This is a genomic window from Vibrio galatheae (genome assembly GCF_000967545.1).
Lineage (GTDB): Bacteria > Pseudomonadota > Gammaproteobacteria > Enterobacterales > Vibrionaceae > Vibrio > Vibrio galatheae.
In genome coordinates this window covers 57,672-173,014 of sequence record NZ_JXXV01000012.1, presented here as the reverse complement: position 1 = coordinate 173,014, position 115,343 = coordinate 57,672, and the positions used below count along the sequence as shown (strand labels likewise).

The following is a 115,343-nucleotide window of genomic DNA, read 5'->3' as shown; positions in this document are numbered from 1 at the left end:
TGTGAAGGCCTTCCATCGCAAGGCCGCCATCTGTAACGTAGTCGAAGCCAAGCGTGATTTGTTGTCCGGCCCAAGCTGAAAGATCAAATTCTGCATCGATCCAACCATTGGAATCACCGTTAATGGCAGGCACTAGGCCTGTGTTATATGGGTCATCATCCGTAGTGATAGTACCGGCGATAGGCTGACCATTAATGAGAACACGAGCAAAGTCGTAATCCTTCTCGATTTGGTACCACGCTTTGAACGTCAACCTAGCGTCTGAACCGCTGGGAATCGTCACGCTACGTTCCATGCTGTTGTTGAGGTCATCGCCCTTGCCACTGTGGAAATTATAATTACCCGCAAATGGCGCTAGCCCTTCTGTACGTTTGAGCGGAAGGTCAACACGCACCATATTTGGGTTATCATTATCAATGGTTTGGTGGAGTTTGATTTCAAGTGGCTCGTTGTCGAGATCGGCTAAAGTCACCACATCGTTATCGACCCAACGACCGCCAATAGACGCCTGCAAAAATTGTTTAGCCCACGAGCTGAATGCGGTAGGCTGCGTACCCCCAATTTTTCCCGCCCAGCTGCCAGAGGACATGATTGACCAATACGAAACAGGCTCACCTATCCCTGTGTATTGAGTATCGTACTCGTCAGGTAGGCCGAGATCGTGGCCATATTCATGCGCACATACGCCAGCGGCAGCGTCAATCGGTTGAATGGTGTAGTCGAACGCAGCGTATTGGCCGCCAAAACGATCAACCACCGAACTGTTGGTGCCTGTCAGCACATGGTATTGGCCAAGATTGTAACGGTGAGACCAGATAGCATCAGCACCCAGTACGCCGCCACCTGCTTCTTCACCCACAGATGCATGGAACACCATCAAGTGGTCGATGACTCCGTCTGGCTCACGGAAGTTGCCGTCGCCATCGTAGTCGTAACGATCTTCGACATCGTAATCTGCAAGGTTAATTGATGGATCGTTAGCTAATTGATTGAGTGCTTCACGTACTAGCTCTTGTGCGTTGATGTCGTTGTCAGTGGTCGGAGAGTTACCACCGTAGTACGCTGCGTTGTTTGCCGCGCGATACCAGCCAGCAGCTTGACCAGCGACACTATAACTATTGCCAGACTCTTTCTCATAGTACTGGCGCATAGAAATCAAGTTTTCACCGTTAGGGCCTAGGTAGCCATTGTCTGAAAACAGTAAGTCTTGGTAGTGGTGAGTATCATAACGATCATAGAGCATCTCGGTGTGCTCTTTAGTCAATCTATTGTCATCCCACGTAAGATCGGGAAAATCAACGAGTACCGCGAGTACTTTATCAGTGCGTTTGTCATCAGCGTCGAATGAGAAGATGTGTGCCTTGTGTAACCCTTTGTCGGATTGTATCGATTTAAGGATTTTAGCGCGCTGCTGCAACGCTTTTTTGCCAAACTGGGCATCGCCTTCAAAGCCACGCTTGAGTTTTGCTGCAAGATATTTGTCCAACGCTTGTTTACGTTGTTCAATCGTTGGATTTGAAGCAAGCTTTCCTTGAGCGATTAGCATCTCGATGACCTTGTCTTCGTTGATTACGCCCAAATCAGCCGGTGTTTGTGCTATCGTATTTGCACTAAACAGAGTGAACACTACTGATGCTAGCAGTGATTTCCTCGCTATTTTCATTATATTTCCTTATTTATTTTTATTGCCAACAAACCCGCATATCGCGGTACAACGACGTTGTTAGACTAAATAGATACTCACTCTCGCTAGGTGACTTTCAATTTAGATTAACGTTTTGCGTTCGTTATTCTTTTGCTGAAATACAGTCCGGTTGTTCCAATTCAGGAGATTCGTTTGTGCTCTTTTTCTCTGAAGGTTCAGAAAACTTCTTAGAAAGGTATATTTGCAATGACTTCTGTTTTTCAACGTCACTTTGATTTTGACAAATTACACCTTGCTTGATGAGGGACGCGATGAGTCGCTCGTCGCTCACTCCGCCTGCGATAGCTTGCGAGCAAGTTAGAATCATTAAACCACTGACTATTTTCATGTTTATATTTATGGATTGTCTATTTTTGTTACAAAATATATTTATTTTAACTTATTTGTAATCGGAGTTTTTTATTTGAGTGGGACGTAATCAAGAAAACAACATAAAAAGTAAATATAAAATAACGCTGCGAAGTGGGTAAAATAAAATTACTTATTCATATTTAACGACTAGATACTTGTTATAATTGTAAGTTACATTTTTACAGTATGGGTTGGCTTTAACGATTCCATTGTTTTAAATTAGAAAACGTTAAATTAGTTATTTTGTACTTAACTAATTATTTGTATTTATTGAGTGGCTGTATTTTTGTTATGAAATTTAACGTATAAACGATGAAATAAAATTTTAAAGCTACAGAGTAAGTGTTAGAGCACAAAAAAATGCCACCCAGAGTCAGGTGGCATTTAAGAATGATGATAAGAGAAAAACTAGGTCTAAAAATCTAATCGATATACCGATGTGCTACCGCTGACTTCATTGCCAACGGCAATAAGATGTTGACCGTTGCGAGTGAAATAGTGGATAGACTCAGGGCCTAAGTCTCCTGCTGCTGGATTGTATTGTCCATTTACGCAGTCACCATCTTCGACCTCTGTACAAACGGGTTGAGAGAAATCACGGTTATTCATAAAGTAAATAAACATCGGAGCCTTAGGGTCAGTGACGTCATAAATCATGATGCCGCCTTGGCGCTCAAGACCAATGAAGGCAAGTTGACGTCCGTTGATTTGAGCCACTTCAATGGCTTCCGGTTCTACGCCTTTGTCATCGCTTCGCCCATCTGCACTAGCGTTACTGTCATTACTGCTGTTTAAGTGCTTAGGTTGATGAGCAAACACAAGATCGGCGAACTGATCACCACTATCAAAAACCAACTGGCCGTTTTCATCCCATATAGAAAATGAGCGAGCACCAAATGACTGAATATGTGACTCTTTGGTCAATTCATTGATGGGCTTGACCATTTTAAGTCTTGCCAATTTCTTTTTATCTTTTAGCGCTGTAGCGAGCGGGTGCTCTGACGGCACTGTTAGCTTGGCACCACGAACTTCATCAGAGTAGGCGATACAAAAGTCTTGTTTGGTCGCATAGTCATCGCTTGCGGTGTAATCATCGCCATCCCAGTCAAAGCCGCGCATATCGCAGATTTCTTGTGTTGTTTTAAAGCCATATTCACGGCCATCGCCTTCATTTGCACTGATAATGTAGGTTTTTCCATCTACTTGGTAGCTGTCGATGGAGTCTGGCATATACAAACCTGTCAGCATCGGGTAAGAGTGAAAGTTGCCGATAACTTTGTCTTTGTTGGATGCATCGAGTTTGGCGTCGGTCCAAGATTTCTCGCCGAGTCCAGTAATGGTTTTAACCGATTTTTCCGCGAGAGATATTTTGGCTATCGCGTTGTTTTCTTGCAGTGCGACATACAAATAACCGTCTTCGCCAAAAGTGAGGTATTCAGGTTCTAGATCCTCGGCGACAGAAGCGTTAGGCGCGGAGATCCGCACTTTACTATCGAGTTCGTTTTCGCGGCTTTGACCCGCATTAAATGACTCAAACGAAATTTGGAACACCTTCGCAGAGGCAATCCCTTGGCTTAAATCGATTAAGGTAACGCTGCCTTCGGGGTCAATACTGTAGTCAGAACTCGGTTCTCCCTCGTTCGCGGAGGCAATGTATCGTCCATCTTTAGAAAAACTGACCATGTCGGGCAGCGCACCTGTCTCAAATGTTTCGACCAGTTCTAAATTGTCGGCACGATACAGAGCAATCAGTCCATTTTGCTGCTTGTTGGCATTTTCAATCGCCACAGCGAGCAGCCCTTGATGTGCGGAGACGCTGTTGGCTGCGCCAATCTCAATGCTTGCATGCTCAGCCGCAATATTGAGATCCAGCGATTCTTTTAGCGTGGGTTTATTACCGCTATCTAGCACTAATACGTCGACACGTTTGGATTGAGCATTGACTACAAACAGTTGATCGCTACAGCTATCAAAGCTAACGATTTCTGCAGCAGAGGTATCAAACGGGCTGTCTGAAACGTAACGACCAAGCAAGGTTAAACCAGAAAATGAGCCTTCAGCCTGCTCAACTTGTGCTTGAGAATGACATTGTTGTGTAAGGTCTGTCGGGATATGTGTTGCACAGCCAGTTAAAACTGCCGCGCCGATAGCGAGTGAGATCGCAGAAAGTGAACGAGTAAACAAAATATATCCTCCATGAATTGGTCACGAAATTCTATGAAGGATATATTTAGTTAACATGTTGTTTTTATGACGGTAAGGTAACAATCACCTTGTGAAGAGCAATCGCAATTCAGCGCACGGTCAGTATTCGAATTGCTCAGAGATAAGCTCAATCAATTCGGTTTCAGTCTCTGGCATTTTTTGCAATTCAACTTCACATGATGCGCCACCTTTAAGCATGTACGCACTCTTGGTACAATGGTCATGGTGAAACCATTTGCCATCAATACAAACGTCAGTATAGCAGCGTGGGTCCTGTTTCAGTTCCATAGGTTACCTCCATGTTAATTTCGTGTTAACCTAAAGATAACTTATCGATAAATTGCTCATTAATAATTGATCTAGATCAATGGAATACGATATCTAGACTAAGGTAGCAATACGGTAGGCAAACCTACCTGAAGCTGGATAGTGATTAACTTGCCAACTGCGTGCTCTCAGTCTCTTCACCTGCGGCGATACCTGCCTCTGGTTCAAGTTCGACTTGTTTAAGATGGAAGATCAGCAACGGCAGATCATTACGATAAAAGTTCGCCGTGTAACCACCAGCCGCTTTGGGCAATGCACTAGCGAAGCGTTCCAAACGTTGCTGGATCACTTCAGTACTTTCTTGATTAGCTGAGATTTTTTTATCAATGGTACTAATAAAGTCTTTAGTTAACTGAGCATACTGCTCAACCGTTTGCGCGTTCACTGGCTGGAAGACAAAGTAAAAATTAGCTAAGCGGAAAATGGCCGTTTCACTCTTTGGGCAAAGTGCACCTGAGACAGCAATTCTCTCTAAGTTTTGTTTAAAACTGTTTTTTATCTGATTAGAGCGTTTGAGTAATGCTTGTTTTGCTTGTTGGTTTGCTTTCTTTTCCAACGTTACTTTTCGGTAGTAGTACGCAAGCACTGCGGTTAAGAGAGCGAAGATCAATAGAAGAGCGATTATCGTTAGCATTTTGAGGTGTATATGTGTGGTTCAGTCCGTGATTTATGGGCGAAATTGTAGCTATGAATACTAGGGAAAAGCAACGTATTTTATACTGATTAAATTAAAAATTAGCTCAATTTGGCATTTGGTTGTTCGACTGTCGTTATGCGAAAAAAGGAGCACATAGAAGTGCTCCAAATTAAAAGTGCAGTGTTCCAAAATCTGATTACATTTTGGCAAACTTATAAGTACGGTAACCGCCAATTAAGTTACGTGCTTTATAGCCGTTATTGACTAATTGACGGTAAGCGACATTACCGCGTAAGCCCACTTGACAGTAGATGATGATCTCTTTGTCTTTTGGTAGTTCGCTCATGCGATGACGTAATTGGTCGACAGGGATGTTTATCGCATCCTTGATGAAACCAACGCTTTCAAGCTCGCCCGGGTTACGCACATCAAGCAGTATTTGATCGTCAGTCAGTGAGTCCATTTCCTCGAAGTGAATGGCTGCTGCATCACCCTTGATGATGTTGTTAGCAACAAATGCGGCTTGGTTAATTACATCTTTCGCACTTCCGTACGGTGGAGCGTAAGTAAGCTCTAGGTGTTGCAACTGTTCAACCGTCATACCGGCACGTTGTGCAACCGCCATCACATCGATACGTTTGTCTACGCCATCTTTCCCGACCGCTTGTGCACCTAAAATCTTGCCATTGTTTGGATCAAACAACATCTTAAATGACACAATCTCAGCACCAGGGTAGTAGCTCGCGTGACTTGCTGTGTGTACGTAGACTTTTTCGTAGTCAATACCTTCACGCTTAAGTTGCTTCTCGTTTTTACCCGTAGAGGCAACAGCGAGGTCAAATATCTTACAGATTGCCGTTCCTTGAGTCCCTTGATACGACTCTGTACGACCCAACATATTGTCTGCGGCCATACGACCCTGACGGTTAGCTGGCCCTGCAAGAGGCACTAAAGTTTGGCTACCTGTGACAAAGTCTTTTTCTTCAATGGCGTCACCGACCGCGTAAATACTTGGATCACTGGTCTGCATCATTTCGTTGGTGTAGATACCACCTAACTCGCCGATTTTAAGTCCTGCTTCTTGAGCTAACTTAGTTTCTGGACGAACGCCAATCGCCATGATTAAGATATCAGTAGTTAGCGTTTCACCGTTATTTAGCGTTAGGTTCAATTCACCTTCGATGTGTTGGTGTTCTTCGTCTTCACCCGAACCAAAGCTCGCAATATGCTCATTGGGTACATATTCGACAGCTTGCAACGCTACGCCCAATTTGAGGTCAATACCTTGTTGACGAATCTCTGCGTGGGCAAATCCTGCCATTTCATGATCGACTGGCGTCATCACCTGATCGGCCATTTCGATTAAGGTGGTCTTAATTCCTAGCTGGTGGAAAGCTTCCATCATCTCTAGGCCAATAAATCCGCCCCCAACAACCGTCGCATGTTCCGGTTTGTTCATCTGGATCGTCTGAATTATACGGTCCATGTCTGGAATGTTACGTAGCGAATGAGTCAGTGGGTTGTTAATGCCTGGGATTGGTGGCACAACAGGCCCTGCACCTGGACTAAGCAGTAGAAAGTCATAGCTTTCAGTATACTCACTGTCATCGACGAGGTTTTTCACTGTCACCGTTTTGTTGTCGCGATCGATAGATACCACTTCATTCATTACGCGAACATCAACATTGAATCTCGCTAAGAAGCTTTCTGGTGTTTGCAGAAGCAGTTTACTGCGCTCTTGAATGTCGCCACCTATATGGTAAGGAAGACCACAGTTAGCAAAAGAAACGAAAGGGCCACGCTCAAACATGATGATTTGTGCATCTTCGCTTAGCCTTCTAGCACGCGCAGCAGCAGAAGCGCCACCAGCAACACCACCAACGATAAGAATCTTAGTCATTTGAAACTCCGTTATTGAAAACCTAACTTTTTAAGGAAATAGACTGCGGGACAAATCCCGGTAAACGCGCTCTGGATCAAGTTCACGCCAACAAAAACAGTCAACCAAACAAAGCCACTATGCACGGTTAGTGTCAAAATGACTGAGATAAGAACCATACTTCCAGCAAGTACTCGAATTGCATTTTCAAGAGTCATAACGTTCTCCTTACGTGTCTATTTCCCCTGTTGCTAACCACTATAGTTATCTAAATTAGAAAAGTCTAATGTTATTTTATCTAAATTTAATTTAACTAAATTAGTGTTGACTAATTTAGTTTGTTTAGTATCATCTAATGTAACTAATCAATATGAGGTGAGTCATGAACGATCAAACAGTTAACATAGCGGAAATGCAGAAAAATGCAGTCGCAGCTGCTGATCTTTTAAAAGTGATGGCTCATCCAGAGCGACTAATGGTTTTATGTCAATTAACTGAAGGCGAGGTAGGGGTGAGCGCACTACAAAGTAGTTCCGTGCTCAGTCAGTCAGCATTCTCTCAACATCTCACTGTGCTTCGCAAACATGGCCTAATTAAATCTCGTAAAGAGTCGCAACAAGTATTCTATTCGTTGGACGACGCACGTGTTGTCCAACTGATTCACAATTTACAGTCCACATTTTGTGGTTAAAAAATTTTTAATTTATCTAAGAGGTAGTTATGGCTTTTACGATCCCATGGGAATCACTTGCAGGAGGCATTTTATTAGGGATATCGGCGACGATTATGTTGCTATTAAATGGAAAAATCGCCGGAATTAGCGGCATTATGACAGGGTTACTGACACCGAAATCGTCGGATTTTGCGTGGCGTTTGCTCTTCGCTGTCGGCATGGTATCTGGCGGTGTTATGGGTGTGTTGGTATTTAATGGCGATGCTCCAACCATCTACAACAGTAGTGTTGGTATGCTTGCTGCCGCTGGCTTGCTTGTCGGTATAGGCACGCGTTTGGGCAATGGATGTACAAGTGGACACGGAATATGTGGTATCGGGCGTTTATCTAAGCGTTCTATCGTCGCCACTATGGTCTTCATGCTGGTTGCAGCCGTGACCGTATTTGTTCGTCTACATCTTGTTTAAGTGCAGTGGGTATCAACAATGAATAAAGTAATTTTCCGTTTAACGTCTCTATTTGCAGGTTTTTTATTTGGTTTAGGCATGATCATCTCAGGCATGGCAGATCCTGAAAAAGTGATTGGATTTCTCGATGTCGCTGGCGCGTGGGATCCGAGTTTAGCCTTTGTTATGGGGGGAGCGCTAATGGTGTTTATGCCTGCTTACTTCTTACTTATTAAACCGAAATCCAAACCAGTCGTTGCTGAGGAATTTTGTTTGGCGAAATCAAACAAAGTGGACTCGCGATTGGTGAGCGGCGCGGTCATTTTTGGTTTGGGTTGGGGGCTAGCAGGTATCTGCCCAGGGCCTGCGATGTCAAGTTTGGCTCTCGGTAACATCGGCGTATGGGTCTTCTTTGCCAGCATGATGGTCGGATTAGGTGTTACGAACTTACTGATTTGTATGAAAAATAGTCGTGAGTCACAAACGCAAACTGCGTAATGTCTACTATTGATGGAATAATCTGTGAAAGGGAGTGGTAATGATGAAATTGTTAAATTGGAGCGTCGCTTTAGCTTGTGCAGCGGCAATGAATGCAAATGCACAGCAAGACGAACAACAGTACACAGTGAGTCTTGAACCACTCTCTCAGGTTATCCATCTCGATGGTGTTGTACAGCCTGTCAATCAGGGGACGGTGGCGGCTCAAACTTCTGGGCGAGTCGTCGGCTTGTATGTTGATGTCAATGACTACGTTAAACAAGGCTCAGTCTTACTCGAAATCAGTGCGGTACAACAATCCGCTTCGCTCGATGCAGCGCAAGCTCAATTGCTAAGTGCTGTAGCGCAAAACCGCGAGGCGCAAGCGCAACTGAAACGTTATAAACAACTGTTTCCCAAAGGCGCTATTTCACAAGATCAAATGGACAGCGCCGAAGCGAGAGCGCGAAGTGCAGCGGCTTCCGTGAAATCGGCGCAAGCCAGCGTCGCACAAGCGAAAGAGTCATTAGGTTATACCAGCGTGACGGCGCCATATGACGGTATTGTCACCCAGCGAATGGTCGAATTAGGTGAAACCGTCGCTCCCGGCACGCCATTATTAAGCGGTTTTGCCCTGAACCTACTCCGTGTTGAAACGGAGATCCCCCAACGTTATCAAGACAAAGTGGCCAACTTAGACCAATTCGACGTTATATCTCCGAAGGGCGATAAGATAGCGCCAACCAATTTCAGCTTATTTAGTTACGCTGATCCACAGTCTCACTCTTTCAAAATTCGCTTAGATCTACCGGAAAACAATCAAGCACTTGTTCCCGGGATGTGGGTCAAAACCGAGTTTCGCTACGGCGAGAAAGAGACATTAATTATTCCAGAATCGTCAGTTGTGCGCCGCGGTGAACTCAGTTCAGTGTTTCGTATTCACAACCAACAGCGCGTTTTGAATCCGGTTCGTCTCGGTCAGGAATATGGTGATTACGTTGAAGTCCTCTCTGGTCTTGAAGAAGGGGATGTGATTTCGACAGTGGCCCTAGCCGTAGAAGGAGAGTGATTATGGACAATCGACTCGGTATATCGGGTCGCATTGCAGCGGCCTTCCAAAATTCGGCAATGACACCACTACTGGCTCTTGTTGGCCTGCTAATGGGGTTATTTGCGGTTATCGTGACGCCAAAAGAAGAAGAGCCGCAAATCGATGTGACCTTTGCGGATGTTTATATTCCTTTCCCTGGTGCGTCGCCACAAGAAGTAGAAAGCCTTGTTACGACGCCAGCAGAACAGATCATTTCCGAAATTCAAGGTATCGATAAGCTCTATTCATTTTCTCAGCCAGATGGGGCGATGATCGTTGCTATCTTTGAGGTTGGTGTTAGTCGCAATGATGCGGTGGTGAGAATCTACAATAAGCTCTACTCAAACAAAGATTGGATGCCACAAGGTGTGGGCGTCGGTGAGCCGATTATCAAGCCAAAAGGGATAGAGGACGTACCTATCGTTAGCTTGACACTGAGCGATCAAACCGGGCGATTGGATCAACAGCAGTTAACGCAAGTTGCCCATGGGTTGGAAGCAGAGCTTAAACGAATTCCAGGAACTCGCGATATTTATACTGTGGGGGGTCATAGCACGATTGTTGATGTACGTCTTGACCCAGCGAAGATGAACAGCTTTGGTATCACGCTTGATCAGCTTAATCAGCATTTACCGTCCGCAAATAACAGCTCACCTATGTTGCGTTTAACCCATGATAATCAAGAGTTTCCTGTCCAAGTGGGGCAATTTCTTACTCGTATAGAGGAAGTGAAACAACTGGTTATTGGCTTGCACAACAACGCGCCTGTCTACCTAGAAGACATCGCAGAGGTGAAGTTAGGAGCAGACACACCGACGCAAAATGTTTGGACCAGTGACAAACAACAAGTTTACCCAGCGGTGACGATTGCAATTGCTAAAAAAGCGGGAGAGAACGCGGTTAATGTCGCCAAAACCATTGAAGCGCGAGTGCTTGAACTGAAAAATCAACTGATTCCAGATGGCATCCACGTTGATATCACGCGCGACTATGGAAAAACCGCCGCTGATAAAAGTAATACCCTAATCGGTAAGCTCGCGTTCGCCACCACCGCAGTCGTGATCTTGGTTTTACTTACCATGGGTTGGCGTGAAGCTTTAGTGGTTGGTTTTGCTATCGTTGTCACTTTGATGATCACACTGTTTGCTTCGTGGGCTTGGGGCTTTACCTTAAACCGCGTGTCACTGTTCGCGTTGATCTTTTCAATCGGTATTTTGGTTGATGATGCGATTGTTGTGGTCGAAAACATCCACCGTCATATGTCCAAAGGCAAAGCCAAACTGCAAGATTTGATCCCTGGCGCCGTTGATGAGGTCGGCGGACCAACGATTCTCGCGACACTGACTGTTATTGCCGCGTTGTTGCCTATGGCGTTCGTTAGTGGGCTGATGGGGCCATATATGAGTCCAATCCCAATTAACGCCTCAATGGGTATGTTGATCTCGTTAGTCGTCGCCTTCGTGGTATCGCCTTGGTTAGCAAGTCACTTCTTGAAACCTGCTCATCATGGGGAAGAGACCGCCGCAAACTCGATATTTCATAAAATCATGGCGCCATTTGTGACGGCCAAGACGCAGGGTCGAAATCGCTTCATGCTGTTGTTGACTATTTTGGCGTTGATTGCAGGTTCGGTGATGCTACCTGTGTTCCAAGCCGTTGTGCTTAAAATGCTGCCATTTGATAACAAGTCAGAATTCCAAGTTGTGCTTGATATGCCGGAAGGGGCGTCGTTGGAACGCACTCAGCGCGTATTGTTCGAAATGGGTGAAGAGCTTAACAAAGTGCCAGAGGTGACTAATTACCAAATCTATGCAGGTACGGCAGCGCCCATCAACTTCAACGGCTTAGTTCGTCACTACTTTATGCGCAGTCAGGCAAATCAAGGTGATATCCAAGTTAACCTTGTCGGTCGTAAAGAGCGTGACCGTGACAGCCACGAAATCGCTTCTTCGATTCGTCCAATCTTGAATCAAGTTGCGGAAAAATTCGGTGGTAAAGTCAAAGTGGTTGAAGTGCCGCCAGGGCCACCAGTCTGGTCACCTATTTTAGCGGAAGTTTATGGGCCAACCCCAGAGCTGCGTAATCAAGCGGCGAGGGATATTCGAGAAGTGTTCAGAGCAACGGACGATATTGTTGATGTTGATATGTACTTACCTGAACTTCATCAGAAATGGCAGGTGGTCATCGACCGTAGCAAAGCCGCACATTTCCAAGTGCCGTATGCTTCGATTGTTGACGCGCTAGCAACATCCGTTGGTGGTAAACCGGTCAGCTATCTGCATAGCGAGCACAGTAAATACCCAGTGCCGATTCAGATTCAAGCCAGTGAGAGTGCTAAAGTTCGTCTAGAACAAGTGCTGAACATTAAAGTGGGCAGCCAAAATGGCCATGCGTATCCTTTGTCGGACTTGGTTACGGTGCGCCAAACTCGCATGGATGACTATATCGTACATAAGAACCTCGTGCCTATGGTGATGGTCGTCGGTGATATGTCTGGCTCGGTGGATAGTCCGCTTTATGGCATGTTTACTATTGGCAGCAATATCGATGACAAAATGCCGGTTGAGCAGTACTACATCAATCAACCTGATGGTTTAGAAGGCATTTCAATCTTGTGGGACGGGGAGTGGACGATTACCTACGAAACGTTCCGAGATATGGGAATTGCGTACGCGGTGGGTATGATTCTCATCTACCTACTAGTGGTGGCGCAGTTTAAGTCTTACCTCGTACCGCTGATCATTATGGCGCCGATCCCATTAACGATTATTGGTGTGATGCCCGGCCATGCGATGTTAGGCGCGCAGTTTACTGCAACATCGATGATCGGCATGATTGCGCTTGCGGGTATCATAGTTCGCAACTCGATTTTGTTGGTCGATTTTATTAATCAGCAAGTTGCAGAGGGGGTTGAGTTTGCAGAGGCAGTTATTCAATCTGCGGCGGTGCGGGCAAAACCTATTATGTTGACGGCACTTGCGGCGATGATTGGTGCGGTGTTCATCCTTGATGACCCGATATTCAACGGTCTCGCTATCAGTTTGATATTCGGTATTTTTGTCTCTACCGTATTAACTCTGCTAGTGATCCCTGTGCTCTACTATGTCGCGATGCGTAAGCGTTTTGCTTAATCAACTCTCCATTTTAACCCCGCTTACCTAGCGGGGTTTTGCTGTTAGCTTCAAGCCTAAGCCAACGACTTCAACAGACCCTAGTATAATGTAAACTGCATTGGGCAGTGATCGCTGAGTTGATATTTGAATAGATCGTCGACTTGATAGACTTGCTGTTTTACCTCAGATACTTCTAACTGCTTACTTGTGACGACATGATCAATCAGAGAACGGAACTGGTGGGTTTTATCCGGCTGATTGCGTGACCGAACTTTACATAGTGCAGGAGTTGTTGATGTTGCCAACTGCGCTGTGGTTCCTTCACTGAGATCTTGCCACATCCAGTCCCCGCCATAGGCGAGATTGTGATTGAAGTCGCCAGCAATAACATACACTTCCCCAGAATCTTCCCGTTGCTTTATCCAGTGGTTGATCGCTTGAGACTGTCGCTTGAGAGTGCGGCAAGCGCGTCCATCTTTATAGGCCCCAGAGCAGCGCGCTTTCAAATGCACCGAAAGGAGGTGTAATGGTTGTGCATCTGCGTTAATCACCACATAAGTTGCGAATCTAAGCTTGCTATTGGCATCGTTATCAAGCTTAAGATCAGGCATGTTGGCTGCCTTGATACCATGTTTTATTGCTACGCCAGTATATTGGTTAATATCAGTAAATTGATAGCGCTGATTGCTCTCTAAAGAGCGTTGAGATAAATAGATGGTGTAACTATCGCCAATCACCTTGCGCAGTGCGTCAAGGTCTGCCACTTCTTGAAACGCCAAGACGTCACTGTTAAGAGTCACAAAGTAGCGATTCAATGCATCAAAATCTTTTTTGCTGCGCTGCGAAGCTGGAAACTTGTCGGATGGCTGACTGGTTAACCATTCTAAATTCCAAGTTGCGTAACTGAGCTTATCGTTAGCCAGTGTATTTAGCGAAAAGAGCGCCAAAGTGAGAATCAGCAAGCGAGTTTTAGCGGTTAGCATAAGGATAAATCCGAGTTGAGTGTGAAAGCCTTTATCTAATAAGAGGTCTAGAAAAATCAAGTAGGCGCAGTAACATTTTTAGAATTTTCATTGTTTTCTTCGCAAGTGGGAGCCGAGCCACCAAGATCGATTTGATCTTAATCTAGGCACTGTTTTTATTGATCGATATCAATACTTTCCCCTGTGGCATTTCGTTAAATACGCCACAATATATAGTGTTAGTCGGATAATAATATGCCCTATATAGTGTGTTTGTGGATAACTCTGTGAGTATGCTGGGGTAAGGAGAAAAAGTGAAACCAATCGTAATCAAGCGTGATGGCTCTCGGGCTCCGTTTAGAAGGGATCGCATACAAGCGGCTGTAGAATCAGCCGCCGAGCAGGTAGATAAAGAGGTCGCAATTTATGCATTGAATGTAGCGCTTGCGGTCGAACTTCAGCTAAATGATCACGATGAAGTACACATCAACGAAATCCAAACCTTAGTCGAAAACGAACTGATGCAAGGGCCGTATAAATCTTTGGCCCGTGCTTATATTGAGTATCGTCATGACCGAGATATCGCGCGCGAAAAGCAAAGTACCCTTACGCGCGAAATCGAAGGGCTGATTGAAGAGAGCAATGTCGACTTAATCAACGAAAACGCTAACAAAGATGGCAAAGTTATCCCAACGCAACGTGATTTATTGGCCGGTATTGTTGCGAAGCACTACGCGAAGACACACATTTTACCTCGTGATATCGTCCATGCACACGAAGTGGGTGATATTCACTACCACGATTTAGACTACGCGCCGTTCTTCCCTATGTTTAACTGCATGTTGATTGACCTAAAAGGCATGCTGACTCATGGCTTTAAAATGGGCAACGCGGAAATTGATACACCAAAATCAATTTCTACTGCGACCGCAGTCACCGCACAGATAATTGCTCAGGTAGCCAGTCACATCTATGGCGGCACGACTATCAACCGTATCGATGAAGTGCTTGAACCTTATGTGATGACCAGTTATGACAAGCACCTAGAAATCGCCAAACAGTGGGATATTCCAAACCCTGAAGCCTTCGCAACCGCACGCACCGAGAAAGAGTGCTACGACGCATTCCAGTCACTTGAGTACGAGGTCAACACGCTTCACACGGCCAATGGCCAAACCCCATTTGTCACTTTCGGTTTTGGATTGGGTACCAGTTGGGCATCACGTTTAATCCAGCAGTCGATTCTTAAAAACCGTATTGCAGGCTTAGGTAAGAACAGTAAAACGGCTGTCTTCCCTAAATTGGTATTTGGCATCAAAGATGGCCTCAACCATAAGTCAGAGGATCCGAACTACGACATTAAGCAGCTTGCGCTTGAGTGTGCGTCTAAGCGTATGTACCCAGATATTCTTAACTACGACAAAGTGGTTGAGATTACTGGCTCGTTTAAAACGCCAATGGGCTGTCGTAGCTTCTTGGGCACCTATGAAGAAAATGGTGAGCTTGTTCATGAAGGGCGTAATAACCTGGGTGTCGTTAGCTTGAACCTCCCTAGGATCGCGCTGGCCGCGCAGCGTGATGAAAAGCAATTCTATCAGTTGCTCGATCGACGTTTAGATCTGGCTCGCCGTGCTCTTGAAACCCGCATCTCTCGCTTAGAGAATGTTAAAGCACGTGTTGCTCCCATTTTATACATGGAGGGGGCATGTGGTATTCGCCTTAAAGCTGATGAGCCAATTGCGAATATCTTTAAAAATGGCCGAGCGTCTATCTCGTTAGGTTACATTGGTATTCATGAGACGATTAATGCCTTGTTCGGTGATGAAGCCCATGTTTACGATGATGCAACTTTGCGTCAAAAAGCGGTAGATATTGTTAAATACCTTAAGAAAAAGGTCGATCAATGGGCGCAAGAGTCAGGTTATGGCTACAGCTTATATGGCACGCCAAGCGAGAACTTATGCAGTCGTTTCTGCCGCATCGATACTAAAGAGTTCGGTGTGATTAAGGGAGTTACCGACAAGGGCTATTACACCAATAGTTTCCATTTGGATGTAGAGAAAAAGGTCAACCCATACGACAAAATCGACTTTGAAATGCCTTATCCAAGCATCTCAAGCGGTGGGTTCATCTGCTATGGTGAGTTTCCCAACATGCAGCGCAACATAGAAGCCTTGGAGAACGTCTGGGACTACAGCTATAGCCGCGTACCTTATTATGGGACGAATACACCGATAGATGAATGTTACGAATGCGGTTACAACGGTGAATTCGATTGTACCAGCAAAGGCTTCACCTGCCCAAGCTGCGGTAACCATGATTCGACCAAAGTATCTGTCACGCGCAGGGTATGTGGTTACCTTGGCAGCCCAGACGCTAGACCGTTTAACTTCGGCAAGCAAGAAGAAGTGAAACGACGCGTTAAGCACCTTTAATAGAAAAAATTCAGTTCCATTTAACCGAGCCCTAAGTGTTAGGGCTCATTTTCTTTGCAGACTAAACCATGAACTATCACCAATATTATCCAATCGACGTCGTTAACGGGCCAGGTACACGTTGTACTCTGTTCGTATCTGGATGCGTACATCAGTGCAGAGGGTGTTACAATCAATCAACGCAACGTTTGGATTCTGGTGTGTTATTTACTCAACAAGCTGAAGACCAAATCATTGCGGATCTCAACGATACTCGAATCAAACGCCGTGGTTTGTCATTGTCGGGTGGCGATCCGCTACACCCCGCCAACGTTGTCCACATCTTGAAACTGGTGAAACGGGTGAGAACAGAGTGCCCGAATAAAGATATCTGGCTCTGGACTGGTTACACCCTTAATGAACTAAGTGATGCACAGCGCGAAGTCGTCCAATACATAGATACCTTGGTTGATGGTAAATATGAGCAAGACAAACGAGATCTCAATTTAGAGTGGCGCGGCAGCTCAAATCAGATCATTCATCACTTTATCCTCTAGAGCTATCGGGTTGTTAGGTTAACTGTATGTTAATTTTTACAGCGGTTTATCATGTTTTTCACTAAGGCGATAAGATTTTATTTCTAGAACGACAATTTGATGATAAGTTGGCAGCCATTACTGTTACTTGAATTTCAAAGGGTTGTGACTTTCATGTTTTCTCACTTACCGACTCCAACACTGGATCCTATTCTTTCTCTATCTGTTGCTTATCGCAATGACCCACGCGCCGAAAAAGTTGATTTAGGCATTGGGGTATACAAAAACAGTGCAGGTGAAACGCCTGTGATGGCAGCAATTTCTCAAGCGCAAGATATTGTTGTTGCTGAGCAAAAAACCAAATCTTACGTAGGCCTTGCCGGTTGTGAAGAGTTTAACCAGTCGATGGTTAATCTACTGCTTGATGGTACATCAGCAATGGACCGTGTGGCGGCTATTCAGACTCCCGGTGCAAGTGGTGCACTACGCATGTTGGGTGATTTGATGAAGGTGGCTCAACCAAACACAACGGTTTGGATCTCTAACCCAAGCTATGTTAACCACCGACCTGTTATGGAAGCTGCTGGTCTAAAAGTAAAGCACTACAGCTATTTTAGCTCAGAGACCAAGCAAGTAGACGTTGATAAAATGATGTCTGACTTATCGCAGGCAGGACCAGAAGATGTCGTGCTTTTGCATGGTTGCTGCCATAACCCAACGGGTGCCGATATCGATTTTGCTGCGTGGCAAGCGATTACAGAGCTGGCTCAAAAGAATGGATTTATTCCATTTGTCGACATTGCGTATCAAGGTTTTGGCGATGGTCTTGAGGAAGATGCTTTAGGTCTACGTCATATGGCAAACAATGTTGAAGAGATGATGATCACCACGTCATGTTCGAAAAACTTTGGTTTGTACCGTGAGCGTACTGGAGCCGCTATTGTGGTTGGTAAATCTCAAAACGAGGTAAACAACGCCAAAGGTAAATTACTCACACTCGCACGTGCAACGTATACCATGCCGCCTGATCACGGCGCTGCGTTGGTGAAAACTATCTTGCAAAATGATCAATTGACTAAAGTATGGAAGCAAGAGTTGAGCTCGATGCAGCAACGCTTAGTAAGTCTGCGTCAGACTTTGTGTAATGAATTGAGAAATACCCACAATACTTCACAATTCGACTTTATCGAGAGTCACAAAGGCATGTTTACTGTGCTAGGCTTTAGTCAAGACCAGATGACGCAACTTCGTGAAGAATATGGAATTTATGGAGTAGGTGACGGTCGAATCAATATTGCAGGCTTGACCGAGAAGGACATTCCTTACGTTGCTGATGCAATAATCAAAGTTTCTTAGGTGTAGTGGGGCTATTAGCCCCATTTTAAGCACTTCTGTTTTGTCGAAGTTAGGTGGAAAAATGAAAAAAACGTGGAAAGCACTGATTCCATTTCTATTGAGTGGCGGATTGATGGCGTGTTCAACCACTGGAGAGCAGCCAGCAGAGCCAGAGAAGAAACCTCAAGTTGAACAACCTAAAGAAGAACTGCCGAATTCTGAGGTTGAAACGCCAAAAGAAGAGGTAGAACAACCTGCAAAACCAGAGCCGGAAGTCGCACCAGAACCAAAGTCAGAACCTAAACCTGAGCCACCAGTTGTTAAAGAAAAATTAAAGAAAACACCTGATGGAAAGCTGTTGTTAGGATCTGAAGAATGGGTGTATGTACCAGGGCTTGAGCAGAGCTTTAAAACTCGCATTGATACAGGCGCAACCACCTCTTCAGTCAGTGCTGTCGATGTCGTATCATTTGAGCGAGATGGCAAAGACTGGGTTAAGTTCAAGGTTGAGCACGAAGGGATAAAAAGTAAAGAGATCGCGTTGCCTGTAAAACGTTGGGTTAAGGTTCGTCAGTCGACCAGTGAAGACTCTCAGCAACGAGCCGTGGTTGAAGCGTGGATCCAATTAGGCGACCTTAAAGAGAAAACAGACTTCACTCTGACAGATAGAACTCACCTTACGTTCCCGCTTTTGTTAGGGCGTAGCTTTTTCAAAGATGTTGCTATTGTCGATGTAGGCCAGAAATATATCCAAGACAAACATAAATAAGCCTGTTGTTTCTCTATCTATTAAGCCAGCACACAAATAATGTGCTGGCTTTTTTATTTGTCAGATCATGTTTTTATCGTTTGTGTGTGTGAAATTCATACCGTTACGTTACTATTTACGCGCTTAAAGTCGGTCATACGCATTACATCAATTTCCCCCCTACAAATACTCGGTTGGTGAGAATGCGTAATAATAAAAACAAGGAGTCAGATATGAAACACCTGTCAATGGCTGTGGTACGTAAAAACGGCAAAGTCTTGGTTAAACAACGTTATAATCAGGCTAAAGATAGGGTATTCGAGTTTCCCGGTGGTGCCGTTAAAGAATACGAATCAGCGACTGACGCTGCGGCCAGAGAGCTATTTGACGAAACAAAGATTGAACGTGTGAAACATTCGGCTACTTTCAGTGCGGTGAATGACTTGGGTGGGCGTACCTATTACGCAATTTTTAACGCCGATGATCAACATGAAGCACATATTGAGGATGTAGAGCAACAACATATATTCCAGTGGCTGACACCTAATGAGATCCCATTGGAGGCTTTTTATCAAGCCGACGTCGATTTTATTAAACGTCATCTGCTACAGGAATAGATGGCGTAAAGTAAAATAGTCATTTGAATGTGAAAAAGCCAATCAACAACAGCGTTGATTGGCTTTTTTGGTTATGTGCAGTTATTGAATTTCTAGCAACTCTACGTCAAAGATCAGCGTTGCCGCTGGAGGGATAGGACCCGTCCCATTTTTGCCATAGCCAAGCTGACTTGGAATATACAAACGGAACTTATCGCCAACAGACATGTAAGTTAAACCTTCTTGCCAGCCTTGAATGACTTGGTTTAGCTTGAAGCTAATGGGTTCACCGCGTTCAACAGAGCTATCAAACACAGTGCCATCAATAAGTGTACCGTGATAGTGGACTTTGACTGTGCTTGTTGCTGTTGGGTGTTCTGAGCTGTCACCTTTGTGCAGGATTTCGTATTGCAGCCCACTTTCAGTCACGACTACACCCTCTTTTTTAGCATTCTCTTGTAAGAAGGCTTGGCCAATTGAGAAATTAGACTCGCTGGCTTTATGGTTAGTGTAAGTACGGTAGATAAAAAATCCGGCTAAGATGAAAATGATAATCGGGAATACAAATTTAGACATAATTCCTTTCCGTTGAATCAGGGTTGAGTAAGTAAAAAGTTCATGGTGTTTGCGATACTTGCGATATCACTGTGCCCACCGGTAAGGATTTGATATTTTCCGTTGACAATAAATGTGGGGACAGCGTTTATTTGCCCTAGTGTAGTCACGTTATGGGCTTTTTCCATAGCATCGAAAAGCTGTTGTTGCTGATTTTCGTTGAAATCATATGGGCTCACTAGCTCGCGGCTGTGGAAGACTATATCGATGGCATTCTTTTTATCCGTCAGGGTAGCGCCGTCGCCCATTTGCGTCGCAGCGAAGAATTCAGTCATCATGTCATGATCCGGTGTCTTTCCCAGCTGAGTTTCTGCGGCGTAATAGATCATCGCACCAACTTTGGCGCTTTCGTTAAAGGTGACATGTACTTTGCCGATGCTTTGCCCAGTCAGTTGTTCAAGCTTCGGGATGTTGTTTTCCATCTGTTTGCAGTGACCACAGTTTAGCGAGAACACTTCGGTTACAGGAGCTAGCTGATAGTCGACAAGACTCACTGGCAACAGATCATACTGTTTTCCTTTTACGGGGCCTGAGTTCTCTGTGCAGCCGAACAGTAGTGCTGTTAGAGCAATAACGAAAACCGTGATGATGTTACGCATTTATTTATCCCAATGTGAAAAGAGTGAATACCAAAAAATCTAGTCCACTCATTTGTTTTAACGTCGATTCTACTTGTTATAAAGCCTAAGAGAAACACCAGTGCTGCAAGATTGCGTAGCAAATGTATTGCTAAAAATGTAATTTGTTTAAACTTTGCACGACTCAGGTGGCGTATAGCGAGGACAGAAAAAACTTTATCCCTTGGCTAAAGTAATAGTGAATTTGCCGATATAGATTATGTATCGGTTTGGAAACTACGGTGATTCAATGAAGTACTTAATTCTACCCTTAATCCTGGCGCTTTCAGGGTGTAGCAGTTTGACAGACGAAATGTCTATGTTGGGTGGTGATCTGTTAGATACTGCGCCGAGCTCTGATTTTGATGTCCGTTACCCAGAGTGGGGCGCACAACCTACTATAGCCAGTTCGGGTGTTAAAGGCCCAATGGGGCAGCAGCGCACGCAAAGCTACAGTGATTTACAGAACTTTTTGCTCAGCAATGGGGTCGATTACGAAGTGCTTCCAGGTAACCACGTAATGGTTAAGCTTAAAGATACGATCAAGTTTAACAGCGGTTCTTCTCGTGTTTCTTCAGACTCCCAATATTGGCTTGATATGATGGGCAGCTATCTTGCCACACAACCCGGTATTGATATTGTAATTGATGGCCATGCCGACAGCACAGGTGCGCCTACGTTTAATGACACATTGTCTATGAAACGTGCGACGGCAGTTAAACAGCAGCTAGTGCGTAACAATGTTGCCATGCAATCCATTTTCACTCGTGGCTACGGCGAATATGTTCCAGCGTGTACCAACAAGACCAAAACAGGTAAAGCGTGTAATCGACGTGTCGAAGTACTGTTTATTGTCGCTAACAATTAGCAGTTAAATAACCTGACCGATTATTTGTGTGTGGCATTTGAACTCGCACACAACAAAAAGCCCCAAATTAGCATTCTAATTTGGGGCTTTTCAGATTCAGTTTACGCAATGCTTTAAGCTGCGCTTTCTACTTGTTCACTCTTTTTCTCACTTTGCATTTTTGCAAGGAAGTAAACATTTACGCATGCAATGAAACCGTTGGTCACAACAACAGGCCATGCATCAATCATTAAGCCGTAAGCTGTGAATAGCCCACATCCGATGAAGTTAAGAACACGAAGACGAACGATGTCTTTCATTGTCAATGAAATTGCAACCATGATAGATGCTGCGTAGCCTAAAATTTCAACCATATCCATAATTTGACCCTCTGTAATTTTGCCGACATTTCGTCGGTACCAATTCTTCTCTTCTTGAGATATGTGAGGAAGCTCCGTGCCTCGAATGGTCTGAATGATTAACTGACGTGAAATATAGCAGGACTGAATATGTGATGGAAGCCCCAAAAATACGAACGGAGAAGGTTAGCGATTACGCAAACGTTTTACGTTGTTTGTGCGATTGTAATAACCAATTCAATTGATTCGAACGATGCCTGTTTTAAAAAAATAAAGCCTACACATGGGTGTAGGCTTTATTGGCAGTAATGCAAAAGTATTACTTCTTTTTGCCTTGAATGACTTTATCTTCTTCAGTTAGCTCGCGAATACGACGGCTAATATCACGACGCTCTTTAGAAATTTCCGCACTCTTGATGATGTGATCGTCAACACGATCTTCATAGTCAGCTTTCATGTTTTTAATAATGCCGACGATTTCTTCGTTACTCATGTCCGGTTTGATGTAATCGAGCAAGTTTTCTAGTAGGTCTACACGTTTACGGTTATCACGTACTTTCTTCTCGTTATCAAGAAGTTCACGTTTTAGTTTGTTCTTACGACGTGCTTGAGACACGATTTCAAATACACCACTCATAGGTCCCTTTCCTAATTTTTGATTAACTAACAATGATTAAATCATAACAAGCCATGTGAGAACAGTCTTATGATCAATCATTACAGGGCGTTGACGATTTTATCACCGATCCGTTGCCATCCAATTGAGACAAACGAAACTTCGAGCTATGATTCAACCTTTCAAAGTTTACGTGAAAAGCAAATGAGAACGTCTCAGATCGTTATCCCTCTGGTTGAACAAGAGCCTACTGCCCTACGCTCAACAAAACTTGTTAACGCATATAGAAAAGAACGTACCCAACAAGAAGTGACCGAAGTAGAACTCAATCGAAGTAATATAGTAATGATCGATGAGAACGGAAATATTAAAAAAGTTCCTATCCTTGCTGAGCATTAACTCCGCAAGCGAAAAATACATAAGGACGTAATATGAATATCGAGCTAACCCCTATTGAGGCGCGCATCATTGGTTGTCTGATTGAAAAAGAAGTGACAACGCCAGACTACTATCCGCTGACTTTAAATAGTTTAACTACGGCTTGTAACCAAAAAAGCAACCGCGAGCCAGTGATGTCGCTCAGTGATATTGATGTGCAAGAAGCGGTGGACGCGTTGATAAGTCGCAGACTCGTGAGTGATGAAAGTGGCTTTAATAGCCGGGCTAACAAATTCCAACACCGATTCTGTAACACTGAGTTTGGCGACCTTAAGCTCACTAAACAAGAGAAGGGTATTGTTTGTTGTTTGTTGTTGCGTGGTGCTCAGACTCCGGGGGAGCTTCGTACCCGCACTAACAGATTGGCTGAGTTTACTGATGTCAAAGAACTCGAAGCGGTGTTAGACAAAATGGCCTCGCGCGAAGAAGGTGCTTTGGTGGTCAAGCTGCCGCGTGAAGCGGGTAAGCGAGAATCACGCTATATGCACCTATTTAGCGGTGAAGTTGATGTAGAAAGCTCAATGGCCGCTGCACCAACGACGACAGGAAGCAGCAGCGCGAGAATTGACCAGCTCGAAATGGAAGTGACTCAACTAAAGGAAGAACTGGCCGAACTACGTCGTTTAGTTGAACAGTTTGCTCAATAATGTTGGTAGAACAACAAGCTGAGGCGCATTCAACTTGGTACGTGTATCTTATTCGAATGCGCAACAATGCGTTGTACTGCGGCATTACTACGGATGTACAACGCCGTTTTAAGCAGCATCAACAAGGAACGGGCGCTAAAGCACTCAAAGGCAAAGGCCCGTTGACGCTTGAGTGGTATCAAGTGGTTGGCGTAGATAGGAGCCATGCTTCCAAAATCGAATATCAAATTAAACGCCTGCCTAAATACAAGAAAGAGCGACTCATTACTAGTCAGCTTAGCGCCATCTTAGATTGATATGATACTAATTGATTAATTCTCCCGGCAATGTTTTCAAATTGTATTAACCTTGACTATGAAGTAATAAAAAAGGTTGATATGGATATGAATCAATTAACAAAAATATCAGTGGTGGTTTGTCCCTTTGTTGCCCTTAATGTAGCGTACGCTGCGACCGTTGTTCCTGACGGGAGAGGGAACGGGATGGGTAATACTGGGGTGACGAGTGCTGACTATGTGCTAGCGCCATTCTACAATCCGGCGTTGACCGCGGTACATCGTGATGAAGATGATTTCGGCTTGCTGATCCCAGGTATAGGTGCAAGAGTTCGAGATAAAGATGAGACCCTCGATACCCTTGATAGTCTTCAAGATACCATTAAATCATTTGAAAATAGCGGTAGCAGTGATCCCGCTCAGGCAGCGCAGCTCAATAGCTATTTAACCCAACTTTCAGATGACAGGCCATTGGCGGTAACTGCGGGTGCCGCCATCGCGGTAGCGTTTCCGATCGATGTCGTGTCTGCAAACGTATTCTCACGTGGCTACGCGGAAATTGTCGCTTCTCCAGAAATTGCAGCAGATGGTGGTGATGCACCCGCTGCTGTGCAAACGCGCTATGAGTCTTCTGCAGTCGACATGATCGCTTTTGGCTATTCTGAGTTTGGTATTGCGTTTGCTAAGCGGATGTTGATCGGTGGTCAGGATGTTTCGATTGGCGTCAGCCCAAAATATCAACAACTTAAAACGTACAAGCAAAACCTCTCCGTCGAAGACTTTGATTTGAGTGACTATGATCAAAGTGAAACTAAGAAAAACACCTTCAATATTGATTTAGGTGCGGTTTGGTTCGTCGATAACTATCGCATTGGTTTGGCCGTAAAAGACCTCTTTTCAAAAGAGATCGATACTTTGAACATTAGTGGAGTTAGCACCTACAAGTTAAATACTCAGGTGACAGCATCTGGTGCGTATACGATGGAATATTTTACTGCCACTATCGATTGGGATCTTACTAAGCAGAAACGTTTTATCGGTCTTAATGATAATACTCAGTTTCTGCGTGTAGGGGTCGAAGGTAACTTGTATGGTTGGGTTCAATTAAGAGGTGGCTACGAAACCGATATCGAAGATACACTTGATGACTCATTTACGCTCGGATTAGGCATCAGCCCAGGGGATCTTGTGAGCATCGACCTTGCGGGTAGCTATGCGGGAGACAACCAGTTCGGCGTATCGGGGAATTTAGCTTTTACGTTCTAACAAGGAATAGGCATAATAATAAAGCCGAGCAAAATTAATAGGTTGCATAGAGTAATTACATGCTCGGCTGAACAATTAATACAAATCATCTATGTGGCATAAATGATTTAAAAATATAACGTTTGGCTAGAAATAAGAGAAAATTAAATGTCAAAAAAAGCGATATTGCCTTTGCTAGTGCTGTGTCCGTTTTTAGTGTCTGCGCACACAACTCAAGTTCTTACTGGATATTGGCAGTATGACGACTACCTCAATGCGTATCCAAAGCAGAAGCAGTTGACGGAAGTGTTGAGTCAAACTGTACGAGCGACTCCCACACCTCTGTCTGTGACACAATCTAAGCCAATCTCGATTTCCGTGGTCTATCCTGGACAACAGGTTTCAGATTATTGGATCCGTAACATCAAAGCATTTGAAATGCGCCTAGAAAAGTTAGGAATCAATTACGAGATAAACCAAGTATTTACTCGCCCTAATGTCGATGTACGTCAGCAAAGTTTATCCTTGTTGGAAGCGGTACAAAATAATGCTGACTACTTGGTATTCACGCTGGATACTACTCGGCATCGCAAGTTTATTGAACATGTATTGAGCTCAACGAATACCAAGCTGATTTTGCAAAATATCACCACGCCGGTAAGAGCATGGAGTGAGCAACAGCCGTTCATGTATGTTGGTTTCGACCATATTAAAGGTACTCGGGCTATTCGCGAGTATTACCAAAACACGGTTGCGAAAAACAGTCGTTATTCAGTGCTCTATTTTTCTGAAGGTTATGTAAGCGATGCACGCGGTGATACTTTCATTGAAGAGATGAGCCACCAAGATAGCTATAAACTTTCGTCTTCCTTCTACACCAAAGCTACCCGCGAGTCTGGTTATGAAACTGCCAAAATTGCGGTGAGTAAAGATCCGAATCTTCAGTTTATTTATGCTTGCTCGACCGATGTCGCGCTAGGTGCCGCCGATGCATTGGCTGAGCTTGGCCGTCGAGATGTGCTTGTGAACGGGTGGGGCGGCGGCACCGCTGAGTTAGACGCTATCAATGAAGGTGCCCTCGACGTAACGGTAATGAGAATGAACGATGATACTGGAATCGCGATGGCTGAGGCCATTAAATGGGACTTAGAAGGGAAGCGTGTCCCTCATGTCTACTCGGGGGATTTTGAACTGGTCACTAGCAAAGATGACGTAAGCAGGATACAGAAGCTCAAACAACGAGCGTTTAGGTACTCAGATCAATAATGCGATTGATTAACAGACACGGACGCAAGCGCCGACTCGCAACGATTCTCACCACATCAATCTTTCTGAGTATTGGTGTGTTGATTTTCGTTGTTATTCTGCAAAATTATCAAGTCAACCGAGATGTGGTTGAGCAGGAAGTGGCGCGCACAAAACAGCAAACGAGCAGTCTGGTTCAAGAGATCTTTAATCTTCGGGTGAAATCGCTAGAAATAACACAAGATAGCTACAGCCGAAATCCAACCCTAATTGCTGGAACTCGGAGCAAAAATAGCCAAATACTCGACAGCTTTTTCAATAGTATTGATCAACTGTCACCTGACATCGCCCCTGATTTTCGGTACATAAGCAGTGACAATGAAATTATTTGGGATGACGCAAACCTACAGTTCTATGGTATTTCTTCAGAGCAAATCAATAGCCTCAGTAAAGGCATGGTGACAGGGTTGGGTTGGCACATTTCTCAATCGCCGTCAGCATTGGGAATGAGATACTTGAGTATGCGACGTACTGCTATCGTCGACAGTAACTCAGGTGAAGTGGTTGGCTATCTCTATATTGGTTTTGTTTTAAACAACAATTTTGCCTTGGTGAATGCGTTTTCAAAAAGTGGTAATGCAGACGAAATACTCCTTGCGGTGGGTTCTGAAATAATTGCATCGAGTAGCAAAAGGCAGCAAGAAAAATACAGCGAATGGCTGGAGCAATCTTCCAAATCACTCAGTGATGGCCGATACATGGTTTCGAGAACCGATTTAACCATCAACAATGTTCCAACCTTTGTTTCGGTTTACACTGTGCAAAGCAATGAACACGTTCAAGCTTTCGTTCGGAGCCATTATGTTTGGATTCTGGTCACTACGCTCTTTGTTGTTTGCATTACAATATACACTCGCGTTTGGTTGGGCAAGCGAGTATCTAACGAACTGAAAAGTTTGATGCGCTATACCGAGACCACCATTCAAGAGCAAAAGGCGAGTAAGTTTGTCGGCTCTAGTATTAAAGAGTTTGACCAAATTGCTGGATCATTCGAACGATCATTTAAGCGTTTACATGAGCAAGAGAAGCAGTTTACTGAGCTGTTTAATTTTTCACTATCACCGATCACCTTGTGGAACATCGACGGAAAACTGGACAGGGTTAATCCCGCCGCTGAGCGTTCGTTCCGTCGTGGAGCCGTGCAGGACCAGCTAATTAGGAATTTACGGCCACATATAAAAATGTGCGCTCAGGGCGCAACCTTAACGGGGATCAATACCACGATCGATCACAAAACATTCAGGTGGAACCTGTCGCCTATTTCGAGTGACAACCGTATTACTCATATCATGGCTCAAGGGCAAGATATAACTACCTTTATCGAAGCAGAACGACAGAGTGAAGCCGCGCGTGAACAAGCAGAAGAATCGGCACGAGCTAGGGCTGATTTCCTTGCCCGTATGAGTCATGAGTTGCGAACTCCTCTGAATGGGATTCTTGGGGTTTCTCAATTGCTGAAAGGCAAAATGAAAGACAAACAAGATCTCGAACATATGGAGATTTTGTGCAACAGCGGTGAGCATCTGTTAGCGGTGCTGAATGATATCCTCGACTTTTCAAAAATCGAGCAAGGGAAATTTCATATTGAAAAAAATGCTTTCCGACTTATCGAACTAACCAGTACGGTCGACAAAATTTTCAAACCACTGTGTGACAGCAAAGGCGTAGAATTTATTGTTGAAAGTGATATTGACAATCAGCTTTGGGTATACAGCGATCAAGTGCGACTTAACCAGATCATTTTTAATCTTGTCAGCAATGCGGTTAAGTTTACTCATCAAGGTAGCGTCAAAATTCGCCTAAACGTTGAGTGCCAAAATAACGATTGCTTGTTTTCAATCGACGTTCAAGATTCAGGGATCGGTATAGAGAAAGCAAGATTAACAGATATATTCGAACCGTTCGTTCAAGCTGAGGCGACGACAACGCGCGAGTATGGTGGTAGTGGCTTGGGGTTGGCGATTGTTCACAGTCTTGTCACTATAATGGATGGGAAAATAACTCTCGACAGTCAATTAGGTCAAGGGACGCAATTTTCCGTTGAGATACCTTTGCAAATCGGTCAGGAACAACTCTCTCGTCATGCTGGTCTCGAAGCTGACCCTGCAACGTTATTTAGCGAGGTTATTCACGTATTGCTTGTGGAAGACAATCACACCAATGCTTTTATCGCGAAAGCGTTTTGCGAAAAATACGGCATGAGGGTCTCATGGGTTGTCGATGGGCTTAAAGCGATCGAAGTACTTAAAGCAGATAATTCAATTTCTTTGGTTTTAATGGATAACCAACTGCCCAATTTAGGTGGCATTGAGGCGACAGATATCATTCGACATGATTTAGGGCTTTCTGTTCCTATCTATGCATGTACCGCAGATGGTATGCAAGAGACTGAAAACGAGTTTTTGCGCGCTGGTGCCAACTATGTGATTGTGAAACCGATTAAAGAAGTGGCACTCAACAAAGCGTTTATCCATTTCAAGCGCCATCACTACTCATTGGTTGAATAAACGCTGAGTGTATACCATCGCCACTTTATCTTGACTTCTATCGTGCGAGTTTTTGATGCGCGCGGGAAAAGTGGTCGGCACAAAATGCGCCAACGATGGAAAGCTCTCCTGCCAGACAAAGCGCTGCTGCAACTTCAGCAAGCGCTTTAGCTTTTCCGCTGCCAGACAGTTTCATTATCTCAAGACACGCTTTTTGGGTCGGGAGTCCAGTACCGCCACCAACAGTGCCAACCATCAAGTTAGGTAGAGTAACAGAAGCATAAAGACTGCCATCTTCGCTCACTTCCATTCTTGTTATTCCAACAGCAGATTCCGCGACACAAGCCGCATCCTGTCCACAAGCAATATAGAGCGCTGCGAGGGCATTGGCATAATGCGCGTTGACGCCAATACCACCACTAAGCGCTGCTCCTGTAGTGGTAACTTGCCCGAAACGCATCATTTTTTCTGGTGTAGTATGGAGGTATTTCTCAACCAACTGCTTGCTTAGCTTGACCTCAGCGGCCACTTTTTTGCCACGTACATGGCGTAAGGTATGGGCGTTTGGTTTCTTGTCACCCGACAGGTTACCGTCGAGAAACGCTTCTTTCGGCTCAATCGGAGACTGCGACAAGATGAAATGATAAACCTCATTGGTTGCGATGGTAACCATGTTTTGTCCTGACGCATCACCAGTGTGGTACTCAAAGACCAAATAGACATGGTTGCCTTCCAGATTGACGTTAATGTCGTGAAGTTTCCCGTGCGCTGTCGTCGATTCAGCAATGTGTTTAAAATGATCATATTGCGTCACAACCCAGGCCACAAATTGGCCAGCTTCGAGCAGTGAGTTGAAAATAAACACTGGTGTGCGGCTGACTCCTTCGTTTAACAACATCGCACTCGCTCCACCTGCTTCGGTGATAAGCTGAGCGCCGCGATTATACGAAGCAACTAAAGCCGCCTCTGTGGTAGCGAGTGGCACCAAATAATCATCATTGGCGTGTAACCCGTTAACCCGTAGCGGACCTGCAATTCCAACCGGGAGTTTCACTGTTCCGATAAAGTGTTCAATATTTTTATTATAGAGTTCGGCATGTTCGAGCGTCATCTCATCGAGCAGCAGCGCTTGATCAGTCAGCGTTGCGAGTTTCGACCAGCGTTTAGTCAGTGACTTATCACTGATGTAAGGGCTTGGTGTCAATCTAAGCGGTGATCGACCAAAACTTGGGTTGAGTTTTTGTTCTAATGTCGAACCATTTGACGGCTGTGGTGAAAAGAGTGATGTAACGTGACGAGAAAAATTTAATTTCGGCATTGCGTTTTGAAACGGAAAGTTTGGGTGCATTCTAGCGAATAGACAAAGGAACACAACGCCTGAGTATTCGATTCCGACAATTAGTGTGTGATCAAACGTGAATGTCGAGCAAGCTGCCAATCATCTCTTGATCTCTTTGGATGACATTGGTGCCAATCTTACTGTACTGCTCTGCGCTGGTTAACTTGGTCAGGGAGTCAATATCTGAAGGGGTAGGTGAGGCTTTAAACTCAACTTGATTGAAATCATAAGTATTATCTTTAGGCATAGCTTGCAACTGCTGGTTACGCTGAATCTCGTGCGCAGCCTCTTCGGCCATCTTAGATGACATATCAATAATCTGATATCCAGATTGGACAGAAGACACAGCCATAGACACCTCCCTTTGCTAAAGCTTAAGACGTGTTTGTATTTTGAGCAAGTTGTGCTACGCAAATAGGCTAGAGATCATGTCTAGCTCTTCATCACTGACAATCGCTTTGTTAACAGAACCAAGTTTGCAATTGATTTCTCCTCTCAACGAACGTAGCTGTTGTGGAGTGAGTGATTGTAGTTGTTCACGGATCGCCTCGAACTCTTTCGGAGCCATATTATTGCACGAGTTCATGATCGTAACTTCTGACGGATACAGATAAGAGATGTCTCCTTTCATTGCCTTACCCTCGTACAAATAACGTACAAGCAATTTTAGTTTCCACCTCCGCTAGCCTTGTCCGGATAATGTCAAGATTTAGTTAGTTAGCTTCAAATGAATATAACGATGGCATTGATGTTGAGGGTATCTATTCACTTGGCTTATGAGCGACGCGTACGGCAAATTTACTCGCTAACGAATGCAGTTCCGGCAGCATTCTATACACGAGGTGCAATTGTTGCAGCACCATGCGAACCGAGCTGTCGTCTTCTTCACGCCATTCAGTTAGCCGCTGCTCTAGTACAGGATCATCGATATCGCTGGTATTGTAATCGTCGCAATGTTCATTCAACTGTTTATATAGCACAGTTAAATGTTGATGGATGACGCGATGTGCGTCGAGGATCAGTTTATGAGTTTCTTCTTCTGCAATCTGAGTTCTGTGCGCACCCAACGCGGAAATGTAACTTAATAACGCGTGGTTTAAGGTTAAAAAGCGATAGCTCTCTTCGATGGCTGAAATGTAACGCCCGGGTTCCGCTAGCATATTGGTGATTGATGCAGCCAAATTGGCGTCTTGGTTATGTGCATTGCGCCTAGAGACTCGATAACTAAGGCTATCTTTTTTCCCAATGCGATACTGGCCGATGATTTGACCGAGGTAATGTTGGTTTGCACCAATTGCATCGGCCATCACTTTGTGCAAGCGTTTGGCGTGCCAATCCGGCAGGATAAATGTCACAGCTCCAACGGCGAGTATACAACCTATCAAGGTATCAGCAATACGCGGTAAAATAACGTCAAAACCTTGACCTAACTGATTGAAACAAAAGAGAACAAGCACGGTAATAAATCCTGTCGCGTAGCCGTAGTTGGCCAGTCGAAAGGCGAAAAATGCGACGCCGGAGACAACCACCAACAGCAGTTGACTTTCCTGAGATGGAAATAGCGTAAGCAAAGGCACACCGATACAAATCCCGGTAAAAGTGCCGAGTATACGTGCGACGAGCTTTTGCCTGGTGGCACTGTAGTTTGGCTGACAAACAAACAGTGTGGTCAACAATATCCAGTAACCTCGTTCGATACCTAATAGCTGAATAAGGCCATAACCTAATGTAAGCGCAATCGACATACGAATGGCGTGGCGGAACAGCATAGAGTCTTTGCTGAAATTTGAACGGATCCTTTGCCACATGACACGCAAAGTATGTGCTTCGGTATCATCCAAGACATCTTCTTCAAGTTTGTCTGTGTCAGGGTTGTTGACGTTACTCAACTGCTTTTCAACGGTCGCCAAGTTATTGAATAAATAGCCTAATTGAGCTAATAGCGAACGCCATTTAGGGTTGTGTTGATCCTGAAGGTAGATCAGCGCGTTCTGCAGCTCATCCAGCGCGACGATGGAATCAGCACTGTGTTGATACTCTTTACCCATACGTATGGCTTGGGCTATCTCGCGGCACGACTTAGCTTGGTTTTGCAGCAAATGCTTAAATCGGAACAGAACATCTGAGCGTTCAAAATGCTCGGCAAGTTCCTGATACCGATAGTGTGTTGAGCTGATGCGTTCATGGATGTCTTGCGCTAAAAAGTAGGTGTGTAAAAACCGATCGCTGACGCCGTCAACATGACCGCGTTTAGAGCGTGCGAGAAAGGTTGCTTTACATACGTTTAACGCACTGACTGTCGCAGCATTTAGCCTTGCTTCTTCAATTCGATAGGGTTGAGGCTTAAGGTTTGAAACTGGGTGGAAAAGTTGGCTTTTTGAATCAAGATAGTGGCTAAGTTGAAGAAATACGTTTGCCAAGCTTTGCTGTACGGGCTGCATTGGCCACAGTGCTTGCCAAAGCATAGAGACGAAATAGTACCAAGCTGCGCCCGTAAGTAGCATGACGGGCTGGAACCAAATATTTGTGCTTTCGTGCGCACCTAGCATGGTGTAAATAGCGAGGAGCAAAGATCCGAACGCGATACTGGCATAGCGAGGGCCGATGGCGCCTAACATAATAAAACCAAAGGTAGAAACAAATAGCCCTAATGCGAACAACCAAGGGGTGCTAAACAACACCTCAATTGAAAAAGCGGCAACAGCGAAACAGATCAAAGTTAACGTCTGTGACTTTAATCGGCCAGTAAAGCTATCATCACTTTCAGCTAATGCCGCGGCGATAACGCCTAAGATCAGCGGAACAATTAGAGTGTTAAGTTGGAGATACCATGTTGGAATCACAACACCAAGCAGCGTTACTAGGATAAGCAGGCTGTAGTTGAATGTTTTATTTGCCCAAAAGTGGCGTAGCTGGCTATATAAATTCACTATTCGACGACTTTGTATTCTCAAGTAGCACTAAATTAACATTAAATCCATGGTAACGATCTGATCTAAATAAAGATAGCAATGAGTTTGAATAACTTTTAAACAACCTAAAAGTGGGCCAGAAACCTGTCACAACAAGTAATGGAAAAATGGGTATAAAACAGGCTGTTGACGTAGAAATTTTACTGGAAACTTGTCCAAAGAAAATTTAATTACGTTATGATGTCGACAAGAGAGATTATAGGTCTAAAAGAATGCAGCTATCGGCTAACAAGACTGCAAAGTTTTTTATTCAACACGAATACTACCATATTGAAGTATCGTCAGATGCACTCATTTTAAGTTCGGAAACGAGTGAAGAGCATATTCCCTTCAATGTGTGGAATGGACGAGTACAGATAAAAAATGGGCTTATTTGGGGGGGATTAGTGTTTTTCGCCCACGAACATGCCAGTCAGCAAAGAGCTTGGTTGGTGCAAGGCTTACCAGCTAAGAAATGCCGCGAGTTTGCCAGAAATGCTGTCGCTTGTTATCAACAGTGGCACAAAAATCAGTGCCAGCAGTTGGTGAAATTTCTTCCTAATTGGGAAGAGCAAGTCCAGCACTTTGCACGTCAACCTTGTTTCTTAACCCATTCTAGTGTCGAAAAGTGGCGTGATCAGATTGTTGAGGATTTCCAACGAATGGAAATGACACTCAATGATGCCATGCTGAGAATGCCTGCGCGGATGGAAAGCATTGAACCTTGGATTAACGATCCGGACGAACAACTAACAACAAGAAATGAAACGTGGATTTCAAATGAACTCGACAACTGGCAGGTTTTGTTCGCCCAAATTGAATCTTCCCCGCTTAACTATTCTCAAAAACGAGCAGTGCTGCTTAACGATGACCACAATCTAGTGCTTGCCGGAGCTGGTTCGGGTAAAACCAGTGTACTTACAGCAAGAGTCGCATATTTACTCCAAAGTCACCTTGCTCGCGCTGAAGAGATCTTAATGCTGGCGTTTGGCAAAGATGCAGCACAAGAAATGGCTCAGCGATTAAACGATAAAATCGGCCTAAGCGCAGAAGGCGTTAAAGTTAATACCTTCCATCAATTAGGGTTACAGATATTAAATAGTGTTGAGCAAAATGAGGTTGTGATTTCCCCCCTTGCTTTGGATGACAACCAGCGCCAGAACTGGTGCATAGATTGGCTTAAAAAGCATTGGATGACCCCGACTAATTTTAAACGTTGGCAAAAGCATCTGTCTAAATGGCCAATTGCTTATCTTGCAGGCGATGATGAACTTGGTAGCCACGTTGAAAACCCCAAACTTATTGCGTGGCTAGAAAAACAGCTTATGCAGTTGGCATCAATTGGGCTAACCAAGAAAGAGATTCAACAACGCTTAGTTGAGCACCCTGAATACACGCGCCTGAATAGCGAACTGGCTTTAGTATGGCCATGCTATCAGGCATGGCAACAGCAATTGAAAGAACTTGGCCATATCGATTTTAACCTCATGATTACCCGCGCGACTCACTACGTCGAAAAAGGCAAATTCATTTCACCTTGGCGTTACATTATGGTTGATGAATATCAAGATATCTCGCCGCAACGTCTTGCTTTGATTGAAGCGCTCTGCAATCAACAAGAGGGTGGAGTGCTCTTTGCGGTGGGTGATGACTGGCAGTCTATATATCAGTTCGCTGGATCTGATGTTGATCTTACGACGGGATTTGCCACACGGTTCCCACATTCTACCGTTCATCACTTAGACACCACGTATCGATTTAACAATCGTATCGGTGAGGTTGCCAATCGATTTATTCAGCAAAACCCAGCTCAGTTAGCTAAACAACTTAACAGCCATAAAGAACAAAAGGCGAAAGCGGTGACTTTGATGCCGCTCGGGCATGTGGAGAAAGTTCTCGACCAACTTAATCGCAGTGCTAAATCTACACAGTCCGTGTTGATACTTGGGCGAAACCACTACCATAAGCCTGAACTCTTGCAGGATTGGCAGAAACGATTCGCTTTACTAACGATCGAATTTATGACCTGCCATTCGAGTAAGGGAAAAGAAGCCGACTTTGTTTTTATTGTAAACGTTGATGAAGGCCAATTTCCGGCTCGGGTAAAAGCCCTGCATATTGATGGCGCATTAACCCAATCAAGCGACCAATTCCCTTATGCTGAAGAGCGCCGCCTCTTTTACGTCGCTTTGACTAGAGCGAAGAAAAAGGTCTGGGTTGCATACAATGGTAGTGGCTCAAGCTTTGTCAAAGAGCTGATAGATCAAGACTATCCGGTTATCATTCAAAAGTAAGGAGCTATCATGTCTGAACAATTCTGCATGGTTTTATCGACCACCAACAGCCGTGAAAATGCCAAACAGATCATTGACTCTGTACTTGGCCAGCAACTTGCGGCGTGCATTCAAACCATGCCTATTGAAAGTCACTATGTGTGGCAAAATGAAATCTGCGCTGATCAAGAAATATTGATGATAATGAAAACCACCAATGCGTGCTATACGGAACTTGAGCAAACTATAAAAGCGCACCACGATTATGATGTGCCGCAGATTATTCAAGTTCCCTTTGCTGAAGGATTTAATCCTTATCTTTCATGGATTGAAGAGAATACGCGGCGCTGAATCGCGAGTAGTACCAAAGAGCAAATAGCGCCGAGCGTATCCATCAACATGTCTTTCTGAGCATCCCAAATATCACCTTGAGATCCTAAAAATGCGATGCCTTCATCGCCACCTGCCAGATCGGCGTACCACCATTCAATGATTTCGTAGCCTGCTGCAAGAGCCATTAAAGCAAACAGAGCGTAGCTCATGGCGATTGATGGACTGACTTTTTTAACTTTCAATAAATACTCAGCAACAGGATAGACGTAGAGCCCGATAGAAAAATGCGCAACGCGATCAAAATTATTTCTATCAGAACCTATTAATTGATTGAACCAATCAAACGGGACTTCGGCAAAAGTGAATTTTGCGCCAATCGTGTGAAGAGCTAGCCATATAAACATCAGTACATAGGCCGTTGTTGAAAATTGGTATTGGCGTGATATCCACCAGATAGTGCCTAAGATGAACACGGCAGGAACGATTTCAGCGATCCATACTGCGCGAGAAGACGGGGAAATGGCGGAAAAGAGAAACAGCAACATATAGCCTAGAGTAAGCCAAACCAAAGCGCGTGAAAATTTTAAATTCATTTCAATCTCCTGTTTGAAACTTAGTCTATGATGACACTCAATAAAACGCCGTTCAATTATTTTGTTATTGACTATTTTTTGCTTGTATTCACAACTTATGTTGAAAATTTGTATTACTGCACACTCTCAAACCTAACCAATATCACAAATGGTTTATCGTTTGCTTTACCAATATGTCACATTTACAATCCTCGTCTTATTACCATAATTATTAGAAAGCAAAGTCATGAAATTAGAAACTGTCGACTACACAGCAGAAAACGCAGCTGAACTGTTTGTCACCTCGTTACGTGAAACTGGTTTTGGCGTGTTAAAAAATCACCCAATCCCTAAAGAGCTTGTCGAATCCATTTATGTGAATTGGTACAAGTTCTTTATGTCTGAACGTAAGAATGATTTCCACTTCAACGTTGAGACCCAAGATGGATATTTTCCACCTAGCGTGTCAGAGGTGGCGAAAGGGCATACAGTTAAAGATATAAAAGAGTACTTTCATGTTTATCCTTGGGGACAGATGCCTGAGGAGCTCAAAGAGCAAATCATGGATTACTATGACCGAGCGAATACATTTGCAGAAGAATTACTTAGTTGGGTAGAAGCGCACGCACCAGCCGATGTGCAAGAGAAGTTCTCTATCGCCTTATCTGAAATGATCAATGGCAGTAATAAAACATTGCTACGCATCCTTCACTACCCACCAATGACAGGCGAAGAAGAGCCGGGTGCTATTCGCGCCGCTGCCCACGAAGACATTAACTTGTTGACCGTATTACCAGCAGCTAATGAGCCAGGTTTGCAAGTGTTGAGCAAAGAAGGTGACTGGCTAGATGTGCCATGCGACTTTGGTAATTTAATCATTAATATTGGCGACATGTTGCAAGAAGCTTCGGGTGGTTATTTCCCATCTACGACGCACCGTGTTATTAACCCAACAGGTGCACGTCAAGAGCACTCTCGTATCTCACTACCTTTGTTCTTGCACCCGAAACCGGAGGTGGTGCTGTCTGAACGCCATACCGCTCACAGCTACCTAATGGAACGCCTACGTGAGCTAGGTGTTATCTAGCCAAGATTTAATTATGGAAAAAGAGTCGCATTCGCGGCTCTTTTTTTATGGCTCAGACGACATTTATCAAAGGCTAGGCTCGACAAATTAGGCTTTATGGCATTAATTGGACGAGAAGGAGAAAGGGAGTTTATGCAAGAACGACAAGAACTGACTGCTCAGTTTCAACAATATATGGAAAACCCATTGCTTTGGCCAATTCTTGAAGTGTTGAGAAAGCAGCCTAGCGGATGGAAGGTACACACCTTAGCCTCTCATCTAGGCGACCTAGGTTTTATACCCTTGCTTGATGAATCACCTGAAAAAGATCTTTTCAAGCGCAATTTTCTTATTATGAATGCCTTGTTTCAGTTGCAAGAGACGCTCTATCCTGACAACTGGCTGCAAGTGCAGGCGATGGATATCGTTTTAATGCCCGCCAATCGAGTACAAGGTCATGAAGTCGATCACCATGATCCTCTGCGTGATTACTACATTCAATGGAAAAATTACGAAGCGGAAGAGGGCGAAGTCAAACGCTTACTCAATGAGTTTTGGACCCGTTATCGTGAGTTTGTTGGCAGCACGAACGGCAACGAAATGGATAGGGTCAAGGCGTTAAATCTGTTTAAACTTCCACGGGATGCGACTCGGTCAGAAATACGCAAAACGTGGCGTAAATTGGCCTTAAAGTGGCATCCGGATCGTGACAATGGTGACAGCGACAAATTCCGAGTGTTGTGTGAAGCTTGGAATGTTCTACGTCACTAACAAAGCGCCTAACATAGGCGCTTTATACATTAAATTGTCTAGGAAGATTAATTGCAGGCTTTAAATTGCGACTTACGCATACGATTTAGCGCTGCCATGACATCTAGCACACGTGGTTTAGCGAGATCGCCCTGCACAGGCATAGTGTTACTCCAGTCGGGTTGTAAGTAACGCAACAGATCTTTAGCCGGAACCGTTGACCAACCGGGCTGTTGGGCAAATTGAAACCAAACCCAGCCAATGGCATTAAGTTCATTGTTTGACTCAAGTTGCTCCAGAGCCGTGAGGTCGGTGTACTCTTTGCCAAATCGAAGTGAATCGCAACCTTTCGCCGCAATACGGAATTTACCGTCAGTTAGGATTTTCTGTAGCGCGCTGCAATTAAACGTACGTGGTCTGAATGAATCTAAATTCGATTCACACTCATTTTGACGTTGAGTAGGGTGCAATTTAACTACCTGTTTTGCCTTCTCAGTAACGTCAATCGGTTGGTAGTCGTGCATTTGAATTACGGTATTTGCGATGTCTAAGTAATCACCAGAGCCACCCATGACAACGACTGTTGATATATCGAGTTGCTCTTTCAGTTGACCGATGCGATCAACAAGAGGCGTGATCGGTTCTTCGCCCTTGCCTACCAGCGCTTGCATACGTTCATCGCGAATCATAAAGTTGGTCGCTGACGTATCTTCATCAATGAGAATACCCCGAGCGCCTGATTCGATGGACTCTTGCAACCATGCCGCTTGGGAGGTAGAGCCAGATGCATCTTGGGTTGAAAAGTCACAAGTATCTCGACCCATTGGTAGATGATTGATGTAATTTGAAAGGTTCAGTGAGTGGACACATCGACCATCTTCCGCTTTAATTTTCATGGCGAAGAGGTCGGTAACAACCAGCTCACGCCCATCACCAGGAATATGGTCATAAACCGAACGTTCAATGGCGTTGAGCAAGGTCGACTTCCCGTGGAAACCACCACCGACGATAAGTGTTATGCCTTTGCGAATCCCCAGACCTTTCACTTGACCTCGGTTGGGTGTGTCCAGTGTGACTTCAAGAGAGCTTGGAGCGCTGAATTCAATCGCGTCTTTCATCGGTAGGTCGCAGTTACCTGAAATTCGCGGTAGCACCGAACCGTTGCCAACAAATGCGAGTAGCCCATTCTGTTCAAGCTGATCCCTTAGTGCGGCTTGATCTTCAATCGTTTCACAATGATGGATTAGTGCCTGTAGGTTTAGCTCTCGCTCCAACGTTGCTTTACGAATAAATTTGGGTAAATGGAAAGTGAGGATATTATCCGCTCTCTTGCCAAGAACACTGCGTCCTTCTGCGGGTAGATTGATTCTAAAGCGGATTTCGATGCCCTGTTCAGTGAATAGAACGGCTGTATTGTCGAGTACGGTTTGGCCCGTTAACGCGATGCTAATACTGCTTTCTTGCTTGGCAAACTGAGCAAAACTACGTGCGATGAAATCACGTGCCGCAATTTGATAGGCCTCAGACTTGTCACGAATCCAAGCGAGCCCTGTGACTGACCACGGGCGGATAGCGCGAACACGAGAGGCAGATGCGTAGGGGTCACCCTGGACATAATCAATATGGAAGGTGTAATCACCAAATTCGTATTGACCCTTAATCTGCTGATAAGCGTGGTAGTTTTGTTTTTCGATTTTTTTTAACGCGGCGGATAGCTGGTCCATGGTGAACTCTATATTGGTGACAACAAAGACGGGGGATTATAGGAACCGCCCGCCTTAGAGTAAAGTAATAGTCTCTCGACTAAGAATAGGACAAGTTGGGAGATAAATTATTTTGGTTCAATAAGTGAGTTTCAAACTCATCAAACGGCATAGGTTTACCATAAAGGTATCCCTGACCGATGTCGCAATCTTCTGATAGGATAAATGACTCATGTTCTGCGTTTTCTATCCCCTCAACGGTGACTTTTAAATTGAGTTTTTTGGCGATAGAAATAATAGAGCGCACAATTTCTCTATCTTCTTCACTATTGGCGAGTTGATGAACAAAACTCTTGTCGACTTTTATCGCATCGAACGGGAATTTCTTTAGGTAATTGAACGACGCATAACCGGTACCAAAGTCATCAAGTGACAATGTCACACCGAGCTGGCTAAGAGCGACTAAGGTATTGCGTGCGACCACTTCGTTGGCAATCAACCCACTTTCCGTCACTTCCAGCTCAAGATAGTGAGCGGGGAGTTGATAGGCAATCAGCAAATCTTGCACTTGAGTAACAAACTGAGGGCTCTGAAGCTGAACTGCAGAGACGTTAACACTCACTTTGAAATCACTGACATACTGCGCCCATTCTGCAGCTTTCTGAATTGCGGAGCGTAAAACAAAACTGCCCACTTCAAAGATGAGACCATTTTGTTCAGCAAGATGAATCAAGGTTTCATTAGAAATGTCGCCTAGAATTGGATGGCGCCAGCGGAGTAGAGCTTCTGCGCCAATCCAACGATGCGTCAGCGGGGAGACTTTAGGTTGAAAGTAAAGCAGCAAGTCTTCATTACGAACGGCTTGAAGCAAGTAGCTTTCTAGTTGACTAATGTTCTTTTGCGTATCAGAAATATCTTGCGAGTAAAAACTGAACTTATGGCCTGAGTCTTTACAGGACTGCATTGCTTCTGCTGCATATTTGAGCATTGATTTTGCAGACTGAGTGTCGTCGGAGCTAGCGATACCAATGTAGCTGTGCAGGTGGAGATGTTCACCTTCAATTTGGAATTCTGTTTGACTGATCTCGACCAGTTCACTGCACAGGATGTGGATGTCATCATCGTAGTGCTCTGTTCTAAACAGAAACGCTAGGTCGGTTGAAGCGGGTCTGGCGGTGATGACGTTCAGTTGGGTGTGTTGAAGCAGCTTTCCTCGAAATGCTTTGAGTATATTTTCCCATGCGCCGTAACCATATTTGGCTTGAATCCTACGGCCATTGGTAAATCCAATATGTAATAGGCCAATTTTGTAGTCTGATTCTATCGCTTCGAGTGGCAAGGTGTCTAACAGCTGCTGTGCTTCCAGTTCCAACGCATTGCGGTTTAAAAAGCCTGTCCCGAGATCGTGGCGTTGTTGATATCTTATCGTTCGCTCAGCCGCTCGGCGCTTATCAATTTCAAGATTGAGGGAGTAGTTTAGATCAACCAGATCTTGAGTGCGGGTATTGACCCGACTCTCTAGTTCAAGATTCATTTGCTGAAGGTAGAGGTTCTGGTACAGCGTTTTGAGTTGGGCTTCAACGGAATCACGGAACGACAAGATAAGTTGTTGGTAAGTTTCGTTAAATGGGTTTTCATTATCGTCAAGAACACAGATGGTTCCAAAGATTGCACCGTTTGGCCAACGTAGTGGTAAGCCGCAATATGCCAAGAGGCCAAACTTTATATCCGGATTGCGACACCATTTTTCATCATTCAGGGCGTTGGGTACAACAAGCTCCCTATTCTCGTTAACGACGGTCTCACAATAGAGCCCCTGACCTAACGTTTCACTGTCACCCGCTTGATATGGGTGATGACGATTATTGTTCGCTGAGAATACTTCAATGTATTCTTTGTGCACTCGCATAATCAGTGCAGCTGGAACATCGACTATTTCTGCTAGGAGATTGACGATTTTTTGCCAATTGTCACTCATGTCTTCAGGAATAGAAATGGTTCCCGTATTCAACTTAGACATATTTGTTCCCTGTAGGCTTGTGGACCAATCCGAGCAATCCTTGCTCTCTTTAATAATAGTCGTAGAAATAGTCATTGGAACCAATATTCGAGGTTTGACATGAAGTTGACAGTTAGGATGCAGGATAAGCAACGCAAAAAAAAGTCCTAAACATAGGTTTAGGACTTGCTTGGTGGTGCTTTCTCATAATTGAGATAGTGTTTTTAAACAACAGGTTTAGATTACATATATATCAGTATTAACTTCATCACTGTAGTTTATATTTTGGAAGCCAAATCCGTTCAAATTGAGAAATTCTTGCTTGAATCCTGCGTAATCACCAAGCTGTTTAAAATTGCTCTCATTCATTTGGCTAAGTAGGTGAGTCACTTTCTCTTGGGTTGAAGGGGCGAGCTCCCAATCGTCCATCCGAATTAAGCGTTCGCAGTCAACGCTAACCTTTTCGCCGCCGTAAAGTTTACTGCTAAACAGCCTCTGCATCTGCTCGATACATCCCTCATGGTTGCCTTGCTCTTTCATTACTTTGTAGAGAGCGATGATGTAGGGGCTCAAGGCGGGGATAAAAACACTGGCTTTGGTGACTAAAGCTTTACAGACGGTTGCGTAGGCATTTCCATCATAGTTCGCCAACTTGAGATTTAATGCATGGCTGGTTTGATGGAGGTCGATTTTAGCGCGACCTAAAGTGCCATCAAGGTAGATAGGGTGAGTACATTCCGGCCCGATATAGGAAAATGCGATAGTATTGCAACCTTGTGCGATCGACTCAGAATTGATTAAGGTATCAATCCACTCTTCCCAATCTTCGCCTCCCATGACTTTGAGTGTCGCTTGTGCCTCTTCATCTGTTGCGGGTGGGAGCGTGGTTTGATGCCATTGATCTGATTCCAACAGCAGCGTATTTCCGGTGATAGAGTCGCCTATCGGTTTTATCGCCGAGCGCCACAGTTCACCTGTTTCTGGATTTGGTCGAATGCCGCTGGCTAGGCTGTATATAACCAGATCAACCTCACCCTCAAAATAGGTTTCGATAGCTTCAACAACTTCATCTTTAATTTGCTTGGAAAACGCGTCACCGTTGATGTTAATCGCGACACGGCCTTCTTGATGGGCAAGCTTTTCAAAGTAAAAGTTGTTATAAAACCCTGCAGAGCCCGAACCTTTGGATGACGGGGCTTTTTCAAATGAGACACTGATGGTATCTGCTTTCGCACCACCGAAGGTGAGTGCGATTCTTGAGGCAAGCCCCAAACCTGATGAACCACCAATAATTAAAACTCGTTTCGGGCCATGCTCTATTTTGCTGGCGGATTTCACATATTCTATCTGATTGGTGATGGCTTGTTTGCATCCGAGTGGATGTGCACTACGTGCGATGACACCATCAATGATAGGCTCAATAATCATACCTGCTCCTCTAACCAACATATGCTGACAATTCAAGCTAGCGTAAAGCTATGTAAAGTTTATTGAGCTAAAGCAATCAGAGGTGATTTATTAATGCATTGGCAACAAAATTTGAGATCCATGGTTGTGCTTCAGGTTTGGGATGGAGGCCATCTGACATCATCCACTCGGGTCTGATGATCACACCTTCGAGAAAAAATGGCAGCAATGGCACATTGAGCTGCTCGGAAACTTGAGGGTAGACAGCAGAAAACGCTTCTGTGTAGCGTTTGCCATAATTAGGCAGAATATGAATTTGCATTAATAATGGAGTAGCATCTGAGCTGCGTACCAGATTAATCATTTCACTGAGATTATTTTGTACAATGTTAGTTGGAAAACCACGTAATCCATCGTTGGCACCGAGCTCAATTAGCACGTATTCTGGTTGATGTTGTTCAAGCAAGCTAGGTAATCGAGCGAGTCCGTTTCCAGTCGTATCGCCAGAAATACTGGCGTTGACAACCGATAATTTTTGACCGTTTTGGTCAAGATCTTGCGTAAGAAGAGATGGCCACGCTTGATCAATCGGCATTTGGTATCCAGCACTTAAGCTGTCGCCTAAAATTAACAAGGTTTTGCTGTAAGCAGGATTAACAAACAAAAATAGAAGAACAAGGGAAAGTAGTCTCAACATGCAAACATCCGTAATCAAAGCGCAATCATTGTCCAAAGTAGTCTCTACCAATCGAGAGCAATTAACAATCCTTGATGATGTAAATCTCGACATTAAAGAGGGTGAAAGTGTCGCTATTGTCGGTACGTCAGGGGCAGGGAAGTCGACCTTGATGACGCTCCTTGCAGGGTTAGATACCCCAACAGCAGGTGAAGTCACACTGTTAAGTCAGCCTCTGCACCGTTTAACGGACGAAGAACGGGCTGCGATACGTAGTGAATCAGTAGGGTTTGTTTTCCAAAGCTTTCTTCTAATACCAAGCTTGTCTGCGTTAGACAACGTCACATTGCCTTGCCTACTTAAAGGTGAGCCAGAGGACAAACAACGCGCAATTAGTTTGTTACAGTCGGTCGGTTTGCAAAGTCGCGTTCATCATTCGCCTTCTCAGTTATCAGGGGGAGAGCAGCAGCGAGTGGCACTGGCGAGAGCGTTTATGATTCAGCCGAAAATACTGTTTGCCGATGAACCGACGGGAAATCTCGACCAACAAACGGCGTCAACTGTAATTGAATTGCTCTTTTCGCTTAACAAAGAACATGGTACTACGCTGGTGCTCGTGACCCACGACTCTAAACTGGCACAACGCTGTGATCGTATTATTAAGATGAAAGCTGGTCGTTTGGAGGGGGAATGATGTCAACCGTCGCGTCACGCTCACTCAATAAACGTCTATTCGTATGGAGCCTTAGTGAAATACGACAAGGGCAACTTTGGCCTGTCACCATTGCGCTGATATTAATCATTGCCAGCATATTCGCGCTGACAGCGTTGGCTGAACGCATGGAGCAGGTGGTCGTTAAACAAGGCAAACAAGCGTTAACGGCTGACACGGTATTTATTTCATCAAATCCGATCGATCCCGCTTTCGAAACGCTAGCAGAAGAAAATCAGCTCACTACGTCAAGCCAAACCCGATTTGGCACAATGGCGTTTAGTGACAGGGGCATGAAGCTGATTACGGTAAAAGGCGTCGATAGTCTATATCCCTTGCAAGGCGAAATGGTGCTTTCGGACGACCAACAGAGCTATTCAAGAGTAAAACCGGGCGAATTGTGGTTAGACGAGAGATTGTTTTCTCAACTTGAAGTCTCAATTGGTGACGCCGTCACGCTAGGCGATGGCGATTTTGTTGTGACAGGGCGAATCATTGAGGAGCCAGGTTTAAGCTTTAACCCTTTTCAACAAATGCCTTCCGCATTTATCCACAGTGGTGATATTGAACGTACCGGAGCGGTTCAGGTTGGTAGCCGCGTACGATACAGTAAATACATTAATGGTGAACAGGCGAATATCGAACGCCTAAAGCAGGCGGTAGAATTAACCCCTAGCGACCGATGGCGAGATCAGAACAGTGCCAGCCGTACGAATGAGGTATTCCAGCGAACCCAGCAATACCTTTCTCTTACGGTCGCGATCGTGGTTATCATGGCGGCGACCACTCTGGTATTAACCTGTCAGCACTATGTCACAACAAGGCGAAAAACCATTGCGATGCTAAAAAGCCTCGGAGCAAGCAAGAAGTGGTTAGTGCGTTGGTTGTTGGTTCAAGTGACTATTTTGTTAGTCGCTGCGGGTATATTCGGTGTTGCTCTTGGGGTTGTCCTTGAGCATCTACTGAGGATCCCTCTGGTGGATCTATTACCAAGTCCGTTGCCGAGTTATGGACTCAAACCGATAGTAATTTCTGTGGCAACCAGCTTACTTATTGCTGTACCTGCGTTAGGTATTCCGCTTATTGGCTTAACCAATGTTAGTGCTGTTAATGTCATGCAACCTAAAGCTGAGTTAAATACAACAAAAGCGCGCTATTGGCTGGTGCTCGTTCCCATCATTCCTATGCTGTTCACTTATTACGATAACCTGCTGGTTTGGATCGTGCTCGGTGGGATAGTAGCGCTATTTTTTGTCCTGGCTTTAGTCAGTGTATTGGCGACCAAAGCGTTAAGCAGCGCACCGTTGGGTGCGGCATTTAAGCTGGCGCTGAGTCGAATCAACCGTTCACTGCTTGCTACTGGCATACAATTTGGGGCGTTAGCTTTATCATTGATGCTACTTTCAACCATGTGGTTAGTTCGAACCGATTTATTGACCGATTGGCAGAGAACCTTACCCAAAGACGCGCCGAATGCGTTCGCGCTTAACATCGCACCCTACGAAAAAGATGCCTACCTGAAAGTGCTTGATGACAATCATATTGAACGCTCAGAAGATTATCCGATCATTCGCGGCCGTTTGGTCAATATCAATGGTGTCGATGCCAAAGAAAGGGCTCAGGGTGAAGAGGCGAGTGATGCACTTCGACGAGAAATAAACTTTACCTTTGCTTCTGGCATTCCTTCATATAATGAGGTCGTTGAAGGGAAATGGAAACAAAGCGGTGGGGTATCGGTTGAAGCAGACGTAGCAAGCGACTTAGGGCTCGATATTGGTGATGAGCTGGAGTTTGTCATTAACAGCGTAAACGTTAAAGCCAAGGTGAATTCGATCCGGCAAGTGGAGTGGCGCGATATGAAGCCAAACTTCTATTTTATATTCACACCTGATGTATTGAAAAATATCCCAGCGACTTACTTGGTCAGCTTTAAAATAGAACAGAGTGACGATAGCTTGCTTAATCAGTTGTCTCGCCAGCACCCAACAGTCAGCTTGATGGATATCCGGGTTATGGGCGCCAAAATTCAGGAGCTGTTAGCACAGATCGTCTGGTCAATTACTTTGTTGGCGGCAATTGGTGTCTTATCTGGCCTACTGTTGATTTTTACTCTATTAAGGCTAAGCCTAGGTCAAAGGCAGGATGAAATTCAGCTCTATCGGACGCTTGGTGCAAGTAAGAAACGTGTAGAGCAAACCATTTGGGCGGAATACGGATTGATGGCTTTGGTGGCTGGCGTCATCGCGATCATCGGCTCTGAAATGGTCGTTGGAGCGATAATGCTGTTTGGATTTGATCTCTCACCACAGTTCCATTGGTGGCTATGGATATTGCTTCCTATGGGTACTTTTTTTACACTTGCTTTAGTTGTGAACAGTTTGATAAATCGCTTGTTAACCCCTGTAAACAAAGCGTTTAGCTGATTTTTTATGGGTCATGTTGTCCAGTTATCCACAAAAACAGTGGATAAAGTTTGGGATAACTTGACCTGTAGATAACTTAAGCTTTCCCGCAGCCCCGAGTAGGCGTAGCCCGGCAAAGATTTGTTATTCACAAAGATGATTATTCCCAACATCACTATTTTTTAGTCAAGCAGTTTTTTTCATTTTTTTTCGAAAAAACGTCATAATTTCTCCATGAAAAATTTGTGATTTTAATAATGGGGTATTACCAGTAAAATGCACACAGAATGAATGAATTAGCCGCATAGATGCAATCGAAGAACCACACACACAGCACATCAAAAGTCGCAATTATCGGCGGTGGAATTGCAGGGGCAACCGCCGCAGTACACATGGCCGAATTGGGACTCGATGTTCATTTAATCGAGAAAGGGCCTGGACTGGTCAGCGGGCCACCAATCTGTCATTTGCATGCTGGTGGAAATTTATACAGAGAAATTTCTACAGAGCAATGTATCGAATTACTCAAGCAGTCGATTGATACTGCACGCCTTTATCCACAGACGATTAACCGTCGACCGACAGTGATCGCCGTGCCTTATAGCGATGGTGGTAGCCCTGAAGAGTTATATGAAAGGCTGATTACGATCCAAGCTTGTTATGCTGAACTGGTCGAAAACGATCCGAGTAATAAAGTGCTGGGTGAACCTAAAGATTATTATAAATTTTACAGCCGTGAAGATTTAGAAGCGCTGAAAGAGTCCGAACAACCTCAACTTCCGTCCAAGCTAGATGATTGGATGATTCCGTTTGCTAAGTACACCGATTTAGACGCGCTTAAGTTTCCGGTTGTTGCGGTTGAGGAGCATGGTTGGAGTGTATTCCGCATCGCCGCTTCAGCAACATTGGTATTGGATAGCATTGCTAATTGTACCGTACTGACCAATACCCAAGTGGTTGGCGTTGAAGAACATCCAGACGGTTGGTTTATTGAGTGTGTGGGTCAAGATAATCACGCGCAAATATATCAGTTTGATTATTTGGTTAACGCCTGTGGTTATGAGACTGGTTCAATTGATGACTTGGCAAACAAGCCCCGTGAACGTTTAGTCGAGTTCAAAGCAGCGTACGTTACCAAATGGCAAGAGTGTCGTGAGCTTTGGCCAGAAGTCATCTTCCATGGGCCTAGGGGAACACCCAATGGCATGGCCCAGTTAACACCCTACCCAGATGGGGTATTTCAATTACACGGGATGACCAAGGACATTACTTTGTTCGAAGACGGATTAGTCGCGTCTAACGAATCTTCCTCACAACCACATTTGCCGATTCGTTTAAAAAGTAAGATCCAACACGGTTGGAGCGAAGATGTCATTGTCCAGCGCAGCCGCAAGGCCATTAGCCATATGGCGCGTTTTATTCCTCATTATCAACAAGCAATGGAATATGGCACGCCATTGTTCGGGGCCCAGCAAATCCCTGGTAGAGACGATACTCTACGCGCCGCCGATGTTACCTTTGAGGGCGCGCACTATGCGAGAGTGGAAGTTGTAAAGGGGTCATCAGCGTTAGAAGCAGCAATGAAGCTGGTTCGAGAATGGCAACTCTTTGACTACCAAGACGCGAACATTGAGTCGCTTCATCCGGTGAGCATGAGTTTAAATGCCAAAAATGTTGAGGAAAAGGCTTGCGAACTTGCGTTGGAAAGAAACTATCCACAGCAGTTAGCAAAATATTACGGTACGATTTGAGTATTGAGGGCGATGATGTCGCCCTAATAACCAAAAAATCGTGCCCACTGTCCCCAGGCGTCTTGCAGGCCAAGCAGGTCTCCACGAACAAACCGCACTTTCTGGCCAGGTTTCGCTTGTGCTAAGCGAGGAAGGTCAATTCTCGCAACACAGCCAATTTTTGGGTAGCCGCCGATGGTTTGCCTGTCGTTGAGCAGCACAATCGGTTCACCGCGCGGCGTTACTTGTATCGATCCTAGTGCAATTCCTTCACTTAAATATTCTTTTTGTGGTGCTTGGACGCGTGAGCCCGAGAGTCTATACCCCATTCGATTGACCAATTGACTGACTTCAAACTCCTGTGAATACAGCGAAGCGACAGCATCCCGTGAAAAATCTTCGACTTGATAGCCTTCAATAACCCTCAGTTCTATCGGCAGATCGTAATCCGGTTTATACCTGAAAGTCATCTGCAACGGTTTGTGAGAAACCGGGTGTTGCTCAAAAGACAAGGTGTCCCCAGTTTGCAGTGACAGTCCTTTACCTAATCCGCCCAATTGATCTCTTTCGACGGTGGCGACACTCCCCAATTGTTGCGGTATTAGAAAACCGCCCTTAATCGCGAGATAAGCTCTAAGCCCATTACTTGGTAGGCCAAAGGTGAGTGTTTGACCAATATCTGCGTGAAATGTTGACCAGTTGTCTAACGGCTTGCCATCAAGCTTTGCGTTCAAGTCGCCACCAGCTATCGCTAACTGACATGGGTAGTGGATTAAAAACTCAGCTTGGCCGAGCGTAATTTCTAAGGTAGGGCAATTAACGGTATTACCTAGTAGATGGTTTGCCCAACTATACGCGTAATCATCAACGGGGCCGCCCTGAGCGATACCGAAATGAGCGAGACCAAAACGACCAAAGTCTTGAATCAAGGTTTGTTGGCCTGGTTTTATCACCTCTATATGCTGTGGTACTTTCATTGCCATCCCTCACTTATCACGCCGCCTAACTCAATAAATCTGTCGCGATCAATCGCTAAAAAGCGCACTTTTGTTCCAATACTAAATGGTAAAAGCTTGGCTTCGGTGGGATGGTAGAGTTCGACTGGACAATTGCCAATGATGTTCCAACCTCCTGGAGTTTCGCTTGGGTAGACGGCGGTTTGGTTATTCGCGATTGCAACACTGCCTTTGGGGACTGAGACTCTTGGTGTCGTTTTACGTGGACGGCGAATGGATTGGTCCACATCGGTAAGAAAGGCAAAACCTGCAGAAAAGCCTATTGCGCCGACGGTGTACTCGGTCTGAGTGTGCGTCGCCACTACTTGCTCGTAAGAGAGACCAGAATCGAGATATTGCTGTAAATCCGGCCCCACAGAAAGATCATAATAAACTGGCAATTCAATCACTTCTGGAACATGTGCTTCTGGCATGTTGACCAAAGCTTGAGTGACGAGTTTTTCTAGGTAAGGGACAAATTCAAAAATCGAGATGCGATGTGGAAGATAATCGACAAGAATCGAGTCAAAAGACGGCGTGACATTCATTACCCAAGAACCCAATTGATTACTCAGATAATGACTGATTTCACCAATAACCCATGAAAGGTGATCGTTGGGCTGGCAATGGAATCGAATTAATATCGAACACTCGGCGACTGGGTCTATGGAGGTCTCTATATTCATTGGGAGCGAGTCTCCTTATCAAGCAGCTCTCTGATTTGTTTTATGAGCATTATGCCTTCTGGATTGTCACCATGAACGCAGATTGTGTCTGCTTCAAGCGATATTGAAAATCCATCAATAGTACGCACTTTTCCATAACGCGAGATCTGAAGTACCTGATTTAAAATATCTACTTGTTGGGTGAGTACTGCGTTGGCTTGATCGCGTGATGCTAAAAATCCGTTCCCTTGGTAACTTCTGTCTGCAAACGCTTCAAACAGCAATGGTACATCATACCGATCTGCAACATCTAAGTAGGGTTGAGTGTCTGGCACTGCGAGAGTCATCAGGGGTAAGCCGAAACTTGCGACCGCATCTACCACAGCCTCAAAAATAGATAACTCTTTCAACATATCATTGTAGAGCGCACCATGTGGCTTCACATAACTCAGGTCCTTATTGTGGCTATCACAAAGGCCTTTAATCGCCCCAACTTGGTAGATAAGCATGTTGGTAATTTCGTCAGGGCTGAGCGACATACTCCTACGTCCAAACCCCTGAAGATCTGGATAGCTAGGATGTGCTCCAACTTTAACGTCGTGCTTGATCGCAAGCTTGATCGTTTCATTCATGACTTGAGGATCTGATGCGTGGAATCCACACGCGATATTTGCCATATGAACGTAAGGCATAACTAGGGCATCATTGCCCATTTTCCAAGCGCCAAAGCTTTCTCCCATATCACAATTAAGACTGATCGAACGTTTTTCCATGGATGAATAGACTCCCTAAATATCTCATTTAGTAAGATATTTTATAATCTTAGACCAAACAGCGAGCAAACTCATGGTTTAGTGAATGTTGGAAAAGAAGTCTGCCGATTGTGATCTCTACGACTACTAGTTAAGTGCTTATCAAAATCAAAAGCCACCTAATGATTCATAGATGGCTTTTGATGGCAACTAAGTTAAGAGCGCGTTGATTTCGTTACGCTTCTTGAACTATTTGATCATTCTATCTCTTTGTCTTTTCCTAGTGACAGTATCCATACTGAAATCGCAGCGACCACCGCAAAGCCGGATAAGATGATAAATGGCATGGCTCCATAGCCGAGGACGTGCCAGATAACAGATTCTAAAGTACTCATGTCTGACCTCCTATTGCCAGCCTTCTACACCATGCATGTTTGGTAACTTATGGGCGATACCTTTGTGGCAATCTACACAGGTCTTTTCACCAGACGCGAGCGCTGTTGAGTGCTGAGCAGATGCACGACTACCTTGCTGTGAGTAGTCCATATAATCAAACTGGTGGCAGTTACGACATTCCAGCGAGTCGTTGTTCTTCATCCTCGCCCATTCACGTTCTGCAAGGTGAGCACGACGCTCCTGGAATTTTTCTGGCGTATCGATCGTTTTTGTTACAAAGTGGGCAAATAACTCTTTTGATGCCTGAACTTTTCGAACAATTTTGTCTGTCCACTCATGAGGAACATGACAATCAGAACAAATCGCACGTACGCCTGAACGGTTCGAGTAGTGTATTGTCTCTTGAATTTCAGCGACAATGGGGGCGTGACAACCGGAGCAGAACTCTTCAGTATTGGTCGCTTCCATACCTGTGTTGAAAGCGCCCCAAAATAGAAGACCGCCAGCGAACCCAAGGAACAATACAACACCAGCGGCGGCTTTACTCGGGCTTTTCAGTCTCGTCCAAAACACTTTAAGTATTTTCATAAATAACCTCTTAGTAGTGCCGTGCCACTATTGAAGTGAATCAACAGACTCGAACTCGTTTTTTACCAATGGCTTTGCGTCTGTCTGTGGAACGTGACATTGCAAACAGAAGTAACGACGAGGAGAAACGTCAGCTAAAACGGCATCTTCGCGGTTTACATAGTGAGTAACACTAATCTTAGTTGCGCCAGATTCTTTGGAGTTCTTCCAGCTGTGGCAAGCCAAACACTTATTTGCGTTTAAAGAGACTTCATAGTTACGAATGCTATGAGGTATCAAAGGTGGTTGATAGACATAGCTACTTGCAACAATCTGGTCTTTAGGAAAATCTTTGAACTCGTCCGCTGGGCGTGTTGCTTCGAGTTCACTATTGCCACGTAGAGATTCCAATCCGCCAATACCACCGGGATTCTCCAGTTCAGCGACTGCCGCGCCACTCAAAAGCGCACCCACAGATAACAGTGCAATTAAAAATTTTTTCATTCTTCATTCTCCGCCTAATGGCTAAATTCTTGATTCTGACTGCCCAAAGCAGGGCAGTCAGAGCACTCATAATTAAGCGATCTTAGTGATCTTAACCGGACACTTTTTAAAGTCTGTTTGTTTCGACAATGGATCGGTTGCGTCTAAGATCAGCTTGTTAATTAGAATGCGTGCGTCAAAGAACGGTACAAAAACCAAACCTTCAGGCGGTCGGTTGCGACCACGAGTTTCTACACGAACTCGAACTTCACCGCGCTTATTCTGAATCAGAACTTCTTCTCCGCGGCGTACTCCACGTGCTTGTGCGTCAGCAGGATGCATGTAAACCACGGCATCAGGCACCGCTTTATAAAGCTCCGGTACACGACGAGTCATGGTACCTGTGTGCCAGTGTTCAAGGACACGACCAGTACATAGCCACATATCGTACTCAGAATCGGGTGACTCTGGTGGCGCTTCATAAGGCGCAGAAATAATCAGTGCTTTACCATCTGGTTTACCATAGAAGTCCCAACCACTACCTGCTTTAGCGTATGGATCAGTGCCTTCTTTGTAGCGCCATAGAGTTTCTTTGCCGTCGACAACTGGCCAACGCAAACCGCGAACTTCGTGGTAACGGTCGTAAGGAGCTAAATCATGACCATGACCACGGCCGAATGCGGCGTACTCTTCGAACAGACCTTTTTGCACGTAGTAGCCGAAGTGATGGGCGTCATCGTTAAGTTCGCGCGCTTCTTCAATTGGGAACTTGTTGATTACACCGTTGGCGAACAACATGTCATACATGGTTTTTCCGCGGTACTGGGGCGCTTTTGCGAGTTGTTCTTCAGTCCATACTTCTTCCATCTTGAAGCGTTTACTGAATTCCATCACTTGCCATAAATCTGACTTCGCTTCACCAACGGTTTCTACTTGTTGATACCAAGCCTGAGTACGGCGTTCTGCGTTGCCGTACGCACCTTCTTTTTCTATCCACATTGCGGTAGGTAGAATAAGATCCGCTGCTTGAGCTGTCGCGGTTGGGTATGGGTCAGAGCAGACGATAAAGTTGTCAGGGTTACGGTAGCCAGGTAAGCGTTCGCCGTTGATGTTTGGACCCGCTTGCATGTTGTTGTTACACATGACCCAGTAAGCATTGAGCTTGCCATCTTTTAGCATACGGTCTTGTAAAACGGCATGGTAACCCGGTTTTGGTGGGATAACCCCGTCAGGAATGTTCCAAATACCTTCCGCAACTTTACGGTGTTTAGGATTTGCCACAACCATGTCTGCAGGTAAGCGGTGCGCGAAAGTGCCGACTTCACGCGCTGTACCACACGCCGACGGTTGGCCTGTCAACGAGAACGGGCTGTTGCCCGGAGTGGCAATTTTACCGGTTAGCAAGTGGATATTGTAGATTAAGCTGTTCATCCAAACGCCACGAGTATGTTGGTTCATACCCATAGTCCAAAGAGACATTACTTTGGTGTTTGGATCCGCATATTGTTTAGCCAGTGCGATCAGCTTATCTTGCGATACGCCTGACATTTCGGACGCTTTTTCAACGGTGTATGGCGCAACTGATTTTTTGTATTCTTCAAATGAGATCGAAGACATGTCGCCAGAGTTCGGGTTGGTTGCCGCTTTTTGCAGTGGGTCATCGTCACGCAATCCGTAACCAATGTCAGTCACAGCTTGTTTAAAGTTGGTGTGTTTGTTGACAAAGTCCCAGTTAACCGCGTCGTTTTCGATGATGTAGTTAGCAATAAAGTTTGCGATCGCAAGGTCAGTTTGAGGTTCAAAAATGTAACCTTCGTCAGCCAGTTCAAAAGAGCGATGGTAGTATGTAGAGAGAACATTTACCTTAACGTGAGGGTGGCTCAAACGGCGATCAGTGATACGAGTCCAAAGTACTGGGTGCATCTCCGCCATGTTCGAGCCCCAAAGTACGAATGAGTCTGCGTTTTCGAAATCATCGTAACAACCCATAGGCTCATCGATACCAAAAGTACGCATGAAACCCACTACCGCTGACGCCATACAGTGTCGTGCATTCGGGTCAATGTTATTCGATCGGAAACCCGCTTTCATCATCTTAGCGGCCGCGTAACCTTCCATTACCGTCCACTGACCGGAACCGAACATGCCAACACCCGAAGGCCCTTGTTTTTTAAGCGCGGCTTTCCATTTATCCGCCATCGTGTCAAATGCAACATCCCAAGAAACCGGTGTGAAGTCACCGTCTTTATCGAACTTTCCATCCTTCATTCGTAGCAACGGTTGAGTCAAACGGTCTTGGCCATACATGATTTTAGAAAGGAAGTAGCCTTTGATACAGTTCAGACCTTTGTTTACAGGCGCTTCTGGGTCACCTTGAGTCGCAACGACTTTGCCGTTTTGCGTTCCCACAAGGACCGAACAACCTGTACCACAGAAACGACAAGGCGCTTTGTCCCATGTAATCTTAGTTTGATCTGAGCTCGCGATCAGATTGGTTGCAGACGCAGGCAGGGTGATGCCCGCAACTGCTGCCGCTGATGCTGCTGCGTTTGCCTTAACAAACGCTCGTCTTGTCATCTTCATACTTCACCCTCGGTTTGGGAATATTGAGTTCCAGTGTTGTTATTTTTTGAATCGTTTTCGTCAAGCCCAGTTTCTATTTGGTGATACACCAGAGCTGTACTCAACACGTTTGGCAGGTTGTTGATAGTCTCGATTGTATCCGTGATAAACCCTTGATTCTCAGTCTCTAACACCACGACGATTTTGCCCTCTGGGCTTTCGCCATAGATTTCGGCGTTATCAAACTGTTCAATCTGCGTTTTCACTTCATCCAAGTGGTGAGGGGTACAATGTACGACCAAACTTGAAATGTGCACTTCATTGAGCGACATAAACTGTTTCCGTATTAAACTAAATTGCTCACATTGATTGATGAAGAAGGACACACGGCAACACAAGCTCCGCAACCTGTACATTCATCAACGTCTATATTCGGTTGTGCGACTTTGCCGATCTCTAGTTTGAATTTAATTGCGTTGGTGTCACACATTTCTCCACAGCTTCGGCATTCGACATTTTGCTTCGCTAAACAGCTATCTTGAATTGACGCCTTCGCATCCCACGGCAATTCATTCTTTTCTTTAAACAACGGTTCGGGACAGACATCTGCACATTGATAGCAGAATGTGCATTCACCTTGTGTAAAATCAACTTGAGGAAAACCGCCATCGCCTTTAATTACAATCTGGGTTTCACATGCTTCGCTGCATTTACCACACCGTGTACATAAGTCGGTGAAATTGGCATTACTTACAAGCCACGGCAGTCGGGCAGATGAATCATTCATCCTTTGTTTTGCAAAAAGACGTCTTTTCGAGAGATCTACCACTTCCTGTTCCCAAGATTGTTAGCCATTGCTTCTACGATTAATTTTCTGTTCATAACTTGTCATTAGTCCTCACATAAATTGTAGTTTTTGACATAGTTGTATAAATACCTACAAGGGGGTAATTGGGGGGCAAAGTTGTTTTAGATCAATAAACTTACGCGTAAGTGATCACATATTATTAATCCAAATAATTATAAGCTTAGCTTCTAATCTGTTATTCGCGAATCAAGGCAGCAGCGTTCACGTGTTAAAGAATGTGAAAAAGTCGGTTACAACGACAGTAGCCAAAGCCATGGTGTGTATCTTGTTACTTTCGGTGACAACAACTGGCTTTGCAATTTTTACCCTCGCTTCCAGTTTAAACGATGCTGAAGCAGTCAATGTTGCGGGTTCGATGAGGATGCAGAGCTACCGACTTGCCCATGATATTCAGTCTCACTCGAGTGATTTCTCAAACCATATAGTTCAGTTTGAACGTTCTATTTATTCTGATTCCATGAAAGCACTGCAAAATTGGGAAGTGCCGAAAGATATTACCCACGACTACTATCAACTGATCATGCGTTGGCATGAACTGAAGATGGTATTGAAAAGTGACAGCCGTCAGGATTATTTATTGCTGGTGGCAGGGTTTGTTAACCAAATCGATTCTTTCGTTTTTAAGCTCCAAGATTACTCAGAGAAAAAGCTGATTTCGCTCGCTTGGGTTGGTGGACTCGGGCTTGGTGGCGTGCTCCTCATAAGCATATTCATTGTTCACTATTCACGTAAACACATAGTTAAGCCGCTGAATGCGCTGGTTAGTGCAAGTGAACGAATACAGTCGAGATCGTTTGATATATCGCTTGATATCAGCAGCGATAACGAAATGGGCATCTTGTCGAAAGCGTTTAATGATATGGCGCGAGATCTTGGTAATTTATATCGCGGGCTTGAAAAAGCAGTGGACGAGAAAACACAAAAACTTCAACACGCAAATGATTCACTACGGGTGTTGTATCAATCTTCGCAAGAGCTAACCGCATCTCGTATTACTCCAGAGAATTTCTCGGCTATTTTAAAGCATATTGCCAGCTTAGAAGGGATATCGTCGGCGCGTCTCGAAATCAATGAACCTGGTGAGCGACCGATACTCCTCACTGAAGGCAGTGGGTGCCAAACGTGTACCGACCTGTGCCAAAGCAAGTCTTTGACGCTTGATGGGGTGGAGTTGGGGACTCTGTATTGGAAAGCATCGCGTCAGGGGCCTGATCAAGCTCTACTCGACAACTTTGTGCAAATCTTATCGCGGGCGGTATATTACAATCAGGCTCAAAGACAAGCTGAACAGTTATTAGTGATGGAAGAGCGCACAACCATTGCGCGTGAGCTGCATGATTCTTTGGCGCAAGCGCTGTCATATCTAAAAATTCAGGTGTCGATCTTAAAGAGGCAGGTAAAGAAAGTGCCACTGTCAGCCGAGCTAGAGCAAGCGACGCCAGTACTAGCAGAACTTGATACGGGTTTGTCAGCGGCCTACACACAATTGCGAGAACTTTTGACGACGTTTAGATTGTCGATTAAAGAGGGCAGTTTTGGCTCCGCATTACAAATGATGACAGAGCAGCTTTCAGAGCAAACAAATGCCGTGATCACACTGACCAATGAGCTCTCTTCAATCGAGCTAGACACTAACCAACAGGTGCATTTGCTACAATTAATTCGCGAAGCAACGATCAACGCGATTAAACATGCAAATGCCAAAACAATCACCATAGAGTGCAATGAGAGTGATACTCACATTAAGGTAGCGGTGCATGATGATGGTATAGGATTTGATTCTACCACGGCACGAGCAAACCACTATGGATTAACGATTATGCAAGAGCGTGCTGCAAGACTAAATGGCGAATTGACAATTACGGGTGTCCCGAATCAAGGCTGTGCAGTTCATTTAGAGTACCCGAAACTAAAGGATTCAAACATTGACAGAGTGTAGAGTGTTATTGGTCGATGACCATCCGTTGATGCGTCGTGGCATCAATCAATTGCTGAGTTTAGAAGATGAATTTAATGTCGTTGCTGAGGCGAGCAACGGAACAGAAGCGGTAGCCCAAAACCATGAGCACAACCCCGATCTAATCTTGCTTGATCTCAATATGAAAGGCATGTCGGGGCTCGATACCCTCAATGCGCTTCGTGCTGATGAGTGTGATGCGACCATAGTTATTTTGACGGTATCAGACAGTCCTGCTGATATTGAAGCAATCGTCAAGGCAGGGGCAGATGGTTACTTGCTTAAAGATACTGAGCCTGATGAGTTGATTGGCTTATTAAAGTCCTCTCTGCAAGGAAATAAGTCATACAGTAGAGAAGTGGCGAGGTACTTACTAGAACACGAGAATAGCCACTCTGTATTTGAGGACTTGACTGACCGAGAGCTACAGATCTTAAAAGAGGTGGCTAAGGGATTTAGAAACAAGCAGATCGCCGATACGCTGTTTATTTCTGAATCAACCGTAAAAGTGCATATGAAGAGCTTGTTGAAGAAACTTCAAGTACCTTCGCGCACAGCGGCGACTATTCTGTACCTAGAACGGTATGGTGATAGCAAGTAGAGACTTGTTTCGATTAGCAAGGGCGCTCGATGTGAGCGCCCTTTTCGTGTGTCAGGCTGACATTGGAACCAGTATTAGCGTGCCGATAATCACCGTTGCTAAACCACACAATACCGGTACAGAGGTACGTTTTACCACTTCAAATGGGCTGATATTTGCCATACCTGATGTTGCGACAATAACACCAGAAACTGGAGAAATCGTACGACCTAAATTGGAGGCTTGCAACATAGGAATAATCAAAAATGCTGGGTTTAGGCCCATTTTCGCCGCCAACGAAGGAGCGAGCTCGACAAACGCATAGAATGGCGCGTTACCTGAACCCGTCGCAATTGCTGCAGCAACCGTTAAACCCGTAAGGATAAACATCAGTGCGATGCCGCCAGCCCCCGCAGTTTCAGCAAGGTGGAGTAGGTTGTCAATTGCACCAATCGACATCAGGCCCTGAGCAAACACGCCTGCCGCGACTAAGAGCATGACAACGCCCTTAAAGGCATCAGCCATGCCTTCATAGCAAGACTCTAAATCTTCCAAGGTTTTCTTACCGTCAAAGCGCTGTACGGCAAAGTTAACTAATGCACCGACAAAGATAGAAAGGACGACAATGGTATAAATATCGAGCTCTAAGCCAGGTATGGTACGGCCATTAAAAAGGAACACCCCGAAAATGGGCAGGAAAGGCAATATTGCGTAGAAAGCTGGCGCATTGACTTCCATTTCCGACACGTCCACTCGTTCCATCGGTGAATTGTCTTTTTTATCTAGGTATCTATTCCAGAAATAGGCCGCCGCAGACATCACTATGATGGCACAGATAGACACAGGCAATACGGTTTGCACAGCAAAAACATCGAGCGCAAGCCCGGATTTCTCAGCTGCAATAACGACATCACCAGACGTTGGCGACAATATGATTGCAGCTGGAGAAGCACATACCGCAACCGCAGCTGGGCGTGAAATCCCCATCGCTGTCATCATTGGGAATAGGGTAGCCATCAAGAGTACACCGAGACCTGTAGCTGAACTGACTGCTAGCGACATCAAACAAGCCACAATATAGGCCGCAACCAACAGCACGTAAGGAGATTTAATAAACGACAGTGGTTTTGAAAACTGTTTTACAACGACATTGTTAGCACCAATATGTGTCATGTAGGAAGCAAAGCCACATAGCAACATGATCTGCATACCAAGACCACCGCCACGATACTGGAGCATGTACTTAACGTACTCAAGTGAATCAGTAAATATGTTGCCTGTCGAAGCAATTTTGCTTGGTAATACAGCGTGCCCAATTAAGCCGGTTAAAATGAGTAGCAGTACGCCCGCGGTGAGTAACACGCCTGCCGGTTTATAGCCTTTAACAATAAAGTAGCCTACCGCAACGGTGACGAATAGGCCGATTAAGAGTTCCAACATTGAAGTCCCCTCAAGTCATATAAAAATATAAACAAAGTGTTTCAAATCTTGACAGAGAATGTACCTAAGGGGGGGCTGTAGCACGAGTTCTATATGAACTTCTGATGATCTAGGGCAATAAATTATTGAAATAAATTTTAATGGCGTAATCTACGGTAGATTAATAATTGGGTAGATGATAATGATGCTAAATGAAGCATGTTTGGATAGGTTTACTAAAGAAAATAATGCTATTGGCTGAGGTTTATAACTGACGAGACATTTGGACTCATTAGAGCGTACACAGCGAGAAAAGCCTTGTAAACAAAGCTTTAGTTGTCGAAAACCGACGCCAGTGGTTCAGGCATAGCTAAAAAGTAACCTTGCAGGTGATCAACGCCTAAAGTACGCATCGCGGATAGCTGCTGCTTAGTTTCTATTCCTTCGACAACGACTTTTGCGCCAAGCCTTTTGGCTAGTTGAATCCCTGACACAAGTGGGGAGCGATCGCCCGACATGTAGGATAAGAGCAAAGATCGATCAAACTTAATGAAATCAGGTTGCAACTGCTCCGCTCTGGTGCGGTTTGAAGCATTCACGCCAAAATCATCGATAGCAACGTTAAAACCAAACTCAGACAATCGATGCATAGCAAGTTTAAGATTGTCCTCATTGGATGCGTCTAATTCAACAACCTCCATCACTAACTGAGAGTTATCCAAGCCGATGGCTTTTAAGCGTTGGTTGAGTAAGCTAGAACTGATGTTCTCCAACGCAAAATACTCGCCAGCGGAGGGTAAGACATTGAGAAACAACTTCAGATGGCTATATTGAGAGCGAGAAAAATTACGAATATGCAGCGCTCTGCTAATACGTTCGACATTGATTTTATCATCAAAATTGATGCTCTCATTATGAAAAAATTGATCTGGGCGAATCGCACCTGAATCTTCGTCGTGAATACGAACCAGCGCTTCGAAGCCAATGATGGTATGCATAGAGTCAAAAATTGGCTGATAGACACTTGAAAGTGTTAAGTTCTTGTATTTACCAATATATTGATTCTCGTCATTAAACGAAAGGCAATCCACAAACTGTTGCTCAGTGACCAGGATCATACCTATCAATAACCTCTAAACGTCTTTTCCGCACGGAGTAGTGCAAACTACTGGCATAATATTGACAATGACGTGATAGTGTCAATCCTGACTGCTAATCTAACTCTAAAGTTTAGAAGCTGGCTCAAATTTAAATAATAACAATGAGATTTATAGTGATATGTGTCAATAATCGTTTATGTCGCGCTATCTCTCATCAAAAAAGTCTTTATTACGAATGTATTTTGACATCAGATGATAGGAAAATGGCCGAACAATCCAAGAAAACAAAGACAGTGCTAACCGGCGCCAAGTTGGGGTGTTTTCGTGTATTTTCCCATTGTACAACCAGAGCATTTTACCTACATGCATATAAAGAAGTGGTAGGGGGGGCAAGAAGGTGACTATGTCCAAATCACAGCAGATACGATAAGTCTTATGTGACAGACAGTAGTGACGATGAAAAGCGTAACCACCGATCGCAGGTTGGCCAAACGTGACCACTCTCTTGATACTTTTGGGGCTTTCACGTTCGAGTTTATCGGCGAGCACACAGCCTAATGCTCCCCCTGAGGAATGACCAGTAAAAGTTATTCGCTTACCGATAGCGACCAGATAGCGCAAGGTTTCAAACAGCTTATCAATGACGCTAATACCGAGCGTGTCTTGATTTCGCGTCGGCGAGCTTTCTTGGCGCAGCAAATACGCGTATCCGGCGTGAATGGCGTATGGCAATTGGTAGTCTCGACAATCTTTCTGCCACAATGCCAAATTTAACAGCCAATCATAAAGATTGTGGGAGCCTTTGATCACCACAATCGCTTCTTCTTTGTCTACATGCCATAGAACACGAATCATGGGCTGGCCGAAGCGATTTGAGATCACACGTTGACCGCGTGGTGAAAATCCATATTGAGTCTGACGTAGGGTAGGTTGATAGGCAAGATTACACAGTACCGCATACCTTTCATATTGATAACGTTTTAATGTCTTCACTCTTTTCACTTATTCGACACGATACTCAAAAAAGTATCAGCCACAACAATGAAGGTGATATGACAGTATTGTCCAACTAACTTAATTGAATGACAGAGTAGAGCTGGATGTATTTACGTACCATTTGTTTATCCGTCGCGCGTTTTAATGGATGGGTAAACTTGACGAAGTATGGGCTGACATTAAAGTGTTGTTCAAGTGACTGGGCGAGCAAAGATTCGCTTTCGTACAGCGTGATTCCTTGCAGTCGATACTCGTCAATTTCGTCGGGAAGACGACCTGTCCACCAATGCAAAAGTTCACGGCTTTGCTTGTTGCGTGTTATCCAGTGATCGGTAAGTAGAAGCAGTAAATCATTAGGTTGAATTGCATAGCCATACTCTTCTTGCCATTGAGAAATCGTTCTGAATAGCTTTTTACGACAAGATGGTCCTGCACTAACTAGATGAGAGGTGAGCACCCAAACTGTGCCGATTTCGGAACTAACACGGTAGTGATGCGGTAAATCGGTGTTGGGGTTACAGTCTAGAGGTTGATAATCGTAATCATGACCGAACTCAGTTAATGTGCGCGACAGGCGCCTAGCAAATGCGAGACCGAGATGATGTTCACTCATTCCTCTATTATGAATGGTCGGGTAGTGCTTCTCGCACAAGACCATACAGTCAGCCTGAAATTCATTAACGCTTTGAACCAGCACATCCAATAACAAGATCCATCTCTCCATAATGGTCAATATGCGACACTAGACTACCATGCGCCAGACAACTTTCGTTACACTTATTCGACAAAAACAGAAGGGAGTGAGGGGTTTATGTCTAAGATTGAATTTACATCACAACAAAAGCAAGTGATGTCCAGCGCGCTACAGCACTATATTGAAAATGAGCTCGATATAGAGTTCGGTCAATTTGATGCGGACTTTCTTTTTGACTTCATTATAAGTCATTTTGGCCCTGCTTTTTACAACAAAGGCCTGTTTGATGCGCAATCAATAATCCAAAGGAAAATCATTGATATTGCAGATGAAATTTATGAAATAGAACAAGATAATCCGTTCTAATAATCATAACAAAGTTCCTTCAAAATTTTCGAACGACTCATTCAATGTACACACGTTTCACTTATGTAAAGAATGGTAAATAATCTGTTGCAGATAGGCTGAACTCAGTACTCTTAATCAAAACAAGAGTCATTAACATTTTAGGATGGGCAGATGAATTCAGAAGTTAAAAGCTACAATCTAGTGACGCGAGCTGTTCACTGGCTTTCAGCTTTAGTCATTGTTGGCTTGTTTGCTGTAGGGTTATGGATGGTTGATTTGTCTTACTACAGTGAATGGTATCGCACTGCGCCACATTGGCATAAATCGATAGGGCTATTACTGGCAGGTCTTACACTATTCAGATTCGTTTGGAAGCTAGTGACTGCGTCACCTAAAATCGAAGGCGCGGCTTATGAAGTTATTGGCGCTAAGATCGCGCATTTAGTTATGTACATCATAATGCTAACGCTATTTATGTCGGGATATCTTATCTCTACGGAAGATGGGCGAGGAATTGATGTTTTCAACTGGTTTACCGTCCCTGGTTTGGGCGCTCTATTTGAAAACCAAGCTGATATTTCAGGTCAGGTACATTACTACGCGGCCTGGTCTCTGATATTGATTGCAGCAGCCCACGCGGTTGCCGCTTTAAAACACCATTTTATTAACAAAGACAACACGCTACGCAAAATGATAGGAGCTTCAAAATGAAAAAAACGTTATTTGCTACAGGACTAGCAATGGTAATGGCATTACCATTTGGTGCAAGCGCGGCGGATTACATGATCGATACTAAAGGTGCTCATGCTTCAGTTAACTTTAAAGTGAGCCACCTAGGATACAGCTTTATTAAAGGTCGTTTTAACACTTTTGATGGCGAATTTTCTTACGACCCAGCTAACGTTTCGGCTTCTAAAGTGATGGTCAATGTAGATACAACCAGCTTGGATTCAAACCAAGCTGAACGTGATAAGCACATCCGCAGCAGCGACTTTATTGATGCGTCTAAGTATCCAAAAGCAACATTTACCAGTACTAGTGTTGTTGATAAAGGTGAAGGCAAACTTGAAGTCAATGGTGATCTTAACCTTCACGGCGTGACTAAGCCGATTACCATCGATGCAACGTTTGTCGGTGCTGGTCAAGACCCATGGGGTGGTCAGCGTGCAGGTTTCTACGGTACGACACGCCTAGAGTTAGCGGATTTCAATATCGCCGTTATGGGTACTTCTAGTTATGTCGACATGGAACTTCATGTAGAAGGCATTAAGAAGTAATCAACGATTAAGTAGTAATTAGCCCCCAGAATACCGGGGGCTTTTTTGGTCAAGCGACTTATTTCCTAACCAAAAACCTAGCGTTGCGTGGTAGTGTTTTGTACTTACGCCGATTGAAGCTCCGGTGATTCAACAATACTCACTCGCTCTCCATAAATCGGACGCAAAGCGGTTAATATTTCTTCTCGACTCACCACACCGACTAATATTCCGTTATCGAGCACAGGTAACATGTGCGGCTTACTCACTTTCATGCTTTTTGCTCTCTCTTCTAATGATAAAGAGGTGAATTGGGTGGCAATACCCATACTTGTTGTTGGATAGAGCTTATCTTTATCAATACACATAAATTCAACAATATCGACCAACTTGTCCGCCGCATCAATAGCAATGACATCCTTGGTCATAAGCTCGGCAACGGTTTGCGTTTTTGGGGGGAGGTAATCTTGGCACCAAAGATCAACCATCACGTCATGCGCGGATAAAACACCGACTAAATGCCCCTCGGGTGTACACACGGGTGCCGCTATCAACTGGTTGTCGAGTAACATATCAATGGCGACAGCAGTCGTCATTTCCGCCCTTAATACGAGTGGTTTGCTATTCATAATATCTGTTGCATTAAGATGGTTGTTCATGCTGATTTCCTTAGCCGATTGAATCTGAGTTGTTGTGGTAATTAAGTGAAGATTGGCCGCTTTTATTTGTGGCCTGCGATAGATTGCCCAGTTGGCCAGCCCGACAAGTACCGAGCCGCCAAGGATATTTCCCAGCGTTACGGGAATAAGGTTGGCAAATACAAACTGATGAATGCTGAGATCAGAAAACTGAGCTTGGTTAACGCCGATCTGATGCCAAAAGCTCTCTGGTGCGAAGGTATGAATAACAATACCTAGAGGAACCATAAACATGTTGGCGACGCAGTGTTCAAAGCCGCTTGATACAAACATTGCAACAGGCAAAATGGTCATCGCAGCTTTAGTCATGGCATTGCTACTGCTGAAGGTTAGCCAAATAGCGAGGCAGACCAAAAGATTACAAAGTACTCCCAGTGCGAATGCCTCAACGGGAGTATGGTGTAGCTTATGTTGTGCGATGTTTAGCGCATTGATGCCCCATTGACCATGGTCCATTTGGTATAGCCCGGCACTGGTTACAATGAGCAACAGCAACATGGCACCAATAAAGTTTCCGACATAAACTTTTCCCCATCCTGCAAGCATATTGGAAAAGCTTATTTGCTTATTGGCCCACGAAATACTCGATAAAACTGAACTGGTGAACAACTCGCCGCCGCAAATCACAACTAAAATCAGCCCCATACTAAATGCGATACCACCCGCTAAGCGGCTTAATCCCCAACCGATCTCTGAGCTGCCTGTTGTGACCGTGATATAAAACAAGAACGCTAGGCCAATGAATAATCCGGCCATGATTGCAAGGCAAAGTGTCATGACGCTGCTTTTCTTGGCTTTGCTCAAAGCGAAATTTTCAGCTTCAGCCATCATCTCGACGGGTGACAAATAATGATTATTCATTTGATCACGTGTCATAACCGCGCCCCAATACAAATGTCATAGTTTCCTCCTTAAAGTCAGCGAATAACCGTTCGCTGTGGATTCAGAATAGGTAGGCAGTGACTAGAGGTAAAATTGATAATTTTTAAAAACCACATCAGAATTATTGATATGTATTCTAGGAAGCGTAAAATGAAACAACTTGCTTATATTTTGGTTAAATGACTAAAAATCATAAAGTTACCCGATAAAATCGTGCCAGATAGGATATTCAGGGAGTAGGATGAGATATTCACTAAAACAGCTTGCAGTGTTTGATGCCGTCGCGGACTCAGGCAGTGTCAGCTTGGCTGCAGATAAACTGGCGTTGACACAATCAGCAACCAGTATGTCGCTTGCGCAGCTAGAAAAAATGCTTGGTCGCCCGCTGTTCGAAAGACAGGGTAAGCAAATGGCATTGACCCACTGGGGAATGTGGTTAAGACCCAAAGCCAAGCGCTTGCTGCAGGATGCTCAACAAATCGAAATGGGCTTCTATGAACAACATTTACTGAGTGGACAAGTAAAGCTGGGCGCAAGCCAGACCCCAGCTGAACATCTTGTTCCTGATCTTATCAGTATTATTGATAACTCATTTCCTGAGATGCGGATTTCGCTCAACGTTAAAAGTACAGACAGCGTGATTCAAGGTGTGCTCGACTACAAATACGATATCGGCATCATCGAAGGGCGCTGTGATGATAGCCGCCTGAGCCAAGAAGTGTGGTGTCGCGATCATCTAACCGTCGTTGCCGCAGCCCACCACCCATTTGCCAAACACAGCAGTGTAAGTTTGGCGCAACTTGAGCAAGCACGTTGGGTACTTCGCGAACATGGTAGTGGAACGCGCATGAACTTCGACAGCGCTATTCACCGCTTGATCGAAGATTTAGATGTCTGGAGAGAGTATGAACATGTGCCTGTACTGCGTAGCATGGTTGAGCATGGCCAATACTTAACCTGTTTACCTTATTTAGATGTGGAAAGGTCTATCGCAAGTGGACAGCTTGTTGCACTGAATGTTCCAGAGCTATCGATGGAAAGGACACTCTCTTTTATTTGGCGCGCCGATATGATCGAAAACCCCTTGATAGAGTGTATCAAACGAGAGGGGGCACGGATGATGAAAGGTAAGCCATCGGTTTTGTAAAAATTATTCGAAGTGGATCCAAAAAGGCAAGTCTATGACTACTGAGTGGTGCAGCGATTAAAAAAGGCGTTCGCTAACGTCTGGCTGTAGAAAACTAGTTTGGCTGAATATTAGGACACATTTGACGTGGCGTGTTCGAGTCATTGAGTACATCCTATATCCTAAACTACCTCTTTAGTTCAACACTCACCACTATGTTAGACATTTTAGTTTACACTCTAATAGGTCGGTGAGCCGCGCCAAACGAAATGGAGAGAGAGTGATAACGCAATCTACTTACACACGAGCAATACGTAAAACGTTGATTATTAGTGCTGCGTTGATTATTTTGTTGCTCGCTATTTTCTTTCACACCGAACACTCAATGCTTGAGAGCAAGCACGATCTGATCGAACTGCAAAAGAATGTATTATCCGCGTCTAATGCGATGCTGATGATGCGCCGTCACGAGAAAGACTTTATCGTTCGACTTGATCAAAAATACCTCAGTCAGATGAAACAAGCCCATCAAGAGTTACTCAGTCAGATCCATCAAATAGACGCGGTTTTAGAGCGGTTAGCTATCAAAATAGATTATAACAATCCAAGGGCATTGGGCTATATTGAAGACTATATCGATCATTTTGACCAACTGGCAATAGTTGCACTGCGTATACATGGTATAGGCGAAGAGCAAGGACTGATTGATAGGTTCAAAAGCAAAGTGCTGACGTTCGAGCGAACACTCATTGAAGCAGAGTTGAAACAAATCGATCTTCTTCTCCTTTCCACTCAAGATCTGATGTTGCAGTTTTTTTCTGATTTTGAACCAGATATTTTGCCGCAAATAGAGCGTAATCTAAATCAGATCCACTTTCAGATGGATAATGATGACGCTAGCGATAAACTCCGAGGTCAATTCGAAGAGTTCCGAAATGCATTTTATCGCTTACAAAGTGCTTTTGAAGAGCTTGGTTATTCACATAATCAAGGCCATCATGGCGAACTAAGGAAAACTATTCACAAATTGGAAGCGGATCTGAAAGCTGTTTTCGATGTTCTGCCTATACAAATCAATAATCAAGTTGCTGAATATGAAAATATCCACGTGCTGGCGTCGATTATTCTGGTTGCTTCTATCGTATTAATCCTGCTGTACGTTATTCAACAGACATCCATCTTAGAGCAGCGATTGATTCATGCCCACCAGAGCGAAAAACAGGCAAATCGAGCGAAAAGTTTGTTTTTGGCAAACATGTCTCACGAGATCCGCACGCCGTTGAACGGCATTTTAGGCATGATTGATATCCTGAGTGATTCTCGGTTAAATGCGATGCAAAAAAGCTACCTAGAAACCATCAATAGTTCGTCACAAACATTGCTTATGTTGATCAACGACATTTTGGACTTATCCAAAATTGAATCCGGTCAACTGAAGATTTGTCTCCATACCACTGCGATAAAAGAGGTTATATTCGACACTGTGGCAATAATTGCACCAAAAGCTGAGCAGAAATCTTTAGATATAGAGATAAAAATCGACAATCAGTTGCCAAACTATGTAAAAGCGGATGAACAAAAACTGCGCCAAATACTGATGAACCTTGCCTCCAATGCGATCAAGTTTACTAAAAAGGGAAGCATTGTGTTTACGGTTCAATTTATTAATCAGACGGACGCAGCCGTAATTATCAAGTTCTCGGTGAAAGATACTGGGATTGGCATTGATGCAGAGAAGCAAAACAAGATATTTGACGAGTTCAAACAAGCGGACGAAGAGACATCAAAAGAGTATGGTGGAACTGGGCTCGGTTTAGCCATTTGCACTAAGATGGTTGATTTGATGGGAGGTAGAATAGAAGTAAATTCAGCAAAAGGATGTGGAAGTGAGTTTTCTTTCGAACTTGAGTTTGAGCGCGACCATCATCAAATGATCCCAGACTTCAAGACGGACGTCTATTACTTTTCAGATCGTCCGAATCAATTGTTATTATCTGAACTTAAGCGTTTCGCAATTAAAACCACGATACTGGAAACAAGCTCAATAGGTGTAAGCAATGCCCCAAATAAGGCGTTCATTTTATTTGATGATCCTAGTCATAACCAAGCTTTGAAAATCCGCTATCCGTGCCATGATTTGGTGTTTATTCGCAATTACAAGATTGCCACCGAGGCAAATGACCTCGAAGTTTCTGCCATTCTTACCCATCCATTGTTTGGTAATCGCTTGAAGAATACACTTAGGAATTTGCATCCTATTCAAGAGTCGCAGCCGCCGCCCTCTGAAACCACACCTAAGATTCAGAATGGTTTAAAGGTGCTGGTTGTCGAGGACAATCGTGTAAATCAGCAAGTGGTGACGCTTAACCTTAAAAAGCAATCCATCGATTTTGATATTGCCAGCAATGGGCAGGAAGCTGTCGAAATATATCAAAAGGATCACAGCAACATAGACCTTATACTTATGGACTGCATGATGCCTGTCTTAGACGGATTCGAAGCGACCAAAGCAATTAGAGCATTCGAACACCAGCAAGAAATCAAACAGACTTACATTATTGCTCTCACTGCCTCGGTGCTTGATGATGATATACGCAAGTGCTATGAGAGTGGGATGGATGACTACTTTCCAAAGCCTTTTAAACGTGAAGTGCTGATAGAGAAATTGAATTTGCTACGGAATTAGGGCGATTCTATTTAGCTTCGTAGCCCTCAATTTAAATGCGGGTCAAATACCGATATCGAGCAGAGAATTAATGTTTTCATTTACTAAATCTGTTGAAATATCGCTTGCGTCACAATAATAATGAATACAACGCAATGTGTCTCTTTTGAATTGTGATCTATGTATTGATTTGTCGGCTGAATTTTACCTATTATGCGTACTTGTACTTTTGATGTGTGAAACAACACACTGGGCGAGGCGTAATGAGCACTTTAGTCGCAATTTCTCTTACTACAGGCATTTTATCAGGGCTTTGGGGTTGGGTAGCCATCTCATTAGGCTTGCTGTCGTGGGCTGGATTTCTTGGTTGTACCAGTTATTTTGCCTCGCCGAATGATGGCCTCAAAGGGCTATCAGTTAACTTGATTACGAATATGAGTGGTGTGTTTTGGGCAATGGTCATCATCAATGCCTCTCAGTTCGCTTCGCTTGAGATTCTGGGTTACATGATCACTGCAATTGTCGCCTTTCTTATGTGTGTGCAGGCTAAACAAGCTTGGCTAGGTTATATACCTGGAACCTTTATCGGATCGTGTGCAACGTTTGCCGCTGACGGAAACTGGAAATTAGTGGTACCTTCTCTGATTCTGGGTGGGTTGTTTGGCTACTTAATGAAAGCAAGCGGCATGTGGGTACATCAAAAGTCAACGCAATCTCAGGCTAACGCAAGTTTACCGACACGCTCTTAGCCTTTGATGTAATCCTGTCGGCGTTAGCGTCGCTTAGGATACCCCCGATTGATTTGTATCAGCAAAATTTTTGATACGCGGCATCTAATGATTAGATGCCGCTTTTTTACGTATTGCCATTGGCCATGGTAACGACACGTTTTAGCGTCCACCTAAGTAGAATAGGGATGTCTTCGATACCTTTTTTCTCACAATGGGAGACAATAGCTAAAGCAAGATCGGGTTTAGCAAACTTTTTCAATACGCGGGTGACCACTTTCTTAGCTGGAATCGGGTGATCTAACGGGATGTGAATCATCTTTTTAAAGAAGGGTTCGAACCCGTTGTTATATAAAAAGTGTTCAATATCTCTGTCGGGTAGCTCAGTTAGACGATGTCTTTGCTGATCATGCTCGAGTTGTGCCTTAACGGTGGCAGCATATTTCTTACCCGCAGGGTCGCCATCAGTAACCACATGCCAGTCAATGCCAAATGCTTTCGCAACTTTAATTAGAGACTTTAATCCTGACTGAGCAAACTCGATGATCTGCACTCCTTCAGCAGCAAGATTATAGCCACATTGATTCGCTAGCTCGTTAAATAGCCATACTTCAGTTTCGCCTTCGACCAGCAACCAACATCGTGCAAATAAAGCCCCTGAGCGGTGAAAGCGAATGTGGAAACCGATTCGTCTTAGTTCATCTCGTCCTAAACCTTGATCGGGGATGTATTTAGTGATCGTTCTATCCGACATACGTACCAAACGTCGAATACTGGATAGCGGAACCTGACCAAGTAGCTCTCCGCTGTTGGTGGTGAGGATCTTTTGCATCGGCAGTAGCTGCAACAAACCCCAAGCACGAGCGAGATGTGTTGGATGCAAGCGGCCTTCGGGATCTTCAATGATCAACAAAGGACGTGCGCAACGTCTAAGTTCATTTGGTCCCTTGGCTTGTAAGTAAGCGTTAAGTAAGCCCATAAAGAGTAGGCGTGTTTGCTTGTCCTTGGTTTCTTCGACGACTTGAGAAATGCTCTTTGAACCGGGAGAGGCGTTAAAAAATATTCCATCGCGCTGTTTACGCAAGTTCTTACGTGAATTGGGCTTGAAAGAAAAGTAGTGTTCGACCAAGGCATTCATAGAGTTGAGGCTACTGCGCATTTCGCCCTTGTTCACATGACCAGGAATGGCCATCAATCGACGGCACGTGTTGTCGATACGTTTTTCTACGCGCGTATTGACATCTTTAGTGTCGGCAAAGGGGCGCTCAAATCTCCTTGAATCGCGTAAACGGATCACCGGATGAAGACTCATCAACTCCTGCGCGAGCTTTTCTGAATGGTGTAGCTTTATTGGATTGCCAGCTAAGTCGAGAAATGTATAGTGCGTTTCGATGTTGTACCGATCGCGAGAGGCGCTGAGCCGATAAATAATTCGACTTGCTCCGGGAGATTCATGATTCCAAATCGGTTTTATCTTGCGATAGCGACCCGCGTTGACTTCATGCTTATCAGTAGAAACTAAACTTAATACAATTTGTAAATGTTGTGTTTGTGGATGAGCGATCGAGTAGTCGACGTGGAAGTCCGTCATCTCAAATTGATATGGCACACCTTCAGGCGGAAGAGCAACGGAGAGGGCATCAAGTAAAGAAGATTTACCCCAAGTATTTTCGCCAATAAGAGTGGTTAATTCATCAAATGCAATAGAAAGACGTTTGATTCCGCGAAAACCAGAAATTTCTATTCGCTCTAGCTTCATAGATGGCTCCATTACGCTTTGGTTTATTTAAGCATAATCGAAAAGTACTGTATTAGCAGACGTTTAGCTCACAAAGCCGTTGTTAAATATGAATCTGGTCAATCCTTGTTCAATACCGATTCATCTCTCATCGAACTATGTATAGAGAACGTCGTACATACAAAAACTGTGAAATATAATGAATCTGTCATATGGATTGCGTTAGGATAGCGTGAAAAGAGAGAGAAGATATGACAGATAAAAACAATAAAACAATCAAGTTACGGCTAGCACACATTAACGATACCCATTCTTACTTTGAACCGACCTCACTGCCACTCACCATCGATGTTCACGGTCAATCCTTAACGCCCTATGTTAGCGCTGGTGGCTTTGCTCGTATCGCTACGAGAGTCAATCAACTGCGCGACCAAGCACGAGCACGCAAGCAGGGTTTTTTATTCCTTCATGCGGGTGACTGTTTTCAAGGTACGCTCTATTTTTCACTGTTCAAAGGTGAAGCCAATGCCACCATGCTTAATGGGTTGAACATCGATGCGATGGCTCTTGGTAACCATGAACTCGATATGGGTAATGAACCTGTTGCACAATTTGCGCGCAACATTGAGTTCCCACTATTGGCAGGGAACTGGGATCTGAGTCGTGAAGGAAAACAAAAGCGGTATCGGTTGTCAGATAACCCCGCTGTATACAGCTTTGATCAAACGAGTAAATCAGCAACATGGATTGAAAAGAAAGTTGGTGACGAATCTATCGCAATTTTTTCTTTAGCACTCGACAAAATGGCTGATATCTCGAATCCAGATTGGGATACCCCATTTGTAAGCTCGATTCAAACAGCGCAGAACACCGTAGCGCAAATACAAAAATCGGGTATCAATAAGATAATTCTACTGAGCCATATGGGCTATGAGGCCGACTTAGATTTACCAAATTATGTCGATGGGATCAGTGTTATCGTCGGTGGACATAGTCACAAGTTACAGGGTGATTTTAGTGCGCTTGGGTTGGCAAAAGAAGATGATTACGGCATCAAAGTTAACAACACCCATATCGTGCAAGCAGGGTTTCATGCGTTGACCTTAGGGCATTGTGATATCGAGTTTGCCAGTGATGGCTCTGTTGTGTCATTCAGCGGTAAAAATGAACTGCTGCTCGGGCGCCGGCTGTTTATTGATGCCAATATGAATTCGACACACACAGAAAGCCCTTACCAAATGGCGCGAGACTTTATTGATAGCCATCCAAACGTTGTCGTCTGTAAGAAAGATATCGCACTGCAAAGCCTGTTGACTGACAACTACACCAGTCAAGTGCGTGAGTTACAGCGAAAAATCATCGCGAGATCCGAGCGGAAACTGCGCCATATTCGCGTGCCAGATGAACAAGGCGCAAGTGAAATCGCCCCGTTAGTGGCGCAGTCGTTTACTTACACGATGAATCAATCCGGCTATCAGAGTGAATTCGCAATCCACAATGCGGGCGGGGTTAGAACCTCTCTTAACCCAGGTGACGTTTCTGTCGCCGACGTTGCCGGAAAGTTGTTGCCTTTTGCCGTACCTATTGGGGTATACAATATAAAAGGTCAACATTTGCCATTGATACTCGAAGGTGCGTTAAATAACGCGCTTAACAATGGCGTTGAAGGAACTGGTGATGGCTCTTATCCGTATACACACAATTTGCGCTTTGAGTATCTCCCGGAGGCTAAGCAAGGTGAGCGTGTCCGCAGCCTTGAAATTCAAAGCGATGAAGGTGTTTGGCAACCGATTGAACAAGAGCGACTGTATACCGGTACATCTTCAGCGTATACCATGAAAGGTAAAGAGGGATATGAAGCCATACTGAATATGGAAGGCGAAGGCATCGTGACCACTTATTCTATGGCAGACTGCTTTATTAAATTTCTGGCAGACCACCCACAAGCACTTGATTGCAGTACGGAACAAAGTGCGTTGCAGCGCTGGCATAAAGGTTGCTAATTACTCCTTGGGTTCGTTCTACGAGTGAATAGTACTCAAAGGAGGGTATTATGTGGAGTAAAGATTGGGTTGATGTTGCTGTCGTTATCAGTTGGGTAAGTGTGTGGTCAGCGTTAGTCTACTTTATCCCTGTGGGTGGCGTGTAAGTTCAACAGCAAGCAAATATGATCGCATCAGCCACCTAGAAACACACCATGGGAACGCAGTGGAAAAAGGAGCAACTATTTGCTCCTTTTTGGTCTTTGTACTACAAGTCATAATGGATAAGTTTTTCTATATCAAACCTGTACTATCTTTCGTTATGGTGTTTATCGGCATAGAGATGCAATTGGTCGGCTCTAAATGGGAAGTTCCAACTGCGGTATCACTATTGGTCTTACTGAGTGTTATGATAATTGCTGTTGTTGCTTCAATAATTAAGCGCAAGAATGAAATACAACGAGCCACAATTACTATTAATAAATAAACTAATTGTTTTATACAAAACATTTGCGTAATTGAACTGATTTTTATGTAAAATATTTGTGATATTGCGCAGGCCTATTTTGTTTTGTTTGAATTTATAATTCTAAATATCGCCAATTCGCGCATTGTTATTCGCAAATTGTGGGTATAAAAAATGTCGATGTGTTAAGGGGTTGTTGTATAAGTAAAACTAATCTGAATTTAGAAAAATAGTCATTTTTTGTACGGCGAAAGTTTACTTAATATTGCCTCATCAAAACGAATTAAGCAGTTTTATAGAGAGGCAATCATGGCACAAGCAATGCACATTGGTAGTATCGAAGCTCCCATCTCTATGGATAAAAAAACCTACTCGGTTTCTTTCAAAGGATTGATTGCACACTTATTAGATATTCTTATTGTCGACAACAGTGAACCCCGTGTTAACTACACGTCTGATCTGTCTGGTCACATGCAAAAAGATATCGGTCTATATCGTTAATCTCGATAACGAATTGAAAAGCGCTGGCAGTTTGCTGGCGTTTTTTGTTTTAGAGCGAAAGTAAATTCTTACCAGAGCGGTCAGTATTGATATGTAAGCATTACCGACTAGGAACTGGGAATGACGGCGCTAATTGCTCTATCTGTTGTATCAACACTGACTTCTGGCCAGATTTGGACCAATGAGGGGCAACCCGCTCAGGTCGTTGAGCTTTTCACCTCTGAAGGCTGCTCAAGCTGTCCACCTGCTGATGCATTTATCTCTAAGTTTGAACACAATGATAGGTTGTGGCAAGAGATCATCCCTATCGTCTACCATGTTGACTATTGGGATTACTTAGGCTGGGAGGATAAGTTTGCCAAAGCAGAATTTTCCCAATTGCAACGGCTATATCATGCTTATGATGTGTTAGGCAGCGTATACACACCGGGTTTTGTGGTTGATGGAAAAGAATGGAGAGGTTTTTTTAATTGGGTCAATAAAGCCTTGCCATCCAACCAGCAACCACTGGCGAGCCGTTTGACATTGGTGCGTAACGGGAATTCTTTTGAACTAAAATACGATAGCGATCAGCCGTTAGACGCGACCATTATTTTCCTTTCAAACAACCAGACAACTCAAATACAAGCTGGCGAGAATAGAGGTAAGACGTTGGAACATGACTTCATTGCTGTCGAACGTTCGCAATCGAGATCAAGCAAAGGCCATTGGATGTTTGCATATCAAGGTCGATTGAATGACATTGACGCCGTTGCTGCTTGGATTACCCCTGTTGGCCGTTTTGAACGTGTACAAACGGTGGCAGGAAAAATTGAGTAATGCACTAAAAAGGCGCTCAATCGAGCGCCCTAGCTTTATCTGTGATATCGCGATTCGAATTACTTCTTACGACAGAACTCAGCGATAACGTACATAGATTGACCGCCATTCGCCTTACCAGAAACCAGCTTAGGATCGTCGCCAATGCTGATACCACGGATAACCGTGCCTTGCTTGATGACTTGGTTAGTCCCTTTAACTGGCAGGTCTTTAATTACCGTTACGTCGTCACCTTTTTTCAGTTCAACGCCGTTGCAATCGAATGGTTTGTCTTCAGCAGACATTCCCGTCATTGCCCAGTTCATTTGCTCTTCTTCCATGTACATCATGTCTAGTGCATCTTGTGCCCAGCTCTCTGAGTTAAGACGCGTTAGTTGACGCCATGCTGTTACCTGAACAGCGGGAACTTGGCTCCACATGCTGTCATTTAGACAACGCCAGTGGTTAATATCTTTTGGATCATCGATCTCGCCCAAACACTTATCACATACCATGATTCCGTAATCGACTGTCACGTGGCTGTGCGGAGGAACAGCGTATGCCGTTAATGGTGCGTCAGCGGCGCATAGTTCACATTTTGATTGGCAGCGTTCTAGCATAGTAGCTTCAGAAGACATATTGGACTCACATTTATCAGTGTTAATAACGCGGGCTATTATCCACTTTATCCACCGAAAATAAAGGGGTATAGGATATATAGAGGATAAATCGTCATTTTAACGATTTTGAGCGTTGTAAATGACAACAAATGTAGACTTATCAGAGAATTAATAAAAGTGACGACGTCACTAAATATACGCGTTCTTTACCTCTTTAGTCTTGATAGGCATAATTAGACATCATGTTATATCAAATTAATAGGTTAGAAGTTGGAATTACTATCGATCGAGTTTTTGGGTAAACCATTGCGACTTGAAGGCTCTATGGCCGGTTGGCAGAAGCTATTTTGGGACAATCAACTGGTCTCACAGCTTGATGCTAGCGCGGAGCGGGGTGACACTTCTTACCATGAGTTTAAATTATTAAATGGTGAACAAGAGCTAGTGTGTAAGCTCGAAACCAACCTTGTATGGCAGCCATTTAGCTTAGATTACGTCGCAAGCGTTAATGAGCAAACTCTTTCTCAAGGCCGCAGGAACACAAAAGACATTGAGCAGCAGACACCTTTTACGCAGCCAGAACCAGAGCGTAAGTTTAGCCTTATTGGTTTAGTGTCTTTGGGTATGAAGGCGCTTAAAAGTGCCAAGCTGATCAAGGTGGTACTCGCATCAGCCAGCCTTGCCGCCTATTCTTGGTTGTTCTCTTTTCAGTTCGCGCTCGCTTTGGTTGCGTGTTTAGTCTTTCATGAATATGGCCACGTCCGGGCGATGAAATACTTTGGCATGAAAACCAAAGGCATCTATCTAGTTCCTTTCTTGGGCGGTTTAGCTCTCAGTGATGAGAAAATCAATACCCGCTGGCAAGACGTAGTGATCTCGATAATGGGGCCAATGTACGGTTTGATATTGTCGCTCATTTTGCTGCTTGTCTATCTTGTGACCGGTGAAATGTTCTTTGCCGGATTAGCGGTGTTTAACGCGTTTTTGAATCTGTTTAACTTACTGCCGATTTTACCTCTTGATGGTGGGCACGTATTGAAGAGCATTAGCTTTTCAATGAATAGCCTTACCGGTATTGTTTTGTGTACTGCGGCAGCGGCTGGTGGCGTTGTACTCAGTTATTCCCTTGGCTTAACTTTATTTGGCTTCTTGTTGATCATGGGGATGCTGGAAATTGTCATCGAATGGCGTGGCCGTGATCATAGTCATTTGCTGCCCCTTGACCGATATGGGCAAATCGTTGCTTCGATTTGGTATTTAGGCCTAGTGTCGGCATTGATAGGTATTATTTGGTTCTTCGCATCGACGGGCGATCAGTTGCTAAGCCTACCACTTTTGATCCTGGGGACTTAAATACTGGTTAACAAACAAAAGGGAGCAGAGGCTCCCTTTGTTGCAATGGTTATTGGCAGTTTGGTCGTTTCGCTTGATAGTTTGGCAGGGAACTAATTTTCTCTGTTAGATCGCTAATACGTGTATCGTGAGAAGGGTGAGTGGACAAGAGTTCAGGTGGTTGTGAACCTCCTGATGCTTTGGCCATATTTCTCCACAAATCGATGCTTTGTTTCGGGTTGAAACCAGACTTTGCCATCAACTCAAGGCCAACGATATCGGCCTCTGACTCTTGAGTTCGTCCATAAGGCATCAAAACACCATATTGAACGCCCAAACCAAGTGCAGCCATTGTCGCCCCACGATATTGAGCGTATTCGGAAGCGCCAAGCGCAATATTGGTTATTTGCAGTCCAGCATTAGCGAGTTGAGATTGAGACAACCTTTCATTACTGTGGTCGGCGAGTACGTGTGCAATTTCGTGACCGATAACCGTCGCAAGCTGATCTTGATTGACGGCAACACCTAGTAGCCCGGTATACACACCAATTTTCCCCCCAGGCAGTGCAAACGCATTGACCTGTTTGCTGTCGAATACCACCACTTCCCATTGAGTAAAGCCCGTTTGTTTAGGAACATGCTGCGTAATTGCGTTTGCGACACACTGAACATAAGCATTGGTTTTTTCATCGCTACTGATTTTTTGACTTTGTTTCATCTGTTCAAAAGATTGGGCACCTAAATTGCTCATGTCTGAGTCAGAGAATAGGATCAACTGGTTACGTCCAGTAGGCGACGAAGAGCAGGCAGACAGCGCGATAGAAGCCGAAAGAGTGAGGAGTTTGGACCACGTTTGCATTGATTTCTCCATTTCAAACGCAATATTACAATTAAGCTATACACATCATAGCATTAGGTTACAATTCTTGTAATACCGATAACGAGCGGAAGGTAAAATGGCCATTTGGAAAAAAGCGATCGATCTAGAAACACTCAATAGAACATCACAAAACACGTTAATGGAGCACTTGAATATCGTTTACACCGATGTTGGTGAGGACTTTATTTCTGCGACAATGCCAGTTTGTTCGTTTACTCACCAACCGTTAGGTATGCTGCATGGTGGTGCCTCTGCGGTACTTGCTGAAACATTGGGCTCTATTGCTGCTAATTTTTGCGTCTCTGAAGGGAGTTACTGTGTTGGACTAGAAATCAACGCCAATCATATTCGATCGATGCGAAGTGGGCATGTCATTGGTACCGCCAAGCCGATTCATATTGGCGTTTCAACTCAAGTATGGCAAATCAACATTACCGATGAACGTGAGAGATTGGTCTGTACAAGCCGGCTAACGATGGCGGTAAAGCAGGCAAAAAGTGAGCGTTTGGAAAAGGGCAAGGAGTAATAGTGGTTATCCCATTTACAGGTGGTAAAGTTATTGTCACGTCGCATGAAATCGTGATTAAGCTATCAGGCGAGTATATGGTGACACTTCAAGCTCAAATTGATGCGATTGGATTGATTGGCCGTGGTGCCAATGTGATAGCGGCCAACGGCAGTGAAACTAAGTGGTCGATTAAGTTGGATAATGAACAACAAATTCAACAGATTGCTGAGCAAATCGGCATTCAAGTCCAATAATTCTTGCCTGAACTTGATTCGCACCAGCTAAATGAGGAAACTTACTGTTAGTCATACAATAATGAGATTTCCTCTTTATGAGCAGTCCACGACTTAGAGTTCAATTTGAAACCCTATTTGAGCACTATAAAGGCCAAGACAATGGCGTCCAATTGGAAGATATTACCGATATTTTGTTTTGTACTAGACGTAATGCACGTATCGTCCTCAACAAAATGGAAGAAGAAGGCTGGTTGGAATGGCACCCTGCGCCTGGACGAGGAAAATTATCTCAACTAATTTTTAAGCGCAGTCGCGCTGATGTCAGTGAAAACCTTGCGCGTCGTTACTTAGAAGAAGGCAAAATCGGTCAGGCACTTAAAGTGCTCGACCAAGATACTGCGAAACTTGCACAAGTGGTTGAAAGCTACTTGGGTATCGTTCATCAAGAAGGGCAGCAAGTTGTTCGGCTCCCATACTATCGTCCACTCTCTACTCTCAATCCAACGCTTCCGTTAAGGCGATCTGAACTGCATATTGTTCAGCAAATTTACAGTGGTTTGACCTATATCGACGATAGTGAGCAACTTCAACCTAATCTTGCGCATTCGTGGGAAATGCTCACGCCGAAGCACTGGCGTTTCTACTTACGGCCTAGCGTAAGGTTTCATAATGGTGAGTTACTCACTTCGCAAATCGTCGTCGACAATCTATTCGCGCTAAAGGCAAGAAAACTCTTCGCGCATATTGCGAACGTCAGCTCTCCAAGTCAACTGATTGTTGACATTGAGCTTGAGCGGGATGACTACCAATTGCCGTTACTTCTATCGGAGTCTTGCGCGAAAATAATGCTTCCTCAAGAGAGTAGAGCAGACAATCATGACCTATTTCCGATTGGTACTGGTCCGTATAAAATTGTCCAAAATGATAGTAAGCGATTAGTGTTGCAGGCGTATGACGGCTACTTTGGCTTTAGGCCGTTATTGGATCAAATAGAAGTGTGGGTCATTGATGATGTTCATTCATCGATGATATTTCCAAGTTTAACCAAGCCTTTAAAGCCAAAAGTGGCGAACTATGTTGAAAGTGTCGATTTGGACCCCGGCTGTACATATTTGTTGTTAAATAGGAAAAATGGGCTTGCTGCGTCTAACGATTGGGCGAATTATTTCACGCATAAATTAGCTACGCTAAACCTTTTTCAGAATCTACCCCAAGATAAAATCGTTGAACTTGGCGTATTGCCTGCTCACGGATTGAAACCGGGTTGGTACCATCATACCAGGCAGGGTTATACATCCCCGCCATCGTATCGCACTGTGACTATCGCATATCATGGTCAACACCCAATGTTTCCAACCTTAGTGAAGTGTATTGAAGGCCTGCTGAAAGAGGATGGTCTGACGGTGCAGTTTATTAACTATGACCTAAGCGTCGAAGATACTTCAGAGGTCGATATCTGGGTTAAGCCCATGGGCATTACCACCAATAGAGACGACGCTTTGGCGGGTTGGTTACTTAATAGCAGCGATATCGAAGCACTTAGTCAAGAAGCAGATTTCGCCTATTGGACGGAAATAGTGCAAGATTGGCAAGCGGCACAAAATGCTAGCTTTCCCGCCCAGCAGTTAGGTAAGTCTCTAGTAGAAAAAATGCAACTTATCCCAATGTTCCACTGTTGGTTGGGAGTAAGCAAAGATCATTGCGGCTCATTACAAAATGCAAAATGTAACGCGCTCGGCTGGTTTGATTTCAGTAAAGTTTGGGTGAAACCCGATATGCCGATTCAGACAAATGTTGTTAGCGAGGATTACCGTGGCTCAGCCCAACAAGAAACAACCGACTAAAACCGTCGAGATTTTTTGCTCTAAATGCAAAACCACCTTATTTAAATATCGTAAAGGCGGTAAAGGTGCCTTGATCAAATGCTTTAAAGAACGGATTGTGTTTGACCACACACAAAGGCCCTGTTTTTGCCCAAATTGTGGGGCCGAGTTTGCCCGAGATACTTTGATTAGAGGTGCGCCTGCTTACAAAATAATCGGTGGCAAAGTTACTATAAAGTAGCGAAATATTAGCATATATAACCAAGCCATAAACCCTAGCAATACGTGATGTAAATATATAAAAATGAGCGTTATTAGGTTACTTTTGATCTCAGTCGATAAAAAGCGTAAAAACCTCGTTAAAAACTATCATTGTTTATCTCAGGTGTTAGAATAACCGCAGTTTCTTTTCGGTTTTTCCAACTTTGCTTTAGGGGTTTGTAATGGAATTAGGTCTTATCATCGCTTTCATTGTTGCTGCAGCAGTAATGGTTAAAAAAGAGATGACAACAGCTAAATAATCGGTCTATTCATACCAATTTTTCGATTCTTTTTAATGAATAAACCATAGAAAGCTCCTGTAAAAGGGAGCTTTTTTGATATTTAACGAATTGATTTTTAGTTTCTCTTGATAGTAAAAATGAAAAAGCCAGCTTGTATGCTGGCTTTTACTTTGAACGGGGTAAGTTAGAACTGATAATCGACAGTTACACCCCAATTTCGACCCGGTTGGCTTTTGGAATCAATGCTAAACGTTTCTCCCGTAGCGTCTCTACCTGACAGGTCATCGTACAGCCAGTATTTTTTATCTAGCACATTAAACAAGCCAGCACGCAGCGTTAGATCAGAAATAGGGCGATAGTAAGCCGTTAGATCGACTAAAGCGTAGCCCGCTGCATCGACGTTGGTATCGCTGTTCCAATCAGATTTACGCGCAACAAGTTTAACGTTAGCTAACGCACCATAACTAGATCGTTCTAGTCCCAAACCAATATCAGCGGTCAGCGGTGCAACTGAGTCCAGCGCGTCACCTGAATTCTTGTCTTCACCCTCGGCATAAGCCACCGCTAAACGTGAGTACAAGCCTTGCGGCGCGTTGAACGCCTTATCTAGAAGAATAGTTGAGCTTAATTCAGCACCATAGATTTCGACTTCATCTAGGTTCTTCTTGGAAATAACGTCTTTGCCACCTTGCTCGCCCGTTTTCTCTTGCGTGATGAAATCGTTGTAGTCAGATATGAAAGTCGTTAGCTCAAATCGTGCACTGTCATTTTGACCACGTAAACCTGCTTCGTAGGAGAGGCTTTTTTCTGACTTAAGATTCGGGTTAGCTTCTATGATGGCGCCTTGATTGTAGAAATAGTACAAGTCGTAAACCGTCGGGGCTTTGAAGCCTTGGCTAATCTGACCAAACAGGGCGAGGTTGTCATTTAAGTGATACACAGCACCAAGTTTTGCTGTTAGTGCATCGTCTTTATTTTCTGGGTATTCAGTAGTGTAACCATCGTCTGTACTAGGTGTAGCGCTGAAAGAGTCGTAACGCAGACCTGCGGTCATCACTAGGGAATCATCTAAGAAATAAGCTTGGTCTTGCAGGAATAAACCCCATTGCAGTAGATCGGCATCAGGAATGCCTGTACTGCCGGGAGATTGCGTTCCTTGCGTGTATTTATAGTCAGTGTTTTGCAGATTAAACTTCGTCGAGACATAGTTCACACCGTAAGTGAATTCGTGTGCTGTAGAGCCCATTTCCGCTAGTTTAGAAGCTTGCGCATTGAACTGAATAGACTTATCGCTAGAATCACGCTCACGCATTCGTTCACCGTTGAACCCGGTTGTATCGTAGTTTTTAGATAGTGAACTCGAATCTTGGAAGTTTAGCGACCAATCTAGGCTGTCTGTTATCGCCGAATTGAGCAACCATTGATGGGAAACGCCTACGCGTAGACGTTCAGTGGTATCCTGATTATAGTTATCGGTGTAGGTAAAGCCCGGCATAATTGTGTAGCCGTTGTAGTTTAACTCATCTTCGTCGTACTGCTTGTTGTAATACTCGACTGTCACACCAAAACGATGCAAGTCATTCGCTTGATAGAAGGCTTTAGCGAGTAAGTTACCTAATTCGCTGTCTGCCGGATTTGCCGCACCACGATCTGGGCCTTCAACCTCAGAACCTGAGCTATGTGTTTGTGTCTCGTGACCATTGGCGTAGGTCGCCATTAGCAGTGATTCAAACTTACCTTGACGCATTGCCCATGTGAGCGTGTTTTTAAACTCTTCATTGGCCGATGAGTAACCGCTTTTTATGCCGAAGCGATGCTCATCTCCTTCGGTGACCAATACGTCATCAGGGTTTTTAGTTCTAAATAGTACCACGCCACCAAGCGCGTCAGAGCCGTAGAGCGTTGAAGAGGGGCCTTTGTTTATCTCGATGGCCTGTAGTGTGTCGATTTCGATGCTGTTCGGATACTTTCTTTGCTCCGTAGCTCCTGGGTTGTATGGTACAGGCTGTTGTACGTCATCGATCATGACTTTTACGCGGCTTTGTTCCATACCGCGGATATTAAACCCAGAGATACCGAATCGTCCGCTACCTTGTGCGTTAACACCGGGAGTGTACTTAAGAGCTTGTTTAACATCGGTAGAAAGCGTATTGTCAATTTGCTCTGATGAAACAGTTTCAATAGAAGAGCTAACGTCTGCTTTGCTTTGTTCGGTCCGCGTGGCGGAGACAACAACTTCATCGAAGAGGGCGAATTCTTCAGCGTGAACAGTTGGTGCAAGGGCTAAAACAATTGAAGCTGACAAGAAAGTTTTCTTATACATTTTATAATTACCTTTGATCCATATAGGTTTCTTTGAACGGATTGGATTCTATTGGATCTAAATGATAATTACTATTATTTGTATTACCGTGTTTCGTTTTTTAAGATATTATACTATCTGTTCATAGAGTAAATTTTTCTTTAAATACATAAAGATAATTCACATTTACCTTTGGCTTATAAGTTCAAATAAAGAATATAATTTGTGATCTATATCACTTTAAGTATTTGTTATATTGATAGGAATAAGAACATTGCAAAGTCCAATTACGCTTGAAGCACTGCATATTTTAGATGCAATTGATCGGCGAGGTAGTTTCGCGGCTGCGGCTAACGAACTCGATAGGGCACCTTCTTCGTTGAGCTATCAGATCCAGAAGCTCGAGCAGGACCTCGACATTATGATTTTTGATCGCTCAGGTCACAAAGCCAGTTTTACCGAGGCGGGAAAGCTGATCCTAGAACGTGGTCGGGAGATCCTTGTTGCGACAGAAAAGTTAGTCAATGATGCAAGTGTTCTAGCAAACGGCTGGGAACTTGATATTACTTTTGCGTATGATGGAATCATCCCAGTTCAAAATTTTTTCAATCTTGTTAACGATTTGAGTAATGTCAGTTCTACCAGAGTTAAGCTGCAAGAGGAAATTTTAGCAGGCTGTTGGGAAGCACTTAACTCAGGTCGAGCAGATTTGCTGGTGTGCCCGAGAATGGAAACACTGCCACAAGATGTTAAAGCAGAAGTTATCGGTCACATGGAGATGATATGGGTTGCGGCGACCGATCATTATATCCATAAACGAAGTGGGGCATTTGACGAACAAGCACGCGAGAAATATCGTGTCATCGCCATTGCAGATACTGCCCGTGAGCAACCAGCAATCAGTGTCAACATTACCCAGCGACAACCACGTTTAACTGTGACTAATTTCGCAGCAAAGGTTGATGCGCTTAAAAACGGGCTAGGGATCGGAACATTGCCCAAAGATCTTGCAAACGAGCTGATAGCGAATGGAATACTTAAGCAGATTAGTGACACTAAACCTCTGCCTATGGAAATCATTCTAGCTTGGAAACGTAACAAGATTGGTGAAGCGAAATCTTGGTGTATCCAGTACTTACTCAAGAACTTTAAAAACAACGCCAAGATTTAGCGGTTGTTCTATACCGCGTAAGATAACAAAAGGGAGCAAATGTGCTCCCTTTTATCTTTTGAAACCTAGCCGTATTACAAGCCGCCTTGTTGCTGAGCTTGTTTTACTAAAGCCTGACGTTGAGTTTCTTCTTCGTTAGCCACTTTATTTTCCTTATCGAGTGCACGTTCCTGTTGTGGTGGAACGAATACAAAGTACTTATTAATAGTCATCGAAAGAACCTCTATTTTGGTAGTAGTAACCTTCCCGGTTAAAAAATCACCTTATCGCCATCAGTTGATGGAGACTCCTTGTATTAGGTTTCAAAAAATAAAGGATGTTAACTCAGTTAACATCCTCCGTAAGACGAATATTATAGTATGAGTCGCAGGTATGAATAAATACCTAACTCATCCTTTTTGTTATACGTCGTAAGTCGTTGACGCTGTGTCACCACCGGTACCAGTCCAATTTGTGTGGAAGAATTCACCACGTGGACGGTCAGTACGCTCATATGTGTGAGCACCAAAGTAGTCACGTTGAGCTTGAAGAAGGTTCGCAGGCAGACGAGCTGTAGTGTAGCCATCTAGGAACGACAGTGCAGAGATAGTACAAGGCATAGGGATACCAGCTTCAAGAGATTTCGCCGCTACTTTACGCCATGCTGACAAGCTGTTTTGTAGGATGCCTTTGAAGTAGTCATCTGAGCCTAGGAACGCGATATCTGGGTTCGCTTCGTACGCATCACGGATGTTGCCTAGGAACGCTGAACGGATGATACAACCACCACGCCACATTAGAGCAACGTTACCGTAGTTTAGATCCCAACCATTTTCGTTTGACGCTTCACGCATTAGCATAAAGCCTTGCGCGTAAGAGATGATCTTAGAAGCTAAAAGCGCCTGACGAAGTGCGTCAACCCACTCTTGCTTGTCACCTTCAACTGGCGTGATTGTCTTACCAAACAGCTTCTCCGCTTCAACACGTTGGTCTTTCAATGCAGAAAGGCAGCGAGAGAAAACAGACTCAGAGATGAGCGTTAGTGGAATACCTAGGTCTAGCGCATTGATACCTGTCCATTTACCGGTACCTTTTTGGCCTGCTGTATCTAGGATTTTCTCAACCAGTGCTTCACCGTCTTCATCTTTGTAGCCAAGGATGTCAGCCGTGATTTCAACTAGGTAGCTGTCTAGTTCTGTTTTGTTCCAGTCAGCGAATACGGCTTGCATTTCGTCAGCTGACATACCAAGACCATCTTTCATGAACTGGTAAGCTTCAGTGATCAACTGCATGTCACCGTATTCGATACCATTGTGTACCATTTTCACGAAGTGACCTGCACCGTCATTACCAACCCAGTCACAGCAAGGCTCGCCAGCATCAGTTTTTGCCGAGATACCTTGGAAGATAGGCTTAACCGCTTCCCAAGCTTCAGCTGCGCCGCCAGGCATGATAGATGGACCGAAACGTGCACCTTCTTCACCACCAGATACACCTGTACCAATGAAGTGGATACCTTTCTCACGTAGTGCAGCTACACGGCGGTTAGTGTCTGGGTAGTTCGTGTTACCACCGTCGATGATGATATCGCCTTTATCTAGTAGAGGTACTAGTGCTTCAATGAATTTATCGACTACATCACCAGCGCGAACCATTAGCATGACTTTACGCGGCGTTTCTAGTTTCTCAACCAGCTCTTCAAGAGAGTATGCACCAATGATATTGGTGCCTTTCGCTGGGCCTTGTAGGAATTCATCTACTTTCGCAGCAGTACGGTTGTGTGCAACCACTGTAAAACCGTGGTCGTTCATGTTTAGGATAAGGTTCTGACCCATTACTGCTAGGCCAATTACACCGATATCACCTTTCATTATTTCTCTCCAATTTTCCTATTTGGACGCTCGCATTACGCGATTTTTGCTGCTGCGTCTGAATCTAAATACCATTCCGTCTCACCAGATTTTGACTGGATTTTAGCTGCAGGATAAGGCAGCGCTTCGGCGGGAGTGGTATGAATTTCGTATACAATATCTACCTTACCTGCGCCAAGAACCAGATAACTGATACGCTTGGCTGCTTCTAACACCTTTGCTGTCTTAGACACTCGAATCTGACCTGATTCAGGGTGAGCGGCAATCAGGGATAAATTCTGATCCGCGTAGTCCGTTTGACCTGGGAATAGAGACGCTGTGTGTCCATCGGCGCCTACGCCTAGCAGAATCCAGTCAAATACTGGAGTGCCATTTTCACAAGGAATAACATCTGCCATCTCTTTAGCAAAGCGTTCTACTTCTACAGCAGGGTCATCTTCGCCGCGGATACGGTGGATGTTCTCAACCGGCAAGTTAACTTTGCTAAACAATAGGGTATTTGCTTCGCCATAGTTGCTTTCTGAATCGTCTGGAGCCACACAACGCTCGTCACCCCACCAGAAATGAAGGTTGTTCCACTCAATCGCTTCTGCATAAGGTGTCTGTGCGAGAAGAGTGAAGAGCATTTTTGGTGTGCTGCCACCAGAAAGTGAGATATGAACAGGGCGGCCAAGTTTGCTCAACGCCTGCATCTCGTCGGCTAAGTTTGCGACAACTTGGTCAGCCGTCTGGAAAATCTTATGATTGATCATAGTTCGCAGTAATCCGTATCTGTTAGGTTTTTACATGGGAAGCGCCAAGCGCGATTGTCACGTTGTAACAAATCATCAGATTCTTTTGGTCCCCATGTACCACAAGCGTAACCAAATAGGGCTTGTGGATCTTGTTTAAAATCGAGTATTGGTTGAACGTACTTCCAACATGCTTCTACCGCATCACTACGTGCAAACAAAGTCGCGTCGCCATTGAGTGCATCCAACAATAAGCGCTCATACGCAGTCAACATTTGTGTCTCTTGAAGAGAAGCGTAGTGGAAATTCATTTTTACTTCTTTGGCGTGGAAGCCTGCGCCTGGTTCTTTAAGGCCAAAGCTCATTTGAATTCCTTCATCAGGCTGGATGCGAATGATGAGTTTGTTTTCCGGAGCATTTTGACCAAACACAGGGTGAGGTGTCTGCTTGAAATGAATAACCACTTCAGTCACACGAGTAGGAAGACGCTTACCAGTACGAACATAGAAAGGAACGCCATTCCAGCGCCAGTTGTTGATGTACGCTTTTAAGCCAACGTAAGTCTCGGTGCGAGAGTCTTCAGCAACACCCGGTTCATCGCGGTAGCTTGGTAAGAATTCACCACGCACGTCAGATTCGGTGTACTGACCTAAAACTAAGTTTTTACGCAGATCCTCTTCTTCAAGTGGTTTCAAACACTGAAGGACTTTAACCACTTCATCACGCATCGAATCAGCATTGATTTGCGCTGGCGGCTCCATACCAACCATTGCTAGCACTTGCAATAGGTGGTTTTGGAACATATCGCGTACAGCGCCTGAGTTGTCATAGTAACCTCCGCGCTCTTCAACGCCTAAGAACTCCGCCCCAGTGATTTCTACGTAATCAATGAAGTTACGGTTCCATAGCGGTTCAAACATCGCATTAGAGAAACGGAACACCAAAAGGTTTTGCACGGTTTCTTTACCCAAATAATGGTCAATGCGGTAGATTTGATGTTCTTGAAAATGCTCATGGATTTCTTTGTCGAGGCGCTGGGCTGACTCTAAGTCGTAACCGAATGGCTTTTCGATAATAAGACGCTTCCAACCATCCTCTTCACTGTTAAGTCCGTGTGCTGCGAGGCTCGCTGGAATCACGCTGTAAAGACTTGGTGGCGTAGCCAAATAGAATAGGGTATTGCGGCAATCAAACTGATACTGGTCAGACAGTTGGTCAAGACGAGCAGATAATTTACTGTAATCAGCACAATCTGATGTGTTGATAGCTTGGTAGTGTAGATGGTTAATAAAGGCATCTAGCGTTGCTGGCTCTGTTTTCTCCATTTCTTGAAGAGAGCGTTTCAGTTTTTCGCGGTATGACTCATCGCTATATTCTGTACGGCTGACACCCAAAATAGCGAAGTTTTCTGGCAGTTGTTTGTTGGAGTAAAGGTGATATAAAGCCGGGATCAACTTGCGATAGGTTAAGTCACCCGAAGCACCAAAAATAACGATGCTGCTGTTTTCTGGTATTACCATCATCTTTCCCTTAGAAACGAGGTAGTTAGCATGTGCCAATGTGGTTGACACTTTTAGAATGCCAACGGTATCAACGACACCTCAAATTATAAAATAGCTCTTGCCTATTGTGTCGATAGGCGAACCAAAAAATTCATGCCATTTGGTGTTTAGATTGCAGCTGTGCAGAGTAAAAATGCAGTGCGACAATTGCAGATGGCAGCGTATTGTCTATGAGTATTTGACATACATCAACCTTTCGTAGGGCAAACGATTAAATATTGACTGATTTTTTTGTAACTTATTGAATTATTGTCGTGAGATCGATTTATAGGTTTGAATAGAAAATAGAGTAAATAACCTATAAATCGATGTTGGATGGATCAGAAGCGTGACTTAATAAAGTCTTTTACTTTTTTGATGTGTGTTTGACGGTCAAATCCAGTTTTCTGTGATTCATCTAAAAATTGGCTTGCATATTCTTGGTCGATCGATTGTTCTAAGAAGATCAAATAAAGCTTGGGATCGATATGCCCCGTTGTCGCCATGTTTGTCATGATGTCGATGGACTCTGCGAGGGTTTTGGCCTTTTTATAAGGTCGATCACTTGAGGTTAACGCTTCGAAAACATCGGCAATCGCCATGACGCGGGCAGGGATGGATAGCTGTTCTTCATGCAAGCCTTTAGGGTAGCCCCGTCCATCAATGCGTTCATGGTGACCACCAGCAATTTCAGGTACGTTTTTGAGGTGGTCTGGGTACGGTAGGCGTTTCAACATCATAATAGTCTGAATGATGTGATCGTTTATCATATATCTTTCTTCGCTATTTAGTGTTCCACGCTCAATAGACAAATTGTACAACTCACCACGATTGTATTTAAGGTCACTAGGCGAGAGGATGAATTCTTCCTGCCACAGTTCCTGGGGTTTAACGCAGGAATCCCAATGGATTTTGTGTACGGTTTTATCCGCGAGTAAATACTCCTCAACTGGCAAATTTTGCGCTTCACTAGCGCGCTGTTTTTCAACCCATGAGACACCGATTTGATCGTCTAACGTGCGTGTCCATTTGTATTGGCTTATCTCAACCAGACGATTCAAAGCTTCTTCACTCATTGATTCGCTGCCAATATTGCATTGGCCGACAAAAGCAAAATCATCGTCTAGTTTTTTATGACGTTGCGTTAACGTTGCTTTAAGCTGCTGTTTGTCTTCGCCCGCGTTTAAGCCCTTCCAGAAATCGATTTCTGCTTGCGCTTTAAGTAACTCAAAACGCATTCTCACTTCGTGGATACGGTCATAAATGGTTTCTAATTTGGTCGCTTTGTCGATGACGAATTCTGGGGTGGTGACTTTGCCGCAGTCGTGCAGCCAGGCCGCTAGATGCAACTCTTCCCACTGTTGTTTGCTCATAGAAAATTGCGGGAAGTGCAGGTCATCTTCTACCGCGGCTTTAACGATCATTTTCGTGAGCGTTGGGACTCGTTGACAGTGGCTGCCAGTATAAGGGGACTTGGTATCGATAGCAGAGGCGATAAGTTCAACAAAGGCATTGAGCATCTCTTTTTGTTGCTCCATTTGAGCGATATTTTCTTTGGCGATTTCTGCAAAGCTAAGTAGCTCTTTTAAAAACGCGTGTTTGTCGCTCTGCGCTTTTTGAATCGCACGCTCGTATCCCAATAGAAGAATGCCGACAAGTTTGCCGTCACGGTTGTGGATCGGAAAGAAATAGAGATCTGAGTTGTAGAGATATTCACGATGTTTCGCAAGAGCGTTATCAGAACGATTCAGGTGGACAATACTGCCATTTACCAAGTCGGTTTTAATCCACGCGGTGCTATCGAGAAATTCATTTAGGTCTATCTTAAACGGAATTATGGCGTGATTGGCTGAGATGGCGAAGAGATCGTCATCTTTTTCTCGTGTATAGAAAACTATCGTCTCAGCACGCGTTACTAGATAACTCTGATGGGCAACGGTTTTAGCGAGTAGAGAAAAATCTTTATTGCTGGCCGTTTCACGAAGTAATCGCAACAAATCGTGCAGAGTATGCTCCATCAATTCTATCGATTTAGTGAGATCGGATACCTCTCTGATAACACTTTTCGGATAGCGCGTTTTCTGGAAATCGAATCGAGCAATGTTTTCTGTTTGTTTGACAAGAGTTTGTAGTGGGTTAGCAAGGCGTCTAGAGATAAACCATACGAGTATGAAACTGATTCCGATCATCAGAATCGCGACATGTACCTGACGCTCGCGCATCGATAACAGCGACGAGAGTATGTCATTTTGTGGTGTGGCCTCGGCGAGCAGCAGTTGAGTTTGCTTATTCAGTACCACAGGCGTTAGGGTGACTGACCAGTTTTCACCTTGATACTGAACGGATTGGTAGTATATTTGGTTGGTATCCCGGCCTAGAATCGGCTGAAAAATACTGTTCTCAATAGCTTGCTGCTCTGTTTGACCTTCATTCGTCACCTCGTGTAAGTGCGTTAATGGGTTGAATTGTGTGTCAAACAACATCATTTTTGTACGAGTCGACTCACCAAGTGTATTGATCTGCTCAGTTAAAGAGTCAAGCGTAAAATCGGCCCCAACAACGTGATTTCCAGTGGGTGATTTTCGTGACAATGTCACACCGTGTGTTTTGTGATAATAAAACAAGTAGGGTTCAGTGAGTCTAATCTCTCCGTCACGCGCTGCGTTGGTATACCAAGGCCTTTTACGTGGATCAAATTCGTTGTCATTACGAGCGACGGAATCAATGATCTGGTGTGTTTTATCCAAGTAATAGAAGATATTTTCACCCGAAACGGTTGTTTTTATGATCAGCATTGACGTTTGTTCGGGCGCGTCAAAGCGTTGCTTGTCGGCGTCAGTTCTTAGTGGTCTTAGTGAGGTAAAATCACCTTCTAAATTTGCGAAAAAGAGTGACACTAACTCTGGGCTGCGTTCAAACACCGAGGTAACCGCGTTAATAAATCTTGGTCGGTCATAGGGAGCTTTGCCTCCTTCAATAACTTCAGTCATCGAAAGAAAATCTAACGTGGTCAATACCGGCCCGATTCTACGCTGAAAGGTCGTTTCTAACTTGAGGCTATTTTCGTTACTCAACTCTTTGGCACTTTGCTTTAACAGTTGCTGCGAATGCAAATAACTAATTGCAATTAACACGATTCCAACAAAGGTCGTGATGGTGAGAAAAAGGCTAGTAATATGAATGCTGAGTGAATAACGCCGTTTGTTCATGTGTCACCTTTTGCCTAAACGCTCATTAAAGTATTGGTCAAACTTAAGAACATGCAATAAAAGGTTGTTAACAATCTCAATTTTATTCTTGTCATAGGCAAATGTGCTCAAGCCCGACTATAAATAGTTGAGGTTTCAGAGGACTAAGTATGCTGACATTGACATATCAACTAGAAATTATGGCAAGCCCGAAAAGAGTTTGGCATGTGTTGACTCATAGCGAATATTATTCGCTATGGGCCAAAGCATTTTCACCCAATTCTCAATTTTCTGGCAATTGGGGAGAAGGGGAGCAAATTTGCTTTTTTGACCCGGAACTAGGTGGAACGAAAGCAATCGTCGATCGTTTAGAGCGTAATCACCATCTTGAGTACCACCACATTTCAATATTTGGCGTTGACCAAATCCAAGAAATCGATAGTGATTCGGCGAGAAAATGGATAGGCAGCCGAGAGACCTATCAAATTGAGCAAACTGACCACAGTACTTTACTTGTTGTAACCATTGAAACGCATCCCGATTTTGTTGCCATGTTTAATGATGGTTGGGAAAAAGCGCTGCCTCAAATCAAAATGATTTGCGAGCAACAAGAGTGATAGGCTGGTAACATAGCGCTATTGTTCACCATCAAAGCAAAATTATGAACCTAGTTGTTGATACACATACTCATACTTACGCGAGTGGCCATGCCTACAGTACTTTGATCGAAAACGCCCGTTCGGCGAAAGAAAATGGACTGCAAATGTTTTGCACCACTGATCACGCTGAATCGATGCCAGGTGCACCGCATTTTTGGTTTTTCTCGAATCAACGCGTTTTACCGAGATTTATTGAAGGCGTCGCTATTATCCGTGGTGTTGAAGCTAATATCCTCAACACCCAAGGTGAGATTGATGTCAATCCGACTTCATATAAAAGCTTAGATTGGATCATCGCGAGCTTTCATGAGCCTGTATTTAGGCCCAGTGATAAGGCGACCCATACGGAGGCGTTAATCAAGACGATTGAGAGCGGTAACGTTGATGCGTTAGGTCACCTGGGCAACCCGAATTTCGATTTTGACTATCAACAGGTTCTGCGTAGTGCAAAAGAAAACAATGTCGCAATAGAGATCAACAATACAACCCTCAAAGGCAATAGCCGAGTCGGAAGTGTTGAACGTTGTTATGAAATTGCAAAACTGGGTAACGAAATTGGGGTTTACTTTACCACTGGCAGTGATGCTCATTTCTGCCAGGATGTTGGTGAGTTGAGTAAAGCCTCAACATTGTTCGATACGGTTGGGGTTAGCAGCGACAAAGTGATCACCCACAATGTAAAACAGTTTCTAGACTTCTTATCGCTACGAGGTCATGATCCTATCCCTGAATATCAGAATCTATAAGTTGAAACACAATTCATCTTAAGTGTACTGTGCAACTTCAGTACACTTACCAATCCTTTTCCATGATAAAGATAAGACAATGAGAAAGTTAATTCCTATTTTAGCCCTTGCGCTGTCTGCTCAAGTATTTGCCAGTGACTTTGACCTGAAAGCTACGATGAAGCAGATGAAGGTAGAGTTTAAAAATGCCGCCCAAGCAACTGAAATTTCACAAATGCAATCTTCGGTAGCCAATCTTTCCAAATTGGTTGAACAATCAAAACGAGGTGACTATCCGCCAGAAAAATTTGATATTTACTTTGAAGGATTCAGTAAGTTATCTGTGGCGCTCGATTCTGTTGAAGCCAAACTCGAATCTGGTGACTTAGCTGCGGCGAAAGAAGCACTGCAAAAAGTTGACCACCTACGCGAAGAGTACCATGACAAACGTAACCCAAGTATTTGGAGCAAGCTGTTCGGTTAAAATTGGCCGATAAATCAAAAATCTTGATCGCCGTTAGGTTTTTTAGCGGCGTTTACTGAGTTTGTTAGTAAAAGGTAATATATTTGCACTCTAATAATTGAGAGTCGACATGTTAAACGCATCAAATTTTAAGCGAACAATGCTAATCGCAAGTGCCCTAAGTTGGGTGCTTGTGACTTTGATGCCTGTAATCAACGCTCATGGGGCAAGTGCGGGTGTTTGGGCGACGCTTTGTACTATTAACGGATTCGAACTGATCCAAATCGAAGAAGGTAAAGCCGAAACCCAGCATGCCAAACCTTGTCCATTTAGCCATTTCTCGACTTTCCATCAAGACACTTTTCCAACACCAACACATAGACAGAAAGAAGCCTTAGCGAATATTGAATCGTACACTTATTTGGCTCTAAGTGAGCGATTTCAACTCGCTATCCCAAGGGCGCCACCGTTGAACTCTTTACTCTATTCATAACAATAAACAATTGGCTTCAAGCCGCATTAAGTAAAGTTTTGCTCAGCATTGTAAACTCGATATCGAATCGAGTTTTTTGTTGTGCGCTCAATAAAGGACGTACTAATAATGGGTAGTCAACTACAGACTCCGCCTAAACGCTCTTTGCGCTCATCGCAAAGTAATCACATCACTAAACAACAGACAAAGGCTCGCTACTTTCTCGCATGGCGTTGGCATTTTTACGCTGGTTTGTTCGTCATTCCATTTATGATAATGCTCAGTATTACTGGGCTAATAATGCTCTTTGACGATGAGATAGAACAACTCAGATACAGTGAGATTATCAACGTCATTCCTGAAGGAAACGCACTCGCACCATCTAAACAACTCGACTCGGTCAAAGTGAAATACCCAAACGCCAAGATAACTCAGTTTATTGCTTCTGATTCTCTTGACCAAGCTAATCGATTTAACGTCAGTTTGGGGGATGGACAGTCCGTATTAGTCACAGTCAATCCTTATACTGGTGAAGTCATTGGTGAAATTGATAGAAATAACAGTTGGTATCAACTCGCCAACGATATTCATGGGACACTTTTAATCGGTAAATGGGGTGACTATTTAATAGAAATCGCAGCAAGCTTAGCTATTTTACTCTTAGTAAGTGGAATCTACCTATGGTTGCCGAAAGATCAGGCAAGTCGAGCCGGATTTCTAAAACTTCGCGTTAACAAAGGTGTAAGGGTCTTCATGCGCGATTTGCATGCCAACCTTGGTGGTGCACTATCCTTTGTCTTACTTATGTTTTTGCTGTCGGGGCTAGCTTGGACTGGTGTCTGGGGAGCGAAACTCGTGCAAGGGTGGAATACGTTTCCCACATATTATACTTGGGGAGACAAACCTGAGTCAGTGTTGGTGCATCAAGATTTAAATCATGGAAGCGAAGAAGAGTTGCCTTGGAACCTGGAGCAATCACCTGTCCCCCAGTCAAATGGACATCATGGTTCTCACCACGCTCACCATTCTACAGCTAGCTCTGACTTAACGAATAGTATTGGACTTGATCATATTATTGCTCAAGCGCGCCAGTTAGGATTTACGAAGTTTAAGGTGTTTTTACCTCAATCAAAGACTGGAGTATATACCGTTGCCGCGAATTCGATGGCAGGGGATGTCACCGATCCTAGACAAGATCGAACGACACACTTCGATCAATACTCAGGTGATATCTTAGTCGACGTGACTTGGGAGGACTACACGCTAGTCGCGAAACTTATGGCCGCAGGGGTTTCTTTGCATCAAGGGGACTTAAGCTTGATAAACAAGATGTTAAACGCTCTTTTTTGTGTTGCGTTGGTCATAATATCAATGACTGGCGTGGCTATGTGGTGGGTTAGACGTCCAGTAAATCAAGGAAAATTAGGCGTTCCCCCACGATTTGTTGAAGAAGGTGTTTGGAAAGTAGGCTTAGCAAGTGTTATTGCCACCAGTATATTATTTCCACTTGCAGGGCTGACTATTATCGCCATGTTTTGTTTAGATGCACTGATTGTGCGTAAAAACGCGAGGTTGGCGCAATACTTCAGCTAAACAATAATTCAAAGCCCTAGCAATGGGGCTTTATTCATTTGCACCTAGCTGCAACGCCATATAATCAATAAACCCTCTCAGTCGCGCAGGCATGTATTTTGTTTGTGGGTACTGCATTGCAATAGCGCCGTGGTAGTTACTTTTTAACGTCCAATCGGCGAGAATAGGAATGACTTCTTCGTTGGCTAACGCATCCGCCACAACAAAATCATGAAATATGCCAATTCCGAGGGCATTTTTCACACCAGTTAAACGCATTTGAGAGTGGTTAACTGCATAGCGACCAGAAACGGCAATCGAATGATATTCATCGTCTTTAAAAAAGTCCCATATGTGGTCTGTGTTGGTTTCCGCTAAGTAGAGGCAGTCATGATGATTAAGATCGGTTGGGTGGGTGGGCATACCATTTTTATCGATGTAAGCCGGGCTGGCACACAACACTAGGTTAGTTTTGCTCACTTCCTTCAGCACCAAATTTTCATCTGGTTTATCGGTTAGCTTAAACGCCACATCTATTCCATCACGAATCAAATCGATTTCGCCATCCGCGACCCGCAGTTTTAACTGAATTTCGGGGTATTTTTGCAAAAAAGGGACAACATGGGGTTGGAGTACTGAATTCAAAAACGCTTCAGGTGCTGCGACAGTTAATGCACCAGACATTTCCTGATGATCGGTCGTTGATAATTCTACCGCTCGTTGCGCTGCGTTAACCATGACCAGCGCTTGATCGTACACCTGCTGACCTGATCGGGTGATAATGAGCTTACGTGTCGTTCGTTCAAACAATTTAACCGACAGAGAGGTTTCTAAACGCGTAACTAACTTGCTTAACGCAGAAGGGGTGACATTGAGAGTTTTGGCTGCAGCAGTAAAACTACCTTCATCAACGATTAGGATAAAACTGGCTAAATCAGGTAAGAGTGCAATGAGCTTGGTATTTTTCATTTTCATTTACGTTGCAGGGTTTAGCGCCATTTTAACGGCTAGTGAGTTAATCGTCATCAACAAACAGCATTATTTGTGCCTCATGTTCACTAATGTTTTTCCGCTTGGCGGGATAATGGATTTCGCGATGTTGGATTACACTTAAAACATCATTTTGGCTTGAGCCAAGCGTTTAAGCACATATAAATAATAACTAGGAAGGAATTTGAAATGTCTTCTGCATTCTACGAACAAATTCAAAACCAAATTGAAGAAGTAAAGGCTGAAGGTCTTTACAAATCAGAGCGTGTTATCACTTCTCAGCAACAGGCTGCGGTAAAAATTGCTTCAGGCGAAGAAGTACTGAACTTCTGTGCTAACAACTATCTTGGCCTAGCGAACCACCCAGCACTTATCGAAGCGGGTAAAGAGGGCATGGACGTTCACGGTTTTGGTATGGCGTCAGTTCGTTTTATCTGTGGTACTCAAGATATCCACAAAGAGCTAGAACAAAAACTGTCTAAATTCTTAGGCAAAGAAGATACCATCCTTTACACCTCTTGTTTTGATGCCAACGCAGGTCTGTTCGAGACCATTCTAGGTAAAGAAGATGCCATCATTTCTGATGCGCTAAACCATGCTTCAATCATCGACGGTGTTCGTCTATGTAAAGCGATGCGTTTCCGTTACTCAAACAATAATATGGAAGAGCTAGAGCAGCAACTGATCGCAGCGAAAGAAGCAGGTGCTCGCCACATTCTAATCGTAACCGACGGTGTGTTCTCTATGGATGGTGTGGTTGCAAACCTTCCTGCTATCTGCGATCTCGCAGAGAAGCACGGTGCATTAACTATGGTTGATGACTCTCACGCAGTGGGTTTTATGGGTAAAACTGGCGCAGGTACGCACGAGTACCACAACGTTGTTGACCGTATCGATATCATCACTGGTACGCTGGGTAAAGCAATGGGCGGCGCTTCAGGCGGTTACACTGCGGGCAAAGCGGAAGTGATCGACTGGCTACGTCAGCGCTCTCGTCCATACCTATTCTCTAACTCTGTTGCACCTGCAATCGTAAATGCGTCTATCCGCGTTCTTGATCTACTTGAAGAGAGCGGCGATCTACGTGACCGCCTATGGGAAAACGCAGCACACTTCCGCGCACGTATGGAAGGTGCGGGCTTCACTATGGGTGGTGCTGACCACGCGATCATCCCAATCATGTTAGGTGATGCAAAAGTAGCTGCTGAGTTCGCCGAACGAGCACTAGAGAAGGGCATCTATGTAATCGGTTTCTCTTTCCCTGTCGTGCCAAAAGGCCAAGCTCGCATCCGTACGCAAATGTCAGCCGCACACTCTCGTGAGCAACTCGATCGTGCTATCGATGCGTTCATCCAAGTTGGTAAAGACATGGGCATCATCTAAGTTTGAAGAATACTAAAGGTAAAAGGCTTTCCCAACCCTTGGTAAGTAGGTTTATAGGGAAGCCACTGCCGCTTCTTTAAACATCGTTGGTGGAACAATTTTTTGTCGCGCATAGAGCGAGGCAATGTTTGGTGAATACTATGAAAATTAAAGCACTATCAAAGCTAAAGCCTGAAGAAGGCATCTGGATGACTGAGGTTGAGAAACCTGAAGTTGGTCATAACGACATTCTGATCAAAATTAAGAAAACCGCTATCTGTGGTACAGATGTACACATCTACAACTGGGATGAATGGTCACAAAAGACGATTCCGGTTCCTATGGTGGTCGGCCACGAATACGTTGGTGAAGTCGTGGCGATTGGTCAGGAAGTTCGTGGCTTTGAAATTGGCGACCGCGTATCTGGCGAAGGTCACATCACTTGTGGTCACTGCCGTAACTGTCGTGGCGGTCGTACTCACCTATGTCGTAACACCATTGGTGTAGGTGTAAACCGTGAAGGTGCATTCGCAGAATACCTAGTGATCCCTGCGTTCAACGCGTTTAAGATCCCTGAAGGTATCTCTGACGATCTCGCGTCTATCTTCGACCCGTTTGGCAACGCAGTTCACACTGCGCTTTCTTTCGATCTAGTCGGTGAAGACGTGCTTATCACAGGTGCTGGCCCTATCGGTATCATGGCTGCAGCGGTTGCCAAACACGTTGGTGCACGTCATGTTGTGATCACAGATGTAAACGAATACCGCCTAGAGCTTGCTCGTAAGATGGGCGTAACTCGCGCGGTAAACGTCGCGGAAGAAAAGCTAGAAGATGTGATGGCTGAACTCGGCATGACAGAAGGCTTCGATGTTGGTCTAGAAATGTCAGGTAACCCAGCAGCATTTAACTCAATGCTAACCACAATGAACCACGGCGGGCGCATTGCTCTGCTAGGTATTCCACCATCAGATATGGGCATCGACTGGAACCAAGTGATCTTCAAAGGCTTGGTGATCAAGGGGATCTACGGCCGTGAGATGTTCGAAACTTGGTATAAGATGGCTTCATTGATTCAATCTGGCCTAGATTTATCGCCAATCATCACACACCACTACAAAGTTGATGACTTCCAACAAGGCTTCGACGTCATGCGTAGCGGACAGTCTGGCAAAGTGATCCTTGATTGGGAATAACCCAATATTGATTCTGAAACGCTCCGAAAGGGGCGTTTTTTGTTTCAGCACTCTGGTCACAAATTTCTAGTAATTTAATTTATCACCTTCATGACTTTGAACAGTTGATGATAGGCTTTACGCGTAATATAGCTCGTATTATTGATAATCAAAAAAGGCATCTAAGTTCGATGCATTATACAAACGGTTGAAGAGAAGAGACCCTTGCTCAGCGGTTTTGTGTTATGCGTTGTTTGCCCAATAAAAGGGCGTTAAGTCTTAAGGAGGAAACTTGAATACTGGTGTAACGATAAGCTTGGCGCAAATCCCAGTTGCAAGAGGTGACTTAAGTGGCAACCTAAATCATCACTTTGAAATGATTGAACGATCGTCTAAACATAATGCGGATGTCGTTGTTTTCCCTGAGTTATCACTGACTGGCTATGAGCTAGATTTAGCTTCCGAGCTTGCTGAGCTTCCCGAGCCAGCAAACTTCAAACAACTCTCTCAAGCTGCAATTGAAAATGACATTATCGTCATAGCTGGGTGTCCATTAACCAATGGTGATGATGAAAAGCCAACAATAGGCGCTGTAGTCTGTTTTCCTGATGGCACAGTAGAGTTTTACTCAAAGCAACATCTTCACGTTGGTGAGGATGAGTATTGCTCATCTGGTTCGGAAGACTATTCTTTTACCGTTAATGGTCATCAAATCGCACTGGCTATTTGTGCGGACTTTACCAAACAACAGCATTCTCGACAGGCTAAAACGTTGGGTGCAGATATTTATGTGGTCAGTGCTTTGATTTCAGATAGCGGTTTTGAAACCGATTCTAAGATTTTATCAACAATTGCCTTGGAACAAGGTTTCCCCGTTGTTTTAAGTAACCATATTTCAATGACGGGTGGTTGGGCAAGCTGCGGTGACAACTCAATTTGGGACTCTACAGGAAAGCTCGTTATGAGCTCGAATTCTAAAGAAAGTTGTTTGGTTTTATGCAAGATAGCGGGTGACGAGATTAAGGCAATCAGATTATAGCGCTATCAACGCATGTCATTTTCAATTCAGGTTGGCGTTCGCGCTAGTAGACGCAGATGTTAGGTGGGCAACCTTTAATCTAACCAAAATTTAGATGGGCAGGATTATCCAGATCGTGAGAAACAAAAAACCGAGCATTCGATGCTCGGTTTGTAGAAATATGGAATGCGCCTAGGGGCTCAAACCGCGGTGGCGATTTTCGAATACTGGCGCAGTAAGTCGGTTAAGGTAGTTACCCACTCTAGGGCATTATGCGGGCTTTGCTTAACGATCACTTCGACGTGGTTACAGTGTGTTTCAAGTGGAATCGCTCGTTCAAGGTGAAATGAAACCGCGTAAAAATGCCAAAGCAACAGACGTTGCATCCTCACTATATTTTGTGCTTTGCTTTGAGACTCTTCAAACAGGGCAGGGAGTTCGCTTAGTGCGATAGCATTCATACGCAACATAGCATCAAACTGCACTTCTTGGAGCTTATCTTCGTTTTCTGTCTCATCTTGATCAAAGGTAAACAGCTCGTTCATTGACTCTTCTGGAACAAGGCGGTGAATCAACCTTAAACTTAGCTCTTCTAACTCTTCTTTAGCCATCTGAGATAAACAGTTGTATGTGTAGTCGCTCTGCATGCTTGTACTCTCACAAATATAAGTGGGCAGGTATTTTAACGATTTAGTTGGAAATTACTACTTGGAAGACAGAATAAAAGCGCCTCGCTAAGTTGCGAGGCGCGATTCGTAACGATTTCTCGTTTAGCCATTGATGTTGTTAGAGATTGAATTTGTATTGACAAGTTACCGATTAAAAATACTTATATAACACTAGATGCTATAAAAAAAAGCGCCATGGTTATAAAAGATTTTGTCATACATTTGAAAACGATTTGTGATCTTTGTTCAAAGTTTAACAGCAACAATGGGCATATTGTCAGTCGCAGCATATATACGTCTGCGTGCGCAAAATTCAAAGCAAAACTTCGATGGAAGATTCAGACATTACGATTAGGTTGTTTGTTCAAAAACTGATTTGCAGCAAAACTCACAGTGTGGAAAATAGTAGGATATGTTGTCAGATTATTGTTTAGAAACAGAATAATAAGAGTTATCGCTATGAATGAATTAGTACAACGTTTTTTACGCTATGTGTCTTTCAACACTCAATCAAACCCGTCAAATCTTGATTGCCCAAGCAGCGAAGGGCAAATTACGTTCGCACAATTTCTAAAACAAGAACTAGAACAACTCGGGCTTGCAAACGCAATTTATGATAGAGAAAGTTTAGCAGCTTAATTCAACGTTAAAGCAAGGGAGAGTTGAGCTTAAACTCACCGACAGCTATTTCAATATGCGTGAACAAGTCGAACCTTATCCACACGTGATTGAGTTAGCTAAGCAAGCGATGATCGATTGCAATGTAGAACCTCAAGTAAAACCCATCCGTGGCGGTACAGATGGAGCAAGACTGTCGTTCATGGGACTACCATGTCCAAATATATTTACTGCGGGTTATAACTTTCATGGGATCCACGAGTTTATCTCTATCGAAGGCATGGAACAGACCGTCAATGTGATTGTGAGGCTGGCAGAAAAAACCGCATTAAATTATCGCTAAAGTAAAACCTTTACCTGTTATTTCTTTGAAATTCATATACATTTATCCGTAGAGTGATTACACGTGGATATCGGGATGAAAAGGATCTTTTTACTGCTGACGCATACTTTATGTGTAGGAATGGGTTTCGCACTTGGTATTTACGCGTTACCCATTCTTACCCAGCCGATAGCACCGAGCATGGAAGATGTGCAAAGCGTGACTAATCGAGCTATTTACACTGCTAGCTTTCAAAAAGATCGTAAAGGCAGCGACTTTCTTCATTGGGGGGAAGGTTCTGTATCAATCAGTGTTGATAAAATCGCTTTTGTTGGCGAACTAGCTCCGGGGCCCGATTACAAACTCTATTTTTCTCCCGCGTTTGTCGAAACTGAGTCAGAATTCAACGCGAAAAAACTCTCAATGGTGCAAATCGGTGAAGTAAAAAGCTTCGACCGATTCTCCATTGATCTACCTCAGAATTTTCCTACCGATGAGTACAATACCGTGATCATCTGGTGTGAAACATTCGGTGAATTTATCACCTCCGCACGTTATAGATAGCTAATTCGACCAAGATTTTTAACCGAGCCGACAAGATTTAGTTGAGATGCTAGATCTTGTCTTAGATGTGTGGGAAGTTACGCTAACTGATGATATTGAAGAATATTATCATTAAGTTTTATAACGATGCCGGCTGGTTGGCATCGAGCATTCAATAACCCTATTAGGAGCGGAGCGTGGAGAAAGTACAAGCCGTAATCGATTTTCTTCTAACTCATAAATTCGTGTTTACAGCACTGATCGTAGCGCTGATATATCTTATTCGCAGAGCCATTTTATCGACTATTCGTGGTGATGTTGCTTTTGTATCAGAAAAGCAAAGGAATTGGATGTCACGGACAAAAAATGGCACTTTCATTTTCACCTTATTACTGCTGTTTGTTCTTTGGCAGGCCGAAATCAATGAGTTTGCGTTGTCTGTTACAGCGATTGCTGTGGCAATCGTTGTGGCATCGAAAGAAATCATCCTCTGTTTCACTGGTTCCATCCAGCGTGCAAGCTCGCGTTCTTTTCGAATCGGTGACTGGATAGAAGTGGGTAAGATATGTGGCGAGGTGATTGAGCACAACATGATGGCAACCGTGATTCAAGAAATTGACCTTCACCATGGTCAGTATCACTACACAGGTAAAACGGCCACACTGCCCAATAGTATGTTTTTCACCTTTCCGGTTAAAAACCTAAACTTCATGAAACGTTATGTTTATCATGACTTTAATATTGTTGTTCCTGAGTTTGTTAACCTCTATCCCTTGATACCACTTATGTTGGAAAAAATCGATGTTCATACGCATTACTTCCACGAAGTTGCCACAAGATACAATACTGTCATCGAGAAGCATGCTGGAGTCGATTTGCCTGGTGCGGAGCCACACATACACATAACTAGTGGGGCAACCGGAGAGCAGAACGTTCATTTCATGCTGTTCTGCCCAACCGACAAAGCGACACATTTAGAGCACTTAATTCGAGCTGATTTTATGCAATTGTACGAAGAACGCTTTCCAGCGGATAGGCAGAAGTCAGTGTCGAATGAAGAAATTTAAGGAGTAGAGATGATTAAGCGAGTAGGGAATACGCCAATTTTGCCCAAGCACAAAGGGAGTTGCCATTGTGGAGCGGTAGTATTCGAGCTGGATCTGCCCAACGGAATAGAAAAGCCAAGACGCTGCGATTGCTCTATTTGTCGCCGTAAAGGGGCCATTGTGGCTTCGGTGACACTAGAAGGCATCCGCATTTTACAGGGCGCGGAACATTTGAAGCTCTACCAATTTAATACCAACACAGCTAAGCATTATTTTTGTTCGAACTGTGGTATTTACACCCATCACCAAAGACGATCCGCACCGGATGAGTATGGATTTAACGTCGGCTGTCTGGAAGGGGTCAATCCGTTTGATTTGGGTGACGTTGTCACTAATGATGGCGTTAACCACCCAGCCGATCGCTAGCAACTTTTTCAAATACAGGCTACAAACGAACACTGCCCATATGTCTAGTTTTATCTAGACTAATCAGCTAACTGAATATCAGCGCGTAACGCTGTGAAAACTTTTCAATTTCACTTTTGTTGACGCGGTAACACACTTTCGGCGGGATTGATTCCGCCGTAATAAATCCGGCTTGTTTCAGAATTCGTAAGTGTTCAGATACAGTCGATTGGGCCAGACCCAACTCGGAAACTAAATTGCTATTGAGGCAACCATCTAATTTTTCGAGATTGAGCAATATTTTTACGATTCTAACCCGGGCAGGGTGAGAGAGGGCTTTCGCCTGAGCAGAAAACTGTTTTTCTACTTCTAATTCAATTGCTGAAGACTTAAAGGCCTGCGCGTTTGCACTGTTGCACCATTTTGTCATTCTAATCTCACTCAACTTCCCATCGCTATTTAACGATTGATAATACGTTCTATTGGCAGAGGGCGCAATATTGTACTTGCCTAACAACGGACTAGCGCGGATCCCATCTACTGTATTTCAATCACATAGCTAAAGATCCGAGCCGATCAAACGGATCTTTAGCTATTGTTCAACTTAATTCAGCGCTAGCACCATATCAGCGACGCCATCTTCAAATTGGATGTCGAGGTTAAAACCGAGCTTCTGTGCAAGCATCAGCATTCCACGGTTGGTTGGCATTGTCATACCAGACATTTGCTTGGTGCCTTTGTGCTGGCAATACTCAATGATCTTGTTCATCAAAAGCTTACCAAGCCCATTTCCTTTTAGGTCTGAACGAATCAGAATCGCAAATTCAGCATCCGTATTGTCTGGGTTAATTAGTGCGCGTGACACGCCGATAATTGGGTTTCCTGGACGAGTTTGACTCACAGCAACAAAGGCCATTTCTCGGTCATAATCAATCTGGGTCAAATTCGCTAGTGCTTCATGATTAAACTCGCCGACATCGGTGAAAAAGCGTTTGTACAAGTCCTCTTTCGATACGTTATGAATAAAATCTGCGTGGTGTGGTTCGTCTTCAGGCAGAATCGGCCTCAAAAGTATTTCCTCGCCATCTTTCAAGGTAACGAACTGCTCGTATTCAACCGGATAAGGACGAATAGCCAATCGCTGTTGAGCATCTCCTTGATATTGCTTCAAGACAAGGTCGGCATCGAGGATGGTAAAGTCTGCGCCATTCGCCAGTACTGGATGAATATCCAGCTCATGAACTTGAGGGCAATCGACCACCATTTGCGATACTCTTACCAGTAGTTCAGATAGGCCTTGTATATCCATAGGTTCCGGTAATTTCTGCAGTCGAATTTTACCGCTTTTTATTGCACGAACGATTAGGTATCTTGCCAGTGCCATGTTAAGCGGTGGTAAAGCCGATGCTGCGTCAATCGACTCATCCCATTCAGATCCCCCTTGCCCGATAAGAATAACAGGGCCAAAGGTTTCGTCTGTTTTGACTTTAATTCGGATCTCTTCGCCGCCAGCAAGTTTAGCCATCCCTTGAACGAGCAAACCATGAATATTTGCCGATGGGTACGAGAGTTTAGTGCGGTCCAGTATCGCTTCGGAAGCACTTGCTACCTCATTACTGTTACGTAAATTGAGCATGACACCTTGTACATCAGACTTATGAGCGATGTCGGGTGAGCGAAGTTTTACCGCGACAGGATAACCAATTTGCTCCGCAACGTGGACCGCTTCGCTTGAATCAGAAGCAATCCATGTAGGTAAAACTTTAAAGTTAAAGTGACGTAAAAATGGGCCTATTTGATGGGTATCCAAGGATACTGTTTCTTTTTCCAGCAACTTCTCTTCAATCCACTTTTTCGCTTCATTCAGTTCTGCGATGTACACTGGTTCTGCCGTGGTTGGCGTTTCCATCAGTTGTTTCTGGTTACGTCTGTATTCCACCAAGTGCATGAATGCAACTACGGCACTTTCAGGCGTGCGGTAAGTGGGTATCCCAGCCTGAGTAAAGATATCACGCGCGGGTTTGGCAGTAAGTTCACCAGACCAGTTTGTGAGGATGTTAAATCGCCTGTGTCTTGGATGTGATTGAATTGCTGCAACGATTGCTTTCGCCGTTTGTTCAGAATGTGCGACGGCAGATGGGCTATGCATGATCAGTATCGCATCCGCACAGTCTGTATCCATCAGTGCATTTAGTGTTTTTACGTAGCGCGCATCATCGGCATCGCCAACCATATCAATCGGGTTGTTATGACTCCAACTTGGAGGAAGTAGGGCGCTCAGTTTATCTATGGTTTCATCGGATAAGTTTGCCAGTTTCCCGCCAAGATCAAGCAGAGTGTCTACTGCCATGATGGCTGGACCGCCGCCATTGGTAATAATCGCCAATCTTTCCCCGCGCAATGGAACCGAATGGGTGAGCGTTTCAACCGCTGCAAACAACTCATGAGAATTGTTTACTCGCAGCATTCCAGTTCGACGAATTGCTGAATCATAGATGATGTCAAGAGTGTTATCGCCTCCGGTATGGGCTTGCGCCGCGAGTCGACCTGCATGAGTACGTCCGCCTTTCAGTACAAGGATTCGTCTATTTCGAGAGGCCGCTCGTGCTGCAGACATAAATCGCCGCGCGTCTTTGATGGTATCAACATAGAGCAAAATCGCTTCAGTGTGAGAGTCTCTCGACAAGTGATCGAGCAGATCAGCAAAGTCGATATCAAGCGCATTACCTAGCGAAACAAACGCAGAAAACCCAATATTTTTGTCATTTGCCCAATCGAGAATGGTTGTACACATAGCCGCTGATTGCGAGATAAACGCAATTTTTCCTTTCGTCGCAGTGACTGGAGAAAATGACGCATTGAAATTCATCCACGGTAAAACTAATCCAAGGCTATTTGGCCCAAGCACACGCATTCCATTGGTTTTCGCAATGGCTAAACATGCTGCCTGAATACTTTCACCATCATCATTGGCGAAATGCATGTCCGCCGACAACACGATGACGGCCTTAACCTGCTTTACCGCAAGTTGTTCAAACAGGGTTTGATTGTACGTTGCGTGAGTGCATAAGATGGCGACATCGGGAACAATAGGTAAATCATCAATAGAACGATAGGCAAGAACGCCACAAACCGATGAATAGTTAGGTGTGACTGGCATGATGGCACCTTCAAACCCACCATGGAGCAAATTTTTCATGACAATGTTGCCTGCGCGCATTGGTTTGATGGATGCGCCGACAACAGCAACAGACTGCGGTTTTAAAAGATGAGTTAGATGGCTCATACATGGCTCCTCAAGGGGCTTACTCGTTCAATCCTAACCAACAAAACTGGCAAATTCTTGCGATTTTTGGTGTAGTTTTAATCTGATCACTGAGGTACAGATTAAGTTTGTGCCTTGCGTCACAGAGTATTGATATATAATTAAATTGTTGGGTTGATTCTCAGTCTATCTAACGGCATGATTTACAGTAGTTATTAGTTAAGGCATTTGAATAATTCATGAAAAAAATAGCGATTGTTGGCTTATCAGTGGTGCTTTCTGCGTGTGTTTCGAGCGACTACGTGACGGACGTAAGCTCAGAAAGTTATCGTGAGGATTACAAAACAGCAAAGGTTGAACAACCCGTTGTTACACAGCAAGGAACAACAAACGGTATCTCTGAAGACAACGTAGCGAAGGTTGTTAACGTGTCACCAGCTCAGCAGAGTCAGATGACAAGCATGCAAGCCAAGCCAAAACCAGCGGTAGCAATTATTCCTCCAACGGCGAAACAACAAGCCATGAATCCACGTTATGGTTTTACGATTCAGGTAGTTGCGGTAGGCACACAGACAAAAGTCGATCATTTTGCACGTAAACTACCACGCGAAGATAATCAGCCAATTTGGGAAAACTACAAAGTCGTTAACGGCACTAAATGGTATACAGTGCTATATGGTGACTACGCGACACGTACAGATGCAAAAGCAGCGATTTCAGAACTGCCTACTGAATTTCGATCTTTGAAGCCATTTGTTAAGAGCATTGATGAAATCAAAAACTCGCAGTATCCGACGCTGAACAAATTAAACTAATTTTAGAAAAGGGGCTGTTAGCCCCTTTTTTATTGTCTAGATTTTCTTCACTTAGATAACTTTACAGATTTTTGTCAGGTAAAACCGTGTAACTCACAGAGGTTTTTATTATCATGGACTGAGATTATCTCTGTTGTTTCACGGAAAGATTTTTTAATGATTAATACAACTATTCTTCTTCTTTGTGGTGGTGGCTCATCTGAGCACGAAGTTTCTATCGTGTCCGCCGACTTCCTTCAATCTCAGTTAGAGAAGACGCATGGGTTTAATGTTGTTCGCGTCGAGATGAAGGCAGAAGGCTGGTTTACCAATGATGGTGAATTGGCATATTTAGATACTAATGCGGGTACGATAAACACCAATACAACCTCAACCAAATTAGATTTTGTTGTACCTTGTATTCATGGCTTTCCAGGAGAAACAGGCGATATTCAATCAATGCTTGAGTTGTCTGGCATTCCATATCTTGGCTGTGGCCCTGAAGCAAGTACAAACAGCTTTAACAAGATAACCTCCAAGCTTTGGTATGATGCACTTGGTATTCCTAACACACCTTATATTTTTCTGTCGAGCAACGATAAGTTAGCATACCAACAAAGCGAATCCGTATTTACTCAATGGGGTGCTGTGTTTGTCAAAGCTGCTCGCCAGGGGTCATCGGTAGGATGTTACAAGGTAACGGACTTGTCGCAGCTGCAATCCGCCTTAGACAATGCATTTCACTATTCAGATCAAGTTTTGGTAGAGCAGGCCGTTAAGCCGCGCGAGTTAGAAGTAGCTGCATACGAGTTTGAGGGCGAGCTTTATATCACCAAACCAGGAGAGATCATTGCTCCAGAAGATGCCTTTTATAGCTATGAAGAGAAATACAGTGCGACGAGTCATTCGACGACAGAAGTTGAAGCGTCAAACTTAACTCAAGAACAATTGGATATTATCCGTATTAGCTCTGAAAAAGTGTTTACTCAAATGCGCTTGCGTCATTTATCGCGTATCGACTTTTTCCTTACGCCAGATGGCAAGATTTACCTTAACGAAGTGAATACATTCCCAGGAATGACGCCGATTTCTATGTTCCCTAAGATGTTAGAACATAATGGTCACTCATTTGCTGCGTTTTTGGCTGACTGCGTGAAAAGCTCGATTTAGTCCCAGGGTTTAAAGCTTTTGTAAATCATACGCTCAAGTGCTGCTTGTGCTTTGTTACCTACATACTGGTAGGGCATGGCGGCACTTTTCCAACGACCTAAATGTTGAATATCTTTCACTTTAACTCCCTTAGAGGCCAACTCGTTGGCTGCACCCACTCTTAATGATTGACCTGAGAACTTAACATCCAAGTTGAGCTTATCGCTAGCATCCCGCAAAATACGGTAAATTGACGAATCATCAAGCGGCAATGATCCTAAGTTACCAAATCTATCAATTGCATTGAACAATGGGCCAGTAAGCGTTCCTCTGGCTTCAATCCAACGAGAAAGCATGTTTGAGCACTCTTTAGTCAATATGTACTCGTTAGAGCCGATCCAAACAGAGTAACGGTCATTGCTAAAATCGAGTGCTTCAAAATTAAGATCACGTAACTCAGAACGTTTAAGCATACACTCGAACATCAGGTGATATATAGCGAGGTTCCTGACATCACGTTTACTCTTCGAAGGCAACAAGCGATGCGTGAGCTCGATGAGATGTTGTTTGGAAAATGCGGTTGTTGATACTGAATCAGACCTCTTTTCTATACGCAGAGCGGCTAAAATGTTCCGCACAGCGACGTTAGAAGTTGGGTCCTTAAGTCCAAGCGTTTTATGAACCAAACCAATAGTGACAGTGTAGCGTTTTATGGTAGAAAACTTGCGCTGTTTCGATTCCTTTTCGAGAAATAGACGCACAGCGGTTGTCGCTGCAGGCAAAGGGCAAACACCTTTTAATCGACAAAATTGACTAAATAAATTCCAATCTTTCCGCATCGCCAATAACGAGTTGCGAGCATAGCATCCGTCCATTAGTCTATCGATATCTTCGAGGCTTATATTGATTGAAAACTTACTAATGAAGTGCTTTTTCTCGAGTTCATCTGTGATGACGCGAACATTTTTTCGCATGATTGTGCACTATAACCATGAATTGTAAAACAAATATACTTGATAATGAGAGATTTACAATTATTATTAATTTAACTACATACAAAGATAATAACGAATATGGCTGCTGCTACTTACCGAGGTTTTGTCCTCAAAACTGCTGGAAATTCTACTGAGATTTGGCAAGTTCAGATCAAAAACCGAGTGTTGTCAGGAAACATGGCGGCCGTTAAAAAAAGCATTGATTGGTTTTGCGATACTGCATCAATAATCGATCCAAAAGAATTTAGCTCTTTAGCAAATAAGAAAAGTGCTGATGGTCAACCCGCCCAAGAGAACTTCCACGGCTATACGATTAAAAATGACAGTGGTGAAGCGAATGCTTGGTACTGTTTCTTTAACGGTAGACTGATAAAGGGTGGAAAGCTTGCTATTCAGAAGCACATAGAGGCATACTTAGTTGCGAAACAAAAAGCGGAACAACGTAAGTAAAATAGTATGACTCTTGTATATAGTACTGATGTAGGTCGCATCAAACCTGAAGAAACTAAACCCCAACGTGAAAAAGGCGACGGCATTGTCCGTATTCAGCGCCAAACGAAAGGACGCAAAGGTAAAGGGGTTTCCATCATTTCTGGCTTGGACTTAGACGACGCACCACTTAAATTATTAGCAGCCGAACTAAAAAAAGTATGTGGCTGTGGTGGCTCTTTTAAGGATGGCACGATTGAAATCCAAGGTGACGCACGTGATAAAATCAAAGCGCATTTGGAGAAAAAAGGTTTCACTGTGAAACTAGCAGGTGGCTAATTCGAGTAATAACCAGTGAGTTAATCGGAGATTATCGAACTGGTTATTAGCTATTTTATGGTAAATATGGTTATGTTCAATTAGCAATATGAGTCATATTTACGAGAGGCATGTAGTGCCTTTTTAAATACATTTCATTATTTAACATAACGCACATAATGCGCACTGATTTACCAATTCAAATAGCCGGTTCCTGGGTTTCATAATGAGCACTTTTACCACTAAAAGCCATCGAATGTTTTGAAGCCCACGTGTTTGAGGTTTCCATTGATTAGCACAAAGAGATTTCTACGCGCTCTTTGTCTTTGCCCAGGTTTTTACGTTTGAGCTGAATCCTACCAACTTCTGACGTTCTTTTTAAATGAGTGCCTCCACACGGGACCTTCGCAAAATCATCAACCTGCCAGAAACGTTTCTCGTCTTCGATGTCTGAGAATTCACTGCGAATCTTGAGATCAGCATCGATTAACCTTTGAGCTTCAAGTTCAATATGTTTGAGCTGTTTGCTGATGTTCTGTGGCCACTCAAAATCAATTCGGCTTTTATCTTGCGAAATATGCGCGCCTATTTTTACGATTCCTGCAAAGTGTTTGTAAAACAGCTCCAAAACAACTTCTGCAGCAAAATGAAGCTTCATTAATGCATAACGTCTTTCCCAATCGATACAGATCTCGACTGTGTCTCCAGTGGTAAAATTAGGCTTAGACTCAAGTTGGTAAACAATTCGAGATTGTCTCTTGATAGCCTTATTTACGGGAATTCCACCAATTGTGCCTTTATCGCTTTCCTGGCCGCCAGATTCTGCATAGAAAATAGTTTGGCTTAGTTCGACACTATTCTCGTTTACATGAGTAACTTGTGCGTTCAATTTAGTCTGATATGGGTTAGCCCAAAACACTTTTTCCATCATCGAGATACTCTCCTTAATGTCTCATCATTTGTCTTCACAAAATGTCACAGCGTCACTTCAGTCCTTATGTTGTGGCTGCACGTTTTTACGTAGGTCAAAGTGGCATTAAATAAAATAACGAAAAGGCAAGTATACGTCTATCTCAAACATTTTACTGCGTCTCAGTATGTGACAAGATCACGCGACAGAATATCGCACTGGGCAATAGTAAGCACTTGCAGACTATGGTTACAGGTTTGTAATTTTATTACAGAACAACTCCTAACGCATCGCAATGGCAGAATAATAAACTAATATAAGCCACTGATAAACATGGACAATATGTTGGTTTCACTTCTAAATTTGCGATACCGTAACCGACACACTTTATTGATATTTCGAATTGTTGTATGGGATCTGAGAGTTTGGTGAGGAAGGTGTGTTATTAGCTTCATGAAATAATTAGTTATAGTGCGCTATTTAATGTGAGCACAAAAAAAGAGCAGTTCCCTGCTCTTCTTACTTTACATGCAATTACTGATTTGCAGCTTGCGCTCTAATCTGTTCAGCGACCATTTTTATCGCTTGCGCGGTACTTATTCCCTGAGTCATCAATTGCTGAATCTGTTCTACAGCTTTTTGCTGCTCTTCATGGGTGAGAGGCGGTAAGTCGTCAAACATAAAAAAGGCTCCTAAAAATCTAGGAGCCGACTATATTACGATTTTAACATCAGTGCCAGTAGTACCAACCTACTCTTTTAGTAGCTGGTTAAGAAGTTAATATAAGCACCCATTGAGTTTTCATTGGTATAGCTTGCACCGATATCAAGTTGGAACAAGTTTAACGGAGATAAGCCTATACCCGCAGTAAGAGTATCATCAAGATTGCCATAGGCTAAGTTTCGATTCCAACCTGCTCTAAGTTTTAGTTGACGCATGATATCTATTTCACCACCAACTCTCAGCATTTGTGAATTGTCATTAAAGTTTGTGAATTTCTCTTCTTCACGTAAATCATAATCGACACTTATTGTCGCGTAATCAGCAACAAGACCTAACCCAACCGTGTATTGCGGTCTCATTTGGTAATCATAAGTTCTTGCTTCAAATGTTCTTGATTGAGTTGCATCCACATTCGAAGTTACCGTATTGGCCGCCAATTCTTGAGACTTAATATCACGTGACACAAGATTCATGGCAGAGAAGCCAACGCGTAACGGACCGTAAAACCACACAAAACCGGCATCGAGGTTGAACATGGTTTCTCCAGTACCGTTTTCACGCGCATCAGTAATGTCGTAATTATTTAAGTTAGCCGAATACACGTATGTATAGATGCGCTGCAATTTTGGCGTCACGCCAAATGCGATATGCTGACCTAGGAACGTCTGATACTTCGCTAGTGAAATACCGACTTCTGTAACACCAATACCAACGGCATCAACCGCACTTAATTCTGCGTTGATGGCAGGGTTAAGTTCTGGAGTCGCACTGTTCGCGCCTGCGTAGATATCAGTCTGAGCAAACGTTTCGGCGTAAGCTTTACCAAACACATTAGCGGCTATATAGCGGTTTGGTATTGCAAAAGCAACCACGCCACCAAATTGTAAATTAGCCACATCACCATCGAGAGCTGCTAGCGTAGATTCGAGCTCAGAGATATTGGTATAGTTGCCGTCGATCGCTTCATCGATTAAGTCAGCCGCTTTATCAAGGTCATCCACCATCATATGTTCATCGCTGTACGATAAACCCAAACTTGGTGTGAGCATGCCAACATCATCATTGCGTCGATAAATTGCAGTTAAGGCAGGATTGTAGAAAGGCGCAGTTAAGAAGTTACCTGAAACAACACCTACGCCACCCATCGCGTCCCCACGGGCTTCAATGGCGTAGTTTGCGGCGTTAGCTGAACACGCAGCGAGCGCAATAGACAAAGTCAGGAGTTTAATTTTGTTTTCCATAATCGGTATAAACTTTTTAGTTCCATATGTTTATATCGCTCTATTGTCTATTAACTTTAGTTATTCCTCCACAGAAACATCATAGGTCTTACTAATTATTTGGGATTGTTCAACAATTATAGGCCCTTGCCAGCGTTGATGGCTCATTGACACCGCAAGGACATATCGACCGGGTTCAACATCGATACCATCTAACGAGGTAGGATAATCGGCGTCATGACTTTCGCCCCAAACTTGATTGTACTCACCGTCAACGTAGTCATAGAGTGCAACGTCCAACTTTGGCAGTGGGCAATGCCTATTGAGCAATGCACTTTTTTCAACCTTCCATTGCGCTTTTGCATCCCACCTAACGGTCATTTTTGCTTTTGGCTCACCAATGAGCAACCATGAACTCCATGACGATTGATCGGTGGCCGTAACATCAATTCGATATAACCCACTTTCGACTCGACTATTGAGGTTGTAGCGTTTGATGTATTTTTGGGTACCTAGATCGTTAGTTGGAAGTGCGTGCTCAAACGAATTGTCCGTTGAAAGATTTTTCGACACCCAACGTGTCACTGATATATCTTCAATATCGCGGTTGGATTCAATTTCTACTACTGCTCGATAGGCGTCTCTTCCCGGACTTTGGATTTCAGTACTACGCACAGTGAGGTTATTGATCCACTCAGGGAAAGATCGGTTATCGAGGCTTTTACCACAATCAATATCGAG

Annotated in this window: 110 protein-coding genes and 2 pseudogenes (2 of these 112 cut by a window edge); 59 read left to right on the top strand and 53 right to left on the bottom strand. The window is 44.0% G+C overall.

All coding sequences use genetic code 11. From position 1 onward, the window contains the following. The 7 genes from TW81_RS06470 to TW81_RS06440 form a co-directional block, all read right to left on the bottom strand. Positions 1–1,663, bottom strand: the 5' portion of a protein-coding gene (locus tag TW81_RS06470) for an immune inhibitor A domain-containing protein (protein ID WP_045954886.1). It extends 1,094 nt beyond the left edge of the window; 1,663 of the gene's 2,757 nt are visible here — the first part of the coding sequence; its start codon is at positions 1,661–1,663; its stop codon lies off the left edge, out of view. A 124-nt stretch (positions 1,664–1,787) separates the two neighbouring features. Continuing rightward, positions 1,788–2,033, bottom strand: coding sequence for a hypothetical protein (locus tag TW81_RS06465; RefSeq protein ID WP_045954885.1), 246 nt, complete (start codon positions 2,031–2,033; stop codon positions 1,788–1,790). 437 nt (positions 2,034–2,470) lie between these two features. Next, a complete protein-coding gene (locus TW81_RS06460) occupies positions 2,471–4,240 on the bottom strand; it encodes a choice-of-anchor I family protein (protein WP_045954884.1) in 1,770 nt (589 codons plus the stop codon). 120 nt (positions 4,241–4,360) lie between these two features. Further along, positions 4,361–4,549: a hypothetical protein gene (locus tag TW81_RS06455; protein ID WP_045954883.1), complete on the bottom strand. Its 189-nt coding sequence runs from the start codon at positions 4,547–4,549 to the stop codon at positions 4,361–4,363. A 145-nt stretch (positions 4,550–4,694) separates the two neighbouring features. Continuing rightward, positions 4,695–5,222: a hypothetical protein gene (locus TW81_RS06450; protein WP_045954882.1), complete on the bottom strand. Its 528-nt coding sequence runs from the start codon at positions 5,220–5,222 to the stop codon at positions 4,695–4,697. Between the two features lie 199 nt (positions 5,223–5,421). Then, positions 5,422–7,125: an FAD-dependent oxidoreductase gene (locus tag TW81_RS06445; protein WP_045954881.1), complete on the bottom strand. Its 1,704-nt coding sequence runs from the start codon at positions 7,123–7,125 to the stop codon at positions 5,422–5,424. An 11-nt stretch (positions 7,126–7,136) separates the two neighbouring features. Then, positions 7,137–7,322 (bottom strand): YgaP family membrane protein, encoded by a 186-nt coding sequence (locus tag TW81_RS06440; RefSeq protein ID WP_045954880.1) that lies wholly within the window; start codon positions 7,320–7,322, stop codon positions 7,137–7,139. Between the two features lie 164 nt (positions 7,323–7,486). Between TW81_RS06440 and TW81_RS06435 the strand changes: the two genes are divergently transcribed. From TW81_RS06435 to TW81_RS06415, 5 genes are read left to right on the top strand one after another with little or no spacing between them, the layout of a single operon-like run. Then, positions 7,487–7,795, top strand: a complete 309-nt coding sequence (locus TW81_RS06435; protein WP_045954879.1) for an ArsR/SmtB family transcription factor — start codon at positions 7,487–7,489, stop codon at positions 7,793–7,795. A gap of 29 nt (positions 7,796–7,824) precedes the next feature. Further along, positions 7,825–8,244, top strand: a complete 420-nt coding sequence (locus TW81_RS06430) for a YeeE/YedE family protein (RefSeq protein WP_045954878.1) — start codon at positions 7,825–7,827, stop codon at positions 8,242–8,244. Positions 8,245–8,262: 18 nt separating this feature from the next. Next, a complete protein-coding gene (locus TW81_RS06425; RefSeq protein ID WP_045954877.1) occupies positions 8,263–8,721 on the top strand; it encodes a YeeE/YedE family protein in 459 nt (152 codons plus the stop codon). Between the two features lie 43 nt (positions 8,722–8,764). Then, positions 8,765–9,769: an efflux RND transporter periplasmic adaptor subunit gene (locus TW81_RS06420; protein WP_045954954.1), complete on the top strand. Its 1,005-nt coding sequence runs from the start codon at positions 8,765–8,767 to the stop codon at positions 9,767–9,769. Between the two features lie 2 nt (positions 9,770–9,771). Beyond that, positions 9,772–12,921 (top strand): efflux RND transporter permease subunit, encoded by a 3,150-nt coding sequence (locus tag TW81_RS06415; RefSeq protein WP_045954876.1) that lies wholly within the window; start codon positions 9,772–9,774, stop codon positions 12,919–12,921. A gap of 80 nt (positions 12,922–13,001) precedes the next feature. On the opposite strand, the gene TW81_RS06410 is transcribed toward TW81_RS06415, so the two are convergent. After that, positions 13,002–13,886 carry an endonuclease/exonuclease/phosphatase family protein gene (locus TW81_RS06410; RefSeq protein WP_045954875.1) on the bottom strand — a complete coding sequence of 295 codons (885 nt, stop codon included), beginning with the start codon at positions 13,884–13,886 and terminating at the stop codon, positions 13,002–13,004. A 293-nt stretch (positions 13,887–14,179) separates the two neighbouring features. Here TW81_RS06410 and nrdD point away from each other — a divergent pair, with 293 nt between their 5' ends. The 5 genes from nrdD to TW81_RS06385 all read left to right on the top strand — a co-directional run bounded on the left by nrdD (position 14,180) and on the right by TW81_RS06385 (position 19,515). Continuing rightward, entirely contained in the window at positions 14,180–16,300 is a 2,121-nt protein-coding gene (gene nrdD / locus TW81_RS06405; protein WP_045954874.1) for an anaerobic ribonucleoside-triphosphate reductase, read from the top strand. A 68-nt stretch (positions 16,301–16,368) separates the two neighbouring features. Further along, entirely contained in the window at positions 16,369–16,836 is a 468-nt protein-coding gene (nrdG, locus tag TW81_RS06400; protein WP_045954873.1) for an anaerobic ribonucleoside-triphosphate reductase-activating protein, read from the top strand. Positions 16,837–16,989: 153 nt separating this feature from the next. Next, a complete protein-coding gene (locus tag TW81_RS06395; RefSeq protein WP_045954953.1) occupies positions 16,990–18,171 on the top strand; it encodes an amino acid aminotransferase in 1,182 nt (393 codons plus the stop codon). A 61-nt stretch (positions 18,172–18,232) separates the two neighbouring features. Further along, the gene (locus tag TW81_RS06390; RefSeq protein ID WP_045954872.1) at positions 18,233–18,919 is read left to right on the top strand and encodes an ATP-dependent zinc protease family protein; all 687 of its coding nucleotides are present in this window, start codon (positions 18,233–18,235) and stop codon (positions 18,917–18,919) included. A gap of 212 nt (positions 18,920–19,131) precedes the next feature. Beyond that, the gene (locus TW81_RS06385; RefSeq protein WP_045954871.1) at positions 19,132–19,515 is read left to right on the top strand and encodes an NUDIX hydrolase; all 384 of its coding nucleotides are present in this window, start codon (positions 19,132–19,134) and stop codon (positions 19,513–19,515) included. Between the two features lie 81 nt (positions 19,516–19,596). Here TW81_RS06385 and TW81_RS06380 read toward each other — a convergent pair whose 3' ends face one another. Both TW81_RS06380 and TW81_RS06375 read right to left on the bottom strand, forming a co-directional pair. Further along, positions 19,597–20,070: a BamJ family beta-barrel-assembly machinery protein gene (locus tag TW81_RS06380; RefSeq protein ID WP_045954870.1), complete on the bottom strand. Its 474-nt coding sequence runs from the start codon at positions 20,068–20,070 to the stop codon at positions 19,597–19,599. A 17-nt stretch (positions 20,071–20,087) separates the two neighbouring features. After that, positions 20,088–20,708 (bottom strand): thioredoxin domain-containing protein, encoded by a 621-nt coding sequence (locus TW81_RS06375; RefSeq protein ID WP_045954869.1) that lies wholly within the window; start codon positions 20,706–20,708, stop codon positions 20,088–20,090. Between the two features lie 268 nt (positions 20,709–20,976). Between TW81_RS06375 and TW81_RS06370 the strand changes: the two genes are divergently transcribed. Next, entirely contained in the window at positions 20,977–21,594 is a 618-nt protein-coding gene (locus tag TW81_RS06370) for an OmpA family protein (protein WP_045954868.1), read from the top strand. Positions 21,595–21,707: 113 nt separating this feature from the next. On the opposite strand, the gene TW81_RS06365 is transcribed toward TW81_RS06370, so the two are convergent. Both TW81_RS06365 and TW81_RS06360 read right to left on the bottom strand, forming a co-directional pair. Beyond that, positions 21,708–21,953, bottom strand: a complete 246-nt coding sequence (locus tag TW81_RS06365; RefSeq protein ID WP_045954867.1) for a YgjV family protein — start codon at positions 21,951–21,953, stop codon at positions 21,708–21,710. A 298-nt stretch (positions 21,954–22,251) separates the two neighbouring features. Beyond that, entirely contained in the window at positions 22,252–22,569 is a 318-nt protein-coding gene (locus TW81_RS06360) for a DUF496 family protein (protein WP_045954866.1), read from the bottom strand. 183 nt (positions 22,570–22,752) lie between these two features. On the opposite strand from TW81_RS06360, the gene TW81_RS06355 reads away from it, so the two are divergent. The 6 genes from TW81_RS06355 (at position 22,753) to luxQ (ending at position 28,965) form a co-directional block, all read left to right on the top strand. Then, the gene (locus TW81_RS06355; RefSeq protein WP_045954952.1) at positions 22,753–22,947 is read left to right on the top strand and encodes a hypothetical protein; all 195 of its coding nucleotides are present in this window, start codon (positions 22,753–22,755) and stop codon (positions 22,945–22,947) included. Between the two features lie 32 nt (positions 22,948–22,979). Beyond that, positions 22,980–23,633: a YceH family protein gene (locus TW81_RS06350; RefSeq protein ID WP_045954865.1), complete on the top strand. Its 654-nt coding sequence runs from the start codon at positions 22,980–22,982 to the stop codon at positions 23,631–23,633. Then, positions 23,633–23,929, top strand: coding sequence for a GIY-YIG nuclease family protein (locus TW81_RS06345; RefSeq protein ID WP_045954864.1), 297 nt, complete (start codon positions 23,633–23,635; stop codon positions 23,927–23,929). Before TW81_RS06350 ends, TW81_RS06345 begins: the two co-directional genes overlap by 1 nt. Before the next feature lie 87 nt (positions 23,930–24,016). Beyond that, entirely contained in the window at positions 24,017–25,174 is a 1,158-nt protein-coding gene (locus TW81_RS06340; protein WP_045954951.1) for a conjugal transfer protein TraF, read from the top strand. Positions 25,175–25,321: 147 nt separating this feature from the next. Next, on the top strand, positions 25,322–26,419 hold the full coding sequence (locus TW81_RS06335; protein ID WP_045954863.1) for an autoinducer 2-binding periplasmic protein LuxP: 1,098 nt from the start codon (positions 25,322–25,324) through the stop codon (positions 26,417–26,419). Further along, entirely contained in the window at positions 26,419–28,965 is a 2,547-nt protein-coding gene (gene luxQ / locus TW81_RS06330) for a quorum-sensing autoinducer 2 sensor kinase/phosphatase LuxQ (RefSeq protein WP_045954862.1), read from the top strand. The genes TW81_RS06335 and luxQ overlap by 1 nt, the downstream gene beginning before the upstream one ends. A 37-nt stretch (positions 28,966–29,002) precedes the next feature. Here the strand turns inward: luxQ and TW81_RS06325 are convergent, their stop codons facing one another. The 4 genes from TW81_RS06325 to yccS form a co-directional block, all read right to left on the bottom strand. Beyond that, positions 29,003–30,262 carry a hydroxymethylglutaryl-CoA reductase gene (locus tag TW81_RS06325; protein WP_045954950.1) on the bottom strand — a complete coding sequence of 420 codons (1,260 nt, stop codon included), beginning with the start codon at positions 30,260–30,262 and terminating at the stop codon, positions 29,003–29,005. Between the two features lie 91 nt (positions 30,263–30,353). Beyond that, positions 30,354–30,635 (bottom strand): hypothetical protein, encoded by a 282-nt coding sequence (locus TW81_RS06320; RefSeq protein ID WP_045954861.1) that lies wholly within the window; start codon positions 30,633–30,635, stop codon positions 30,354–30,356. A 54-nt stretch (positions 30,636–30,689) separates the two neighbouring features. Beyond that, positions 30,690–30,914: a hypothetical protein gene (locus TW81_RS06315; RefSeq protein ID WP_045954860.1), complete on the bottom strand. Its 225-nt coding sequence runs from the start codon at positions 30,912–30,914 to the stop codon at positions 30,690–30,692. Between the two features lie 130 nt (positions 30,915–31,044). Next, positions 31,045–33,213 (bottom strand): YccS family putative transporter, encoded by a 2,169-nt coding sequence (yccS, locus tag TW81_RS06310; RefSeq protein ID WP_045954859.1) that lies wholly within the window; start codon positions 33,211–33,213, stop codon positions 31,045–31,047. A gap of 254 nt (positions 33,214–33,467) precedes the next feature. On the opposite strand from yccS, the gene helD reads away from it, so the two are divergent. Continuing rightward, entirely contained in the window at positions 33,468–35,528 is a 2,061-nt protein-coding gene (helD, locus tag TW81_RS06305; RefSeq protein ID WP_045954858.1) for a DNA helicase IV, read from the top strand. Positions 35,529–35,537: 9 nt separating this feature from the next. After that, entirely contained in the window at positions 35,538–35,858 is a 321-nt protein-coding gene (gene cutA, locus TW81_RS06300) for a divalent-cation tolerance protein CutA (RefSeq protein ID WP_045954857.1), read from the top strand. Here cutA and TW81_RS06295 read toward each other — a convergent pair. Continuing rightward, on the bottom strand, positions 35,822–36,433 hold the full coding sequence (locus TW81_RS06295) for a DUF2238 domain-containing protein (protein ID WP_045954856.1): 612 nt from the start codon (positions 36,431–36,433) through the stop codon (positions 35,822–35,824). The two genes, cutA and TW81_RS06295, sit on opposite strands and share 37 nt — an antisense overlap. Before the next feature lie 226 nt (positions 36,434–36,659). Between TW81_RS06295 and TW81_RS06290 the strand changes: the two genes are divergently transcribed. Beyond that, positions 36,660–37,499: an isopenicillin N synthase family dioxygenase gene (locus TW81_RS06290; protein WP_045954855.1), complete on the top strand. Its 840-nt coding sequence runs from the start codon at positions 36,660–36,662 to the stop codon at positions 37,497–37,499. Positions 37,500–37,631: 132 nt separating this feature from the next. Continuing rightward, positions 37,632–38,249, top strand: coding sequence for a DNA-J related domain-containing protein (locus tag TW81_RS06285; RefSeq protein WP_045954854.1), 618 nt, complete (start codon positions 37,632–37,634; stop codon positions 38,247–38,249). 47 nt (positions 38,250–38,296) lie between these two features. On the opposite strand, the gene TW81_RS06280 is transcribed toward TW81_RS06285, so the two are convergent. The 4 genes from TW81_RS06280 to tesA form a co-directional block, all read right to left on the bottom strand. Further along, complete coding sequence (locus TW81_RS06280) at positions 38,297–39,952, bottom strand: ABC-ATPase domain-containing protein (protein ID WP_045954853.1); 1,656 nt, start codon at positions 39,950–39,952, stop codon at positions 38,297–38,299. A gap of 79 nt (positions 39,953–40,031) precedes the next feature. After that, positions 40,032–41,951, bottom strand: a complete 1,920-nt coding sequence (locus TW81_RS06275; RefSeq protein ID WP_045954852.1) for a sensor domain-containing phosphodiesterase — start codon at positions 41,949–41,951, stop codon at positions 40,032–40,034. A gap of 216 nt (positions 41,952–42,167) precedes the next feature. Further along, complete coding sequence (gene fabV, locus TW81_RS06270; RefSeq protein WP_045954851.1) at positions 42,168–43,358, bottom strand: enoyl-ACP reductase FabV; 1,191 nt, start codon at positions 43,356–43,358, stop codon at positions 42,168–42,170. A gap of 76 nt (positions 43,359–43,434) precedes the next feature. Further along, positions 43,435–44,034 carry a multifunctional acyl-CoA thioesterase I/protease I/lysophospholipase L1 gene (gene tesA / locus TW81_RS06265; protein ID WP_045954850.1) on the bottom strand — a complete coding sequence of 200 codons (600 nt, stop codon included), beginning with the start codon at positions 44,032–44,034 and terminating at the stop codon, positions 43,435–43,437. On the opposite strand from tesA, the gene TW81_RS06260 reads away from it, so the two are divergent. From TW81_RS06260 to TW81_RS06250, 3 genes are all read left to right on the top strand, one after another. Then, on the top strand, positions 44,033–44,707 hold the full coding sequence (locus tag TW81_RS06260) for an ABC transporter ATP-binding protein (RefSeq protein WP_045954849.1): 675 nt from the start codon (positions 44,033–44,035) through the stop codon (positions 44,705–44,707). The two genes, tesA and TW81_RS06260, sit on opposite strands and share 2 nt — an antisense overlap. Beyond that, on the top strand, positions 44,707–47,148 hold the full coding sequence (locus tag TW81_RS06255; RefSeq protein WP_045954949.1) for an ABC transporter permease: 2,442 nt from the start codon (positions 44,707–44,709) through the stop codon (positions 47,146–47,148). The genes TW81_RS06260 and TW81_RS06255 overlap by 1 nt, the downstream gene beginning before the upstream one ends. A 287-nt stretch (positions 47,149–47,435) precedes the next feature. After that, complete coding sequence (locus tag TW81_RS06250; RefSeq protein ID WP_045954848.1) at positions 47,436–48,878, top strand: FAD-dependent oxidoreductase; 1,443 nt, start codon at positions 47,436–47,438, stop codon at positions 48,876–48,878. 23 nt (positions 48,879–48,901) lie between these two features. On the opposite strand, the gene TW81_RS06245 is transcribed toward TW81_RS06250, so the two are convergent. The 9 genes from TW81_RS06245 to napF all read right to left on the bottom strand — a co-directional run bounded on the left by TW81_RS06245 (position 48,902) and on the right by napF (position 56,106). Continuing rightward, entirely contained in the window at positions 48,902–49,834 is a 933-nt protein-coding gene (locus tag TW81_RS06245) for a 5-oxoprolinase subunit C family protein (protein ID WP_045954847.1), read from the bottom strand. Beyond that, complete coding sequence (locus TW81_RS06240) at positions 49,831–50,538, bottom strand: 5-oxoprolinase subunit B family protein (RefSeq protein ID WP_045954846.1); 708 nt, start codon at positions 50,536–50,538, stop codon at positions 49,831–49,833. Before TW81_RS06240 ends, TW81_RS06245 begins: the two co-directional genes overlap by 4 nt. Beyond that, on the bottom strand, positions 50,535–51,290 hold the full coding sequence (locus TW81_RS06235) for a 5-oxoprolinase subunit PxpA (protein WP_045954845.1): 756 nt from the start codon (positions 51,288–51,290) through the stop codon (positions 50,535–50,537). The genes TW81_RS06240 and TW81_RS06235 overlap by 4 nt, the downstream gene beginning before the upstream one ends. Before the next feature lie 236 nt (positions 51,291–51,526). Beyond that, entirely contained in the window at positions 51,527–51,664 is a 138-nt protein-coding gene (locus tag TW81_RS18925) for a TIGR02808 family protein (protein WP_071209960.1), read from the bottom strand. A gap of 10 nt (positions 51,665–51,674) precedes the next feature. Further along, positions 51,675–52,253: a NapC/NirT family cytochrome c gene (locus tag TW81_RS06230; RefSeq protein ID WP_045954844.1), complete on the bottom strand. Its 579-nt coding sequence runs from the start codon at positions 52,251–52,253 to the stop codon at positions 51,675–51,677. A 27-nt stretch (positions 52,254–52,280) separates the two neighbouring features. Further along, positions 52,281–52,736: a nitrate reductase cytochrome c-type subunit gene (locus TW81_RS06225; protein WP_045954843.1), complete on the bottom strand. Its 456-nt coding sequence runs from the start codon at positions 52,734–52,736 to the stop codon at positions 52,281–52,283. A 72-nt stretch (positions 52,737–52,808) separates the two neighbouring features. Continuing rightward, entirely contained in the window at positions 52,809–55,298 is a 2,490-nt protein-coding gene (napA, locus tag TW81_RS06220) for a periplasmic nitrate reductase subunit alpha (protein ID WP_045954842.1), read from the bottom strand. Continuing rightward, positions 55,295–55,609 (bottom strand): chaperone NapD, encoded by a 315-nt coding sequence (locus tag TW81_RS06215; protein ID WP_045954841.1) that lies wholly within the window; start codon positions 55,607–55,609, stop codon positions 55,295–55,297. The genes napA and TW81_RS06215 overlap by 4 nt, the downstream gene beginning before the upstream one ends. A gap of 14 nt (positions 55,610–55,623) precedes the next feature. Next, a complete protein-coding gene (napF, locus tag TW81_RS06210) occupies positions 55,624–56,106 on the bottom strand; it encodes a ferredoxin-type protein NapF (RefSeq protein WP_045954840.1) in 483 nt (160 codons plus the stop codon). A gap of 244 nt (positions 56,107–56,350) precedes the next feature. Between napF and narQ the strand changes: the two genes are divergently transcribed. Beyond that, positions 56,351–58,084, top strand: a complete 1,734-nt coding sequence (narQ, locus tag TW81_RS06205) for a nitrate/nitrite two-component system sensor histidine kinase NarQ (protein WP_045954839.1) — start codon at positions 56,351–56,353, stop codon at positions 58,082–58,084. Continuing rightward, the gene (locus TW81_RS06200) at positions 58,071–58,703 is read left to right on the top strand and encodes a response regulator (protein WP_045954838.1); all 633 of its coding nucleotides are present in this window, start codon (positions 58,071–58,073) and stop codon (positions 58,701–58,703) included. The genes narQ and TW81_RS06200 overlap by 14 nt, the downstream gene beginning before the upstream one ends. A gap of 51 nt (positions 58,704–58,754) precedes the next feature. On the opposite strand, the gene dcuC is transcribed toward TW81_RS06200, so the two are convergent. The 4 genes from dcuC to TW81_RS06180 form a co-directional block, all read right to left on the bottom strand. Continuing rightward, a complete protein-coding gene (gene dcuC, locus TW81_RS06195) occupies positions 58,755–60,122 on the bottom strand; it encodes an anaerobic C4-dicarboxylate transporter DcuC (RefSeq protein ID WP_045954837.1) in 1,368 nt (455 codons plus the stop codon). Between the two features lie 311 nt (positions 60,123–60,433). Beyond that, positions 60,434–61,219, bottom strand: a complete 786-nt coding sequence (locus TW81_RS06190; RefSeq protein ID WP_045954836.1) for an EAL domain-containing protein — start codon at positions 61,217–61,219, stop codon at positions 60,434–60,436. A 186-nt stretch (positions 61,220–61,405) separates the two neighbouring features. Then, positions 61,406–62,194: a lipase family protein gene (locus TW81_RS06185; RefSeq protein WP_045954835.1), complete on the bottom strand. Its 789-nt coding sequence runs from the start codon at positions 62,192–62,194 to the stop codon at positions 61,406–61,408. Positions 62,195–62,270: 76 nt separating this feature from the next. Further along, positions 62,271–62,906, bottom strand: coding sequence for a hypothetical protein (locus tag TW81_RS06180; RefSeq protein WP_045954834.1), 636 nt, complete (start codon positions 62,904–62,906; stop codon positions 62,271–62,273). A gap of 102 nt (positions 62,907–63,008) precedes the next feature. Here TW81_RS06180 and TW81_RS06175 point away from each other — a divergent pair, with 102 nt between their 5' ends. The 3 genes from TW81_RS06175 to TW81_RS06165 all read left to right on the top strand — a co-directional run bounded on the left by TW81_RS06175 (position 63,009) and on the right by TW81_RS06165 (position 64,516). Beyond that, positions 63,009–63,257 (top strand): DUF2164 domain-containing protein, encoded by a 249-nt coding sequence (locus tag TW81_RS06175; RefSeq protein WP_045954833.1) that lies wholly within the window; start codon positions 63,009–63,011, stop codon positions 63,255–63,257. A gap of 153 nt (positions 63,258–63,410) precedes the next feature. Next, the gene (locus TW81_RS06170; RefSeq protein WP_045954832.1) at positions 63,411–63,950 is read left to right on the top strand and encodes a cytochrome b; all 540 of its coding nucleotides are present in this window, start codon (positions 63,411–63,413) and stop codon (positions 63,948–63,950) included. Next, positions 63,947–64,516, top strand: coding sequence for a YceI family protein (locus TW81_RS06165; RefSeq protein WP_045954831.1), 570 nt, complete (start codon positions 63,947–63,949; stop codon positions 64,514–64,516). The genes TW81_RS06170 and TW81_RS06165 overlap by 4 nt, the downstream gene beginning before the upstream one ends. Positions 64,517–64,620: 104 nt before the next feature. Here TW81_RS06165 and focA read toward each other — a convergent pair whose 3' ends face one another. Beyond that, on the bottom strand, positions 64,621–66,069 hold the full coding sequence (gene focA, locus TW81_RS06160) for a formate transporter FocA (RefSeq protein WP_045954830.1): 1,449 nt from the start codon (positions 66,067–66,069) through the stop codon (positions 64,621–64,623). A gap of 247 nt (positions 66,070–66,316) precedes the next feature. Here focA and TW81_RS06155 point away from each other — a divergent pair, with 247 nt between their 5' ends. The 3 genes from TW81_RS06155 to TW81_RS06145 all read left to right on the top strand — a co-directional run bounded on the left by TW81_RS06155 (position 66,317) and on the right by TW81_RS06145 (position 70,615). Continuing rightward, a complete protein-coding gene (locus tag TW81_RS06155; protein ID WP_045954829.1) occupies positions 66,317–67,222 on the top strand; it encodes a LysR substrate-binding domain-containing protein in 906 nt (301 codons plus the stop codon). A 259-nt stretch (positions 67,223–67,481) separates the two neighbouring features. Further along, entirely contained in the window at positions 67,482–69,887 is a 2,406-nt protein-coding gene (locus TW81_RS06150) for a hybrid sensor histidine kinase/response regulator (RefSeq protein WP_052706158.1), read from the top strand. A 242-nt stretch (positions 69,888–70,129) separates the two neighbouring features. Further along, a complete protein-coding gene (locus TW81_RS06145) occupies positions 70,130–70,615 on the top strand; it encodes a DUF1097 domain-containing protein (protein ID WP_045954828.1) in 486 nt (161 codons plus the stop codon). A gap of 106 nt (positions 70,616–70,721) precedes the next feature. Here the strand turns inward: TW81_RS06145 and TW81_RS06140 are convergent, their stop codons facing one another. Next, on the bottom strand, positions 70,722–72,353 hold the full coding sequence (locus tag TW81_RS06140) for an ATP-dependent endonuclease (RefSeq protein ID WP_045954827.1): 1,632 nt from the start codon (positions 72,351–72,353) through the stop codon (positions 70,722–70,724). 230 nt (positions 72,354–72,583) lie between these two features. On the opposite strand from TW81_RS06140, the gene TW81_RS06135 reads away from it, so the two are divergent. From TW81_RS06135 to TW81_RS06115, 4 genes and pseudogenes are all read left to right on the top strand, one after another. Beyond that, positions 72,584–74,335, top strand: coding sequence for a bifunctional metallophosphatase/5'-nucleotidase (locus TW81_RS06135; protein ID WP_045954826.1), 1,752 nt, complete (start codon positions 72,584–72,586; stop codon positions 74,333–74,335). A gap of 235 nt (positions 74,336–74,570) precedes the next feature. Further along, positions 74,571–74,801, top strand: a pseudogene (locus TW81_RS19530) (hypothetical protein); the annotation flags it as partial. 288 nt (positions 74,802–75,089) lie between these two features. Then, positions 75,090–75,281, top strand: coding sequence for a hypothetical protein (locus TW81_RS06120; RefSeq protein WP_045954823.1), 192 nt, complete (start codon positions 75,090–75,092; stop codon positions 75,279–75,281). 120 nt (positions 75,282–75,401) lie between these two features. Further along, entirely contained in the window at positions 75,402–76,100 is a 699-nt protein-coding gene (locus TW81_RS06115) for a DUF1223 domain-containing protein (protein ID WP_045954822.1), read from the top strand. 59 nt (positions 76,101–76,159) lie between these two features. On the opposite strand, the gene TW81_RS06110 is transcribed toward TW81_RS06115, so the two are convergent. Continuing rightward, positions 76,160–76,717: a PhnA domain-containing protein gene (locus TW81_RS06110; RefSeq protein ID WP_045954821.1), complete on the bottom strand. Its 558-nt coding sequence runs from the start codon at positions 76,715–76,717 to the stop codon at positions 76,160–76,162. 252 nt (positions 76,718–76,969) lie between these two features. On the opposite strand from TW81_RS06110, the gene TW81_RS06105 reads away from it, so the two are divergent. After that, on the top strand, positions 76,970–78,052 hold the full coding sequence (locus TW81_RS06105; RefSeq protein ID WP_045954820.1) for a site-2 protease family protein: 1,083 nt from the start codon (positions 76,970–76,972) through the stop codon (positions 78,050–78,052). Positions 78,053–78,101: 49 nt separating this feature from the next. On the opposite strand, the gene TW81_RS06100 is transcribed toward TW81_RS06105, so the two are convergent. Further along, positions 78,102–78,890 (bottom strand): M48 family metallopeptidase, encoded by a 789-nt coding sequence (locus TW81_RS06100; RefSeq protein ID WP_045954819.1) that lies wholly within the window; start codon positions 78,888–78,890, stop codon positions 78,102–78,104. A gap of 97 nt (positions 78,891–78,987) precedes the next feature. Between TW81_RS06100 and TW81_RS06095 the strand changes: the two genes are divergently transcribed. The 4 genes from TW81_RS06095 (at position 78,988) to TW81_RS19005 (ending at position 81,719) form a co-directional block, all read left to right on the top strand. Then, on the top strand, positions 78,988–79,437 hold the full coding sequence (locus TW81_RS06095; protein WP_045954818.1) for a hotdog fold thioesterase: 450 nt from the start codon (positions 78,988–78,990) through the stop codon (positions 79,435–79,437). Between the two features lie 2 nt (positions 79,438–79,439). Next, on the top strand, positions 79,440–79,673 hold the full coding sequence (locus TW81_RS06090) for a DUF3389 family protein (protein WP_045954817.1): 234 nt from the start codon (positions 79,440–79,442) through the stop codon (positions 79,671–79,673). A gap of 77 nt (positions 79,674–79,750) precedes the next feature. Then, positions 79,751–81,499: an SgrR family transcriptional regulator gene (locus tag TW81_RS06085; RefSeq protein ID WP_045954816.1), complete on the top strand. Its 1,749-nt coding sequence runs from the start codon at positions 79,751–79,753 to the stop codon at positions 81,497–81,499. Further along, on the top strand, positions 81,468–81,719 hold the full coding sequence (locus tag TW81_RS19005; protein WP_084715819.1) for a hypothetical protein: 252 nt from the start codon (positions 81,468–81,470) through the stop codon (positions 81,717–81,719). Before TW81_RS06085 ends, TW81_RS19005 begins: the two co-directional genes overlap by 32 nt. A gap of 446 nt (positions 81,720–82,165) precedes the next feature. Here the strand turns inward: TW81_RS19005 and TW81_RS06080 are convergent, their stop codons facing one another. Then, positions 82,166–84,304: a TonB-dependent hemoglobin/transferrin/lactoferrin family receptor gene (locus TW81_RS06080; protein WP_045954815.1), complete on the bottom strand. Its 2,139-nt coding sequence runs from the start codon at positions 84,302–84,304 to the stop codon at positions 82,166–82,168. 253 nt (positions 84,305–84,557) lie between these two features. On the opposite strand from TW81_RS06080, the gene TW81_RS06075 reads away from it, so the two are divergent. After that, on the top strand, positions 84,558–85,454 hold the full coding sequence (locus TW81_RS06075) for a LysR family transcriptional regulator (protein WP_045954814.1): 897 nt from the start codon (positions 84,558–84,560) through the stop codon (positions 85,452–85,454). A 74-nt stretch (positions 85,455–85,528) separates the two neighbouring features. Here TW81_RS06075 and TW81_RS19405 read toward each other — a convergent pair whose 3' ends face one another. From TW81_RS19405 to TW81_RS06055, 5 genes are all read right to left on the bottom strand, one after another. Next, entirely contained in the window at positions 85,529–85,666 is a 138-nt protein-coding gene (locus TW81_RS19405) for a hypothetical protein (RefSeq protein ID WP_204243986.1), read from the bottom strand. Between the two features lie 189 nt (positions 85,667–85,855). Beyond that, positions 85,856–87,304: a decarboxylating NADP(+)-dependent phosphogluconate dehydrogenase gene (gene gnd, locus TW81_RS06070; RefSeq protein ID WP_045954813.1), complete on the bottom strand. Its 1,449-nt coding sequence runs from the start codon at positions 87,302–87,304 to the stop codon at positions 85,856–85,858. A 35-nt stretch (positions 87,305–87,339) separates the two neighbouring features. Continuing rightward, on the bottom strand, positions 87,340–88,056 hold the full coding sequence (pgl, locus tag TW81_RS06065; RefSeq protein ID WP_045954812.1) for a 6-phosphogluconolactonase: 717 nt from the start codon (positions 88,054–88,056) through the stop codon (positions 87,340–87,342). After that, the gene (zwf, locus tag TW81_RS06060) at positions 88,053–89,555 is read right to left on the bottom strand and encodes a glucose-6-phosphate dehydrogenase (protein ID WP_045954811.1); all 1,503 of its coding nucleotides are present in this window, start codon (positions 89,553–89,555) and stop codon (positions 88,053–88,055) included. The genes pgl and zwf overlap by 4 nt, the downstream gene beginning before the upstream one ends. A 362-nt stretch (positions 89,556–89,917) precedes the next feature. Continuing rightward, positions 89,918–92,785 (bottom strand): HD domain-containing phosphohydrolase, encoded by a 2,868-nt coding sequence (locus TW81_RS06055; protein WP_045954810.1) that lies wholly within the window; start codon positions 92,783–92,785, stop codon positions 89,918–89,920. Between the two features lie 149 nt (positions 92,786–92,934). On the opposite strand from TW81_RS06055, the gene TW81_RS06050 reads away from it, so the two are divergent. From TW81_RS06050 to TW81_RS06030, 5 genes are all read left to right on the top strand, one after another. Beyond that, positions 92,935–93,381, top strand: a complete 447-nt coding sequence (locus TW81_RS06050; protein WP_045954809.1) for an SRPBCC family protein — start codon at positions 92,935–92,937, stop codon at positions 93,379–93,381. Between the two features lie 44 nt (positions 93,382–93,425). Beyond that, on the top strand, positions 93,426–94,169 hold the full coding sequence (locus TW81_RS06045) for a phosphatase (protein WP_045954808.1): 744 nt from the start codon (positions 93,426–93,428) through the stop codon (positions 94,167–94,169). 79 nt (positions 94,170–94,248) lie between these two features. Continuing rightward, positions 94,249–94,632 carry a cytochrome b562 gene (locus TW81_RS06040; protein ID WP_045954807.1) on the top strand — a complete coding sequence of 128 codons (384 nt, stop codon included), beginning with the start codon at positions 94,249–94,251 and terminating at the stop codon, positions 94,630–94,632. Between the two features lie 109 nt (positions 94,633–94,741). Next, positions 94,742–95,104: a hypothetical protein gene (locus TW81_RS06035; protein WP_045954806.1), complete on the top strand. Its 363-nt coding sequence runs from the start codon at positions 94,742–94,744 to the stop codon at positions 95,102–95,104. A 108-nt stretch (positions 95,105–95,212) separates the two neighbouring features. Beyond that, on the top strand, positions 95,213–96,676 hold the full coding sequence (locus TW81_RS06030; RefSeq protein ID WP_156980920.1) for a PepSY-associated TM helix domain-containing protein: 1,464 nt from the start codon (positions 95,213–95,215) through the stop codon (positions 96,674–96,676). Positions 96,677–96,706: 30 nt separating this feature from the next. Here TW81_RS06030 and TW81_RS06025 read toward each other — a convergent pair whose 3' ends face one another. Beyond that, the gene (locus TW81_RS06025; protein WP_045954946.1) at positions 96,707–97,624 is read right to left on the bottom strand and encodes a LysR family transcriptional regulator; all 918 of its coding nucleotides are present in this window, start codon (positions 97,622–97,624) and stop codon (positions 96,707–96,709) included. A 210-nt stretch (positions 97,625–97,834) separates the two neighbouring features. On the opposite strand from TW81_RS06025, the gene TW81_RS06020 reads away from it, so the two are divergent. The 3 genes from TW81_RS06020 to TW81_RS06010 all read left to right on the top strand — a co-directional run bounded on the left by TW81_RS06020 (position 97,835) and on the right by TW81_RS06010 (position 101,218). Beyond that, positions 97,835–99,028 carry a glycine C-acetyltransferase gene (locus TW81_RS06020; RefSeq protein WP_045954805.1) on the top strand — a complete coding sequence of 398 codons (1,194 nt, stop codon included), beginning with the start codon at positions 97,835–97,837 and terminating at the stop codon, positions 99,026–99,028. A 140-nt stretch (positions 99,029–99,168) separates the two neighbouring features. Then, positions 99,169–100,200 (top strand): L-threonine 3-dehydrogenase, encoded by a 1,032-nt coding sequence (gene tdh, locus TW81_RS06015; protein WP_045954804.1) that lies wholly within the window; start codon positions 99,169–99,171, stop codon positions 100,198–100,200. 271 nt (positions 100,201–100,471) lie between these two features. After that, positions 100,472–101,218: a carbon-nitrogen hydrolase family protein gene (locus TW81_RS06010; protein WP_045954803.1), complete on the top strand. Its 747-nt coding sequence runs from the start codon at positions 100,472–100,474 to the stop codon at positions 101,216–101,218. A 179-nt stretch (positions 101,219–101,397) separates the two neighbouring features. Here TW81_RS06010 and TW81_RS06005 read toward each other — a convergent pair whose 3' ends face one another. After that, complete coding sequence (locus TW81_RS06005; protein ID WP_045954802.1) at positions 101,398–101,844, bottom strand: hypothetical protein; 447 nt, start codon at positions 101,842–101,844, stop codon at positions 101,398–101,400. 480 nt (positions 101,845–102,324) lie between these two features. On the opposite strand from TW81_RS06005, the gene TW81_RS19345 reads away from it, so the two are divergent. The 5 genes and pseudogenes from TW81_RS19345 (at position 102,325) to TW81_RS05985 (ending at position 104,820) form a co-directional block, all read left to right on the top strand. Next, positions 102,325–102,504, top strand: a complete 180-nt coding sequence (locus TW81_RS19345) for a hypothetical protein (RefSeq protein WP_052706157.1) — start codon at positions 102,325–102,327, stop codon at positions 102,502–102,504. Further along, positions 102,497–102,826: pseudogene (locus tag TW81_RS18830) on the top strand (M20/M25/M40 family metallo-hydrolase); the annotation flags it as partial. The gene TW81_RS19345 and the pseudogene TW81_RS18830, both read left to right, overlap by 8 nt. A gap of 75 nt (positions 102,827–102,901) precedes the next feature. Next, positions 102,902–103,369, top strand: a complete 468-nt coding sequence (locus tag TW81_RS05995; protein WP_045954801.1) for a DM13 domain-containing protein — start codon at positions 102,902–102,904, stop codon at positions 103,367–103,369. A 176-nt stretch (positions 103,370–103,545) separates the two neighbouring features. Continuing rightward, complete coding sequence (locus TW81_RS05990) at positions 103,546–104,415, top strand: mechanosensitive ion channel family protein (protein ID WP_045954800.1); 870 nt, start codon at positions 103,546–103,548, stop codon at positions 104,413–104,415. Between the two features lie 12 nt (positions 104,416–104,427). Beyond that, positions 104,428–104,820, top strand: coding sequence for a GFA family protein (locus TW81_RS05985; protein WP_204243989.1), 393 nt, complete (start codon positions 104,428–104,430; stop codon positions 104,818–104,820). Between the two features lie 67 nt (positions 104,821–104,887). On the opposite strand, the gene TW81_RS05980 is transcribed toward TW81_RS05985, so the two are convergent. Beyond that, a complete protein-coding gene (locus TW81_RS05980) occupies positions 104,888–105,229 on the bottom strand; it encodes an ArsR/SmtB family transcription factor (protein WP_045954798.1) in 342 nt (113 codons plus the stop codon). Between the two features lie 174 nt (positions 105,230–105,403). Then, positions 105,404–108,085, bottom strand: coding sequence for a bifunctional acetate--CoA ligase family protein/GNAT family N-acetyltransferase (locus tag TW81_RS05975; protein ID WP_045954797.1), 2,682 nt, complete (start codon positions 108,083–108,085; stop codon positions 105,404–105,406). Between the two features lie 218 nt (positions 108,086–108,303). Between TW81_RS05975 and TW81_RS05970 the strand changes: the two genes are divergently transcribed. Both TW81_RS05970 and TW81_RS05965 read left to right on the top strand, forming a co-directional pair. Beyond that, the gene (locus TW81_RS05970) at positions 108,304–108,879 is read left to right on the top strand and encodes an SPOR domain-containing protein (RefSeq protein WP_045954796.1); all 576 of its coding nucleotides are present in this window, start codon (positions 108,304–108,306) and stop codon (positions 108,877–108,879) included. A 156-nt stretch (positions 108,880–109,035) separates the two neighbouring features. Continuing rightward, on the top strand, positions 109,036–110,028 hold the full coding sequence (locus TW81_RS05965; RefSeq protein ID WP_045954795.1) for a D-alanine--D-alanine ligase: 993 nt from the start codon (positions 109,036–109,038) through the stop codon (positions 110,026–110,028). Here the strand turns inward: TW81_RS05965 and TW81_RS05960 are convergent. Beyond that, complete coding sequence (locus tag TW81_RS05960) at positions 110,025–110,981, bottom strand: tyrosine-type recombinase/integrase (RefSeq protein ID WP_045954794.1); 957 nt, start codon at positions 110,979–110,981, stop codon at positions 110,025–110,027. The genes TW81_RS05965 and TW81_RS05960 overlap by 4 nt on opposite strands. Before the next feature lie 99 nt (positions 110,982–111,080). Between TW81_RS05960 and TW81_RS05955 the strand changes: the two genes are divergently transcribed. Further along, a complete protein-coding gene (locus TW81_RS05955; protein WP_045954793.1) occupies positions 111,081–111,452 on the top strand; it encodes a DUF3319 domain-containing protein in 372 nt (123 codons plus the stop codon). Between the two features lie 6 nt (positions 111,453–111,458). After that, positions 111,459–111,770: a stress response translation initiation inhibitor YciH gene (gene yciH / locus TW81_RS05950; protein ID WP_045954792.1), complete on the top strand. Its 312-nt coding sequence runs from the start codon at positions 111,459–111,461 to the stop codon at positions 111,768–111,770. 271 nt (positions 111,771–112,041) lie between these two features. Here yciH and TW81_RS05945 read toward each other — a convergent pair whose 3' ends face one another. From TW81_RS05945 to TW81_RS05935, 4 genes are all read right to left on the bottom strand, one after another. Next, positions 112,042–112,680 (bottom strand): alanine--tRNA ligase-related protein, encoded by a 639-nt coding sequence (locus TW81_RS05945; protein WP_045954791.1) that lies wholly within the window; start codon positions 112,678–112,680, stop codon positions 112,042–112,044. 513 nt (positions 112,681–113,193) lie between these two features. Continuing rightward, entirely contained in the window at positions 113,194–113,340 is a 147-nt protein-coding gene (locus TW81_RS19000) for a YoaH family protein (RefSeq protein ID WP_084715816.1), read from the bottom strand. A 77-nt stretch (positions 113,341–113,417) separates the two neighbouring features. Then, on the bottom strand, positions 113,418–114,623 hold the full coding sequence (traF, locus tag TW81_RS05940; RefSeq protein ID WP_045954790.1) for a conjugal transfer protein TraF: 1,206 nt from the start codon (positions 114,621–114,623) through the stop codon (positions 113,418–113,420). Positions 114,624–114,683: 60 nt separating this feature from the next. Further along, a protein-coding gene (locus TW81_RS05935; protein ID WP_045954789.1) for a DUF2861 family protein crosses the window boundary here: on the bottom strand, positions 114,684–115,343 show its 3' portion. It continues 219 nt past the right edge of the window; 660 of the gene's 879 nt are visible here — the last part of the coding sequence; the start codon falls outside the window, past its right edge; it ends in the stop codon at positions 114,684–114,686.

Excerpts from the sequence above, each read along its gene's own strand:
- TW81_RS06175 (WP_045954833.1), top strand. The coding sequence starts at position 63,009 with ATGTCTAAGATTGAATTTACATCACAACAAAAGCAAGTGATGTCCAGC.
- cutA (WP_045954857.1), top strand. The coding sequence starts at position 35,538 with ATGTCTGAACAATTCTGCATGGTTTTATCGACCACCAACAGCCGTGAA.
- TW81_RS05960 (WP_045954794.1), bottom strand. The coding sequence starts at position 110,981 with ATGCGAAAAAATGTTCGCGTCATCACAGATGAACTCGAGAAAAAGCAC.
- TW81_RS05995 (WP_045954801.1), top strand. The coding sequence starts at position 102,902 with ATGAAAAGGATCTTTTTACTGCTGACGCATACTTTATGTGTAGGAATG.
- TW81_RS06110 (WP_045954821.1), bottom strand. The coding sequence starts at position 76,717 with ATGTCTTCTGAAGCTACTATGCTAGAACGCTGCCAATCAAAATGTGAA.
- TW81_RS06350 (WP_045954865.1), top strand. The coding sequence starts at position 22,980 with ATGAATATCGAGCTAACCCCTATTGAGGCGCGCATCATTGGTTGTCTG.
- TW81_RS06230 (WP_045954844.1), bottom strand. The coding sequence starts at position 52,253 with ATGAAAATACTTAAAGTGTTTTGGACGAGACTGAAAAGCCCGAGTAAA.
- TW81_RS06030 (WP_156980920.1), top strand. The coding sequence starts at position 95,213 with ATGGGTAGTCAACTACAGACTCCGCCTAAACGCTCTTTGCGCTCATCG.
- traF (WP_045954790.1), bottom strand. The coding sequence starts at position 114,623 with ATGGAAAACAAAATTAAACTCCTGACTTTGTCTATTGCGCTCGCTGCG.
- TW81_RS06235 (WP_045954845.1), bottom strand. The coding sequence starts at position 51,290 with ATGGAAAAACGTTCGATCAGTCTTAATTGTGATATGGGAGAAAGCTTT.
- TW81_RS19405 (WP_204243986.1), bottom strand. The coding sequence starts at position 85,666 with ATGACTATTAATAAGTACTTTGTATTCGTTCCACCACAACAGGAACGT.
- TW81_RS06145 (WP_045954828.1), top strand. The coding sequence starts at position 70,130 with ATGAGCACTTTAGTCGCAATTTCTCTTACTACAGGCATTTTATCAGGG.
- TW81_RS06050 (WP_045954809.1), top strand. The coding sequence starts at position 92,935 with ATGCTGACATTGACATATCAACTAGAAATTATGGCAAGCCCGAAAAGA.
- TW81_RS06360 (WP_045954866.1), bottom strand. The coding sequence starts at position 22,569 with ATGAGTGGTGTATTTGAAATCGTGTCTCAAGCACGTCGTAAGAACAAA.
- TW81_RS06260 (WP_045954849.1), top strand. The coding sequence starts at position 44,033 with ATGCAAACATCCGTAATCAAAGCGCAATCATTGTCCAAAGTAGTCTCT.
- TW81_RS06325 (WP_045954950.1), bottom strand. The coding sequence starts at position 30,262 with ATGCCGAAATTAAATTTTTCTCGTCACGTTACATCACTCTTTTCACCA.
- TW81_RS06390 (WP_045954872.1), top strand. The coding sequence starts at position 18,233 with ATGAAAAAAACGTGGAAAGCACTGATTCCATTTCTATTGAGTGGCGGA.
- TW81_RS06320 (WP_045954861.1), bottom strand. The coding sequence starts at position 30,635 with ATGGCTGTGTCTTCTGTCCAATCTGGATATCAGATTATTGATATGTCA.
- TW81_RS06155 (WP_045954829.1), top strand. The coding sequence starts at position 66,317 with ATGAGATATTCACTAAAACAGCTTGCAGTGTTTGATGCCGTCGCGGAC.
- TW81_RS06335 (WP_045954863.1), top strand. The coding sequence starts at position 25,322 with ATGTCAAAAAAAGCGATATTGCCTTTGCTAGTGCTGTGTCCGTTTTTA.
- TW81_RS06455 (WP_045954883.1), bottom strand. The coding sequence starts at position 4,549 with ATGGAACTGAAACAGGACCCACGCTGCTATACTGACGTTTGTATTGAT.
- TW81_RS06115 (WP_045954822.1), top strand. The coding sequence starts at position 75,402 with ATGACGGCGCTAATTGCTCTATCTGTTGTATCAACACTGACTTCTGGC.
- zwf (WP_045954811.1), bottom strand. The coding sequence starts at position 89,555 with ATGGTAATACCAGAAAACAGCAGCATCGTTATTTTTGGTGCTTCGGGT.
- TW81_RS06285 (WP_045954854.1), top strand. The coding sequence starts at position 37,632 with ATGCAAGAACGACAAGAACTGACTGCTCAGTTTCAACAATATATGGAA.
- TW81_RS06140 (WP_045954827.1), bottom strand. The coding sequence starts at position 72,353 with ATGAAGCTAGAGCGAATAGAAATTTCTGGTTTTCGCGGAATCAAACGT.
- TW81_RS06280 (WP_045954853.1), bottom strand. The coding sequence starts at position 39,952 with ATGGACCAGCTATCCGCCGCGTTAAAAAAAATCGAAAAACAAAACTAC.
- TW81_RS18925 (WP_071209960.1), bottom strand. The coding sequence starts at position 51,664 with ATGAGTACTTTAGAATCTGTTATCTGGCACGTCCTCGGCTATGGAGCC.
- TW81_RS19000 (WP_084715816.1), bottom strand. The coding sequence starts at position 113,340 with ATGTTTGACGACTTACCGCCTCTCACCCATGAAGAGCAGCAAAAAGCT.
- TW81_RS05970 (WP_045954796.1), top strand. The coding sequence starts at position 108,304 with ATGAAAAAAATAGCGATTGTTGGCTTATCAGTGGTGCTTTCTGCGTGT.
- TW81_RS06445 (WP_045954881.1), bottom strand. The coding sequence starts at position 7,125 with ATGACTAAGATTCTTATCGTTGGTGGTGTTGCTGGTGGCGCTTCTGCT.
- TW81_RS06435 (WP_045954879.1), top strand. The coding sequence starts at position 7,487 with ATGAACGATCAAACAGTTAACATAGCGGAAATGCAGAAAAATGCAGTC.
- TW81_RS06345 (WP_045954864.1), top strand. The coding sequence starts at position 23,633 with ATGTTGGTAGAACAACAAGCTGAGGCGCATTCAACTTGGTACGTGTAT.
- focA (WP_045954830.1), bottom strand. The coding sequence starts at position 66,069 with ATGACACGTGATCAAATGAATAATCATTATTTGTCACCCGTCGAGATG.
- TW81_RS06080 (WP_045954815.1), bottom strand. The coding sequence starts at position 84,304 with ATGTATAAGAAAACTTTCTTGTCAGCTTCAATTGTTTTAGCCCTTGCA.
- dcuC (WP_045954837.1), bottom strand. The coding sequence starts at position 60,122 with ATGTTGGAACTCTTAATCGGCCTATTCGTCACCGTTGCGGTAGGCTAC.
- TW81_RS06135 (WP_045954826.1), top strand. The coding sequence starts at position 72,584 with ATGACAGATAAAAACAATAAAACAATCAAGTTACGGCTAGCACACATT.
- TW81_RS06100 (WP_045954819.1), bottom strand. The coding sequence starts at position 78,890 with ATGCAAACGTGGTCCAAACTCCTCACTCTTTCGGCTTCTATCGCGCTG.
- TW81_RS06290 (WP_045954855.1), top strand. The coding sequence starts at position 36,660 with ATGAAATTAGAAACTGTCGACTACACAGCAGAAAACGCAGCTGAACTG.
- TW81_RS06215 (WP_045954841.1), bottom strand. The coding sequence starts at position 55,609 with ATGTCGCTCAATGAAGTGCACATTTCAAGTTTGGTCGTACATTGTACC.
- TW81_RS06355 (WP_045954952.1), top strand. The coding sequence starts at position 22,753 with ATGAGAACGTCTCAGATCGTTATCCCTCTGGTTGAACAAGAGCCTACT.
- TW81_RS06120 (WP_045954823.1), top strand. The coding sequence starts at position 75,090 with ATGGCACAAGCAATGCACATTGGTAGTATCGAAGCTCCCATCTCTATG.
- TW81_RS06420 (WP_045954954.1), top strand. The coding sequence starts at position 8,765 with ATGAAATTGTTAAATTGGAGCGTCGCTTTAGCTTGTGCAGCGGCAATG.
- TW81_RS06025 (WP_045954946.1), bottom strand. The coding sequence starts at position 97,624 with ATGAAAAATACCAAGCTCATTGCACTCTTACCTGATTTAGCCAGTTTT.
- TW81_RS06315 (WP_045954860.1), bottom strand. The coding sequence starts at position 30,914 with ATGAAAGGAGACATCTCTTATCTGTATCCGTCAGAAGTTACGATCATG.
- nrdG (WP_045954873.1), top strand. The coding sequence starts at position 16,369 with ATGAACTATCACCAATATTATCCAATCGACGTCGTTAACGGGCCAGGT.
- TW81_RS06450 (WP_045954882.1), bottom strand. The coding sequence starts at position 5,222 with ATGCTAACGATAATCGCTCTTCTATTGATCTTCGCTCTCTTAACCGCA.
- TW81_RS06430 (WP_045954878.1), top strand. The coding sequence starts at position 7,825 with ATGGCTTTTACGATCCCATGGGAATCACTTGCAGGAGGCATTTTATTA.
- yciH (WP_045954792.1), top strand. The coding sequence starts at position 111,459 with ATGACTCTTGTATATAGTACTGATGTAGGTCGCATCAAACCTGAAGAA.
- TW81_RS06380 (WP_045954870.1), bottom strand. The coding sequence starts at position 20,070 with ATGTCTAAATTTGTATTCCCGATTATCATTTTCATCTTAGCCGGATTT.
- TW81_RS06275 (WP_045954852.1), bottom strand. The coding sequence starts at position 41,951 with ATGTCTAAGTTGAATACGGGAACCATTTCTATTCCTGAAGACATGAGT.
- TW81_RS05975 (WP_045954797.1), bottom strand. The coding sequence starts at position 108,085 with ATGAGCCATCTAACTCATCTTTTAAAACCGCAGTCTGTTGCTGTTGTC.
- TW81_RS06465 (WP_045954885.1), bottom strand. The coding sequence starts at position 2,033 with ATGAAAATAGTCAGTGGTTTAATGATTCTAACTTGCTCGCAAGCTATC.
- TW81_RS06365 (WP_045954867.1), bottom strand. The coding sequence starts at position 21,953 with ATGGATATGGTTGAAATTTTAGGCTACGCAGCATCTATCATGGTTGCA.
- TW81_RS06225 (WP_045954843.1), bottom strand. The coding sequence starts at position 52,736 with ATGAAAAAATTTTTAATTGCACTGTTATCTGTGGGTGCGCTTTTGAGT.
- TW81_RS06045 (WP_045954808.1), top strand. The coding sequence starts at position 93,426 with ATGAACCTAGTTGTTGATACACATACTCATACTTACGCGAGTGGCCAT.
- TW81_RS06095 (WP_045954818.1), top strand. The coding sequence starts at position 78,988 with ATGGCCATTTGGAAAAAAGCGATCGATCTAGAAACACTCAATAGAACA.
- fabV (WP_045954851.1), bottom strand. The coding sequence starts at position 43,358 with ATGATTATTGAGCCTATCATTGATGGTGTCATCGCACGTAGTGCACAT.
- TW81_RS06370 (WP_045954868.1), top strand. The coding sequence starts at position 20,977 with ATGAAGTACTTAATTCTACCCTTAATCCTGGCGCTTTCAGGGTGTAGC.
- pgl (WP_045954812.1), bottom strand. The coding sequence starts at position 88,056 with ATGATCAATCATAAGATTTTCCAGACGGCTGACCAAGTTGTCGCAAAC.
- TW81_RS06415 (WP_045954876.1), top strand. The coding sequence starts at position 9,772 with ATGGACAATCGACTCGGTATATCGGGTCGCATTGCAGCGGCCTTCCAA.
- TW81_RS06340 (WP_045954951.1), top strand. The coding sequence starts at position 24,017 with ATGAATCAATTAACAAAAATATCAGTGGTGGTTTGTCCCTTTGTTGCC.
- TW81_RS06005 (WP_045954802.1), bottom strand. The coding sequence starts at position 101,844 with ATGCAGAGCGACTACACATACAACTGTTTATCTCAGATGGCTAAAGAA.
- TW81_RS06040 (WP_045954807.1), top strand. The coding sequence starts at position 94,249 with ATGAGAAAGTTAATTCCTATTTTAGCCCTTGCGCTGTCTGCTCAAGTA.
- gnd (WP_045954813.1), bottom strand. The coding sequence starts at position 87,304 with ATGAAAGGTGATATCGGTGTAATTGGCCTAGCAGTAATGGGTCAGAAC.
- TW81_RS06165 (WP_045954831.1), top strand. The coding sequence starts at position 63,947 with ATGAAAAAAACGTTATTTGCTACAGGACTAGCAATGGTAATGGCATTA.
- luxQ (WP_045954862.1), top strand. The coding sequence starts at position 26,419 with ATGCGATTGATTAACAGACACGGACGCAAGCGCCGACTCGCAACGATT.
- TW81_RS06375 (WP_045954869.1), bottom strand. The coding sequence starts at position 20,708 with ATGCGTAACATCATCACGGTTTTCGTTATTGCTCTAACAGCACTACTG.
- TW81_RS06035 (WP_045954806.1), top strand. The coding sequence starts at position 94,742 with ATGTTAAACGCATCAAATTTTAAGCGAACAATGCTAATCGCAAGTGCC.
- TW81_RS06190 (WP_045954836.1), bottom strand. The coding sequence starts at position 61,219 with ATGATCCTGGTCACTGAGCAACAGTTTGTGGATTGCCTTTCGTTTAAT.
- TW81_RS06425 (WP_045954877.1), top strand. The coding sequence starts at position 8,263 with ATGAATAAAGTAATTTTCCGTTTAACGTCTCTATTTGCAGGTTTTTTA.
- napA (WP_045954842.1), bottom strand. The coding sequence starts at position 55,298 with ATGAAGATGACAAGACGAGCGTTTGTTAAGGCAAACGCAGCAGCATCA.
- TW81_RS05955 (WP_045954793.1), top strand. The coding sequence starts at position 111,081 with ATGGCTGCTGCTACTTACCGAGGTTTTGTCCTCAAAACTGCTGGAAAT.
- tdh (WP_045954804.1), top strand. The coding sequence starts at position 99,169 with ATGAAAATTAAAGCACTATCAAAGCTAAAGCCTGAAGAAGGCATCTGG.
- tesA (WP_045954850.1), bottom strand. The coding sequence starts at position 44,034 with ATGTTGAGACTACTTTCCCTTGTTCTTCTATTTTTGTTTGTTAATCCT.
- TW81_RS06440 (WP_045954880.1), bottom strand. The coding sequence starts at position 7,322 with ATGACTCTTGAAAATGCAATTCGAGTACTTGCTGGAAGTATGGTTCTT.
- TW81_RS06245 (WP_045954847.1), bottom strand. The coding sequence starts at position 49,834 with ATGAAAGTACCACAGCATATAGAGGTGATAAAACCAGGCCAACAAACC.
- TW81_RS06085 (WP_045954816.1), top strand. The coding sequence starts at position 79,751 with ATGAGCAGTCCACGACTTAGAGTTCAATTTGAAACCCTATTTGAGCAC.
- TW81_RS06240 (WP_045954846.1), bottom strand. The coding sequence starts at position 50,538 with ATGAATATAGAGACCTCCATAGACCCAGTCGCCGAGTGTTCGATATTA.
- TW81_RS19345 (WP_052706157.1), top strand. The coding sequence starts at position 102,325 with ATGAATGAATTAGTACAACGTTTTTTACGCTATGTGTCTTTCAACACT.
- TW81_RS06295 (WP_045954856.1), bottom strand. The coding sequence starts at position 36,433 with ATGAATTTAAAATTTTCACGCGCTTTGGTTTGGCTTACTCTAGGCTAT.
- TW81_RS06020 (WP_045954805.1), top strand. The coding sequence starts at position 97,835 with ATGTCTTCTGCATTCTACGAACAAATTCAAAACCAAATTGAAGAAGTA.
- TW81_RS05945 (WP_045954791.1), bottom strand. The coding sequence starts at position 112,680 with ATGATGGAAAAAGTGTTTTGGGCTAACCCATATCAGACTAAATTGAAC.
- TW81_RS06170 (WP_045954832.1), top strand. The coding sequence starts at position 63,411 with ATGAATTCAGAAGTTAAAAGCTACAATCTAGTGACGCGAGCTGTTCAC.
- helD (WP_045954858.1), top strand. The coding sequence starts at position 33,468 with ATGCAGCTATCGGCTAACAAGACTGCAAAGTTTTTTATTCAACACGAA.
- TW81_RS06385 (WP_045954871.1), top strand. The coding sequence starts at position 19,132 with ATGAAACACCTGTCAATGGCTGTGGTACGTAAAAACGGCAAAGTCTTG.
- TW81_RS06255 (WP_045954949.1), top strand. The coding sequence starts at position 44,707 with ATGTCAACCGTCGCGTCACGCTCACTCAATAAACGTCTATTCGTATGG.
- TW81_RS06055 (WP_045954810.1), bottom strand. The coding sequence starts at position 92,785 with ATGAACAAACGGCGTTATTCACTCAGCATTCATATTACTAGCCTTTTT.
- TW81_RS05980 (WP_045954798.1), bottom strand. The coding sequence starts at position 105,229 with ATGACAAAATGGTGCAACAGTGCAAACGCGCAGGCCTTTAAGTCTTCA.
- TW81_RS06410 (WP_045954875.1), bottom strand. The coding sequence starts at position 13,886 with ATGCTAACCGCTAAAACTCGCTTGCTGATTCTCACTTTGGCGCTCTTT.
- TW81_RS05965 (WP_045954795.1), top strand. The coding sequence starts at position 109,036 with ATGATTAATACAACTATTCTTCTTCTTTGTGGTGGTGGCTCATCTGAG.
- TW81_RS06395 (WP_045954953.1), top strand. The coding sequence starts at position 16,990 with ATGTTTTCTCACTTACCGACTCCAACACTGGATCCTATTCTTTCTCTA.
- TW81_RS06250 (WP_045954848.1), top strand. The coding sequence starts at position 47,436 with ATGCAATCGAAGAACCACACACACAGCACATCAAAAGTCGCAATTATC.